The sequence below is a fragment of the Aerococcus sp. UMB1112A genome (assembly GCF_030230715.1).
In the GTDB taxonomy this organism is placed as follows: domain Bacteria; phylum Bacillota; class Bacilli; order Lactobacillales; family Aerococcaceae; genus Aerococcus.
This window is the reverse complement of the sequence record NZ_JASPDS010000002.1, coordinates 1-115,343: the sequence shown is the minus strand read 5'-3', so window position 1 is coordinate 115,343 and position 115,343 is coordinate 1. Positions and strand designations below refer to the sequence as shown.

98 protein-coding genes, 3 tRNA genes and 1 pseudogene (1 of these 102 running past the window's edge) are annotated in these 115,343 nt (G+C 46.9%); 78 read left to right on the top strand and 24 right to left on the bottom strand.

The window, feature by feature from the left end:
- Positions 1 to 204 carry the final stretch of a glycine/sarcosine/betaine reductase complex component C subunit beta gene (gene grdC / locus QP860_RS01700; protein ID WP_284910836.1) on the top strand. It extends 1,332 nt beyond the left edge of the window, so only the last 204 of its 1,536 coding nucleotides appear in the window; its start codon lies off the left edge, out of view; the stop codon is at positions 202 to 204.
- Between the two features lie 11 nt (positions 205 to 215).
- The gene (gene grdD, locus QP860_RS01695) at positions 216 to 1,373 is read left to right on the top strand and encodes a glycine/sarcosine/betaine reductase complex component C subunit alpha (protein WP_284912072.1); all 1,158 of its coding nucleotides are present in this window, start codon (positions 216 to 218) and stop codon (positions 1,371 to 1,373) included.
- A 133-nt stretch (positions 1,374 to 1,506) separates the two neighbouring features.
- On the opposite strand, the gene QP860_RS01690 is transcribed toward grdD, so the two are convergent.
- Together QP860_RS01690 and QP860_RS01685 are read right to left on the bottom strand one after the other, a co-directional pair.
- Complete coding sequence (locus QP860_RS01690) at positions 1,507 to 2,058, bottom strand: biotin transporter BioY (RefSeq protein WP_070617007.1); 552 nt, start codon at positions 2,056 to 2,058, stop codon at positions 1,507 to 1,509.
- Between the two features lie 461 nt (positions 2,059 to 2,519).
- Positions 2,520 to 2,592 (bottom strand) — tRNA-Thr (locus tag QP860_RS01685).
- A 226-nt stretch (positions 2,593 to 2,818) separates the two neighbouring features.
- On the opposite strand from QP860_RS01685, the gene QP860_RS01680 reads away from it, so the two are divergent.
- From QP860_RS01680 to rbfA, 29 genes are all read left to right on the top strand, one after another.
- Positions 2,819 to 3,541: a tRNA (adenine(22)-N(1))-methyltransferase gene (locus QP860_RS01680; protein WP_070617008.1), complete on the top strand. Its 723-nt coding sequence runs from the start codon at positions 2,819 to 2,821 to the stop codon at positions 3,539 to 3,541.
- The gene (locus QP860_RS01675; RefSeq protein WP_070617009.1) at positions 3,534 to 4,658 is read left to right on the top strand and encodes a Nif3-like dinuclear metal center hexameric protein; all 1,125 of its coding nucleotides are present in this window, start codon (positions 3,534 to 3,536) and stop codon (positions 4,656 to 4,658) included. The genes QP860_RS01680 and QP860_RS01675 overlap by 8 nt, the downstream gene beginning before the upstream one ends.
- A 24-nt stretch (positions 4,659 to 4,682) precedes the next feature.
- A complete protein-coding gene (gene pepT / locus QP860_RS01670; protein WP_070617129.1) occupies positions 4,683 to 5,939 on the top strand; it encodes a peptidase T in 1,257 nt (418 codons plus the stop codon).
- A 1-nt stretch (position 5,940) separates the two neighbouring features.
- A complete protein-coding gene (locus QP860_RS01665) occupies positions 5,941 to 9,561 on the top strand; it encodes a PD-(D/E)XK nuclease family protein (protein ID WP_070617010.1) in 3,621 nt (1,206 codons plus the stop codon).
- Complete coding sequence (gene addA / locus QP860_RS01660) at positions 9,548 to 13,285, top strand: helicase-exonuclease AddAB subunit AddA (RefSeq protein ID WP_168166225.1); 3,738 nt, start codon at positions 9,548 to 9,550, stop codon at positions 13,283 to 13,285. The genes QP860_RS01665 and addA overlap by 14 nt, the downstream gene beginning before the upstream one ends.
- A 57-nt stretch (positions 13,286 to 13,342) precedes the next feature.
- Positions 13,343 to 13,413, top strand: a tRNA-Gly gene (locus QP860_RS01655).
- Between the two features lie 61 nt (positions 13,414 to 13,474).
- Positions 13,475 to 14,068 carry a ribonuclease H1 domain-containing protein gene (locus QP860_RS01650; RefSeq protein ID WP_070617011.1) on the top strand — a complete coding sequence of 198 codons (594 nt, stop codon included), beginning with the start codon at positions 13,475 to 13,477 and terminating at the stop codon, positions 14,066 to 14,068.
- A gap of 13 nt (positions 14,069 to 14,081) precedes the next feature.
- Positions 14,082 to 14,546 carry a signal peptidase II gene (lspA, locus tag QP860_RS01645; protein ID WP_070617012.1) on the top strand — a complete coding sequence of 155 codons (465 nt, stop codon included), beginning with the start codon at positions 14,082 to 14,084 and terminating at the stop codon, positions 14,544 to 14,546.
- The gene (locus QP860_RS01640) at positions 14,530 to 15,441 is read left to right on the top strand and encodes an RluA family pseudouridine synthase (protein ID WP_336619998.1); all 912 of its coding nucleotides are present in this window, start codon (positions 14,530 to 14,532) and stop codon (positions 15,439 to 15,441) included. The genes lspA and QP860_RS01640 overlap by 17 nt, the downstream gene beginning before the upstream one ends.
- 79 nt (positions 15,442 to 15,520) lie before the next feature.
- On the top strand, positions 15,521 to 15,742 hold the full coding sequence (locus tag QP860_RS01635; protein WP_067976039.1) for a YneF family protein: 222 nt from the start codon (positions 15,521 to 15,523) through the stop codon (positions 15,740 to 15,742).
- Between the two features lie 93 nt (positions 15,743 to 15,835).
- Positions 15,836 to 16,489 carry a lysophospholipid acyltransferase family protein gene (locus tag QP860_RS01630; protein WP_284912071.1) on the top strand — a complete coding sequence of 218 codons (654 nt, stop codon included), beginning with the start codon at positions 15,836 to 15,838 and terminating at the stop codon, positions 16,487 to 16,489.
- A 123-nt stretch (positions 16,490 to 16,612) separates the two neighbouring features.
- Positions 16,613 to 19,789, top strand: coding sequence for an SNF2-related protein (locus QP860_RS01625; RefSeq protein WP_284912070.1), 3,177 nt, complete (start codon positions 16,613 to 16,615; stop codon positions 19,787 to 19,789).
- Positions 19,790 to 19,946: 157 nt separating this feature from the next.
- Positions 19,947 to 20,729, top strand: coding sequence for a 30S ribosomal protein S2 (gene rpsB / locus QP860_RS01620; protein WP_070617016.1), 783 nt, complete (start codon positions 19,947 to 19,949; stop codon positions 20,727 to 20,729).
- A 165-nt stretch (positions 20,730 to 20,894) separates the two neighbouring features.
- Positions 20,895 to 21,773, top strand: a complete 879-nt coding sequence (tsf, locus tag QP860_RS01615; protein ID WP_070617017.1) for a translation elongation factor Ts — start codon at positions 20,895 to 20,897, stop codon at positions 21,771 to 21,773.
- Positions 21,774 to 21,857: 84 nt separating this feature from the next.
- Positions 21,858 to 22,577, top strand: a complete 720-nt coding sequence (gene pyrH, locus QP860_RS01610; protein WP_070617018.1) for a UMP kinase — start codon at positions 21,858 to 21,860, stop codon at positions 22,575 to 22,577.
- Positions 22,578 to 22,582: 5 nt separating this feature from the next.
- Positions 22,583 to 23,143 (top strand): ribosome recycling factor, encoded by a 561-nt coding sequence (gene frr / locus QP860_RS01605; RefSeq protein ID WP_067976061.1) that lies wholly within the window; start codon positions 22,583 to 22,585, stop codon positions 23,141 to 23,143.
- A 169-nt stretch (positions 23,144 to 23,312) separates the two neighbouring features.
- The gene (gene uppS / locus QP860_RS01600) at positions 23,313 to 24,050 is read left to right on the top strand and encodes an undecaprenyl pyrophosphate synthase (RefSeq protein ID WP_141744564.1); all 738 of its coding nucleotides are present in this window, start codon (positions 23,313 to 23,315) and stop codon (positions 24,048 to 24,050) included.
- A gap of 17 nt (positions 24,051 to 24,067) precedes the next feature.
- Complete coding sequence (locus QP860_RS01595; protein WP_070617019.1) at positions 24,068 to 24,859, top strand: phosphatidate cytidylyltransferase; 792 nt, start codon at positions 24,068 to 24,070, stop codon at positions 24,857 to 24,859.
- 26 nt (positions 24,860 to 24,885) lie between these two features.
- Positions 24,886 to 26,145 (top strand): RIP metalloprotease RseP, encoded by a 1,260-nt coding sequence (rseP, locus tag QP860_RS01590; protein ID WP_070617020.1) that lies wholly within the window; start codon positions 24,886 to 24,888, stop codon positions 26,143 to 26,145.
- 149 nt (positions 26,146 to 26,294) lie between these two features.
- Positions 26,295 to 30,593, top strand: a complete 4,299-nt coding sequence (locus QP860_RS01585) for a PolC-type DNA polymerase III (protein ID WP_284912069.1) — start codon at positions 26,295 to 26,297, stop codon at positions 30,591 to 30,593.
- Positions 30,594 to 30,722: 129 nt separating this feature from the next.
- Positions 30,723 to 31,037, top strand: coding sequence for a P-II family nitrogen regulator (locus QP860_RS01580; protein WP_083294297.1), 315 nt, complete (start codon positions 30,723 to 30,725; stop codon positions 31,035 to 31,037).
- Positions 31,038 to 31,075: 38 nt separating this feature from the next.
- The gene (locus QP860_RS01575; RefSeq protein ID WP_070617022.1) at positions 31,076 to 32,545 is read left to right on the top strand and encodes a DUF1538 domain-containing protein; all 1,470 of its coding nucleotides are present in this window, start codon (positions 31,076 to 31,078) and stop codon (positions 32,543 to 32,545) included.
- A 22-nt stretch (positions 32,546 to 32,567) separates the two neighbouring features.
- On the top strand, positions 32,568 to 33,236 hold the full coding sequence (locus tag QP860_RS01570) for a P-II family nitrogen regulator (RefSeq protein ID WP_070617023.1): 669 nt from the start codon (positions 32,568 to 32,570) through the stop codon (positions 33,234 to 33,236).
- Positions 33,237 to 33,359: 123 nt separating this feature from the next.
- The gene (gene rimP / locus QP860_RS01565) at positions 33,360 to 33,833 is read left to right on the top strand and encodes a ribosome maturation factor RimP (protein ID WP_067976083.1); all 474 of its coding nucleotides are present in this window, start codon (positions 33,360 to 33,362) and stop codon (positions 33,831 to 33,833) included.
- 20 nt (positions 33,834 to 33,853) lie between these two features.
- Entirely contained in the window at positions 33,854 to 35,191 is a 1,338-nt protein-coding gene (nusA, locus tag QP860_RS01560) for a transcription termination factor NusA (RefSeq protein ID WP_070617024.1), read from the top strand.
- Positions 35,192 to 35,222: 31 nt separating this feature from the next.
- Entirely contained in the window at positions 35,223 to 35,525 is a 303-nt protein-coding gene (rnpM, locus tag QP860_RS01555) for an RNase P modulator RnpM (protein WP_070617025.1), read from the top strand.
- Complete coding sequence (locus tag QP860_RS01550; RefSeq protein WP_070617026.1) at positions 35,512 to 35,799, top strand: L7Ae/L30e/S12e/Gadd45 family ribosomal protein; 288 nt, start codon at positions 35,512 to 35,514, stop codon at positions 35,797 to 35,799. The genes rnpM and QP860_RS01550 overlap by 14 nt, the downstream gene beginning before the upstream one ends.
- A gap of 63 nt (positions 35,800 to 35,862) precedes the next feature.
- Positions 35,863 to 38,043 carry a translation initiation factor IF-2 gene (gene infB / locus QP860_RS01545; RefSeq protein WP_284912068.1) on the top strand — a complete coding sequence of 727 codons (2,181 nt, stop codon included), beginning with the start codon at positions 35,863 to 35,865 and terminating at the stop codon, positions 38,041 to 38,043.
- 13 nt (positions 38,044 to 38,056) lie between these two features.
- Positions 38,057 to 38,410: a 30S ribosome-binding factor RbfA gene (gene rbfA, locus QP860_RS01540; RefSeq protein ID WP_284912067.1), complete on the top strand. Its 354-nt coding sequence runs from the start codon at positions 38,057 to 38,059 to the stop codon at positions 38,408 to 38,410.
- 85 nt (positions 38,411 to 38,495) lie between these two features.
- Here the strand turns inward: rbfA and QP860_RS01535 are convergent, their stop codons facing one another.
- Positions 38,496 to 39,503: an MsnO8 family LLM class oxidoreductase gene (locus QP860_RS01535; protein ID WP_284912066.1), complete on the bottom strand. Its 1,008-nt coding sequence runs from the start codon at positions 39,501 to 39,503 to the stop codon at positions 38,496 to 38,498.
- Between the two features lie 139 nt (positions 39,504 to 39,642).
- Here QP860_RS01535 and truB point away from each other — a divergent pair, with 139 nt between their 5' ends.
- The 3 genes from truB to hemW are packed head-to-tail and all read left to right on the top strand — an operon-like array spanning position 39,643 to position 42,679.
- The gene (truB, locus tag QP860_RS01530) at positions 39,643 to 40,551 is read left to right on the top strand and encodes a tRNA pseudouridine(55) synthase TruB (protein ID WP_284912065.1); all 909 of its coding nucleotides are present in this window, start codon (positions 39,643 to 39,645) and stop codon (positions 40,549 to 40,551) included.
- A gap of 11 nt (positions 40,552 to 40,562) precedes the next feature.
- Positions 40,563 to 41,528, top strand: a complete 966-nt coding sequence (ribF, locus tag QP860_RS01525) for a riboflavin biosynthesis protein RibF (protein ID WP_070617030.1) — start codon at positions 40,563 to 40,565, stop codon at positions 41,526 to 41,528.
- Positions 41,525 to 42,679, top strand: a complete 1,155-nt coding sequence (gene hemW / locus QP860_RS01520) for a radical SAM family heme chaperone HemW (RefSeq protein WP_070617031.1) — start codon at positions 41,525 to 41,527, stop codon at positions 42,677 to 42,679. The genes ribF and hemW overlap by 4 nt, the downstream gene beginning before the upstream one ends.
- 65 nt (positions 42,680 to 42,744) lie before the next feature.
- On the opposite strand, the gene QP860_RS01515 is transcribed toward hemW, so the two are convergent.
- The 3 genes from QP860_RS01515 to QP860_RS01505 form a co-directional block, all read right to left on the bottom strand.
- On the bottom strand, positions 42,745 to 44,232 hold the full coding sequence (locus QP860_RS01515; protein ID WP_070617032.1) for a carbon starvation CstA family protein: 1,488 nt from the start codon (positions 44,230 to 44,232) through the stop codon (positions 42,745 to 42,747).
- A gap of 157 nt (positions 44,233 to 44,389) precedes the next feature.
- On the bottom strand, positions 44,390 to 45,100 hold the full coding sequence (locus tag QP860_RS01510) for a LytR/AlgR family response regulator transcription factor (RefSeq protein ID WP_070617033.1): 711 nt from the start codon (positions 45,098 to 45,100) through the stop codon (positions 44,390 to 44,392).
- A complete protein-coding gene (locus tag QP860_RS01505; protein WP_070617034.1) occupies positions 45,100 to 46,809 on the bottom strand; it encodes a LytS/YhcK type 5TM receptor domain-containing protein in 1,710 nt (569 codons plus the stop codon). The genes QP860_RS01510 and QP860_RS01505 overlap by 1 nt, the downstream gene beginning before the upstream one ends.
- Positions 46,810 to 47,000: 191 nt before the next feature.
- Between QP860_RS01505 and QP860_RS01500 the strand changes: the two genes are divergently transcribed.
- The 10 genes from QP860_RS01500 (at position 47,001) to QP860_RS01455 (ending at position 57,819) form a co-directional block, all read left to right on the top strand.
- A complete protein-coding gene (locus tag QP860_RS01500) occupies positions 47,001 to 47,852 on the top strand; it encodes a MetQ/NlpA family ABC transporter substrate-binding protein (protein WP_070617035.1) in 852 nt (283 codons plus the stop codon).
- A 248-nt stretch (positions 47,853 to 48,100) separates the two neighbouring features.
- Complete coding sequence (gene hrcA / locus QP860_RS01495) at positions 48,101 to 49,162, top strand: heat-inducible transcriptional repressor HrcA (RefSeq protein ID WP_284910863.1); 1,062 nt, start codon at positions 48,101 to 48,103, stop codon at positions 49,160 to 49,162.
- Positions 49,163 to 49,180: 18 nt separating this feature from the next.
- Positions 49,181 to 49,750: a nucleotide exchange factor GrpE gene (grpE, locus tag QP860_RS01490; RefSeq protein ID WP_284912064.1), complete on the top strand. Its 570-nt coding sequence runs from the start codon at positions 49,181 to 49,183 to the stop codon at positions 49,748 to 49,750.
- 58 nt (positions 49,751 to 49,808) lie between these two features.
- On the top strand, positions 49,809 to 51,632 hold the full coding sequence (gene dnaK / locus QP860_RS01485; protein WP_284910864.1) for a molecular chaperone DnaK: 1,824 nt from the start codon (positions 49,809 to 49,811) through the stop codon (positions 51,630 to 51,632).
- Positions 51,633 to 51,724: 92 nt separating this feature from the next.
- Complete coding sequence (gene dnaJ, locus QP860_RS01480; protein WP_284912063.1) at positions 51,725 to 52,894, top strand: molecular chaperone DnaJ; 1,170 nt, start codon at positions 51,725 to 51,727, stop codon at positions 52,892 to 52,894.
- Positions 52,895 to 53,043: 149 nt separating this feature from the next.
- Positions 53,044 to 54,882, top strand: a complete 1,839-nt coding sequence (lepA, locus tag QP860_RS01475; RefSeq protein ID WP_284912062.1) for a translation elongation factor 4 — start codon at positions 53,044 to 53,046, stop codon at positions 54,880 to 54,882.
- Positions 54,883 to 54,987: 105 nt separating this feature from the next.
- Entirely contained in the window at positions 54,988 to 55,626 is a 639-nt protein-coding gene (locus QP860_RS01470; protein WP_284912061.1) for an MBL fold metallo-hydrolase, read from the top strand.
- 89 nt (positions 55,627 to 55,715) lie between these two features.
- The gene (gene phoU, locus QP860_RS01465) at positions 55,716 to 56,384 is read left to right on the top strand and encodes a phosphate signaling complex protein PhoU (protein WP_168162691.1); all 669 of its coding nucleotides are present in this window, start codon (positions 55,716 to 55,718) and stop codon (positions 56,382 to 56,384) included.
- Between the two features lie 320 nt (positions 56,385 to 56,704).
- Complete coding sequence (locus tag QP860_RS01460; protein WP_070617042.1) at positions 56,705 to 57,073, top strand: DUF4430 domain-containing protein; 369 nt, start codon at positions 56,705 to 56,707, stop codon at positions 57,071 to 57,073.
- 50 nt (positions 57,074 to 57,123) lie between these two features.
- Entirely contained in the window at positions 57,124 to 57,819 is a 696-nt protein-coding gene (locus QP860_RS01455) for a class A sortase (RefSeq protein ID WP_070617043.1), read from the top strand.
- A 74-nt stretch (positions 57,820 to 57,893) separates the two neighbouring features.
- Here the strand turns inward: QP860_RS01455 and QP860_RS01450 are convergent, their stop codons facing one another.
- Positions 57,894 to 59,117 carry an NADH-dependent flavin oxidoreductase gene (locus QP860_RS01450; protein ID WP_284912060.1) on the bottom strand — a complete coding sequence of 408 codons (1,224 nt, stop codon included), beginning with the start codon at positions 59,115 to 59,117 and terminating at the stop codon, positions 57,894 to 57,896.
- Positions 59,118 to 59,446: 329 nt separating this feature from the next.
- Between QP860_RS01450 and trkA (QP860_RS01445) the strand changes: the two genes are divergently transcribed.
- The 3 genes from trkA (QP860_RS01445) to QP860_RS01435 all read left to right on the top strand — a co-directional run bounded on the left by trkA (QP860_RS01445) (position 59,447) and on the right by QP860_RS01435 (position 63,383).
- Positions 59,447 to 60,811, top strand: coding sequence for a Trk system potassium transporter TrkA (gene trkA / locus QP860_RS01445; RefSeq protein ID WP_070486015.1), 1,365 nt, complete (start codon positions 59,447 to 59,449; stop codon positions 60,809 to 60,811).
- Between the two features lie 3 nt (positions 60,812 to 60,814).
- Positions 60,815 to 62,263 (top strand): TrkH family potassium uptake protein, encoded by a 1,449-nt coding sequence (locus QP860_RS01440; RefSeq protein ID WP_284912059.1) that lies wholly within the window; start codon positions 60,815 to 60,817, stop codon positions 62,261 to 62,263.
- Between the two features lie 187 nt (positions 62,264 to 62,450).
- Positions 62,451 to 63,383 (top strand): dihydroorotate oxidase, encoded by a 933-nt coding sequence (locus QP860_RS01435; protein ID WP_070617046.1) that lies wholly within the window; start codon positions 62,451 to 62,453, stop codon positions 63,381 to 63,383.
- A 49-nt stretch (positions 63,384 to 63,432) separates the two neighbouring features.
- Here QP860_RS01435 and QP860_RS01430 read toward each other — a convergent pair whose 3' ends face one another.
- On the bottom strand, positions 63,433 to 64,299 hold the full coding sequence (locus QP860_RS01430; RefSeq protein WP_070617047.1) for a fructosamine kinase family protein: 867 nt from the start codon (positions 64,297 to 64,299) through the stop codon (positions 63,433 to 63,435).
- Between the two features lie 144 nt (positions 64,300 to 64,443).
- Between QP860_RS01430 and QP860_RS01425 the strand changes: the two genes are divergently transcribed.
- From QP860_RS01425 to QP860_RS01410, 4 genes are read left to right on the top strand one after another with little or no spacing between them, the layout of a single operon-like run.
- Positions 64,444 to 65,643 (top strand): AAA family ATPase, encoded by a 1,200-nt coding sequence (locus tag QP860_RS01425; RefSeq protein ID WP_070617048.1) that lies wholly within the window; start codon positions 64,444 to 64,446, stop codon positions 65,641 to 65,643.
- 19 nt (positions 65,644 to 65,662) lie between these two features.
- A complete protein-coding gene (locus tag QP860_RS01420) occupies positions 65,663 to 67,234 on the top strand; it encodes a vWA domain-containing protein (protein ID WP_070617049.1) in 1,572 nt (523 codons plus the stop codon).
- A 13-nt stretch (positions 67,235 to 67,247) separates the two neighbouring features.
- Positions 67,248 to 67,715, top strand: a complete 468-nt coding sequence (locus QP860_RS01415; protein WP_070617050.1) for a hypothetical protein — start codon at positions 67,248 to 67,250, stop codon at positions 67,713 to 67,715.
- A 17-nt stretch (positions 67,716 to 67,732) separates the two neighbouring features.
- Complete coding sequence (locus QP860_RS01410; protein WP_070617051.1) at positions 67,733 to 68,059, top strand: MTH1187 family thiamine-binding protein; 327 nt, start codon at positions 67,733 to 67,735, stop codon at positions 68,057 to 68,059.
- A gap of 52 nt (positions 68,060 to 68,111) precedes the next feature.
- Here the strand turns inward: QP860_RS01410 and QP860_RS01405 are convergent, their stop codons facing one another.
- Entirely contained in the window at positions 68,112 to 69,236 is a 1,125-nt protein-coding gene (locus QP860_RS01405; protein ID WP_284912058.1) for a pyridoxal-phosphate-dependent aminotransferase family protein, read from the bottom strand.
- A 45-nt stretch (positions 69,237 to 69,281) separates the two neighbouring features.
- Positions 69,282 to 70,043: an SDR family NAD(P)-dependent oxidoreductase gene (locus tag QP860_RS01400; RefSeq protein WP_070617053.1), complete on the bottom strand. Its 762-nt coding sequence runs from the start codon at positions 70,041 to 70,043 to the stop codon at positions 69,282 to 69,284.
- Between the two features lie 217 nt (positions 70,044 to 70,260).
- Between QP860_RS01400 and QP860_RS01395 the strand changes: the two genes are divergently transcribed.
- The 3 genes from QP860_RS01395 to QP860_RS01385 all read left to right on the top strand — a co-directional run bounded on the left by QP860_RS01395 (position 70,261) and on the right by QP860_RS01385 (position 71,705).
- Positions 70,261 to 70,333, top strand: a tRNA-Ala gene (locus QP860_RS01395).
- A 762-nt stretch (positions 70,334 to 71,095) separates the two neighbouring features.
- The gene (locus QP860_RS01390) at positions 71,096 to 71,422 is read left to right on the top strand and encodes an AbrB/MazE/SpoVT family DNA-binding domain-containing protein (RefSeq protein WP_141744565.1); all 327 of its coding nucleotides are present in this window, start codon (positions 71,096 to 71,098) and stop codon (positions 71,420 to 71,422) included.
- Positions 71,406 to 71,705 (top strand): type II toxin-antitoxin system RelE/ParE family toxin, encoded by a 300-nt coding sequence (locus QP860_RS01385; protein WP_168162692.1) that lies wholly within the window; start codon positions 71,406 to 71,408, stop codon positions 71,703 to 71,705. The genes QP860_RS01390 and QP860_RS01385 overlap by 17 nt, the downstream gene beginning before the upstream one ends.
- 318 nt (positions 71,706 to 72,023) lie before the next feature.
- On the opposite strand, the gene QP860_RS01380 is transcribed toward QP860_RS01385, so the two are convergent.
- Positions 72,024 to 72,278, bottom strand: a complete 255-nt coding sequence (locus QP860_RS01380) for a hypothetical protein (RefSeq protein ID WP_284910879.1) — start codon at positions 72,276 to 72,278, stop codon at positions 72,024 to 72,026.
- A gap of 197 nt (positions 72,279 to 72,475) precedes the next feature.
- Between QP860_RS01380 and QP860_RS01375 the strand changes: the two genes are divergently transcribed.
- The gene (locus tag QP860_RS01375) at positions 72,476 to 73,876 is read left to right on the top strand and encodes a CAP domain-containing protein (protein ID WP_284912057.1); all 1,401 of its coding nucleotides are present in this window, start codon (positions 72,476 to 72,478) and stop codon (positions 73,874 to 73,876) included.
- A 152-nt stretch (positions 73,877 to 74,028) separates the two neighbouring features.
- The gene (locus QP860_RS01370; protein WP_070617057.1) at positions 74,029 to 74,586 is read left to right on the top strand and encodes a DUF2628 domain-containing protein; all 558 of its coding nucleotides are present in this window, start codon (positions 74,029 to 74,031) and stop codon (positions 74,584 to 74,586) included.
- 55 nt (positions 74,587 to 74,641) lie between these two features.
- On the opposite strand, the gene QP860_RS01365 is transcribed toward QP860_RS01370, so the two are convergent.
- Positions 74,642 to 76,039, bottom strand: coding sequence for an L-cystine transporter (locus QP860_RS01365; RefSeq protein WP_070617058.1), 1,398 nt, complete (start codon positions 76,037 to 76,039; stop codon positions 74,642 to 74,644).
- 214 nt (positions 76,040 to 76,253) lie between these two features.
- Between QP860_RS01365 and QP860_RS01360 the strand changes: the two genes are divergently transcribed.
- The 4 genes from QP860_RS01360 (at position 76,254) to QP860_RS01345 (ending at position 80,552) form a co-directional block, all read left to right on the top strand.
- The gene (locus QP860_RS01360) at positions 76,254 to 77,159 is read left to right on the top strand and encodes a hypothetical protein (RefSeq protein ID WP_070617059.1); all 906 of its coding nucleotides are present in this window, start codon (positions 76,254 to 76,256) and stop codon (positions 77,157 to 77,159) included.
- A gap of 724 nt (positions 77,160 to 77,883) precedes the next feature.
- Positions 77,884 to 78,837, top strand: coding sequence for an ABC transporter substrate-binding protein (locus QP860_RS01355; protein ID WP_284912056.1), 954 nt, complete (start codon positions 77,884 to 77,886; stop codon positions 78,835 to 78,837).
- A gap of 5 nt (positions 78,838 to 78,842) precedes the next feature.
- Complete coding sequence (locus QP860_RS01350) at positions 78,843 to 79,733, top strand: ABC transporter permease (RefSeq protein ID WP_070617061.1); 891 nt, start codon at positions 78,843 to 78,845, stop codon at positions 79,731 to 79,733.
- 12 nt (positions 79,734 to 79,745) lie between these two features.
- Positions 79,746 to 80,552: an ABC transporter ATP-binding protein gene (locus QP860_RS01345; RefSeq protein WP_070617062.1), complete on the top strand. Its 807-nt coding sequence runs from the start codon at positions 79,746 to 79,748 to the stop codon at positions 80,550 to 80,552.
- A 79-nt stretch (positions 80,553 to 80,631) separates the two neighbouring features.
- On the opposite strand, the gene QP860_RS01340 is transcribed toward QP860_RS01345, so the two are convergent.
- The 4 genes from QP860_RS01340 to aroE are packed head-to-tail and all read right to left on the bottom strand — an operon-like array spanning position 80,632 to position 83,209.
- Complete coding sequence (locus QP860_RS01340; RefSeq protein WP_284912055.1) at positions 80,632 to 81,474, bottom strand: prephenate dehydrogenase; 843 nt, start codon at positions 81,472 to 81,474, stop codon at positions 80,632 to 80,634.
- A 2-nt stretch (positions 81,475 to 81,476) separates the two neighbouring features.
- On the bottom strand, positions 81,477 to 81,905 hold the full coding sequence (gene aroQ / locus QP860_RS01335; RefSeq protein ID WP_070617064.1) for a type II 3-dehydroquinate dehydratase: 429 nt from the start codon (positions 81,903 to 81,905) through the stop codon (positions 81,477 to 81,479).
- On the bottom strand, positions 81,886 to 82,410 hold the full coding sequence (locus tag QP860_RS01330; protein WP_070617065.1) for a shikimate kinase: 525 nt from the start codon (positions 82,408 to 82,410) through the stop codon (positions 81,886 to 81,888). Before QP860_RS01330 ends, aroQ begins: the two co-directional genes overlap by 20 nt.
- Positions 82,397 to 83,209: a shikimate dehydrogenase gene (gene aroE, locus QP860_RS01325; protein WP_070617067.1), complete on the bottom strand. Its 813-nt coding sequence runs from the start codon at positions 83,207 to 83,209 to the stop codon at positions 82,397 to 82,399. The genes QP860_RS01330 and aroE overlap by 14 nt, the downstream gene beginning before the upstream one ends.
- A 520-nt stretch (positions 83,210 to 83,729) precedes the next feature.
- Here aroE and aroF point away from each other — a divergent pair.
- The 16 genes and pseudogenes from aroF (at position 83,730) to QP860_RS01245 (ending at position 102,480) form a co-directional block, all read left to right on the top strand.
- On the top strand, positions 83,730 to 84,764 hold the full coding sequence (aroF, locus tag QP860_RS01320; RefSeq protein ID WP_070617069.1) for a 3-deoxy-7-phosphoheptulonate synthase: 1,035 nt from the start codon (positions 83,730 to 83,732) through the stop codon (positions 84,762 to 84,764).
- Positions 84,765 to 84,794: 30 nt separating this feature from the next.
- The gene (aroB, locus tag QP860_RS01315) at positions 84,795 to 85,880 is read left to right on the top strand and encodes a 3-dehydroquinate synthase (protein ID WP_070617070.1); all 1,086 of its coding nucleotides are present in this window, start codon (positions 84,795 to 84,797) and stop codon (positions 85,878 to 85,880) included.
- A complete protein-coding gene (gene aroA / locus QP860_RS01310) occupies positions 85,880 to 87,184 on the top strand; it encodes a 3-phosphoshikimate 1-carboxyvinyltransferase (protein WP_070617072.1) in 1,305 nt (434 codons plus the stop codon). The genes aroB and aroA overlap by 1 nt, the downstream gene beginning before the upstream one ends.
- A complete protein-coding gene (gene aroC / locus QP860_RS01305) occupies positions 87,165 to 88,253 on the top strand; it encodes a chorismate synthase (RefSeq protein ID WP_070617074.1) in 1,089 nt (362 codons plus the stop codon). The genes aroA and aroC overlap by 20 nt, the downstream gene beginning before the upstream one ends.
- 20 nt (positions 88,254 to 88,273) lie before the next feature.
- The gene (locus QP860_RS01300; protein WP_070617076.1) at positions 88,274 to 89,176 is read left to right on the top strand and encodes a prephenate dehydratase; all 903 of its coding nucleotides are present in this window, start codon (positions 88,274 to 88,276) and stop codon (positions 89,174 to 89,176) included.
- A gap of 68 nt (positions 89,177 to 89,244) precedes the next feature.
- The gene (locus QP860_RS01295; protein WP_284912054.1) at positions 89,245 to 90,069 is read left to right on the top strand and encodes a MetQ/NlpA family ABC transporter substrate-binding protein; all 825 of its coding nucleotides are present in this window, start codon (positions 89,245 to 89,247) and stop codon (positions 90,067 to 90,069) included.
- Positions 90,070 to 90,291: 222 nt separating this feature from the next.
- Positions 90,292 to 91,614, top strand: coding sequence for a uracil-xanthine permease family protein (locus QP860_RS01290; RefSeq protein ID WP_284878521.1), 1,323 nt, complete (start codon positions 90,292 to 90,294; stop codon positions 91,612 to 91,614).
- A 218-nt stretch (positions 91,615 to 91,832) separates the two neighbouring features.
- On the top strand, positions 91,833 to 92,357 hold the full coding sequence (locus QP860_RS01285) for an HdeD family acid-resistance protein (protein ID WP_168162694.1): 525 nt from the start codon (positions 91,833 to 91,835) through the stop codon (positions 92,355 to 92,357).
- Between the two features lie 274 nt (positions 92,358 to 92,631).
- A complete protein-coding gene (gene pyrR / locus QP860_RS01280; protein ID WP_070617138.1) occupies positions 92,632 to 93,168 on the top strand; it encodes a bifunctional pyr operon transcriptional regulator/uracil phosphoribosyltransferase PyrR in 537 nt (178 codons plus the stop codon).
- 42 nt (positions 93,169 to 93,210) lie between these two features.
- Positions 93,211 to 94,131 (top strand): annotated as a pseudogene (locus QP860_RS01275) (aspartate carbamoyltransferase catalytic subunit); the annotation flags it as partial.
- Between the two features lie 31 nt (positions 94,132 to 94,162).
- The gene (gene pyrC / locus QP860_RS01270; RefSeq protein ID WP_070617081.1) at positions 94,163 to 95,443 is read left to right on the top strand and encodes a dihydroorotase; all 1,281 of its coding nucleotides are present in this window, start codon (positions 94,163 to 94,165) and stop codon (positions 95,441 to 95,443) included.
- A 2-nt stretch (positions 95,444 to 95,445) separates the two neighbouring features.
- Positions 95,446 to 96,522 (top strand): carbamoyl phosphate synthase small subunit, encoded by a 1,077-nt coding sequence (locus QP860_RS01265; RefSeq protein WP_284912053.1) that lies wholly within the window; start codon positions 95,446 to 95,448, stop codon positions 96,520 to 96,522.
- A gap of 1 nt (position 96,523) precedes the next feature.
- Positions 96,524 to 99,712: a carbamoyl-phosphate synthase large subunit gene (gene carB, locus QP860_RS01260; RefSeq protein ID WP_070617085.1), complete on the top strand. Its 3,189-nt coding sequence runs from the start codon at positions 96,524 to 96,526 to the stop codon at positions 99,710 to 99,712.
- Between the two features lie 25 nt (positions 99,713 to 99,737).
- A complete protein-coding gene (locus tag QP860_RS01255) occupies positions 99,738 to 100,520 on the top strand; it encodes a dihydroorotate dehydrogenase electron transfer subunit (protein WP_070617087.1) in 783 nt (260 codons plus the stop codon).
- Positions 100,520 to 101,449 (top strand): dihydroorotate dehydrogenase, encoded by a 930-nt coding sequence (locus tag QP860_RS01250; RefSeq protein WP_070617088.1) that lies wholly within the window; start codon positions 100,520 to 100,522, stop codon positions 101,447 to 101,449. The genes QP860_RS01255 and QP860_RS01250 overlap by 1 nt, the downstream gene beginning before the upstream one ends.
- A 338-nt stretch (positions 101,450 to 101,787) precedes the next feature.
- Positions 101,788 to 102,480, top strand: a complete 693-nt coding sequence (locus QP860_RS01245; protein WP_070617090.1) for a VIT1/CCC1 transporter family protein — start codon at positions 101,788 to 101,790, stop codon at positions 102,478 to 102,480.
- Between the two features lie 76 nt (positions 102,481 to 102,556).
- Here the strand turns inward: QP860_RS01245 and QP860_RS01240 are convergent, their stop codons facing one another.
- Positions 102,557 to 102,976: an OsmC family protein gene (locus tag QP860_RS01240; protein WP_083294302.1), complete on the bottom strand. Its 420-nt coding sequence runs from the start codon at positions 102,974 to 102,976 to the stop codon at positions 102,557 to 102,559.
- A 15-nt stretch (positions 102,977 to 102,991) separates the two neighbouring features.
- Positions 102,992 to 103,345 carry a HesB/YadR/YfhF family protein gene (locus QP860_RS01235; RefSeq protein ID WP_141744568.1) on the bottom strand — a complete coding sequence of 118 codons (354 nt, stop codon included), beginning with the start codon at positions 103,343 to 103,345 and terminating at the stop codon, positions 102,992 to 102,994.
- A 644-nt stretch (positions 103,346 to 103,989) separates the two neighbouring features.
- Between QP860_RS01235 and QP860_RS01230 the strand changes: the two genes are divergently transcribed.
- Entirely contained in the window at positions 103,990 to 104,883 is an 894-nt protein-coding gene (locus QP860_RS01230) for a fructose bisphosphate aldolase (RefSeq protein ID WP_070617096.1), read from the top strand.
- A gap of 64 nt (positions 104,884 to 104,947) precedes the next feature.
- Here QP860_RS01230 and QP860_RS01225 read toward each other — a convergent pair whose 3' ends face one another.
- From QP860_RS01225 to parE, 6 genes are all read right to left on the bottom strand, one after another.
- The gene (locus QP860_RS01225) at positions 104,948 to 106,399 is read right to left on the bottom strand and encodes a TrkH family potassium uptake protein (RefSeq protein WP_284912052.1); all 1,452 of its coding nucleotides are present in this window, start codon (positions 106,397 to 106,399) and stop codon (positions 104,948 to 104,950) included.
- A 2-nt stretch (positions 106,400 to 106,401) separates the two neighbouring features.
- The gene (gene trkA, locus QP860_RS01220; protein ID WP_284912051.1) at positions 106,402 to 107,784 is read right to left on the bottom strand and encodes a Trk system potassium transporter TrkA; all 1,383 of its coding nucleotides are present in this window, start codon (positions 107,782 to 107,784) and stop codon (positions 106,402 to 106,404) included.
- A gap of 72 nt (positions 107,785 to 107,856) precedes the next feature.
- Entirely contained in the window at positions 107,857 to 108,795 is a 939-nt protein-coding gene (locus QP860_RS01215) for a manganese-dependent inorganic pyrophosphatase (RefSeq protein WP_284912050.1), read from the bottom strand.
- Positions 108,796 to 108,856: 61 nt separating this feature from the next.
- Positions 108,857 to 109,708 carry an aldo/keto reductase gene (locus tag QP860_RS01210; RefSeq protein WP_070617102.1) on the bottom strand — a complete coding sequence of 284 codons (852 nt, stop codon included), beginning with the start codon at positions 109,706 to 109,708 and terminating at the stop codon, positions 108,857 to 108,859.
- Positions 109,709 to 109,795: 87 nt separating this feature from the next.
- On the bottom strand, positions 109,796 to 112,261 hold the full coding sequence (gene parC / locus QP860_RS01205) for a DNA topoisomerase IV subunit A (RefSeq protein ID WP_070617104.1): 2,466 nt from the start codon (positions 112,259 to 112,261) through the stop codon (positions 109,796 to 109,798).
- Positions 112,262 to 112,264: 3 nt separating this feature from the next.
- The gene (parE, locus tag QP860_RS01200; RefSeq protein WP_070617141.1) at positions 112,265 to 114,319 is read right to left on the bottom strand and encodes a DNA topoisomerase IV subunit B; all 2,055 of its coding nucleotides are present in this window, start codon (positions 114,317 to 114,319) and stop codon (positions 112,265 to 112,267) included.
- 202 nt (positions 114,320 to 114,521) lie between these two features.
- On the opposite strand from parE, the gene plsY reads away from it, so the two are divergent.
- Entirely contained in the window at positions 114,522 to 115,127 is a 606-nt protein-coding gene (gene plsY / locus QP860_RS01195) for a glycerol-3-phosphate 1-O-acyltransferase PlsY (RefSeq protein WP_070617106.1), read from the top strand.
- Positions 115,128 to 115,343 lie beyond the last annotated feature (216 nt).

Sequence of the window (115,343 nt, the reverse complement as noted above, 5' to 3'; positions counted from 1 at the left end):
GGTGACAAGAACCGTGCTATGATCATCGGTAAAGGCTCCCTTTTCTTAGGCCGTATGACCAACCTCTTCGACGGTCTATCTGTTATTGTTGAGCGGAATAGTGGAGAAGTCGAAGAAGCTAAGAATACGGACTTCAAAGAAGCTGTGAAATCCGAACTTGCTAATGCTTTACGTGACTTTGCAGCAAACCTTTCGGAAGAGTAGGAGGTGTGACAATGTCAGAACAAGTAAAATCAACGATTAAAGAAGTCTTTGAAGAATTAGCTGATGCTCTAGAAAGCGGTCAAATGGGGCCAAAAATTAAAATTGGTTTGACCATTAATGGTTCAGAACATGGCGACCAAGTCATGAAAGAAGCGGCTGAGGCTGCTAAAAAAGACAACTTATTCGACCTCGTTTTGATTGGTTCAGCTTACGACTGGACCGACCAATATGAACTCTATCAAGCGGATGACGAGCAGAGTGTTTCAGATAAGGTAGAAGAACTCTTAGCTGATGGGACCATCCAAGGCTGTGTGACCTTGCACCATGCTTTTCCTATTGGGGTATCCACAGTAGGACGTGTTCAAGCGCCTGCTAATGGCAAGGATGTTTTCATTGCGACGACAACGGGTACAACAGCTACAAACCGTGAAGAGGCCATGGTTCTGAATGCTATTAATGGGATTACAGCAGCTAAAGCTTGTGGCTATGACAAGCCAACACTTGGTATTCTGAACGTTGATGGAGCTAATAAGGTTGAACGTTCCTTGAAAGAGCTCCAATCTAAGGGCTATGAATTCACATTTGGTGAATCTAAACGTGCTGATGGGGGCGCTATCCTGCGAGGAAACGACCTCCTACAAGCAGCGGTTGATGTTGTTGTCACCGATACCTTAACGGGTAACTTGTTGATGAAAATGTTCTCGGCCTTTAACACTGGTGGGAGTTATGAAGCAACTGGTTATGGCTATGGTCCTAGTATCGGAGAGGGCTATGAATTCAATATTTGTATCGTATCTCGCGCATCCGGAGCTAATGTCATTAAGAACGCTCTGACCTATGCTTATGAAGTGGCTAAAGGTGACCTGATTGCGATTAGCGAACAGGAATATGCAGCAGCTAAAAAAGCAGGTCTTGATCAAATCCGTGATGACCTACAAGTTAAGTCTAGTCCAGCAGCTGAAGAAGAAGTTTCAGCTCCAGAAAAAGAAATTGTTTCAGTATCCATTGCTGGGATCGATGTCTTAGATCTTGAAGAAGCCGTACAAGCTTGCTGGAAAGCTGGAATCTATGCTGAAAGTGGTATGGGCTGTACAGGTCCAGTAGTTATGGTTAACGAAGCCAAAGAAGATCAAGCAAAAGAAGCAATTAAAGAAGCTGGCTTTATTTAACCGGGAAGTACACCTTGAATAAATATAAGTAATTGATAAGGGCCTCAGTAGTGGGGCTCTTTTCAGTTTTAAAATTAATTAAAAAAGCGATTCCATAATAGAATCGCTAGTTGATTTTTCGCAAAGGTCGGGCCTATTTAAAAATAGCAAGCTTATCGAGCCTTTTGACTAAGATGAGAACTAGGAAAGCTTTAATCGAGTCGCCAAGATAGAAAACGAGTGTACTGGCAGCGGCAGTTAGATAGGGCATATTGCCGAAGTGACTCATTCCAATCGCACCGACGAGATTAGTGAGCAAGACGCCAGGGATCCAAATAGCCAAGTATTGGACAAAGAGGGGACGATCCTGACTAAGAAGTTGACGGTCCCGGGCAAGGCCGATAAGGAAGGCTGTCATGAGATAAGCGAAGAGATAGGTAGAAGATGGTCCATAGAAAGCTTGAAGACCACCATTGCCACCAGTTAAAACTGGAAAACCAATGGCTGCTAGGATCAGAAAACCTGCCACCACTGCACTGCCTTTTTTCGCCCCGAGTAGGGATCCGGAGAGCATGATTCCTAAGTTCTGCAGGACAATCGGTACTGGTAAAAAACCAAGAGGGATAGGGGGGAAGAGCCCTAAAACAATGATAATAGCAATCATAATGGCAATGCTTGTCAGGTCTTTACTTCTTTTGTTATTCATTCATTGACACCTCATGTTTATTGATGTTTAAAGTATAATTAAAAGAACAACAAATGTCAACTTAAAATATATATATAGGTTGACATTTGTTTTAGTATATTTTGTTTAAATGAGAATGTATCGATTTGTGCCATCATGGTTGCAAGTTATCAACTAAATATGTTATACTTAGTTTGCACGTAACCATAGCATGTGAAGAAATTAAAGCGCAAACTTTCTTAAGGCCTCAGTCTATGGTTGCGTGTATTTTATTATGTATACAAAAAAGAGGAGACTGTATTAGCCTCCTCTTTTTACATTTAATATAAATATGATATACAAAGCCTATTGTTTACAAAGTTATAGCAAATTAATCTTGAAAGCCTTGCGCTACGTGAGTTGGTGATAAAAAAGTTATAGCAAATGTATAGTTTTCGGGGTGTTTTACTAGGGTTTAATAGGGTCTATTAGATTGCACAAAATGCTGGATGCAGGATTCGAACCTGTGACCCCCGCATTACGAATGCGATGCTCTACCAACTGAGCTAATCCAGCGAAACGATATTCCTATTATAGACCTTTTACGGGACTTTGTAAAATGTTTTTTTAAATTTAGAGTAAGATAGTTGAATGAGGCCTGGTTGACTCAAAAATACAAAGAGCTGCAAATAAATTTTTATTAGATTCTTGTATTTGAGCAAATGACAGATTCCTAAAGATTTATGGCAAGTCAATTAATGGTATAATGAAAGTAAATCTTTTTGCGATAGGGAGAGACTATATGACAAGTGAACATTTATCGAAACGTCTAGCTAAGGTTGCGGACTATGTTCCTCAGGGAGCACGATTGGCTGATATTGGTTCAGACCATGCCTACCTTGCTAGCTATTTAGTGGCAGCTGGCCGTGTAGAGGCTGCAGTTTGTGGGGAGGTTGCCGAGGGGCCTTACCAGTCGAGTTTGGCTACCGTTCAGGCGCGTGGCTTAGCCGATTGTATCCAAGTTCGCCTAGCCGATGGTTTAGCTGCTATTCAAGCAAGCGATCGGATAAGCTGCATTGTCATTGCAGGGATGGGCGGTTCATTGATTGTGGACATACTGGCAGCTGGCCAGGCCCAAGGGAAATTAGACCAAGGTCCGCGTTTGGTTCTCCAGCCCAATGTGGGAGAGGCGGAATTGCGGCGCTGGTTGGAAACCAACCACTATCAGATTACGACAGAGTATATTTTAGAAGAAAATCAAAAAATTTATGAAATTATTGTGGCTGATTATAGCGAAAGTGTTCCTTCTTTAAGTGAAGAGGCCCTCGTTTTTGGTCCCTTTACCAAGGCTTCTAATCCAGAAGTTTTCCATAAAAAACTCTACCGCCGACTGAAGCATGCGAAAGGTATTAACCAATCCTTAAGGCAATCGACAAACCAGGAGAAGCAGGCGAGTTTTAAACACTACCAAGAATTAATTGAAGAGCAGATCCGCATAATGGAGGAGGAGATTAAAGATGACTAAAGTAACTGTTAGAGATATCGTTCAAAAGTTTCAAAGTTTTGCCCCTGAGTCCCTAGCTTTGGGGAAAGATCCAGTGGGCTTGCATTTTGGTTTTTTGGACCAGGCAATTCACAAAGTACTTTTGACACTGGATGTGCGTCCAGAAGTGGTTGAGGAGGCAATTGCAAAGGATTGCGATATGATTCTCGCCCACCATCCGCCCATCTTTAAGGCGCCTAAACGGCTAACTGAAGATGATCCCCAGCAAGCCATGTATGCTGAGTTGGTTCGGCACGGTATTGCGGTTTATGCAGCCCATACCAACCTCGATGCGGCCTGGGGAGGTATGAACGACTGGCTGGCAGAGGCTTACGATATTGTAGATACCGAGGTCTTATACGGCTACCAGGAAGATAAAAATTACCGTATCAAGGTTTACCTGCCCCAAGAAAACTTAGCGGACTACCAGGCAGCTATCTTTGCGGCTGGCTACGGCCAGGTTGGCAACTATGACCAGGTTTCCTTTACTTCTAAGGGGCAGGGGCATTTCCGGCCCTTGGACCAGGCTCAACCTTATATTGGTTCAGCTCAGGAAGAAACCTCTGTTGATGAAGTTGTCTTCTCTTTCCTGGTTAGCCAATCTGAGCTGTCAGCTGCTTTAGACCTAGCTCGCCAACTCCATCCTTATGAAGAAGCAGTGATTGATCTGCTTCCTTTAGCTAATAAGGGACAGGCTCTAGGCATCGGCCGGGTTGGTCGATTGAAGACTCCTATGCCCTTTAGAGATTATGTAGACTTAGTGAAGGAGCGGACAGGAGTCGATGCCTTGCGGGCTGTGGTCTGGAATTGGGACCAAGAAGTGGAACGGGTGGCGGTGCTTGGTGGCTCTGGGGCTGATGAGTATCCCTATGCCATAGCCAAGGGTGCGGATGTTTATATTACCGCAGATGTTTCCTACCATACGGGGCATGATATGATAGCCAACCGCTTGAATGTGATTGATCCTGGCCACCATATGGAGTCTATCTGCAAGGATAAGTTGGCTCAAGTCCTAGCGGCTTGGATCGAAGAAGAAGATTGGTCCCTAGCTTATGCTAGCAGCCAATTAAATACGGATCCTTTTACTTTTGTTTACTAAGGAGGAAGTCAAATGACTGAAGAAATCTCTTACCAAAATATTATCGATCGTTTTGTTCGTTATGCCAAGATTAATACTCGTTCAGATGAAAGTTGTGAGGATCAAATCCCTTCTACGGAAAGACAGGTCGTTTTTCTCAAAGACTTAGCGGAAGAGTTGAAGGAGCTCGGCCTATCAGATGTGGCATATCATAGCGATGATAGCTATGTGACGGCCTTGCTGCCAAGCAATGATCCTGACCATGCTTACCCTGTGATTGCCTTCTTTGCCCATGTGGATACAGCTGACTTCAACGCTGAGAACATCCAACCACAAGTGGTGAAAGATTATGATGGGGGCGTCATTCCCCTAGGCAACAGCTCTTATAGCCTGGACCCAGCAGTTTTTCCTAGCTTAAAGAACTACCTTGGTGAGACCTTGATCACTACCGATGGGACCACTCTTTTGGGGGCTGATGACAAGGCAGGACTTGTGGAAATTATTGAAGCAGCCCTCTATTTGATGGCGCATCCAGAAATTAAGCACGGCGATATTAAATTAGCCTTTGGACCCGACGAAGAGATCGGCATGGGAGCTACACGCTTCAATGTGGAACGTTTGGCTGCCGACTTCGCCTATACCATGGATGGGGGACCGCTTGGCGAATTACAATATGAAACCTTTAATGGGGCTAGCGCTCAATTGCACTTCTTTGGTAAAAATGTCCATCCTGGAACAGCCAAGGACCAGATGATTAATGCCCTACAAGTTGCTATGGACTTCCACGCGGCTCTACCTGAAGGGGCTCGCCCAGAAAAAACAGAAGGTCGGGAAGGCTTTTACCATCTCTTATCCTTGTCGGGAACGGTCGAAGAAGCTGAGGCCGCCTATATCATCCGCGACCATGATCGTGAGGCTTTTGAAGCTAAGAAAGATAAAATCTTGGCCCTAGAAAAAGATTTCAACAATCGTTTTGACCAAGAAGTCGTTAAGGTCGACCTGGCCGACCAATATTATAATATGGGCAGCATCCTGGCTGAAGATATGCGGCCTGTCCATCTCGCAGAGAAGGCCTTTGAGGCTGTGGGAATCGAAGCGGATATTGAAGCGGTTCGTGGGGGAACAGATGGCTCTATCCTGACTTATCGCGGCCTGCCTACGCCAAATATTTTTGCTGGCGGAGAGAATATGCATGGGCGCTATGAATATGTGTCGGTGCAAACCATGGAGAAAGCCATTCAAGTGATCTTAGCCATTGTTTCTTTAGCTAAAGACTATGACCAATTAAGTAAGGAGGTTTAGCATGACCTTGCATTTCCTGCGTATGACCGATACTTATTCTGATAAGTCGGCGGTCTATGCGGATATTGTGGCTGACTTAAGGAACCATCCCGACCGTCAAATCTTCTACCTGGTGCCTGACCATATGAAGTTCGATATGGAAGTCCAGGTCCTGGAAGCTATCCAAGGTCTGGCTAAGGGGGAAGAAGTAAGCGATGGGGCGAGTGGGATGATGCGGCTCCAGGTGATGAGCTTCGAACGTCTAGCCTGGCTTTTGCTCAAGGCAGACTGGCCCCATGACAAGCAAGCCCTGTCCTCTGTGGGGACCATGATGCTCTTGCGGAAGGTTCTCCATGATTTATTCGATGAGCTTAAACTTTACCGGGGCGAATTCAATAAAATTGGTTTTCTATCCGAACTGGCTGATCTTTTCCATGAATTGGAAATGGGGAATATCGATCCCGATTCTTTAGATGAAATCTTAGCCCAGGAAGATCCCCAGGTCTCCTCATTAAAAGCTCGCCAAGTGGATAAGCTAAAGGAATTAGCTATGATTTACCGCGCCTATGAGGCTGAGCAGGGGCGCTTTACTTTGGCTAGCCATGCCGTTTACCAAGCTCTCGATGAATATATCCGGTCAGAAGACATGAGCCAGGTGAGGGTGGTTATTGATGGCTTTTACCGCTTTACAGCGCGGCAGTTGCAGGTTATTGAGGCCTTCCTCCTTAAGGTCCCCAAGCTCGAAGTCATTCTGACAGCGGACCGGGCCTACCGCCAGTCGGGGCCAGCTTGGGATGATCTTTTTACCATTACAGGAGAGGCTTACCATCAAGTTTACGCTTTAGCCAAGAGCCATGATATTCCCGTGGCAGATGACCAGTTTGCGGGCCCCAATACAGCTTATGCGCCAGCTTTTGCTGGGCTGGATGAATACCTGCGTCAACGTAACCGTCAGGGGCAGCCCAATGAGCCTAAGGGAACAGCTGACTTAGCGAATCATCTAGAGATCTGGAAGTGTGAGTCGCCTTATGTAGAGAGCGAGCAAGTAGCCAATAAGATTTACCAATTGGTGGCTAGTGGCCGATACCGCTACAAAGATATCCAAATTCTGACGCGCGATGTGGACAAGTATCGTTATCAAATCCTGCCCTATTTAGAACAGAATGAAATCCCTTATTTTATTGACAATGCCGAAAGTATGCAGCGGCATCCCTTGTCACGTTTCTTGGATAGCTTGTATCGAATTTGGCGCTATAATTGGCGCTATCAGGATGTCTTTAACCTCTTGCGCAGTGAGCTCTTAATGCCGCTTGCTTACTTGGAGGCTGAGGACCGACAAAACGGCCAAAAGGCTTTTCGCCGGGTGGTAGATCAGACTGAGAATGTGGTTCTCAAGAATGGCTATGAGGGGCGGCGCTTCTGGCAGTCCGACTATGAGTGGTCCTACTTAGAGCTGGATGACCAGGGGCAAAAGATTGCCCGAGAGGCTGATCAAGTGATTGAAGAAGAGGCTAATCGCTTGAAAAATTTCCTCTTTAACAGTCTGGATCCGCTTTTTAAGACTTGGGAATCTTCCTTACCAACAAAGGAGGCTCTAACGACTTTCTACCGCACTTTGGAAAAATTGGGAATCCCTCAACAAGTTCTAAATTGGCGTGATGATCTGATTGATGCGGGGGATTTGGAACTGGCCCGCCATCATGAGCAAGCCTGGCAAGAGTTTGTCCAGATTTTGGATGAATATGTCTTACTTTTTGCTGAGGAAGACTTTTCGGTGGAGCTCTTCTTCGACCTCATCCAGGTAGCTTTCCGCGAAGCGAAGTACAGTATTGTGCCGCCTAGCCTAGATAGTGTGAGCATCTCAGGCTTGGATAGCCAGCGTTCAAGTGCTAAGCCGGTAACTTTTGTCCTGGGACTAACTCGGCAAAGTCTGCCCCGCCAATATGAGAACCACAGCCTCTTCAGTGATGAAGACCGCGATATGATTAGCCAGGGCTTGACGGACCTGCAATCACTAGCTGCCTCGACCCGACAAAAGACGCTGAATGAAGCTTTCATTGCTTACAAGACTTTTTTATCGGCCTATAACAAGCTCTACATCAGCTATCCCTATAATGAATTAGGGGAGAAGACTTCGAATATTTCGCCTTTCTTAGACCAAGTGCGCCAAGCTTATGGCTTAGAAGAGAAGCTCCATAGTTCGCAAAACTTAGTGCTCCAGGCCCATGAAGAGGTTCACCTGGGCAATTGGCGCAGCCAAGTTCACCACCTGGCCAGCAAGCTCTCCCTGGCTAAGATGCGCCGTGAGCAACTGCCGGCTAGCTACGCCTCCCTCTACCAACAAGTTAAGGCCCTCCGCCAGACCCATCCAGAGATTAAGAAGGTCTTAGCGGGTCTTGATTATAGTAACCAGGTCAAAAACTTGCCTGCCGACTTAGCCCAAGCCCTCTATGGTCAACCCTTGTTTACTTCTGTTTCGCAGTTGGAACTTTTTAATAAGGATCCCTTCTCTTATTACCTGGTCTACGGTTTACGACTAAGGGAAAGGGAGCGGATGCAGCTCGATCCCATTCAGACCGGGAACTACTACCATGGCCTCCTCCAGGCTTTCTTTGACCGTGTGCTAAAGGACCGGATCGCGATAGAAGATTTAAGTGCCGACCGAGTTTATAGCTTGTTGAAAGATTTGGTGGCCCAAGCTCTCGAAGATGAGGCCAATACCATTTTTACAACCAGTGCGCGTTTTAGCTGGATGAACCACTCTCTCAACCGGACGCTCTACCAAGTGATCCAACAAATCATTCGCCAACAGCGGGTAACTAAGCCGCGGATTCGGGCGAATGAATTATCTTTTGGTTTAGCGGGTAATTCCCAGAACAACCTGCCGGCTTATGAGCTTAGCCTAACTGAGGGACAGTCAGTCTTCTTGCGGGGCCGAATCGACCGCTTAGATACTTGGCAGTATGAAGGGATCGACTACCTGCAAGTGGTGGACTATAAATCGTCTAAGCAGTCTTACCAATTCCGGCATATCTATGAAGGCCTCTCCCTTCAACTCTTTGCCTATGCCCAAGTAGCTTTAAGGGCTGACCAAGGAGGAGAGGGGGCAGAAGTTTTTGGCACCTTCCACCAGCTTGTGTCTGACCAAGTCCGTCCCATCAAAAAAGAAGCCGATTTTCAAGGAACGGCCTTAGAAACCATGCCTAAAAATTATCAATTAACGGGCTATTATTTGGCTGATCTGGACCTGCTTCAAGCGATCGATCCGACAACCGATGAAAAAGAGAGCTCACTCAGCTATCCTTATAAATGGAATAAAAATTTTGTCCTAAAGAAAGATGCTTACGGCTTAAACCGCCAGGAATGGACCTGGCTCTTAGACTTTGTTGATGACAAGATCCGTCAGACCGCTCAAGCTATCCTAGAAGGCGAGATTGCACTGGCTCCCTTGCGCCAGGATAAGGAAAGTCTCTATATTCCGTCCCTCCAGTACCCACTGAATGCGATTGCCTGTTTTGATCCAGTTGATGGGGGCAACCGCTACCGGGATTGGGGCTTGACGGCTAATGACCGCCAGACCTTCTTCCAAGAAATCCAGCAAGCACTTGAAGAGAAAGGAGCTTTAGATGATGAAAGATCCTAAGCGTCTGACTGAGCTGCCCTTGCAGAGCGAAGGGGATCGGCAGACGCCTGAACAATGGCAGGCTACCTACCAGGAGGGGGATAATCTACTGGTCGCAGCCTCTGCCGGGTCAGGGAAGACCCGGGTTTTAGTGGAACGCATCCTCCAAAAATTAAAACGTGGCTATCAGCTGCTCGACTTCCTCGTGGTAACCTTTACAGAATTAGCAGCCAGTGAGATGAAGGACCGGATTGAAGCAGAACTCAAGATGGCTATTAACCAAGCCACGGATGAAGACCTGCGCCGCCACTTAACCGTACAAATAGGCCAGGTCAGTCAGGCTCATATTTCTACTATCGATGCTTTCTGCCGGCAAGTTATCCAGCGCTTCTATTATTTAATCGAGATGGATCCTAACTACCGCCTGGTGACGGATGTGACGGAGAATTTTTTGATTAAAGATGAAGTTTGGCAGCGGCTGAAGGAGGAGCGCTTAGCGAGCAATGATGAGGCTTATCTCTTAGTTGCCGAGAATTTCAGTGATGGCCGGCGCGATGAGGGCATTGACCAGTTGATCTTTGACCTCTATGACAAGGCCCGGTCCCATGCTGATCCTAAGGCTTGGCTAGAGTCATTGCTGGCTTATTACCATACGGCTGACTCCTATGACCAATCGCCTCTCTTCCAGGAAGCTGTGAAACCCGAGATCCACCGGCAATTAGCTGACATCAAGGCGCGTTTGATCCGTATTGATAATGACTTGCCCCGCTACTTAGCGCCTGGTTTTGAGAAAATGTCGGAAGCTGGTCTGCAATTACAAATTAAACAGGTGTCTGGCCTAGTCGAGGGCTTAGACCAGATGACCTACCAAGACTTATTTGAAAGCTTCCAATCTCGTCCTTGGCCTAGTTTGCCGCGTCGAAGCAAGAAAGACTTCGAAGATGATGATGAGATCTATGCTTTGAGCGCAAACTACAAGGAACGAATTGACCAGGTTAAAGCGGATTATGAGAAATTGCAGGCCGACTGGTTGGCTTTTTCCGACCAGAGTCAAAAATGGATGCTCGACCAGTCCGGAAACTTGGCCCAAGCTTTAGTTGAAACTGTCATTGCCTTCATCGATGCCATGGCAGCCTACCGTGACCAGGAAAATGTCTTAGACTTTGCGGAAATCGAACTGCGCGCTTATGCGATTTTGACTTCTGATGGCGGTGAGAATGAGGCACGCGCATACTACCAAGAACGCTTTTCTGAAATTATGGTCGATGAGTACCAGGATGTGAACGAACTCCAGGATGCGATCTTGACCACTATGTCCCGCCAAGGCTATGACAATAATATGTTCATGGTGGGCGATGTCAAGCAGAGCATCTACCGCTTCCGTTTCGCTGAACCCGGGCTCTTTGTCGGGAAGTATAAGGCTTATGCGGAGGGGAAAGGGGGGCAGCGGATCGATCTGTTGAAGAATTTCCGTAGCCGCCATGATGTTCTGCACTTAACAAATTATGTCTTTAGGCAGTTGATGGCGGATGATATTGGCCAGGTCCTTTATGATGACCAGGCTCAACTGATTACGGGCTATACAGCTTATCCAGACCAGGCCCAGATGATTCCTGAATTATTAATTTTTGATAGTCAAGACCTGGACCAGGTCGAAGATGACTTAGAGGATAGTGATGCTGGCCAGGCAGAATTGATCGCCCAACGCATCCAAACTATGATCGAATCGGGCTTTCCCATCTATGACAAGGCCTCAGGGGAAGAGCGTCCCATCCGCTATGATGATATCGTCATCCTCAGCCCAACGCGCAAGCACCACTTACAGGTAGAGGAAGTCTTTAAGCGCTATCAAATCCCTCTGGCCCTGGATAAGTTGACCAATTACTTTAAGCGGACAGAGATTATGATTATGGTCAACCTGCTTAAGATTATTGACAATCCCTACCAAGATATTCCCTTAGTTTCTGTTCTCCGTTCGGCTATTGTAGGCTTGGATGAAGTCGACCTGGCTAAGATTCGCCTCGTTGATAAGTCCGTCCATTACTATGAGGCTCTTTTAGCTTATATGGAGACCGCCGACCGCCGGACAAGCTTGTTTAAGAAGGTCCAGCATTTTATGGCATCCTTGGAGACTTGGCGGCAATACTCCCGCCAGCAAGCGATCGCTGCTTTGATTTGGCGGATCTACCAGGATACGGCCTTCTTGTCTTATGTGGCTGCCATGCCCAATGGTATCCAGCGACAGAGTAACCTGCACGGCTTTTACAAGCAAGCCGAACAATTTGAAGCCAAGCAATTTAGGGGGCTCTTCCAATTTATCCGCTTTATTGAGATGATCTATGAGCGGGATAATGACTTGGAAAGTCCTCAATTGGTCGATCCAGACCAGAATGTTGTCCAATTGATGACCGTCCATGCCAGTAAGGGTCTGGAATTTCCAGTCGTCTTCTACTTGAACTTGTCCAAGGGCTTTAACCGCCAGGATTTTCAAGCTAATGTCATTGTCAATGATAAAGTGGGCCTTGGCCTCAAGGTTAATGACCGCCAAGAGCAAATCTCTTACACCAGTGCCTTGCATAAAATGGCTGGCCTAGAAGCTAAAGAAGAGAGCCTGGCAGAAGAAATGCGGAAATTGTATGTGGCCTTTACCCGGGCTGAACAAAAATTAATCTTAGTGGCCAGTGTGGATGATGGGGAGAAGGCCTTGGCGAGCTGGACCCATCCGGCAGTGGGTGAAGAACGCCTGGCCAAGAGCTATCGCTTAGGAGCCAGGAGCCTTTTGGATTGGATCGGTCCGGCTATTGTCCGTCATCCGGATGTACAGAAGGATTTTAGGGGAAGTATAGAGGGTGCCGAGTCATTAGAGCCAAAAGATCCTTTCCATATCAAGTTAGCTTTTGTGAATGGTGAAGATTTAGTGAGAGACCGCGACCACTTTCTCCATGGGGGGCGTGAAAGAGAGAGGAATTCAGATGAACAGGCTAGGGCTGACCAGGTCTTATTAGTTCCTGAGGCAGACTACCGCTACCCCTATCATCTGGCCACGCAAACTGCTAGCTACCAATCGGTGAGTGAGCTCAAACGTCTCTTGCAGGAACCACTCGACCATGAATTAGCAGTATGGGAAGATGGCCAAGTCCGTCCTCGAAAGCCTGCCCGCCGTTATGTGAATCCGGACTGGGAGCGGCCTCATTTTATCCAAACGGAAGAGCAGGCTGACCCCCGTGCGATTGGATCAGCGGCCCACTTGCTTATGCAGTGGCTACCCCTCGACCAGTCGCCCAGTGCCCAGGCTTTTGAAGCCCTCTTTGACCGCTTGGTAGACCAAGGGGCCCTAGAAGCTTCCCTTGAGGCAGAGCTTGACTTTGACCGCTTGGCCGCTTTCTATGAAACGGATACCGGTCGCTGGCTGCTCAGCAAAAAAGACCAGCTATACCGTGAAAAGAGCTTCTCACTCCTGATGCCAGCTAAGGAAATCTTCTACGACCTGGAAGCTTCGGACAAGCTGCTCATCCACGGGACCATCGATGGCTTCGTCGTTTTAGAAGATTCACTGGTACTCTATGATTTCAAGACGGACCGTTTGGCCTATCTTTCTATGGACCAGCAAGCAGAACGCTTTGCGGAACGCTATCAGGTGCAAATGGATATCTATGCAAGAGCCCTAGAGAATATCTACCAGAAGCCTGTCCAAGACAAGTGGATCATTGCTTTAGAAAATTTAAAGACATTTTCTTTAAAATAGACTTGTCTTCATGAAAGATTATGTGCTATAATATTCTTGTTGTTATTTATAGCACATGCGGGTGTAGTTTAGTGGTAAAACAGTAGCTTCCCAAGCTATCGTCGCGAGTTCGATTCTCGTCACCCGCTTAATAAGACCCATTCAAGTGAGGAAGTTTTCCTCACTTTTTTTCATAAGAGGAGGCTTTTGATGAAATATTATGCGGTGCGTAAGGGCCGGAAACCTGGTATTTATCGGTCTTGGGCAGAGTGCCAGGACCAAGTTTCTGGCTATCCGAATGCTGAATTCAAATCCTTTAAAGACAAGGCTGAGGCCGAGGCTTTCTTGGGGAAGGCTTCAAGTTCTCAGCCCCGTAGAGCTGAGATGGAAGCCTATGTCGATGGCTCTTACCAGCCAAAGACCAAGACTTATGGTTACGGTGGTGTGATCCTCTACCAGGGCCAGGAATTGACCTATAAGGGCGGAGGCAAAAAAGCAGAGCTCCTTAAGATGCGGAATGTCTCAGGGGAAATGATTGCTGCTATGAAGGCAGTCGTCTATGCCCTCGACCAAGGAGTGAATCACTTAGCTCTCTACTATGACTACGCTGGAATTGAGAAGTGGGCGACTGGGGACTGGCAAGCTAAGAATGCTTATACCCAAGCCTATCGTGACTTTATGCAAGAGAAGGGCAAGCAGGTCCAGATTCACTTCCATAAAGTTGCTGCCCACACTGGTAACCGCTATAATGAATGGGCAGACCAGCTGGCTAAAGCGGGTAGCCAGAAGGTCCAAGAAGATTGAAAGGAGCCTTAAGATGTGGATTGCTTGCTTAATTATTGTCTTGAGCCTAGTCCTTGACCAAGTCGTTAAGGGGTGGACCGTGAGTCACTTGGCCCTACTCGAGAGCCAGCCTCTCATTCCTCAAGTGTTATCGCTCCAGTACATCCAAAATCGCGGAGCAGCTTGGGGCATGTTGGAAGGGCAGATGGGCTTCTTCTTTGTCATCACCCTTGTGGTCGTGGCTGTCCTAGCCTATACCCTTTATAAAGAGAGAAATCAGGCCCTTTTGTTGCGTCTAGCTCTCAGTCTAATGATCGGTGGGGCGCTAGGTAACTTTATTGACCGCATGAGACTCGGTTATGTGGTGGATATGTTCCGTTTAGACATTATTGATTTTCCTATTTTCAATGTGGCGGATATTTGTTTGACCCTAGGCGTCTTTTTGTGCTTAATTTACTTATTATTTTTTGAGGGGGATGACCATGCTAAGCATTCATGATAAGTGGACGGTGGACCAAGACCAGGGGCGCTTAGACCGCTACCTGGCTGAAATTTACCCCCAACATAGCCGCAGTGAAATTAAGACTTGGATTCAAGAGGCTGCAGTCAAGGTGAACCAAGGAGTCGTTAAGGCTTCCTATAAGGTTGAAGCTGGGGATGTCATTAGTGTGGACCTAGACCAGGAAGACCAGGTACTCCATATAGAAGCAGAAGCCATCGATTTGGACATTATTTATGAAGATGATGCCTTCTTGGTGGTCAATAAGACCCAGGGGCAGGTTGTCCATCCTTCGCCTGGCCATGAAGGGGGCACCCTGGTCAATGCCTTGGTCTACCATTGCGACCACTTATCGGACTGCGGGGAAAGTTTCCGCCCCGGAATTGTCCACCGTATTGATAAGGACACGAGTGGGCTCTTAGTGGTCGCTAAGACCAACCAGGCCCACCAAGCACTGACCCAGCAAATTCAAGATAAGACACTGAAACGGGAGTACCTGGCCCTCGTTTACGGGCAAATCTTTGAACAATCTGGAACAATTGACGCTGGGATCCGCCGCCATCCCGTTCATCGCACCCGCTTTGAAGTTTCAGAAGAGGGGCGGCCGGCCCGGACCCATTTCCAGCTCTTACACCAGTATGGTGGATATAGTCTCCTGTCCTTAGTTTTGGAAACAGGACGCACGCATCAAATCCGCGTTCATTTAGACTTTATTGGTCATCCGGTCGTAGACGACCCCTTATATGCCAAGGGCCACCAGCAAGATTTTTTCGATGATAAAGGCCAGCTCCTCCACGCCCACCGTTTGACTCTCAAGCATCCTGTGACGGGGGAAGAAATGTGCTTTGAAGCGGATTTGCCCGACCACTTCCAAAATATTTTAGGAGCTATTTAAGCACTAAATTCATTTTACAAGCGCCGGGATCTTTAGTAGAATGATTGAGTATAAGCTTTGCAGAGAGGAGAGAAGCCAGATGACAACAGGAATTTGGATTTTAATTGTAATTTTAGCCTTAGTTGCTGGGATTGCTATCGGCATTTATATTGCACGTCGTACGATGGACAGCTATTTTGAGAAGAATTCACCTATCTCAGAAGATATGATCCGTCAAATGATGGCATCCATGGGACAAAAGCCTTCTGAAAAACGAGTGCGCCAAATTATGAATTCAATGAAAACAAGCCATAAAAAATAAACATAGTCCGCTTGCCAGCTTTTGTCTCTGCCCTCTATAAGGGCTTCCTAGCTGACAAGTGGGTGTTTTTTAATTAAAGGGGGCCGGTCGCTGATGTACCGTTTTTTTGTGATTTTGATTCGTTGGCTGTTGCGTGTGGTGAACGGTAAGCCGCACTATGAATTCCATCCCGACTATTCGGCCGATGAAACCTATGTTGTGGTGAGCCCACACCGTTCCTTACTGGATCCACCGGTGATTGCGGCCGCCTTGTATCCAGATACGGTTTTCTTTTTAGCAAAAAAGGAACTCTTTGATATTCCGGTCTTTGGTTGGTTGATCCGCAAGGCGGGCATGATTCCGATCGACCGGTCCAAACCAGGTCGGGCTGCGATGAAAGAATGCTTAAAAGAATTGAAGGCAGGCCACAATATTGGGATCTTTCCCACCGGCTCCCGTTATTCTGCAAAAATCAAGCCCGGGGCCTCCATGCTGGCTGGCATGAGTAAGAAACGACTCTTGCCGGTCGTTTACCAGGGCCCTTTAGAAGTCAAGGGGCTCTTTAGCCGGAAAGCAGAAAATCGGGTGAAGGTTCGGGTCGGCGCCCCTATCGACTTGCCAGATAAGAAACGTTTAAAGGATGAAGATCTAGAGGCCTTAGATAAGGCCATTGCGACAGCTTTTGAAGTTACAGACGCCGCCCTTGATCCGACCTATCACTATGACATCGAGGGGGCCCAGGCCAAGCATAAGCAGAAGAATAAATAAAAGTAAGAGGCTGGGACTTAGTTTTCGGTCTCTTTTACTTTATCCTGCTATTCTCAGGATAGCGCCATGAAATTCTATTTGTGTTATAATGTATTAATAGGAATAGAGTTTGGGGGAATGAGCATGAAGTGGAGTATTCCGACAAAAACCATAGCAGAAGGACGTAAACTCTCTGATGAGGGACGGGTGACTAAGGTCTATCCGGTAGAAGCAGAGAATGTTTGGCGCGCAGAAGTGATTGATGACCAGAAATATTATGTCATCCTCGATGGTTCGGGTAAAGAAGAAGATATTTGCCAGTGTGATGAATGGTTCAAGAAGCATTTTTGTGTCCACACTGTAGCCGTTGAGCTCTTCTTACAAGACCATTCAGTAGTCCGGGCGATGAAATTTAGCCAGCGTCCCTTGTTCTACTATCCAGCAGACCTTTACGACGAGAGCGAGACCTGTGAGCAAGTCTATCAGGAATTTTACCAACATTTTATTGAAGAAGAGACGGCTGATTATTTTGGGCCTCTATTGGTTGAAATCGAACTTTATGATGAACAAAACATACCCTTTAGCCAGGATAATGATAGCCTCTTCTACTTGCGACTGCGGCTAGGGATTGATACGAGCTATTATGTGAACGACCTGGAGGCTTTCTTTCAAGCCTTGGTCAGTGGGGGAAGCTTCAACTTGCAGAACCATAATAATGACCAGGTCTGCTTGCGCCAGGAATGCTTTGATCCAGATATGTACGCCTTCTTGAATAGTCTAGCTGAGGATTTTTTACGGCATAAGCACTGGGAGAATACAATCGCCCATGTTCCTTCGACCAAGAAGAACCAGCAGCGCCTCTATCTCAATGAGGAGGAATTAATCGCCTTACTCAAGAGTGATCTGATTAAACATGTCTTTATTGCTAATCAGGAGCTTGAGGATTTTAGCCTGATTGAAAATGACCGGCCCATCCTCTATAATATTGCCTATGATGGTGAAATTTATCGTTTGACCCAGCTTCAAGAGGCTAAGTGGTATCGTTATTACGGTTTGATTTTTAATGGGGAAGATTTTTACCATATTGGGGGCGATGATAAGTATTTCGATGCTATGTCGATTATCCAGGATAACTTTGTCTTAAATCGTTTTAAATTAGACTTTAAGCCGGAAGAAATGAAAAATTTCTTTTCCCTCTTTGGTCGCCTATTGCTGGAACACAGTCTGGTAAAGAATGTCACTGTGCTGGACTTCGCCCCTCTTCTAGATCTAGACTGCCAGCTTGAAATTGGGGCCAGCCAGGGACGGCTAGAACTGGCCCTGGCCTTCCACTATGGCGACTACATGCTCTCCGATGATCCGATTGAAACGGACCTACCTGAAGATAAAATCCTTTTACGCCAGCTAGCAGATGAATTGGACGCTGAAGCCTTCTTACGTGCTTATGGTTTTACTAAGGAAAATTATTATTACTGTAAAGACTACGGGTCGATCGACCAGATGATGAGGGACTTGCAGCGTTTTGAACAATATCTGCCTGAAGATTGGAAGATTAGCTATACCAAGAACTTGGAGAGCTGGCAGTCTAATGATATTGAGGTTGAAGTGGTAACTGAGCAGAATAAGCAACACCGCTTCCTGACCATTGATTTTGAAACGGATGATATCAATGAGCATGAGATTGACCGGATTATTGAACGGCTCCAAGCTAATGAACGCTTCATGCAATTAGAGGATGGCCGGATTATTAATGTGAACCAGGTCTTTACGGAAGACCAGAACCGCATGCTCAAACAATTGAAACAGCAGAATAAGCAGTGGAAGAATGGGGACCCGATCCCGATCTATCAGAGCTTGCTCTTTGCGGACCTCTTGAACAGTCAGGCGGATTTTGAAGCCTTCTATGAGGATATCATGCATCCAGACCAGGAAGACTACCGACCCAATCCACGACTGAAGACCGAGCTTTCCGACTACCAGCAATATGCGGTTCAGTGGTTCAAGGTTTTAGCCAAGTACCAATTAGGTGGTCTGCTTGCTGATGAAATGGGGTTAGGGAAGACCGTTCAAACCATCGCCTTCTTACTGGATTACTTGGAAGAACATCCTTCGGGCCAGGTCCTCATTGTTGCGCCAGCTTCGGTACTCTATAACTGGTACCATGAACTTGACCGCTTTGCCCCAAGCTTGGAAGCTGTAGTGATCGATGGTTCTGCTGAGGAAAGGGAACAAATGCGTGAGGAAGGCCAAGGGAAGATTTGGATCTCATCTTATTCTTCCTACCGCAATGACCAAGTAGCCTACCAGGACTACTTTTTCGATGTTTTAATCTTGGATGAAGCCCAAGCCCTGAAGAACAATCGAACCGTTCTCTACCAATCCTTTATGCAGCAAAAGTCTGGCTTGCGGATTGCCTTGTCGGGGACACCGCTTGAAAATAACCTGCAAGAATTCTGGTCCCTCATGCAAATTATCCTGCCCGGACTCCTGCCTGCTCGACGCGATTACCAGCAATTATCGGTTGACCAGATCCGTAAGCGTGTCCAACCCTTCGCTCTCAGACGGACTAAGGCGGATGTTTCCCTGGAATTACCAGAAAAACGGAGTTCCGACCGCTATGCTGGGATGACAGCCGAACAGAAAAATATTTACCTGGCTTATCTTAAGGACATCCAAGAACAATTGGCAGAAGGCAACTTCGACAGTGGGCGGACACGGATGGAAATGCTGGCGGCGATTACACGCTTGCGGCAAATTTGTTGCCATCCCCGTTTAATTGACCCTGATTCTGAAGCAGGTTCTGGGAAGTTTGACTACTACCGCAACTTATTGGACCGGGTCCTCCAAGATGACAAGCGCGTCTTAGTCTTCTCCCAATTCACCTCCATGCTGGATATCTTGGAAGAAGATTTAAAGGCTGAAGGGGTGACCTATTTCCGCATTGACGGTCAAACCAAGAAGGGGGACCGACAAAGTCAAGTTGACGCCTTCAACCATGGTGAAGGCTCAGTCTTCCTCATTTCCTTACGGGCAGGCGGTGTTGGGATAAACCTGACGGGTGCGGATACAGTCTTCCTCTATGACCTCTGGTGGAATCCCTCGATTGAGGAACAAGCCATTGGTCGGGCCCACCGGATTGGTCAGAAGAAGAATGTTCAAGTCTACCGGATGATCACTGAGGGAACGATTGAGCAACGGATTGCTGAGCTGCAAGAAGAAAAACGTAATCTCTTTGAACAGCTCTTCGATGAAGAAGCCAAAGATTCCGACCACCTTTCTATGGAAGACTTGAAGTATATTTTAGACTATGAAGAGAAATAGAAAAGGGACTTGCCTTCAAGTTCGTCATGTGCTATAATCTTCTAGTGCCTTTAGAGCATGAAATGTCACACCCTATGGATTGGAACGCATGGTGCTCATTGAGAGTTGCGTTCAATTGAAGTAGGGGCGGAATAAAACCAAATAGGAGGAATTTTTAATGGCAGTTGTAAGTATGAAACAATTATTAGAAGCAGGGGTTCACTTCGGACACCAAACACGTCGCTGGAACCCAAAAATGGACCGTTACATCTTTACAGAACGTAATGGCATCTACATCATCGATTTACAACAAACAGTTAAATTAATCGATGAAGCCTACAACTATGTACGCGATCTTGCAGCAAATGATGGGGTCGTTCTCTTCGTAGGGACTAAGAAACAAGCCCAACAATCAATTGAAGATGAAGCAACTCGCTGCGGTCAATACTATGTTAACCATCGTTGGTTAGGTGGGACTTTGACTAACTGGGAAACCATCCAAAAACGTGTACGCCGCATGAAAGATATTGACCGTATGGAAGAAGACGGCACTTTCGATGTGCTACCTAAGAAAGAAGTTCTTGAACTCGAAAAAGAACGTGAAAAATTACAAAATAACTTGGGCGGTATCGCTGACATGCCACGTATTCCAGACGTGATGTTTGTGGTAGACCCTCGTAAAGAACACATTGCAATCAAGGAAGCACATAAGTTAAATATTCCTGTGATCGCTATGGTTGATACCAACTGCGACCCAGATGAAGTAGACTATGTGATTCCTTCAAACGATGACGCTATCCGTGCGGTTAAATTAATTAGCCAAACGATTGCGGAAGCTGTCATTGAAGGACGTCAAGGCCTTGACGAAGAAGAAGCCGCTGAAGAAGCAGCTGTATCAAACGAAGACCTTGAAGCTGTTGCAGCTAAGATGCAAGGTGAAGAAGAAGCTGACCAAGACTAATTCAGTCTCGACTTTGGACTGTAAATCTTGCAGTCTTTAGCAAAATAGAGTAAAATTAGTTTGGAGTATAGAGCTATCTTGTAAGGACGATAAAGCTGTGAGTAGGCTGTACTTATGAGATAGCTCTTTTTAAAAAGATGACAATCAATCGAGGAGGATTTATAGATGGCAATTACTGCAAAACAAGTTAAAGAATTACGTGATCGAACAGGCGTTGGGATGATGGACGCTAAGAAGGCCCTCCAAGAAGTAGATGGCGATATGGACAAGGCTATCGACTACTTGCGTGAAACAGGCCAAGCTAAAGCTGCGAAAAAGGCAGGCCGTATTGCTGCTGAAGGTTTAGCTAAAGTTCTGGTTAAGGGCAATGACGCAGTGATCGTTGAATTAAACGCTGAAACTGACTTCGTTGCTAAGAACGAAAAATTCCAAAACATGTTGAATGCAATTGCTGAAGCCCTATTAGAAGCAAAACCTAGCTCATTAGAAGATGCAATGACTAGCGTACAAGTTGACGGAACCCAACTTGATGAATACATGAGCCAAATGATTTCCGTTATTGGTGAGAACTTAAACCTACGTCGTTTCACTATCTTTTCTAAAACAGATGGCCAACACTTCGGTCAATACTCTCACTTAGGGGGTAAGATTGCTGTTTTAGTTACAGTTGACGGTGGCGATGAAGAAGTTGCAAGCAATGTTGCGATGCACATCGGCGGGATCAACCCACAATACATCGATGAAAATTCTGTCCCTGAAGAAGTGGTTGAACATGAACGTGAAGTTCTTACCGAACAATCACTTAACGAAGGCAAACCAGAAAAAATTGTTCACAAGATGGTTGAAGGACGTCTCCGTAAATTCTTCTCAGAAATCTGCTTAGTGGACCAAGACTACCTATTAGATGGTGACCAAACAGTGGGTCAATACCTCAGCTCTAAGGCTGCTTCAGTTGTTGACTTCCGTCGCTATGAAGTTGGCGAAGGCATTGAAAAACAAGAAGAAGACTTTGCTGCTGAAGTTCAAAGTCAAATGGGTAAATAATTAGATGTAATTCGCCGTTTTAACGGTAGCAGATGGGTTGGGATTTCTTTTCCCAACCTTTTTCATAAGGAGATTGAAAATAAAATGGCAGAACCAATGTACAAGCGCGTGGTATTAAAGTTAAGTGGTGAAGCTTTGGCGGGAGATGATGGCTTTGGTATCAATCCTGCCGTGATGAAAAAAATTGCTAGTGAAATTAAAAGCGTCCATGAGCTAGGGGTTGAAATCGCTATTGTTGTCGGCGGTGGCAATATCTGGCGTGGAGTAACTGGTGAACAAATGGGCATGGACCGGGCCCAAGCCGACCATATGGGGATGCTGGCAACGATTATGAATGCCCTAGGACTCCAAGACTGTTTGCAGAATGTAGGCGTTCCTTCGCGGGTTCAAACTTCCATTGAAATGCGGGAAGTTGCTGAACCTTATATTCGGCTTCGTGCGATTCGTCACTTAGAGAAGGGGCGTGTGGTCATCTTTGCAGGGGGGACAGGGAATCCTTTCTTCTCGACAGATACTGCTTCGGCTCTGAGAGCAGCTGAGATTGAAGCCGATGTGATCTTGATGGCTAAAAACGGTGTGGATGGGGTCTATTCTGCTGACCCTCAAGTCGATACCGATGCTATCAAGTACACCGACTTAACCCACTTAGACGTGATTAATAAGAATCTACGTGTAATGGATTCCACGGCCTCAACCTTGAGTATGGATAATGACATTCCGCTTGTCGTCTTTAACTTAAATGAACCAGGAAATATTCGCCGCGTTGTCATGGGCGAACCGATTGGTACAACTGTAAAGGGGTAGAAATTATGGCAATCAATACATTAATCAAAGATACTGAAAACCGTATGAAGAAGTCTGAAGAATCCTTGCGAGGCGAACTGGCTCGGATTCGAGCTGGAGTGGCCAACGCTAGCTTACTCTCAGGCATTGAAGTGGACTACTATGGGGCGCCAACACCGCTCCAATCCATTGCTTCAATTACCATCCCAGAGGCTCGGATGTTAGTGGTAACACCTTACGATAAATCCGCTTTGGAAAACATTGAACACGCTATCAATGCTTCAGATATTGGTATTGCGCCAACAAATGATGGGGATAAGATCCGCCTTGTTATCCCTGCCTTGACCACAGAGCGCCGCCAAGAGCTTTCTAAATTAGTGGGCAAGGACCTGGAAGACGCCAAGGTGGCTGTCCGTCATATCCGCCGTGATGCTATCGACACCATCAAAAAAGCGGAAAAAGATAGCGAAATTACGGAAGATGACCAACGTCGGATGGAAGAGGACGTGCAAAAGGTCACTGACCAAAGTATTGCTCGTTTAGAAGATATCGCTAAAGAAAAAGAAGAAGAAATTCTCAATGGCTAGTTAGCCTCTGGGAAGAGCCTGGACCCGTCCAGGCTTTTTCTTTTTTACTCTTTTAAGTAAATTTCACTTAAAAATCCAAGAATAATTTTTTTTGCTGTGAATCTATGGTAAGATAGACAAGATATAAGCGAGCAGCTTTTAATATTTTTTAGCAAAGGATGGATGATGAATGACACTGGCGAAAGCATTAAACCCGGAACTCCCGCTTCCCCAACACGTTGCCATTATTATGGACGGTAATGGACGCTGGGCAGAAGAGCGGGGGCTGAAACGGACAGAGGGTCATAAAGAAGGACTCAATGCGCTCAAGCGGACCATTGTTGCGGCTGCTAAGTTAAAAATTAAAGTACTGACAGTTTATGCCTTTTCAACAGAAAACTGGGCCAGGCCTAAAAGAGAAGTTCAGTATCTGATGTCGCTTCCTCATTTGCTCAATCAGAAGGTGATGCCGGAATTAATGAAGAATAATGTCCGGGTCTGCCTAACGGGAAATCGTGAACATATCCCCAACAAAACTTGGTCTTATATTGAATCAGCTGTTAAGAAAACAGCGGATAATGATGGCTTGATCTTAAATATCGCCTTTAATTATGGCTCGCGCTTGGAGATTGTTAAAGCTTGTCAGAGCTTGGCGAAAAAGGCGGCAGAAGGCCAGCTTGATCCAGTAGACATTGATGAAGAAAGCTTCAGCCAGCACCTACAAACGGCTTTCTTGGGCGACTTGCAAGATCCCGACCTATTAATCCGCTCGAGCGGGGAAATCCGCTTAAGCAATTACTTACTCTGGCAACTGGCCTATAGTGAATTTGTCTTTACAGATACCAAATGGCCAGACTTTGATGAAGATGTTTTCTATGCTTGCCTAGCTGAATTCCAACACCGTCAGCGTCGTTTCGGCAAAATTTAAGAGAATAGGAGAGGCTTATGCGATTAAGAACTCTGACAGCTCTGGTGGCGCTGGCTATTTTTATTCCCTTACTGGTTATGGGAGGCAGTGCTTTTGAATTCTTGGTGATAGTCATAGCGGGTATCACCCTCTTTGAATTACTCAGCTTATTGGCTGTCAATTTTTTTACTTTAGAAAGTTTATTTGCTTATGTGTTGATGTATCTGGCCTTGCTTCCCCAGCACTACCTGGATTTCTTACCTGAGCAATTGGACCAGATGACCCTTTTTTATACGGGGGTCGTTATCTTTCTTTCCCTAATGGTCCATCGACCAGAGCGCTTGGATTTTAGTTTGATTGCTAAGATAACTTTGGCTGCTCTCTACGTGGGCCGGGGCTATCATTTTTTAATTTTGGGTCGAGAAATGGGCCTCCTAGCGATTCTTTTTGTCTTGGTGATCATCTGGTCCAATGATACTTTTGCCTATTTAACGGGTCGTGCCATTGGCCGTCGTCCCTTGGCACCCGCCATTTCACCCAATAAAACGATTGAAGGATCAATCGGGGGTATTGTTGGGGCCTTCTTGGTTTCTTTAATCTTTGACTATTTCTTTAATATTTACCAGCTCAGTTTCTTGGGTAATTTAATCTTGGTCATCCTCCTCTGTTTGGCTGGGCAGATGGGAGACTTGGTCGAGTCATCGATCAAAAGACAGTACCATGTCAAAGATTCAGGCAAGCTATTACCGGGGCACGGGGGCTTTTTGGACCGTTTTGATAACATCTTATTTGTCCTACCCATTTTTTACTTTTTGATGGCCTTCTTTTAAGTAGACTAAGCGAAGGGAGTTTTTTTATGAAAACGATCATTACTTTCTTACTCATATTTTCAGTTATTGTCATCTTCCATGAATTTGGCCACTTCTTTTTTGCTAAACGGGCGGGGATTCTCGTGCGTGAATTTGCGATAGGGATGGGGCCTAAGCTCTACCAATACCAGGGCGAGGAAACAACCTATACCCTCCGCCTCTTACCTATTGGGGGCTATGTCCGTATGGCGGGACTGGAGGAGATGGCGGACAGTGTGGAAGCGGGCATGCAGCTCTCTCTGACCTTTAATGAGGGGGGAAAAGTAACGGAACTCTCGCTAGCTGAGGATGACCTTGCTGCTGAAGCCTTGCCGGTTGAAGTGGTCTCTGCTGATTTAGACCGCGACCTGATCCTTCAAGCTATTCCTTATGGGGAAAGAGAAGCTCAGACTTATTCTATTGACCGCCAAGCGGACTTTGTGGAAGCGGATGGGACCCGGCTAAAGATTGCCCCTTATGACCGGCAATTTCAATCTGCCTCTATTCCCCAACGCTTAATGACAAATTTTGCAGGGCCTATGAATAATTTCATTTTGGGAATCCTTGCTTTTACGGTTTTAGCCTTTGTCCAAGGGGGCGTGCCCTCATCTGAGGCTATTGTAGGTGAAGTTGTCGACGGTTCACCGGCCCAAACGGCTCATTTACAAAGCGGCGATCAGATTCAGACCATTAATGGCCAGGAAGTCGCTTCCTTTGCGGACATGCAGGCCAAGGTTTCGAGTTCGGAAGGTAAGCCCTTGGAAGTGACCTATGAACGCCAGGGACAAGAAATGACGACTCAGCTCCAACCTAAAGAAGTGGACTATAACGGACAAAAAATCTACCAAATCGGCGTTGGTCGTTTTAAAGATAGTCGTTTCTTGGCTAAGCTAACTTATGGCTTTAAGGCGAGCTGGGCCATGATTACAGGGATTCTAACTATCCTAGTAGGAATGTTTAAGAATGGCTTTAACATCAACCAATTTGGTGGCCCGGTTTTTATGTACCAAGCGACTGGTGAAGTGGTCAACCAGGGATGGATTGCTATTATGTCTTGGACCGCTATGTTAAGCCTCAATTTAGGGGTGGTGAACCTCTTGCCGGTCCCAGCCTTGGATGGGGGGAAGATCCTCTTCAATATCATTGAAGCAATCCTAGGTCGCCCTGTCGACCAAAAAGTCGAAGGCATTATAAACTTGGCAGGAGCTGCTTTATTATTTATATTAATGATTGCCGTGACTTGGAATGATATTCAACGTCTATTTTAAACGTTTATATAAGATGGAGTGAGCAGCCGATAGAATTGGCTGACTTGCCTTGACTCGATTCGAGGGTAGGAGATGGAAGTAGTTGATGAGTGTAGCTTATCCTAGGACCAGGCACCTACCCTTCTTTATTTCAAGAAAGGAGCGTTCTTTTGGAAGAGAAGAAAGAAGCTTTTAACCGTTTGCTTAAGCAAATTAATTTTTCAGATTCCGATCCAAATTTTCAGGCGGGTTGGATTGACCATGTGACCGTCCATACCAAGTCTCGCCTTTATCAATTTACCCTAGCTTTTCCCAAGCATATAAAGGCTAGTCAATTTAAGGCCCTGGAAGAAGCTTTGCAAGTTGGCTTCCAGTCGATTGCTAAGGTTGACCTAGGCTTGACCTGCTCTAAGGCAGAGGACTGGGAGGCAGAGGAGGTTCTGGCTTATTGGCCCGTGGTAGTTGAACGCAGTCATATCTCTAATGGTCTCGCCCAACAGATTCTAACCCAACAATTGCCGACTTGGGAGGGGGGAAAGTTTATCTTAAGGGTGGACAACCCGCAAATTCAAGCCTTTTTAGAGACTAATTATTTAGAGGTAATCAAACAGAATTACTTTGTCCTTGGTTTTTCTAACCTTCGCTTTCAAGTGATTGTGGATGAAGCCACGGCCAATGACCGCCAAGCCCAGTTTGAAGCTCGCCAGGAACAATTGGAACGCGAACAGCAGGAACTGGCAAAGCAGGCCAGTGTTCGCCAGGCCAAGGAAGCTAAGGACAAACCCCGCCCTAGTAAATTAGCGATCGGGCGATCTGTTCCCGTAGATAAGCTCCAACCCATGCGCTCTTATGTAGAGGAACAATATGGGGCTACCATGGAAGGGGTTATTTTCGAAAAAGAAGTCCGAGAATTGAAAACGGGGCGGCGGATTTTGAATTTGAAGTTCTCTGACTATACCTCGGCTTACTTGGTCACTATGTTCTCACGCAATGATGAGGATATTGCTGTCTTTGAAGGTCTAGAAGAAGGGATGTGGATTCGTGTCCAAGGGGAAATCCGGATGGACGACCGTTTTGCCCGCGATTATGTGCTGATGGGGCGTGACCTGGAAGTTATCAATAAGGAGGGGCGCAAGGACCAGGCGGAGGAAGGCAAGAAGCGGATTGAACTTCACCTTCATTCCAATATGTCAGCCTTAGACGCAACCAATACCATTTCAGACTTTGCCGCCCAAGCCAAGGCCTGGGGACAGCCCGCCATTGCTGTTACGGACCACGGCAATGTCCAAGCCTTCCCTGAGGCCAGTCAGGCTGCCAAGGCCAACGATATTGCCATGATCTACGGCTTAGAAGCTAATGTTGTGGATGACGGGGTACCGATTGCCTACAACCCTCAAGATGTGGATCTGAGCGAGGCCCATTATGTCGTTTTTGACGTGGAAACAACGGGCTTGTCTGCTGCCTATAATCATATTATTGAATTAGCGGCAGTCAAGATGTACAAGGGCAATGTCGAAGAGACCTTTGAGGAATTTATTAATCCAGGCTACCCCTTGCCTGCCCATATTATTGAACTAACTAAGATTACTGACGCCATGCTACAGGGGGCTAGGTCGGAAGAAGATGTGATGGCAGACTTTCAAAAATTCTGTGAAGGCTGTATCCTAGTTGCCCATAATGCTTCTTTCGATATGGGCTTTATCAACAAGGCCTACAGCCGCCATGGCATGCCTGAAGCGGATAATCCTGTCATTGATACGCTGGAACTCTCGCGCTTCCTCCATCCTAATATGAAGTCCCACCGACTCAATACCTTAGCCAAGCATTATAATGTTTCCTTGGAGCAACACCACCGGGCGATCTATGACTCGGAAACAACCGGGGCCTTGGCTTGGATCTTTGTCAAAGAAGCGGCCAAAAACCATGATATCCACTCCCACAAGGATCTTAATCAGGATGTCGGCAAGGGGGATGCCTATAAGCACGGCCGTCCTTTCCATGTGACCATCTTGACTAAGAACCAAGCAGGGCTCAAAGACCTCTTCAAACTCGTCTCTGCTTCTAATGTGGATTATTTCTACCGGGTGCCCCGCCTGCCCCGCTCACTCTTAGCTGACCACCGGGAGAATCTCTTGCTCGGTTCGGCTTGTTCTTCGGGTGAATTCTTCGAAGCCGTGATGCAGAAGGGCAAGGAAGAAGCCAAGCGGGTGGCAGAATTCTATGATTACCTGGAAATTATGCCTAAGGGGGTCTACAAGCCTCTGATTGAAGATAATTTAATCCACGATGAGGCAGAGCTTGAAGAAATTATGAAAACCATTATTGAAATCGGCGAAGAGCTTGATAAACCAGTAGTAGCAACGGGGGATGTCCACTACCTAAATCCTCAAGACAAGCTCTACCGGGAAATTTTAATTAATTCGATTAAATCTAACCGTACCAAGTTTTTCCCCGAAGCTCACTTCCGGACGACAGACGAAATGCTCCACGACTTTGCCTTCTTAGGGGAAGATAAGGCCTATGAAATTGTGGTAGAAAATACCCACAAAATTTTTGACCAGATTGAATTTGTGGAGCCCCTTAAGGATAAACTCTATACCCCAAATATTGATGGGGCAGAAGATGAAATCCGGGAAACTTCCTACCGCGAGGCTCATGCCCTTTACGGAGAGGACTTGCCTGAAATTATCGAGAAGCGTCTAGAAAAAGAACTGACCTCGATTATTGGTAATGGTTTCTCAGTGGTTTACCTGATTTCTGAAAAATTAGTAAAAAAATCCAATTCAGACGGCTACATTGTTGGGAGTCGGGGGTCAGTGGGCTCTTCCTTTGTCGCTACCATGCTGGGAATTACCGAGGTTAACCCCTTGTCCCCCCACTATGTTTGCCCGAATTGTTTTTACAGCCACTTCTTTACGGATGGTAGTGTCGGCTCTGGATTTGACTTGCCAGACAAGGACTGTCCAGAGTGTGGACACGCCCTGAATAAAGATGGCCACGATATTCCATTTGAAACTTTCCTAGGCTTTGCGGGGGACAAGGTACCAGATATCGACTTGAACTTCTCGGGTGAATACCAGCCCCAGGCCCATAACTTCACCAAGGTCATGTTCGGGGAAGACCATGTCTACCGAGCAGGAACCATTTCTACAGTGGCTGATAAAACGGCTTATGGTTATGTCTTAGGCTATGACCAAGACCATAATTTGAACCTTAGAAAAACGGAAAAAGATTTTCTCGCTAAGCACACAACCGGGGTCAAACGGACCACTGGCCAGCACCCAGGGGGGATTATTGTTATTCCGGAATACATGGATGTCTATGACTTTACGCCAGTCCAATACCCTGCCGATGACTTGGATTCAGAATGGAAGACCACCCACTTTGACTTCCACTCCATCCATGATAATGTTTTGAAGCTCGATATTCTGGGCCATGATGATCCGACGGTTATTCGGAAGCTGCAAGACTTATCCAACATTGATCCAAAAGATATTCCCATGGATGATGATGATGTCTACAAGCTCTTCAATGGGACGGAGATTCTAGGTGTTAGTCCAGAAGATATTTTTTCCAAGACGGGGACACTGGGGATTCCTGAATTTGGGACCTCCTTTACCCGGTCGATGCTAGAAGCTACCCATCCCTCGACCTTTGCGGAACTTCTCCAAATCTCTGGACTCTCCCACGGGACGGATGTTTGGTTAGGTAATGCGGAAGTCTTAGTTAGAGAGAAGGGCATGCCACTGTCAGAAGTGATTGGTTGTCGGGACGACATCATGGTCTATCTCATCCACCAGGGGGTTCCTGAACGTGATTCTTTCCAAATTATGGAAAAGGTACGTAAGGGCAAGGGGCTGTCTGATGAACACAAGGCCATTATGAATGAGCACCAAGTTCCCCAGTGGTATATGGCGTCCTGTGAAAAAATTAAGTACATGTTCCCTAAAGCCCACGCAGCAGCTTATGTAATCAATGCTATCCGGGTGGCCTGGTTCAAGGTCCACCATCCCATTTGGTATTACTGTGCTTATCTCAGTGTCCGGGCTAATGACTTTGACCTCGTCGCGATGGCGAATGGCCTTCAGTCAACGAAGACAGCTCTCAAGGCGATCTATAGTAAAGGTAATGATGCGACGGTCAAAGACCATGCCGTCCAGGTCGTCTTAGAAATTGTCAATGAAATGTGGGAACGAGGCTTTAATTTTAAGATGGTTGACCTCTACAAGTCTGATGCCCAAGACTTTGTAATTGAAGGGGAAGATACCTTGATTGCCCCCTTTAGAGCCATTCCGGGCTTAGGGCTCAATGTGGCCAAACAAATTGTCAAGGCCCGCCAAGAGTCCGAATTCTTGTCCAAGGAAGACCTTAAGAAGCGGGGCAAGGTCTCCCAGTCAACGATCGACTTTATGTCTGAGCAGGGTATCTTAAATGGCTTGCCAGAAGAGAACCAACTTTCTCTCTTCTAGGGTTCAAGCAAGCGGATTGTTCGCTTTCTTTCAAATGGTTATGCTATGATAGTAACGTAGGTCTATTAATAAATGAAAAAGCCAATAATTGGCCTAGAATAAGAAACGTTAAGGAAAGGAGTTGTGACAGTGAATACAGGGAAAGAAATGCTTATGGTCATTGTAGACCGTGATACCAGTGATGAAGTGATCGAGGTAGCCCGGCAAGCCGGCGCTCAGGGAGCAACTGTTCTTCATGGCCGCGGCACGGGTCATGAGGATAAGCTATCGGCCTTCCATATCCATGTCGAACCACAAAAAGAATTGGTTATGATGGCAGTCGAAGCTGACCAAGTAGATGGTATCAGCCAAGCGATAGCTGAAGCCTTGGACTTTAACCAACCAGGGACTGGGATCCTCTTTAGTCTACCGATCAATGAAACGACTGGACTATATGAAGGATAAATTTGAAAGAAAAAACATGAGAGAAAAAGGAGGACTTTATGGATGTTTTAATCGATAAGTTCAAAGAGGTAGCTTTTTCTGTCATTCCGCTAGTTGTTATTGTTTTATTAATATCAATGTTTGCTGTTAACGTACCTTCTACCATGATGATGAGTTTCGTCATTGGGGCAGTATTGATTTTAGTGGGATTGACCATCTTCCTCTTTGGCATTGAAATCGGGATGACGCCGATCGGCAACCACTTAGGAGCCCATGTGGCAGGAAGCCCCTCACGAATTGCCATTGCTGTTTTGAGTTTTATTATTGGTTTTGCGGTAACGATAGCAGAACCAGACTTACTAATTCTCGGCCAGCAAATTGAAAATGCAACTTCGGGTGTCTTGCCCGGTACAGTGACCGTAGTGGCTGTCTCTGTCGGAGTCGGTGTTATGATTGCCTTTGGGGTCTTCAGATTGTTGAAGAACTTTCCCTTGAAATATTTCTTCGCCATTGTTTATGCTTTGATTCTTATCTTGGCTATTTTTTCCGATAATTCGGCTATTGCTATGGGCTTTGATGCCTCAGGTGCAACGACAGGAGCTTTAACGACGCCCTTTATTTTGGCCTTATCGGGAGCTCTAGCAGCTAAAGCTGGGGGCAAACAAGCAGAAGAAAACTCCTTCGGTCTAGTTGGGGCGATGTCAACTGGTCCTATTCTGGCGGTGCTTTTCTTAATCCTCTTTTCCCAAACGGACTTGCAGGCAGCTGAATCAACGGTGGAATATTCGAACAGTGTAATCGCCCCCATCCTTGCTGCAATCTGGCCGACTTTGAAAGAGTCCTTGATTGCCTTGGTTCCGATTGTTTTATTCTTTATCTTCATGAATTGGCGCTACTTTAAGTTGAAGGGCCAAGAACTCGGCGATATCTTTAAAGGGATTATCTATACAGTTGTTGGTTTGACCATTTTCTTAGTTGGCGTTAACCAAGGTTTTATGGATATGGGCCACTTCTTAGGCCAAGCCATTGCCGAAATGGGTGATTGGTGGCTGATCATTGCTGGCTTTACCCTAGGTATGGTGGTTGTTCTAGCTGAACCAGCTGTCCACGTTCTGGGTGAGCAGGTGGAAGACATCACTGGGGGCCATATCCACAACAAAGTCCTGATGGGGGCCTTGTCTATCGGGGTTGCCCTAGCTGTAGGACTTTCTATGGTGAGAATTTTAAATAGTAATTTAGCCATCTGGCACTTCTTATTGCCAGGCTTTGGACTAGCTATCCTCTTATCCTTTATGGTACCAAATCTCTTTACCGGGATTGCCTTTGATGCGGGTGGGGTAGCTTCGGGCCCGATGACTGCTACCTTTATCTTGGCTTTTGCCCAGGGTGCAGCGGACTTCCTACCCAATGCCGATGCCCTGGATGCTTTCGGCGTCATAGCTTTTGTTGCTATGGTACCCGTGGTTATGGTAGAATTACTCGGCTTAGTCTTTAAGATTCAAACTAAGAAGACAGGAATTGAAGAATAGAAAGGGGTTGTCAACTAGCCTAATGGAAACCGTATTATTCTTAGCAGTCGTCAAGGCTGGGACCGCGAGCCAATTGATTAAAGCGGCTAAAGCAGTTGGGGCGCCAGGAGGCACAGTGATTCGTGCGGAAGGTACAATCAGCAGTCGCCTGGCCCATGCCCTCGGCTTTCACGATTCCAAACGCGAAGTCGTTTTGATTGCGGTGGATAAGTCCCTAGAAGGTCGCCTCCACCAAGAATTGAATGACAAATTGAAGCTCGATCGCAAAGGTAAGGGGGTCCTCTTCTCCTTTGATATTTCTAGCTTCCAGGGCAGTAAGCAGATTAACAGCCCATTTGATGAAAGCCAGGTAGAAGCTTCCGATAGCCAGCTGATGACGGTTATTGTTGACCGGCAGATGGGCGACCAAGTGGTAGAAGTTTCCCGTGAAGCCGGTGCCCGAGGTGCAACGATCCTGCACGGGCGTGGAACAGGTGTGCATGAGACGGGCAAGGTCTTTAACTTCCCGATTGAACTCGAAAAAGAGATCGTGGTTATGGTGATCCCAAGCGCTCTCGTTCAAGAAATTTCAGATAAAATTATTACTGAAACAGACTTATGCAAACCAGGGCGCGGGATTTTGTTCACTGTGCCAGTGAATTCCAAACGTGGACTCGTTCCGCCTAAGCCAGCAGACGAGGCGTCAAGTTAGCTTTAGTCTAAAAACATTGCTATTTGGCGCGTATCATGTTAAACTATAAATGTAATTAAGGGACCAGTGAGGAGTGAGCGGGAACGCTCACTCTTTTTCATGAAATAGAAAGTGGGGGATTGTGTGGCAAGAGTCATTGATGAAGTCAGAACTTTAATCGAGCCGAAGTTAGAGGAACTCGCTTATGACTTGTTCGACATGGAATATACAAAAGAAGGAAAGAATTGGTATCTGCGTATCTATATCGATAAGCTTGGAGGGGTCACCATTGAAGACTGTGTGACCGTTTCAGAAGTTTTATCAGAAATTTTAGACCAAGCAGATCCTGATCCAATCCCTGGCGCTTATTATCTTGAAGTTTCATCACCCGGTGCCGAGCGTCCACTGAAGAATGAGGCGGATATCCAAGCTTCCATTGGCAAATGGGTCCACCTCAAGCTCTATCAAGCCTTTGAAGGTGCTAAGGAATGGGAAGGACGACTCCTCCAAGCGGATGAAGAAGCTTTTACCATAGAAGTTAAAGATAAGACGCGGCGGATTGAAAAGACGATTCCGCGTCAGCTTGTGGCCTTAATTCGTTTGGCCATTGAATTTTAATTGAGTTAAAGGGGATTAGAATGGGAAAAGAATTAATTCAAGCCTTTGAAACATTGGAAAACGAAAAAGGAATTTCAAAGGAAGTCATTATTGAAGCCTTGGAAGCAGCCCTTGTTTCTGCTTACAAGCGCAATTACAAACAAGCACAAAACGTGGAAGTCCACTTCGATGAGAAGAAGGGTGAAATCAAGGTCTATGCGGTTAAAGAAGTCGTCGACCTGGTGATGGACTCAACCCTGGAAGTTTCCTTGGAAGAGGCCCACGAACGGAATACCGCTTATGAGGTGGGGGATAAGATTCGCTTCGAGGTCACTCCTAAAGACTTCGGCCGGATCGCTGCCCAAACTGCCAAACAAGTGGTTACCCAACGGATCCGTGAGGCGGAACGCAATATCATCTATAATGAATTTATCGATTACGAAGATGATCTATTGACAGGGACTGTTGAGCGTCAAGACCGTCGCTATGTTTATATTAATCTAGGGAAGATCGAAGCTGCCTTAACACCAGAAGGTCAAATTCCAGGTGAACACTTTGAATCCCACGACCGCGTCCAAGTTTATGTGGAAAGGGTCGAAAATACGACTAAAGGACCTCAAATTTATGTTAGTCGCAGCCATCCTAATATGTTGAAGCGACTCTTTGAACAAGAAGTACCGGAAATTTATGATGGGACGGTTGAAATCAAGGCTATTGCCCGGGAAGCCGGAGACCGGTCCAAGATGGCTGTTTACTCCCATGACCCTAATGTGGATGCAGTGGGAACCTGCGTTGGCCCACGGGGTTCGCGGGTACAAACTATTGTGGATGAACTTCACGGTGAGAATATGGACATTGTGGAATGGACAGAAGATCCAGCCCAATTGATCAAGAATGCCCTGAATCCAGCAGAGGTTCTAGAAGTTCACTTCGTTCCTAATGAACGCTCTTGCGTGGTTGTTGTTCCTAATCACCACCTTTCTCTAGCGATTGGGAAACGGGGGCAAAATGCCCGCTTGGCGGCTAAACTGACCAACTATAAGATTGATATTAAGTCAGAAGAAGAATTCGATGCCTTCCAAGCTTCAGAAGACTATGAAGCGCTCTTCCATCCCGAGATGGTTGAAGAAGAAGTGCTGGCTGAGGAAGGCGCTGCGCCTGCTGAACCAGCAGAAGATGATGAGCTTTTAGCGGTTGCGGATGAAGTAGAAGCTATTGAAGAAGAAGTAGCTGCTGAGGACCTAGATGACCAAGGCCTCCGTGCAGATGACATCGAAGAAGGCAATCTTGGTCCTGACCAAATGGAAGATGCGGTAGCTGATATCGAAAATGATAGCGAGACCTCTTATGACGACTTACAAGAGGACTTTGAAATTTAGGTCGAGCAAGTGACTTGAAGGAGGGACAGCCTTGAAAAAGAAAAAAATCCCCATGCGGAAATGTGTGGTCTCCAATGAACAGGTCCCTAAGAAGGACTTAGTGCGTGTGGTCCGAACACCTGAAAAGGAGGTTGCCATTGACCCCAGCGGTAAGATGAATGGCCGCGGTGCTTATGTGAGCTTAGATCCAGACCTCGTCCAAAAAGCCTGGGACAAACATCTTCTAGACCGCCATCTCAATGTCGATATTTCAGATGAATTCTACGAAGAATTGAAAGCCTACGTTGCTCACCAAAAGGCGCGTAAGGAATTATTCGAAAATGAAGAATTCTAAGTTAAACCGTCTGGGCCTAGCCCAAGTGGCCGGTAAATTGGAGAGTGGCGAAGACCAAGTGCTTAAGGCGATTCGTTCAGGCCAAGCTAAGTTGGTTTTTGTAGCCAGTGATGCTAGTTTACGCACGCAGAAAAAATTTAAAGATAAATGTTCATATTATAAGATACCTATTAACTTAGACCATGATACGCTAGCTATCAGCCAGGCACTGGGCAAGAAACGTTCGACTTGTGCCCTAACTGATTCTGGTTTTGCCAAGGCGTTTTTGGACTAAGCCTAATTAAAGTAAGTATAGGAGAGAAAAATATGAGTGCATAGATAAAGGGAAGGTGATGACATGTCAAAAAAACGTGTCTATGAGTACGCAAAAGAAAAGAACTTATCCAGTAAGGAAGTATTGAAGAAAGCCAAAGAAGCTGGGCTAGAATTCAAGAGCCATATGTCTTCAATGTCTGATGATCAAATTAAACAGCTTGACCAAGCCCTAGCGAAGAAGAAGGACCAGGACAAGCCTGCCCAGAATACGCAAAAGGCCAAGAAAAATAACACTAATAAAGCGAAAGCAAATGACCAAGACAAGAAGGGCAAAACAAAGAAAGATCAGGCAAAAGGAAATATGAGCAAAAACAAAAATAAGAAGAAAAATCAAAATAAACGGCAGCGTAACCAGAATAAAAACAACCATAAGCATCCAAACTACAACAAACGGAAGAAAATCCACCATGACCAACCTAAGAACAACAAGCCTAAGGAACTTCCAGAAAAAGTTGTCTTTACCGATGGGATGACAGTGGCTGAGCTGGCTAAGAAGATTAAACGCTCACCAGCTGACATCATTAAGAAACTCTTCATGATGGGGATCATGGCCACCCAAAACGAATCCCTAGAGCGTGATGCGATTGAACTCATCCTCGATGATTATGGCATTGAAGCAGAAGAAAAAGTAATTGTTGACCGCTCTGACTTTGACCATTACTTCGAAGAAGCTGCCAATGAAGAGGAAGACAAGCTGAAGAGCCGTCCCGCTGTTGTGACGATTATGGGTCACGTTGACCACGGGAAAACCACCTTATTGGATTACTTGCGTCAAGCTAATGTGGTTGAAGGTGAAGCTGGGGGCATTACCCAACATATTGGGGCCTACCAGGTCAAGGCCAATGATGAATTGATTACCTTCCTCGATACCCCAGGACACGCGGCCTTCACTACCATGCGGGCTCGTGGGGCAGACGTTACCGATATTGTTATCATCGTTGTAGCAGCTGATGATGGCGTGATGCCACAGACTGTGGAAGCCATCAACCATGCCAAGGCAGCCGATGTGCCAATCATTGTCGCTGTCAACAAGATCGATAAGCCAACTGCCAATCCTGACCGGGTGAAAAATGAATTAATGGAATATGGACTAGTCCCTGAAGAATGGGGCGGGGATACCATCTTTGTCAATATTTCTGCTAAATTTGGGGAAAATATTGATGAATTATTAGAAATGGTTCTGCTGATCTCTGAAGTAGAGGAATACAAGGCTAATCCAGATACCTATGCCATCGGATCAGTTATTGAAGCCCGTTTAGATGCACACCGTGGAGCCATTGCAACGGTTCTGGTTCAAAACGGAACCCTCCATACTGGAGATGCCATTGTGGTTGGGGATACCTATGGCCGGGTTCGGACCATGGTCAATGACCAGGGCCGCCGCATCCATGACGCCAGCCCATCTACCCCAGTCGAAATCACTGGTCTGCAAAATGCGCCTTCAGCTGGTGACCGTTTCGTCGTCTTTGAAGATGAGAAGACTGCACGGACAGTTGGGGAAGAGCGTGCGTCTCGGGCCCAAGAAGAGCGCCGCCAAGCCCACACCAAGGTCACCTTGGATAATCTCTTTGATACCATTAAGGAAGGTCAAATGAAGACCGTTAATGTGATTATTAAGGCCGACGTCCAAGGTTCAGCTGAAGCTCTAGCAGGAAGCTTGAAGAAGATCGATGTGGAGGATGTGCGCGTTGACATTGTTCACAGTGCCGTGGGTGCAGTAAACGAGAGTGATGTGACACTCGCTTCTGCTTCTAACGCTATCATTATTGGCTTCAATGTGCGTCCAACCCCTCAAGCCAAGACCCAAGCCCAAGCTGAAGATGTTGAAATTCGTCTTCATAATGTGATCTACAATGCCATCCAAGAGATTGAAGATGCCATGACCGGTCTCCTCGATCCTGAATACGAAGAACAAGTAACAGGTGAAGTGGTTATCCGCGAAACCTACAAGGTATCTAAGGTAGGGACTATCGGCGGGGCCTATGTGACCAATGGTGTCATTCGCCGGTCCAGCAAGGTCCGCGTCATCCGCGATAATATTGTGGTTTACGATGGGGAATTAGCTTCCCTGCGCCGCTTTAAAGATGACGTCAAAGAAGTGAGCAAGGGCTTTGAATGCGGATTAATGATCGAAAACTATAACGATATCAAAGTTGATGATATTATTGAACCTTACGAAATGGTTGAAATTAAACGTAAATAAGAGGTGAAAGATTATGGCTAAGTACCGTGTGGAACGGGTGGCCCAGGAAATCCTCCGGGAAGTCAATGACATCTTGCAAAAACGTGTCAAAGACCCCCGGGTTGAAAATGTCACCATCACTGATGTTGATGTAACTGGCGACCTCCAACAAGCCACGGTTTACTATTCGACGCTAGATAAGTCCGAAAGTAAGCGAGAAGAAGTGCAAAAAGGCTTAGACAAGGCATCTGGCCTTATCCGAAGTGAAGTTGGCAAGCGCCTGCAAATTTATAAAACACCTGAATTAAGCTTTAAGCGCGATAGTTCGCTCGAATACGGTGAGCATATCGATGCCCTGTTGAATAAGATTAAAGCTGAAGAAAAGTAGAGAAAGACTCTATGGCCTAAATAGCAGAATAAAAAAGCAAGCAGGGGACTGGATTCCATCCAGTTCCTTGCTTGCTTTTTAACGTTTAAGCTTGGGCGAGCTGGTCGTAGAGTAATTGATAGGACCGGCGTCGGGCTTCTTGGTCTGCTAGAGGCGTGTAGATCATGATTTCATCAAATTGATAGCGATCTTTTTCTTCAAGCAGAATGTCTCGTACTTCTTCGGCCGTCCCCTTGACGAAGATACGTTGTTTTTCTTGTTCTTGGATAAAGTGCTCGGCTTGAGGGGATAAGTTGATAGCCGCAGCTTCTTCGGCAGATAAGATGGGATTAAAGCGGTTCTGCGCCTGTTCGAAGCGGGCAATTTCCAAGGACTTGGCTTGGTAGTCCGCTTCTTCACGGCTGTCTGCTGCAACCACCATATAGGTCGACATGGTTTGTGGTTCTTGGTGGAAGGCACTAGGACGGAAGCTTTGCCGGTAGTGGGTGAAGATATCTTCCGGTGCCTTAACACCGAAGAACTTGGCAAAGCTATAGCCCATTCCTAAACGTCCACTATGGCCGGCTGAGTTACCGCTTGAGCCTAGCATCCAGGCTTGGGGCAGGCTTTCAAGTCCCTGGGGCGAGGCTTCAATCCCTTGATAGAGAGGATCGGTTCGGTCTTCTTCACTGATGAATTGGAGGATGGTCGCTGTTTTTTGGTAGAGGTCATCTGGCCAGTGGGGGTCACCTTGGCCTAGGGCATAGATGGCCTGACGTCCTCCGCCTGGTGCTCGGCCAATACCGAGGTCCACCCGGTCAGGAGCTAAGGTGGCTAATGATTTGAAGACTTCAGCAATCTTCAGAGGGGAATAGTGCATGATCATGGTCCCTCCCGTCCCCACACGGATTTGTTGGCTAGCAGCAGCCACATAGGCAGCAAGGATTTCTGGAGCGGAAGAACCGTGCGTACTAGAGCCATGGTGTTCAGCGTACCAGATCCGCTGGTAGCCGATTTGGTCGAGGTACTGGGCGAGTTGGATACTGTCGGCATAGGCCTGGCTTAAGTTTTTATCCTTGGGCCGGCTAATGAGATCGAGAGCAGATAATTTCATGTAAAGGCCTCCTTACTTTTTATTAGATTCTATCAGCTTATTTGGGGGAAAGCAAAAATTCCAGATTCCTTAGCAGATATCTTCAGCTTTCCAGGGGAATTTGTTATAATGACTGAGATACGGAGAAGGAGGATTGTTTATGGATGGGATTATTGCTTTATGGAAAGAAAAAGGCATGACCAGTCATGACTGCGTCTTTAAACTTAGAAAAATACTAAAGACTAAAAAAGTGGGACACACAGGAACTCTCGATCCCAATGTCGATGGGGTCTTGCCTATCTGCATCGGTAAGGCGACTAAGCTGGTTGATTTCATGATGGATAAAGATAAGGTCTATCGCGGTGAAATTTGTCTCGGTTTCGCTACGGATACCCAGGACTTGGATGGCCAAGTGGTAGCTGAAAGTTTTCTGGATAAGCCACTTACTGACGAGGAATTAGCTGAAGGTTTGAGCTCGCTAGAAGGTTGGATTGACCAGGTGCCACCGATGTACTCAGCGGTCAAGGTAAAGGGACGCCGCCTCTATGACTACGCCCGTGCAGGGGAGACAGTTGAACGGCCTAAGCGCAAGGCACGGATCGATTATTTTGCGCAAACAGGCCCTATGACTTACAATAAAGATAAAGGACGTTTGACTTTTCCATTTGAAGTCAAGTGCGGCAAGGGGACCTATATTCGGACCCTTGCGACGGATCTTGGCACTTATTTCGGTCAAGAAGCGACGATGACTCAACTGACTCGGATAGCTTCGACCCCCTTTAAAGCCAGTGATTGTTACCGTCTTGAAGAGGTTAAAGCGATGGTGGAAGCTGGCGACCAGTCCTTTCTCCATCCCCTTGATGAGCTCTTGGGCCAATATCCGATTTGGCAAGTTCCTGACCATTTAAAGAAATTAGTGGCCAATGGGGCAGTTCTGAACCAAGAAAATCTACCTACTGAATTGGCTGACAAGCTACCCGTGCGAGCCTATATCGACGGTCAGCTCAAAGCACTCTATGGCCAGCATCCAGACTTATCGGAACAAATGAAACCATTAAAAATGTTTTAGTGAGGGATTCTATGCAGACAATTAAATTACACCATCCATTCTCTAATGACCAAGTTCTAAAAGGGCCTATTGTGCTAGCACTAGGTTTCTTTGATGGGGTCCACCGGGGCCACCAGCGGGTCTTAGCGGCCGCTCGGCGTGAAGCCAGTAAACGCCGCCTCCCCTTAGTTGCTATGACTTTTGACATGGCGCCGAGCATCATGTATCAAGAACTCAAGCCGACTGAGGTGAAATATTTAACCACGGTTGAGGCTAAAGAGCGGCTAATGGCCCACCATGGCGTGGACTATCTCTACCTTGTCCAGTACACCAGTCAATTTGCCTATCAAACGCCCCAAGAATTCGTTGACCACTACATGGCTGGCTTGAATGCCGCCGTTGTGGTGGCTGGTTTTGACTATACTTATGGCAAGAAGGATATTGCCAATATGCAGACCCTGCCGGATTATGCCAAGGGACGCTTTGAGATCCTTGAAGTGCCTGAACTCGCCTTCCAAAACAAAAAGATAGGTAGTAGGCGGATCAAAGCCCTTCTTGAAGAAGGCCAACTTGGAGCGGCCAACCAGGCTCTGGGCCACCCTTACTTCTTCAAGGGCACAGTTATCCATGGCGAGAAGCGGGGCCGGACCCTGGGCTATCCCACGGCGAATTTAAGCTTTAGCGAGGAAGTCTTAGTGCCTGCTGTTGGGGTCTACGCTGTGGAATGTGAGCTCAACCACCATCTCTACCGGGGAATGGCTTCGATTGGTTACAATGTGACTTTCGGTGACAATCGCGAACAGACGGTGGAAATTAACTTGCTAGATTTTGAAGAAGAGATCTATGGGGAAACCATGACCGTCTTTTGGCATGCTTATTTAAGGCCTGAATTAAAGTTTGACTCGGCAGAAGCCTTAGTGGACCAGCTCCACCAGGATGCCCTGGATACACAGGCTTATTTCGACCAAGAGGGCTTAGAAGAAATGAATGAGGGATAAGCTTGGCACAATCGATTTATATCCACATTCCTTTCTGTAATCATATCTGCTATTATTGCGACTTTAACAAGGTCTTTATCGAAAACCAGCCAGTGGATGACTATATCTCTGCCTTGGGACGCGAATACCGGGCCTTTGCTCAAGAATTAGGTCAGGAAAAGATTGAAACCATTTATGTGGGAGGCGGGACGCCTTCCAGCCTCAATGAGGCCCAGATTGCAGATGTCTTTCAGTCTCTCTATCCTTTGATTGACTTGAGTCCAGAAGCCGAGATTTCTTTTGAAATCAATCCCAATGATATTACGGCTGACAAGTTAGCTATGCTTAAAGCACAAGGGGTTAATCGCCTGAGTATCGGGGTTCAGACCTTTAACAATGAACTCTTACGAAAGATTGGCCGCAAACACACGGCTGAAGAAGCTGTTGCCGGTATCCGCTTGGCCCAAGAGATGGGCTTTGATAACCTTTCTATGGATTTGATTTTTGCCTTACCTAAGCAAACTTTGGCTGATTTTGAAGATTCTTTACACCAGGCTCTAAAGCTGGACCTACCCCATTATTCCATTTATTCTCTGATCTTAGAGAAGAAGACGGTCTTCTATAATTTGATGCGCCAGGGCAAACTTCCCTTGCCTAGCCAGGATTTGGAAGCTGAGATGTTCCAAGTGGCTATTGATGCTATGGAGGGTGCAGGCCGCCGCCATTATGAAATTTCTAATTATGGACTTCCCGGCTATGAATCCCGGCACAACTTGGCCTATTGGGACAATGCCGAGTATTTTGGTTTTGGGGCAGGGGCCCATGGCTACTTGAAGGGTTGGCGCTACCAAAATCATGGCCCTATCCAGCACTATCTCGAAGCTGTGGCTGACCGAGGCCATGCTATCCTTAGAAAGCAAGAATTATCCTTAGAACAGCGGATAGAAGAAGAGATGTTCCTGGGCTTAAGAGAAGCAGGAGGGGTTTCTCGGGCCCGCTTTAAGGCGGATTTTGGTATCGACCTCTACGACTTATACCAGGATGCCATCGACCAGCTCTTAGACCAGGGCTTGATAATCTTCGATGAGGACCATATCGCCTTAAGCCACCATGGCCTCTTCCTCGGCAACGAGGTCTTCCAGACCTTCCTCCTCTCCGATGAGACCGACTAGGGCAATTAAAATGAAAAGCATCCCAGATTCTCTTTGACAGAGGTCTGGGATGCTTTTGCTATTAACTAAATTTCTTGTTTACTGGCTTGGACATTAATCGGCCGCTGGTCGTTTAAGAGGGGATCGTCGGGACTGAGTGCGGCTTTTTGGCGCTTGCCAGAGATCCAGTAGAGGACGAAAATAGCGGCTGTAATAATGAAACCTACAATATAGGTTGTTGTTGATAGGGACATTCTAAAGCCGATTGGTTCGGTCAAGATATAAACCACTACTGCCAGTAACATGAAGAGGCTTGGAATCAGGGTGATTAAGTAATTGCGACTCTTGAGATAGAGGTAGCGGGTAGATACAAGAAGTGAAATTACAGCGGTCACTTGGTTGGCCCAGTTAAAGTAACGCCAGAGCACTTGGAAGTCCACGAAGGTGAGGACAAAGGAAATGGCGTAGAGGGGTAGGGTGATCGCTAGGATCTTTTTCATCGTATCTTGCTTAATGTTCAGGTAGTCAGCTAGGATAGCGCGCAGACTGCGGAAGGCAGAAAGTCCTGAAGAAAGCGGGAGGACGATAACTCCCATGATGGCTAGGGTACCGAAGATACTACCGAGCAGGAGATAAGAAACCTCATTAACGACAACAGATGGTGTACCTGATGCAATCATTTCACTTAGGGTCTTACCGTCGAATAAGGTGAGGGAAGCCGCTAGCCAAATCATGGCAATGACTCCTTCAGCGATCATCATCCCATAGAAGGTATACCGGCCCTCGCGTTCATTGGTCATCGTCCGAGAAACCATGGGGGCCTGGGTGGCGTGGAAGCCGGATAGGGCCCCACAGGAGATGGTGAAGAACATACCCGGGAAGATGGCTAATTTATCTGGGTGGAAGTTCTGCAAAGTAGCCAGGCTTAATTCAGGCATAGAGGCATGGTCGACCATAAGTAAGCGCAGGCCAATTGCAGCTGTCGAAATGATTAGGATAGCGCCAAACCAGGGATAGACCTTACCCAAGGCCTTATCAATCGGCAGGATGGTCGAAATCAGGTAGTAGATAAAGATAGCAATCACAATACCGATCAATGGGACGCCAGCGGGTAGGATTAATTTAATTAGGCTGGCGGGGGACATGACAAAGACCGTCCCGACCAGGAGAAGTAAGAGCATGGCGAAAATATTAACTACATGCTTGACAATATTTCCGAGATAACGTCCTGTCAATTCGGGTAGGTGAGCCCCATTATTACGCAGGGAAATCATCCCGATCATATAGTCATGGACAGCTCCCGCAAAGATGCAGCCAATGATAATCCAAAGATAGGCTACAGGACCGTAGAGGGCACCCATAATTGGGCCAAAAATTGGACCCGTTCCGGCAATATTGAGCAATTCAATAATGGCATTCTTCTGTTTAGACATGGGAACAAAGTCTAAGTTATCGCGGAGGGCCTCAGCCGGTGTTGTCCGGTTGGGTTCAATCTGGAAGTTCCGCTCGACAAAGCGCCCGTAAACAAAATAGCCAAGGATCAAGAGGGCAATGCCGCCTAAAAATGTAAACATATAAAGTGCTCCTTTCTTATGTAATCGCTTTATATGTTGTTAGGATAGCATATTTTAAAGTTTTTTTAATCTTTTTGCCGCGAAATGACTAGGGAGACGCTTGAATTAACTAAATGCGCCAGTGAAATGCGGGCACTTGTGATCGCTTGTTTAGGACTTAAAAACCCAACTTATCGCGGAAAATTTTTGTATAGGACCGACTGACTGGAACCTTGAGCTGGTCTAGGCTGAGCATATAAGTTTGGTTGAAATAGGGTTCGATCCGTTTGATGGCAGATAAGCGGACGATATAAGAGCGGTGGACTTGGAGGAAATCTTGATCAGCTAGCTTTTCTGCAAAGCTCTTGAGGGTCTCTGAACTATTGTAAGCCTGAGCACTTGTGTAAAGAAGGGTATTGCCTGCTTCTGCTACAATGGCTTGGATGTCCGCTTGGTCGAGCAGGACAATGGCCTCTCCTTCCTGGACCGGAAAACGTTTGGGACTGGCTTCTGAACCAGCTTGCGGCCGCTTGACGAGGTGTTCAATCTTTTGGATACACTGCTCGATACGGTCTTCTTCGAAGGGTTTCATGATATAATCCACGGCATCCAAGTTGAAGGCATCCAGGGCATATTCCTGGTAGGCCGTCGCAAAGACCACTAGAGGGGGTTTGGGCATCTGCCGGATGACATCGGCAATTTTAAGGCCTGTCTCGCCTACTAACTGTACATCTAAAAAGACCAGGTCGATCTTCTGGCTTAAGAGCACTGTTAGGGCCTCTTCGACACTAGCCGCTTCTTCAATTTGCCAGTCTTTGCGTTGGTTATGGATGAGGTATTGGAGCTCGTCACGGGCTAGGGGTTCATCATCAACAAGTAAAAGATGCATTAGTCATTCTTCCTTTCAATTGGGATGAGGCAGCTCACTCGGGTGCCTGCCTGGGAGGTCTCGATGTCGAACTGAGCCTGGTCATTGTAGAGAGTTTTTAGTCGCTGGCGAATATTGTTGAGGGCCGTCCCGTTCCCCTTACTTGGAATGCTTTCATTATTAAAGATCGCCGCTAATTTATCCTCCCCTATGCCAGAACCATTGTCGCTGACACTTAAGGCCAGCTCTTGGTCTTGGACCTGTACCCTGATGGTCAGAGCCTGGTCGTTCTTGTTTGCCTTATTTTCAAAGGCGTGCTGGATAGCGTTCTCAACCAACATTTGGAGGACAAAAGGAGGAATTAAAAGATCCAGGCTCGCCGGATCGATTACTTTTGAGATTTGATAGCGGTCAGGGAAACGCGCCTGGATAATCGAGAGATAGGCTTGGATGTGTTCTAATTCTTGGCTGATGCTAATTTTTTCATTGCGGGCCCCATTCAGATTGGCCCGGAAATAGTGGCTCAATTCAATCAGAAGTTGTCGGGCACGGTTGGGATCTAAGCGCACTAAGGAACTGATGGTGTTCATGGCATTGAAGAAGAAGTGGGGGTTGACCTGGGCTTGGAGCGACTTAATTTCGGCATCCTTCAAAAGCCGGGTGTTTTGGTCAGCAATTTTTAATTCGTATTGCATGGAGAGGATCTGGGAAAGCCCAAGGAGGATTTCTTCGATCAAGGGATTGGGTTCCGCATGGCTATTGAATTCTAGGATAAAAAGGCTGTGCAAGTCTTCCTTGACGAAGATGGGCAGGGAGAGGTAATCGCCGACTTGGATGAGCTGTCCAGCCTCGGCTTGGCCCTGGTAGGCTTGCCAAAAATCGCTGATTTGGTCACGGCTGAGGGCGAGTGACTTGGGATAGGCGTAGAGCTGGCTTTTGGGGCTATAGACGGCGATGGCTTGGAGGTCGAAGCTCTCATAGAGTTTAAGTGAAATGATCTCCGCGCTCTCTTGGGTCATTTGACTGGAGAAGTAGGGCAGGATCTTTTGAGTCACCAGGAAAATATCCTTGGTCTGGGAAATCTTTGCCCACTCTAAATCGCGCAAGCTCTGCTGGATAACGCTCAAAAAAAGCCAGACCCCTAGCCCATCCGTTACTAGCATAGGTAGAGCGATAAGTTGGAGGAGAGATTGGGCTTCCTGGCTAGAAGGAGAGAGGAGGGCAATGAGGGACAATTGGATTAGCTCCAAGCCCATGAGCGAAAGAGCAGCCTGGCGGACTTGGATAGCCTTGAGCGAACTGGGAAAAAACTGACCTAGATAGGCTGCTGCTAAGCCGATACAGAGGGAGGATGTCACATAGATATATGCCGTATCCCCACCTTGGAGCCAGCGGATTAAAGCCGATAGACCTGCAATGGGCAAGCTCAGGGCAAAGCCACCAACCAGACCTGCGATACCGATAATAACGACCCGGAAGTTAGCAATAGCAGAGCCCGCCTGGATGGACCAGGTGTGGACGGGGACAATCTCCCTTGAGGCAAGGATTTCAATCCCAGAAATATTGGCAAAGACGGTGAAGGCAGCAAAGACGACCAATAAGACCAGGTAGTCTTTTTTTGATTGACGGTTGACCAGGGCCTCCTTGAAGCGGGGAATATAGAGTAGGGCGTAGGCGAGAAGAACCATCAAGCCGGCCCGCTCCATCAACAGCATAAAAAGTTCAAGCATTTAACGAGCCTCTCTTCATGAAAAATAGTTGGGGTTTAGCAATTATATACACTATTGATCGATTTTCTTTAGCTATTGCTAAGTTTAACAGATTCTCCTAAAAGCGACTAGAGGCTGAAGATTGCCTCTTACAATTTTTAATTTTATCATTATAATAAGGATAAAGCGTTTTATTAGAAAGGAATGATTAGATGGTAAGAAAAGGATGGCGATTGCTTCTCCTGGTCTCCTTGGTCTTCTTATTAGGAGCCTGCCAGGGACAGAAGGGCCAACAGAAGGTATTAATTGGTTCTAAGGCTTCGGATGCTGAAATCTGGCGCTATATTGCTAAGTCGGATGCAGCTCAGGAGGCTGGTTTTGAAATTGAGGTTAAAGATTTTGTCGAAGGTCCAGTTCTCAATACAGCGACGGCTGAAGGGGAGGTTGATGTCAATGCCTTCCAGAATTTTGCCTACATGAATAGCTTCAACCAAGAACAAGGCGACTCCCTTGTAGCTCTGGGATCGACTTATTTTGAACCCATGGGCCTGTATTCCGCTAACTTGGACAAGTTGGAAGATCTGGACCAAGGGGCTCATATCGGCTTAGCAGACTATCCTTCTGACCAGTCCCGGGCCTTGCTCTTGCTTCAGGCAGCGGGCTTAATTGAGTTAAGTGATGAAGAGAAGAGCCTCTACAGTGTGGATGATATCCAGGCCAACCCCAAACAATTAAATTTTGACGTGATGAATGAGAATACCCTACCACGCAGCTTGACTGACCTAGATGCGGCCTGCATCGGCAACACGATTGCCATGGAAGCAGGCTTGGATCTAGAAGAGGATACGATCTATAAAGAAAGTGTCAATGACGATACTCTGGGCAGCGTCAATATCCTTGCGGTTGCCAAGGACCATCCCAATAAAGAAGCCCTTAAAAAACTTCTCGACCTCTACCATTCGGAGGATGTTCAAAATTTTGTTAAGGAAAAATTTAAAGGGACCAAACAGCCGGTTAAATTAGACCAGGAAGAAATTAAAGCAGCCAGTCAATACGAGAAGTAAGAGGCATTAACCAAAAGTCATGTTCAATTTGTTCATGACTTTTTTATTTAAAATGGACATCCCTAAGCTTATGAAACTAGGGCTTTTTTTAGCCTAAGTAGATAGTTTAGATCTTTGGTCTAGTGCACATATATTTTCTCTTGTTAAAAGATCAAAAAAATGTTTGACTATTGTTGACATTAATTTCTGAACATGATATATTATATGTGTTAGCAGTTGAAGTCGCCAAGTGCTAAAGAGGTGAGAACATGTTAACAGAAAGACAAATGCTGATCTTGCAGGCAGTGATCGATGCTCATGCGTCCCTTGCTGAGCCTGTGGGGTCCAAGGCCTTAGCTGATGACCCCCATATTAATGCAAGTTCGGCGACTATCCGTAATGAGATGAGTTATTTGGAGAAGCTTGGCTTGTTAACGAAGATGCATTCCTCTTCAGGACGAGTGCCGACTGAGTCAGGCTACCGCTATTATATCAATTATATTTTGCCCCGTTACGGGGGACTAATTGATCGCGGTTTAAGTCGAGACCAGGCTGAGCGGGTTGAAGAGATTTTTGCTTCGCCCTATACCCAGTTGGCAGATATAATTGCTCGGTCAACTGAGGCGATGGCTGAACTGACAAGTTACGTTGCTATCGCCTTGGGTCCTCAAGTAACCCACCATCGCTTAGCTGCCTTTCGGATTGTTGGCATGACACCACACAAGGCAATGGCGATTCTCATTACTGACCAAGAAGCTGTTGAAAATCAAGTCTTCACGATTCCTGAAGGATTGGACGAAGGCGCGCTTGACCAGCTTGTTCATTTGGTGAATGAAGAGCTGGTGGGACTCCCACTCTATGAAGTTGTCCTGCGTTTGCGCCAAGACTATATCCACTATTTGGATCGTTCGGTCCAACATTTACTTGAGAAAGAGTTACTCATTCAAAGCTTGCTGATGAAATTAAATGAAGAGAGGCTCAATATTCAAGGCACGGATAAGTTTTATCAAACATTATCGAAGAAAGACGAGATTGACCAAATCTTAAATCTTAATGCCTTATTGAGCGACCAAGATGTGGTCACCCAGCTAATCGAGGAACCCCAAACCGGTATTCAGATTCGCATCGGCAAGGAATTAGAAGATAAACGGCTCAAGCATATGAGTTTAATGACTTCAACAATTGGTGAAGAAGATCCTGCTAATCAAATTACATTTGCGATTCTCGGTCCAGAAACCATGTCTTACTTGCAGGTTGCCCAGCTTTTTAATGGGATGCGATCTGCCATTCGCAGGTATTTGGATGAGAGCAATGAATTAAGGCAAAATTAAAAAGGAGGCTTTACTCAAGTGTCAGATCAGGAAAAAGATTTCGAAAGAGAAGAAGAAAAAGAGAAAGTTTCTAATGAAGAAGTCGACGAACAAACTGAAACAAATGAAACAAATATAGAAAAAGAAGAAAGTCAAGCAGATCCGGTGGCTGAATTGGAAGATAAGATCGCGCAAAAAGATGATCAAATCTTACGTTTATCTGCTGAAATCAAAAATATCCAGCGCCGCAATGCTAACGAAAGACAAGATGCGGCCAAGTATCGGTCACAAAATTTGGCCCAAGCCATTCTTCCTTCCCTAGATAATTTGGAACGCGCCTTGGCTATTGAAGCTGATGACGAAGCGTCCAATAATCTGAAGAAGGGGGTTGAGATGGTCCACCAAAGCTTGCTTCAAGCCTTGAAGGCAGAAGGGGTTGAGGTGATCGATCCAGTCGGTGAAGCCTTTGACCCGAACTTCCACCAATCCGTTTCTTCTGTGCCTGCTGAAGAAGGTCAAGAAGCAGAAGAAATTGTTGAAGTTTACCAAAAAGGTTATGTCTTAAAGGACCGCGTCTTAAGACCTGCAATGGTTATCATTGCACAATAAAAAAAGACTAATGTTCACGCTATAGAGCGAATAATCGAAGAAAAGGAGATTTTACATTATGGCAAAAATTATTGGTATTGACTTAGGAACTACAAACTCAGCTGTCGCAGTACTTGAAGGTGGCGAACCTAAGATTATTCCAAACCCAGAAGGTAACCGGACGACACCATCTGTTGTATCCTTTAAAGATGGGGAATCATCTGTCGGTGAAGTAGCTAAACGTCAAATGGTTACCAACCCTAATTCAGTTGCATCCATCAAACGTCACATGGGTGAATCGGGTTACAAGGTTCACTTAAATGATAAGGATTATACCCCTGAAGAAATCTCTGCCATGATTCTTCAATACCTGAAGAAATATGCGGAAGACTACCTCGGCGAAACGGTAAGCAATGCCGTGATTACCGTTCCTGCTTACTTTAACGATGCCCAACGTCAAGCAACTAAAGATGCTGGTCAGATCGCTGGCTTGAAGGTTGACCGGATTGTTAACGAACCAACCGCAGCTGCCCTAGCTTATGGCTTAGACAAGACTGATTCTGAAGAACAAGTTCTCGTCTTTGACTTGGGTGGTGGGACTTTCGACGTTTCCATCCTTGAATTAGGCGATGGTGTCTTCGAAGTACTATCCACTGCAGGTGACAATGAACTTGGTGGGGATGACTTCGATAACAAGATTGTTGACTTCTTAGTTGAAGACTTTAAGAAGGAAAATGGGATTGACCTCTCATCTGACAAGATGGCTATGCAACGTCTAAAAGACGCCGCTGAAAAAGCTAAGAAAGACTTGTCAGGGGTTACTTCAACCCAAATCAGCTTACCTTTCATTTCAGCTGGTGAATCCGGTCCTCTACACTTAGAAACTACTTTAAGTCGGGCTAAGTTCAATGAATTAACGGCTGACCTGGTTGAACGGACGAAGAAACCTGTCCAACAAGCCTTAGCTGATGCTGGCCTTAAAGCTTCAGATATTGATGAAGTGATCTTAGTTGGGGGGTCTACCCGTATTCCAGCGGTTGTTGACGCCGTTAAACAACAAACAGGCAAAGATCCTAACCGTTCTGTTAACCCTGACGAAGTGGTTGCCATGGGTGCCGCTATCCAAGGTGGGGTAATTACAGGTGATGTGAAGGACGTTGTACTCTTAGACGTTACCCCATTATCACTGGGTATCGAAACCATGGGTGGTGTCTTCACCAAGTTAATCGACCGGAATACAACTATTCCAACTTCTAAATCTCAAGTCTTCTCAACTGCAGCTGATAACCAACCAGCCGTAGACATTCACGTTCTCCAAGGTGAACGTCCAATGGCAGAAGACAACAAGACTTTAGGACGCTTCCAATTAACTGATATCAACCCAGCCCCACGTGGTGTTCCACAAATCGAAGTTACTTTCGACATCGACAAGAACGGGATTGTTAACGTTAGCGCTAAGGATAAAGGCACAGGTAAGGAACAAGCCATCACTATCCAATCTAATTCCGGCTTAACCGAAGAAGAAATTGACCGGATGATGAAGGATGCTGAAGCTAACGCAGCTGAAGACGAAAAACGTAAAGAAGAAGCTGACTTGAAGAATGAAGTGGAACAATTGATCTTCCAAACTGAAAAAACCACTAAAGACGTGGAAGGCAAGGTTGACCAAGCTGAAATCGATAAGGCCAATAGCCTGAAAGATGAATTGAAGGCTGCCCAAGAAGCCAATAACTTGGATGACATGCGTGCTAAGAAAGATGAATTGAACGAAGTCCTTCAAAATCTAACGGTCCAACTTTACCAACAAGCTCAAGCAGAAGCTGACGCTCAAAATGGTGAAGAAGATGGCAAAAATGATGACGGCTCCGTTGACGCTGACTTTGAAGAAGTCGATAATGACTAATTAAGTTCGAGTTTATCCCCTGTTCTGCGCCAAGGGCAGGGGGTTTTCTTTTGAAAGTTAACAGATAAGAAGATGAGATAGGAGGGAAGCGCGTGGCAACACAACGTGATTATTACGATATTCTAGGCGTTTCTAAGGACGCTAGCCAAGCAGAAATAAAAAAAGCTTACCGCAAGCTATCTAAAAAATACCACCCTGATATCAGCGATGCTCCCGATGCTGAGGAAAAATTTAAAGAAATAACGGAAGCTTATGAAGTCTTGAGTGATGAACAGAAGCGGTCTCAGTATGATCAGTTTGGCCATGCCGGGGCTCAAGGCGGCTTTGGTGGCTTCGGAGGTGGCCAAAGTAGCTACCAATCTTATACGGGGTCCGACTTTGAAGATATCTTTTCCCAATTCTTTGGTGGAGGATCGAGCTTCGGCGGCTTCGGTGGTTTCTCATCTGGCCAAGCTCGCAATCCGAATGCTCCTCGCCAGGGGGATGACTTGCAGTACACCATTGACTTAAGCTTTAAGGAAGCCGTCTTTGGGGTTGAAAAGACCATTAAGTATAAGCGCGAGGAAGAGTGCCATGTTTGTAATGGTAAGGGGGCTAAGCCTGGTACGGCAGCCAAACGCTGTCAGCAATGTAATGGGAGCGGGGTTGTCAACCAAACCCGTGACTCGCCATTCGGGCGGATGCAAACCCAAACGACTTGCCCTAACTGTGATGGAGAAGGGGAAGTTATTGAACACAAATGTGACCACTGCCATGGATCTGGCCGTGAAACCGTTACCCACACCGTCAAGGTTAATATTCCTGCCGGAGTGGATGATGGCCAAAGCATGCGCCTAGCTGACCAAGGGAACGCTGGTTATAACCGAGGGCCTAAGGGCGACCTTTATGTTGTCTTTAGAGTCCAAGAGAGTGATATCTTTGACCGCCGGGGCGCTGATATTTACTTCGAATACCCCATTAATTTCGCTCAAGCCGCTCTAGGCGATGAGGTAGAAATTCCAACTGTCCACGGCAAGGTGAAGATGAAGATTCCAGCTGGAACCCAGTCCGGGGATAACTTCCGCTTGCGGGGCAAGGGTGTCGCTAAGATTAATTCCAATTCAACCGGTGACCAACATGTCACAGTCAAGGTTGTGACACCGAAAAATCTTAACGACAAACAAAAAGAAGCACTCCGCCAATTTGCTGAGGCATCAGGTGATAATGTGACGGAAGAAGAACAAAATTTCTTTGAAAAATTGAAAAATCGCTTTAAAGATTAAGCCTGACCGAGAAGGGGCCAACACTTAAAAAAGTGCTCGGCCTCTTTTTTATCCAAACGAAAGACAAAGCTTGCCTAATCCTATCTCTTTACATTAAAATAGAGAATAGATCATTAACGAACAATGCTTATAAGGATGTGAATATTTAGGTGTCAAATCAATTAGATATCCAAAAGTTAAAAGAAAGGCAAGAGAGGATTCGAAACTTCTCAATCGTGGCCCATATTGACCACGGAAAGTCGACCTTGGCTGACCGTATTCTCCAACAGACGGGGACTGTTTCCGACCGTGAAATGCACGACCAGCTCCTCGACTCCATGGACCTAGAACAGGAGCGGGGCATTACCATTAAATTAAATGCGGTGGAGTTAGAATACCAGGCTGATGATGGGGAGACTTATATTTTCCACTTAATTGATACGCCAGGACACGTCGATTTCTCCTATGAGGTTTCACGGAGTCTAGCGGCTTGTGAGGGGGCTATCTTAGTGGTGGATGCAGCCCAAGGGATTGAGGCGCAGACCTTGGCTAATGTCTATCTGGCCCTAGAGAATGACTTGGAATTATTGCCTGTAATCAATAAAATTGACCTGCCAGCTGCCGATCCAGAGCGGGTCCGCACGGAAATCGAAGATGTGATCGGACTGGATGCTAGTGAAGCAGTCTTGGCCAGTGCCAAGGCAGGAATTGGGATTCCAGAAATTCTTGAACAGATCGTCCATGATATCCCAGCCCCTCAAGGAGACCTGGAGGGACCTGTCCAAGCTTTAATCTTTGACTCAGTTTATGATGCCTATAAAGGCGTTATTTTAAGTATCCGCGTCCAAAATGGGATTATCCAAAAGGGCGATACCATCCAACTGATGAGCAATGGTAAAGAATTCGATGTGACGGAACTAGGGATTATGTCCCCTCAACCGATTCCAAGAGATTATTTAATGGCCGGCGATGTGGGCTACCTGGCCGCAAGCATCAAGACCATCCAAGATACCCAAGTGGGGGACACAGTTACTTTGGCTGCTAATCCAGCTGCTGAACCCTTACCAGGCTACCGGGAGATGCAACCCATGGTGTATTGTGGACTCTATCCTGTTGATTCTTCGGAATATGTTGACTTGCGGGAAGCGCTAGAGAAACTTCACTTAAACGACGCCTCTCTGGAATTCGAGGCAGAGAGTTCGACCGCGCTCGGTTTTGGTTACCGTTGCGGCTTCCTCGGCCTCCTGCATATGGATGTCACCCAGGAGCGTTTAGAACGCGACTTTGGCCTGGACTTGATTATGACGGCCCCCTCCGTTATTTACCAGGCCTATAAAATGGATGGCGAGGTTGTTCAAGTTTCCAACCCATCGGAAATGCCAGATAATACGGAAGTGGACCATGTAGAAGAGCCCTATGTTCGGGCTGAAATTATGGTTCCCCAATCCTTCGTTGGCGCAGTCATGGAACTCTGCCAGCGCAAGCGGGGTGAATTTGTGACCATGAATTACTTAGATGATATTCGGGTTACGGTGATCTATGATATGCCCCTAGCCGAAGTCATCTATGACTTCTTCGATAAATTAAAATCGAATACCAAGGGCTATGCCTCTCTTGACTATGAAATTACAGGCTACCGGCCAAGTCAATTGGTCAAATTAGACGTCCTCTTGAATGGCGAAGTTGTCGATGCTCTTTCGATTATTGTCCACAAAGACTTTGCCTATGAACGAGGTCGTCAGCTCGTCAGCAAGTTGAAGGAAGTTATTCCGCGTCAACAATTTGAAATTCCCATCCAAGCCGCTATTGGCAATAAGATCATTTCGCGGACCAATATCAAGGCTCTGCGTAAAAATGTTCTCTCCAAGTGCTATGGCGGGGACGTCTCTCGGAAGCGTAAATTACTAGAAAAACAAAAGGAAGGGAAGAAGCGGATGAAGGCCATCGGTTCGGTGGAAGTGCCACAAGAAGCCTTCCTTGCCATTCTCAATATGGATGACGATGCCTAAGTCTTGTCGACTGAGCCAGCTGTTTTTTACAGCTGGTTTTTGCTAATTTTATATCAAATTTCTCCTGTGTTAGAATAAGGAAAACGATAGAAATGAGGTTGTCAGATGCAAATCAAAACGTTAACAGTTGGGGCACTCCAGGCAAATTGTTATATCATCAACCAGGAAGAGTTGACCAAGGCCCTTTTGTTAGATCCGGGAGCAGAGCCTGATCGGATTATCGCTTATTTAGAAGATCAAGGACTGGAAGTAGAAGCAATCTTACTGACCCATGGCCACTGCGACCATATTGGGGCTTTAGAGGCCATTAGAGACTATAGCCAGGCGCCTGTCTATATCCATCCTGCTGACCAGGACTACTTGCTTTCTCCTGAGAAGAACTTATCAGGTCTCGGTTTTGCTTCCCAAGCCCTGACCTGCCGGCCGGCTGAAGAGGCCTATCAAGAAGGCAAGACCTACCATTTAGCGGGTTTTAGCTTTGAAGTTTTCCATACCCCAGGACATACGCCGGGTGGGGTCTCCCTTTATTTTGAGGAAGAGGGCGTTCTTTTTTCTGGAGATACGCTCTTTCGTCATTCTATTGGTCGGACAGACTTAATCGGTGGGGATACGGCAACTATTCTTAAAAGCATCATCCAAAAACTCTTCGCCCTCCCCGAAAATACCCGGGTATTTCCTGGCCATATGGGGGAAACGACGATTGCTGAAGAAAGAAATCATAATCCCTTCTTCAAGCTTTCATGATAAGAGATTTTACTTACAATTTAGGCTTAGCTAGGTTATAATTAAATTAGAAAACAATGTTTAACATTACAACCTGGAGGGATTATATAATGTCCATTAGAAAAACATTTGATAACCAATTACATGAACTGAGCGAACTCTTTAAAAGTATGGGAGACCTAACCCTTCAAGCGATTGAACATTCAAGTGATGCTTTACTCGATCACAAGGTTGTCATTTCCCAGCAAGTTATTGAAAATGATGATGAGATCAACGAGTACGAGTTTAAGATTGAGCGGGACTGCTATCGCTTAATTGCCCTGCAACAACCCGTTGCCAATGATTTACGGATGATTGCTTCGATCTTAAAAGCAACCTCAGACTTAGAACGGATGGGCGACCATGCTGTATCAATCGCTAAATCTTCTTTAGTTATTGCTGATTCTCAACGTCTGCCAGCTATTGAAGAAAAAATTCGTGAAATGTCAGTTAAAGTGGAGGCTATGGTTAGAGATGCCATCGCTGCTTTCTTTGCTAAAGATGCTAAAGCTGCTAAGGAAATTGCGGAAAGAGATCATGAAGTCGATGCCCTCTACAAGCAAGTCCACAATGATATCGTTGATGAAATTACAGCAGGGGACAATGCAGACCTTAGTGAAAGTGCAGCTGCCTATCTTTCTGTTGCTTCAAACTATGAACGATTAGGAGACTACACCACCAATATTTGTGAACGCGTCCTTTATATGGAAGATGGCGACATGGTGGACTTGAACGTCTAGTCACTTCTAATAGTGAAGTCAGTCTGGAAACAGGCTGACTTTTTTAGATATTTACTATTCAGATGAAGTCAAAGATTTCATTAATGGGAAATTTGGAGGAAGGATGCAATCCATTCGCTTATCAAGAGAAGAGCTTAATTAAGTCTTAGGGCTCTAAGGATTGCTTAGTCTATCTTGCCACTAGCTATCTAGCTGGTGGTTTTCTTTAACTTTAGTATGACTTTCATTTAGGGATTTTAGACCTTCAAGCTTAACAAGTCATAAAAATTAGTTTAGAATAAACTTAGCTAAGGAAATTTTCACAGAAAAGGTGGAAAGCATTGAAAAAAGGATTATGGAAGTTCTTCTTGGGCTTGCTTATGATCGCTGGCTTAGGGGCTTGCCAACAAAACGTTAAGCCCCAAGAAGACTTGACTATCCAAGTCTATGTGGATGGTAAGCTGCTGGAAGATAAAAGCTTGCCCAAAGAAGAAGTCATTGGGGAAACTTTGCTCGATGTCATGGCTGATCATTATGAGCTTGAAACGGACGGCCACTATATCCAAGCGATCAATGGCTACCGGGAAGATCCCCTAGCCAAGCGTTGGTGGCGCTATGAATTAAACCAAGAATCGAGCGATATCCCCTTAGACCAGGTGCAGATCGAAAGAGGCGACCAAGTCGTCTGGAAACTTGATAAGATAAGCTAGCTGGTCCTCAGTCCAAGGATGATGGGATAGTTTAGAAAGGAAGAAAAAACATGAAGAGAATGACACATTATCTGGCAGTCCTAAGTTTGGCAGCCCTTGTTCTTAGCGCTTGTTCAGCGGAGAAAGCCCCGGTTAAGGAAGCCCACGAGGCAGCAAGCAGTCAAAGCAGTCAGGAACTTGCTTCCTCTAAAGCAGAGGCTAAGGCTAGCACGGAAGATGTCGCCGCTGCTAAAGAGCGGATTAAAGGCTTAAATTCGGTGATTCCAGTGATTGGAGCAGTGGCTTATCCTGATGCCGACATTTATGTGCCTATTTTCGACGGTCTAACTGAAGAAAATATGTTGCATGGGGCTTCGACTTTCTTCCCCGGCGAACAAAAATTAGGCCAGGGGAATTATCCGATTACCAGTCATAATATGAATTACTTTGGAGAAAACCTTCTCCTTACGCCCATCCTGGACAAGACCAAGATGGGGGATTCGATCTATGTGACTGACTTAGATAAAATTTACCGTTTCGAGGTCGATTTTAATGAGGTGGTTCCAGAAACTCGGGTGGACTTGGTTGATCCTAAGACTGATCAGGCCATGTTGACCCTGATGACCTGCACCAAGGCTCTAGGGGACGATCCCAACCGTAAGATTGTCCAGGCCAAGCTGGTCGATACCATTGATTTTGACCAAGCTGATCCAAAGACTTTGGACCTCTTCAAGGGAGAATACCGTGATGTGGAACATATCTACTAAACTAAAAAATTAGCGAAGCAAAATAAGCGGCCCTTCCTCTGCTAGTGAGGAAGGGCCGCTTATTTTTTAGCTTTTTATTTGTATTCTTTGAAGTAAGAAGTTGGTGTTTGGTCAGCAAGTTCGCGCAAACGGTCGCGAGATTCTTGGGGGAGCGAGCCGCCAAAGTCCATAAATTCAACCAGGTCCTTGAATGCCCGGTGAGGGATCTTCAGGTCATCGAGTTCTTCAACTGAGAAGCCCAGGTTAATCTCATCTTCTTGGCCAGCTTCTAGCTTAGTCACGAAATCAGGTTCGGTGACAAAGACGGAAGACAGGCCCACCATATCCGCATATTGGAAGGCTTCAAGGGCCTTGTCAGGGCTATTGATCCCACCGGTTGCAATGACGGGCACACGGCCATTGACATGGTTGTAAACCGTTTCATTAACGAATTGGCCTTCGTATTTGCCGGCGCGGACCTTTTCTTTATAGATATCATGGCCCCAGCTGGCGATGGCATAGTATTGAAGGTCAGCGACATCGAGCAAGCGGTCGAAATACTCGTTAAATTCTTCAACTGTATAGCCAATTTGGCTGCCTCGGGTTTCTTCTGGCGTGCCCCGGAAGCCAAGAATGAAGTCTGTAGCTCCTTCTTCTTCGATCACCTTTTGGCAAGCGGCTGTGACTTCAACCCCGAAGCGGGCCCGGTTTTCGATGGATTGGGGGCCATACTGATCGTCTCTTTGGTTGGAGAAGGGAGAGAAGAATTGTTGGGGGAGGAGACGTTGGGCATTAGAAATTTCCACCCCGGCAAAGCCTGCTTGGATAGCGCGGCGAGTTGCAGCGGCATACTGGGCAATGACATGGTCAATCTTGCGCTGGCTCATGGGGTAGACGGTATGTTCGACTGGGGTCTTCAGCTCCATCCGGCTAGGGCCATAGACTGCATGGTAGTCTTGAAGAGCAATCTTGGCGAAGCGGCCAGCATGGGTGAGCTGTAAGATTGCCTTAGCCCCGTCTTTTTGCATACTTTCAGCTAATTTGGACAAGCCATAGATGAAGCGGTCATCACGGACGCTGGGCCCATATTCGAAGAGTTGGGCATAGTCTTCAATATAGGCAGCGGTCGTCACTTGTAGGGGAGCGGACTGGGACCGTCTCTCAGCGTAGAAGAGGTCTTCATCGGTCACGAAGCCTTCTCTGGACGATGAATTAGTGGTGAGGGGGTTGAGGGTAAAGCGGTTTGCTAGTTCAATTCCATTAGGGAGTTTAACCGGCTCAAAAAGTGCCTGGTATTTGGCAGTTGTTTGTTTGGACATCTGATTTCCTCCTATCATATTTATTACCGATTATAGCATATTTTTTTACTTTAAAAAACTTTTAAAAAAGGCGTGCATTTTTTAGGGCATTCGACTATTATAGTTAGTGCTGAGTAGGAGGGGCAAGCCTTTAAGTTAAGAGATTTCAATGATGCAGGTTAGGGGCTCGGCCTTAGATCATGCCGGCCAGAGCTCTGCAATGATTAAGCTTGCGCCTTAATGAAGCAATGCGATTTAATGATAGGAACGAGCGCTTAGTTGAGCTGGTTCATGCCCAAATGATAACTTAGCAGATGAATGATAAAGAGAAAGAAGCGAAGTTAAGTCAAATGAAAATATCAATTGTGGGGGCTGGAGCAGTCGGCTCCGCCTTATGCGAGGACCTTTCAAGTAAACAGTATGATGTGACACTGATTGAAAAAGATGCTCATAAATTAGAAGACTTGCTTGCCAACTATGACATTATGGGAGTCTTGGGAAATGCAGCGACCATCAGCGTCTTAGAAGAAGCCAATATTAAAGACTGCGATGTCTTTATTGCAGTGACCAATTATGATGAAATCAACTTGATGGCCTCCATTGTGGCCAAGGAACTCGGGGCCAAGTATACTATTGCCCGGGTGTCTAATCCGGAATATACGGATTATCTGAACTTCTCCAATGGCAAACTCGGGATTGATCTCATCGTGAATCCTGAGCTGGAGGCTGCGACTGAAATGCTCAATAACCTAGACTATCCCTCTGCCTTTAGCGTAGAATCCTTCTTCAGGGGCCGGGCACATCTGATTAGTTTGGATGTGAGTGAGGGTAGCCAGATTGATGGTTTGGCTCTCAGCCAGTTAGGAGCGGTCTTTGACCATATTGATAAGATCTTGATCTGCGTGGTGGAACGCCAGGGCGAAATCTTTATTCCTTATGGGGACTTCGTGATCCGGGCCAATGACCGGGTCTATGTGACAGGGGATTCCCAGCAATTGCGTGAGTTCTATAAGGTCCTAGGCGGCTCGACCAAAAAGATCCGCTCGACCATGATCGTAGGTGCCTCCAATATCGCCTTCCACCTGGTGCCCAAACTTATCCAAAGAAAGATTGCCGTTAAGGTGATTGAGCGCAAGGAAGAAAAGGCTCTCCGCCTAGCTGCTGAGAATGAAGAAGCAGTGGTTATTGTCGGCGACGGGACCCATCCAGACCTCTTATTTGAAGAATATTTGGAGAATTTTGATGCCCTCATAACCCTGACTGGGATTGATGAAGAAAATATTGTCTTATCTATCCTGGCCAAGCGCCTCGGTATCGGCAAGACCCTGACTAAGATGGACCGGGTGGCCTTGATCGAATATACTGGTCTGATGGACCTGGAAACCGTAGTGATCCCCCACCAGCTCTTCGCGGACCGTATTATCCACCTGGTTCGCTCCTTTGTACGCTCCTATGGGTCTAATATTGAGAAGTTCTACCGCATTGCCAATAACCAGGTGGAAGCCATTGAGTTCACAGTGGCTTCGGATTCGCGCTTGGTCGGTAAGTCCTTAATTGAAATTAACCTGGTCGACAATGTGATGATCGGGTCGATTTTTCGCCAGGGACAAATCATTATCCCGAGTGGCCATGACCAGTTACAGGCTGGCGACCGCTTGATCATCGTCGCCTACCAACGTGATATCTCCGACCTGGATGACATTCTAAGGGGGTAGGGCATGAATACACGTGTAATTGTCCATACCCTAGGCCGGATACTCGCCGTATGCGGTTTCCTTATGTTGCTGCCTGTCTTAGTGGCTCTCTTCTACCAGGAAGGCTGGGATAATGTCCTCGCCTTTCTGGGGCCAGCTCTTTTCCTGATGTTGGCTGGAGGGCTGATGGGCCGCCGTAAGTTAGCCAACCTAGCGATTTATACCAAGGAATCTATGTTGGTGGTCGCCTTGTCTTGGATTATAATGAGCTTCTTTGGAGGCCTGCCCTTTATCTTTACCGGCAGCATGGATTCGCTCTTCGATGCTTTTTTTGAAACGGTGAGTGGTTTTACTACGACGGGGGCTAGCGTCCTGACCGATGTCGAATCGCTAGACCATTCAGTCCTCTTCTGGCGGACCTTTACCCACTTTATTGGTGGGATGGGGATCCTGGTCTTTGTTCTAGCTGCCTTGCCCCGTGTTGATCGCCGGGCAGGTAAGATCATGAGTGCCGAGGTGCCGGGGCCCAGCTTCGGTAAAATCGTTCCCCGCTTATCCTTTACCGCCCGGATCCTCTACGCCTTGTACTTCGTCTTCTTCCTTGTCTTAATTCTGGCCTTGGTCTTAGCTGGGATGCCGGTCTTTGACGCTATCCTCCATGCCTTTGGGACGGCCGGAACAGGGGGCTTTGGGATTAAGGCGACCAGTGTTGCTTATTACGACTCCAGTCTGATCAATTATATTTTAATCACAGGCATGTTAATTTTTGGGGTCAACTTTAACCTCTACTTCCTTTTTTTCATCCAAAGAGACCGCCGGGCTTTTAAAAATGAGGAGTTAAGAAATTACCTCTTGATTGTAGCAGGAGCGACAGCCTTGATTATTTGGAACATTAAAGATCAAACAGCTGGCCTCGGTCAGGCCCTCGAAGAAGCCTTGTTTACTGTTGCTTCGGTGATTTCCACAACCGGCTTTTCCATTAATGACTTTAACCAATGGCCAGAATTCTCTAAAGTGATCTTACTTTTATTAATGTTTGTCGGGGGCTGTGCCGGCTCAACGGCGGGTGGTCTCAAGGTTTCACGTCTGACCATCTTATGGAAGAGCTTCTTAGCTAATACCAAGCGAATCATCCATCCTAACCAGGCCGTCGCCTCACGGATGGAAGGCAAGCAAGTGGACACGGCTTGGTTGACGACCGTCAAGAATTATTTTGTGACCTATGTCTTGCTCTTTGTCCTCTTTGTGCTGTTAGTATCTCCTTCTATGGGGGACTTGGAGACTATTCTATCGGCTGTCGCTACGGCCTATAACAATGTCGGGCCCGGTCTAGGAGAAGTCGGGCCAGCTGCGAGCTTTGCCCAATTAAGCGATTGGAACAAGCTGGTCCTATCCTTCGCCATGCTCTTTGGTCGCTTAGAGATCTATCCGATGCTCCTGCTCTTCTCCAAGCACACCTGGCAAAAAATCTAATTGACAGGATCGGGCAAAATCGCTAAACTATAAAAAGAAATAAAAAGAGGAGGGACCCATCAAATGACAGAAGAAATGCTTACTTTTGATGGGATCCCTCTTTTTATGGGCAAAGTATTTGCTTTAGAACCTTCCTATTTCATTTAGGGGGTTCTTTTTTATAATTTATGATTAGGAGGACTTATCAATGGCTGTACCAAGTCAAATTCATCACTTTCATTTTTCTAATTGTCTTATGAACGCTTCGGGTGTTTCCTGTGAAAGGAAGGAAGAACTTGCTGCATTGGATGACTCAGCAGCGGGGACCTTCATCACTAAAACGGCTACCCTGGAAGCGCGGGAGGGAAATCCCCAGCCGCGAGTGGAGACTTTTGCCTTAGGGAGCATTAATTCCTCCGGACTGCCCAACCAAGGCTTGCCTTACTACCTCCAAGCTCTAGCAGACTTCCAAGCGGCTAAACCGGATAAAATTTATTTCCTCTCTGTTACTGAACTGGAAGAAGAAAAAATTTATAAAATCTTAGAAGAGGTCGAAGCGAGTGACTTCAAGGGACTCGTGGAATTAAACCTATCCTGTCCCAATGTTATCGGGAAGCCGCAGATTGCCTATGATTTTGAAACAACTGACCGAATTTTAAAACGCGTCTTTTCTTTCTTTACCAAGTCCCTAGGGGTTAAGCTGCCCCCATTCTTTGACCCCAGTCACTTTGACCAGATGGCGGATATCCTCAATGCTTATCCCTTAGCCTACGTTAACTGCATTAATTCGGTGGGCAACGGTCTCGTGATCCATGATGAGCAGGTCGTGATTAAACCCAAGCAAGGTTTTGGTGGGATCGGTGGCGAAACCATTAAGGCAACAGCCCTAGCCAATGTCCATGCCTTCTACCAACGTTTGCGGCCAGAGATTGCTATTATAGGGACTGGCGGCGTTTGCGACGGCCGAGATGTCTTTGAGCATATCCTTTGCGGAGCCAGCATGGTTGGGGTAGGGACGACCCTCTATGAAGAAGGAGAAGGCTGTTTTGCGAGCCTGACAGAAGAACTCGAAGCCATTATGAAGGAAAAAGGTTATAAGACTATTGAAGACTTCCGAGGTAAATTAAAATATATGGATTAATCAAAAAAAGCTGTGCAAGTCAAAGCGCAGCTTTTTTAGATGGAAAAATTTAGGCCTGGTCTTTAATCCGCGCCATAGTTTGGCGGACGGATTGGAGGTAGGTGGCGCCAAATTTATAGAGGTGAAGGGCCTGGAAGTAGAGTTTGTAGAATTCTAAGCGTTGCTTGGCACCGGGAGCTAGGGGATAGGCTTCATTATAGGCTTGGTAGAAGTCAGGGCTAAATCCGCCAAAAACCAGGCTGACTCCCAAGTCGAATTCTCGGTCACCATAAAAGCAGGCCGGGTCAAAAAGAACCGGTTGGCCGTTTTGGTCAAACATATAATTGCCTGCCCAGAGGTCACCGTGTAGGAGGGAAGGGCTTGAGCTATGCTGGTCTAAAGTTTCGCTTATTATTTCAAGAACCCTCTGATAGTTGGCTTGGTCTTCTGGCTGCCAGAGACCTTTTTGGCTAATGGCTTGGTCGAGGGGGATTAAGCGCTGGTCGATAAAGAAGTCTTTCCAAGCATCCCTCCAAGTGTTTTCAAAGCGGATATCGCCTCCCTGGTAGGGGAGGTCAAAGCCGAATTGTTGGCGGTCGGAATGGCTCTGGTGGAGCTTGGCCAGCATCTGGCCGAGATCAGCTTGTTGGCCTTGACCTTCCTGGATAAATTCTAGGACAAGGTAGGCGTCGGGGCCTAATTCGCCATGGGCAATGACTTCCGGCACGCGGATTCCCGCCTCAGCCATGGCTTCTAAACCAGCAATTTCAGCCCTATAGAAATCTTCTCGGCGGTTAGGTTGCACTAAGAGAAAATAGTCGCCTTGGCTGGTTTGGACTCGGTAGGCCTGGTTGACGTCGCCACCCGTTACGGGGCTGAGTTTTTGGATAGCGTCTAATGGCAATTGGGCAATTTGTTGGTCAGATAATGTATACATGCTTGTCCTCCTATATCTTTAGTCGCTTACAATGTCTATTCTAGTGGTTTTTGGCGGAAAGCTCAAAAGCTAGGATTAGTTTCAAGGCTGGATCTTTGTTATAATAGAAGAAGATTGAATGAAACACAAGAAAGGTGGATGTTGATGGCAGACCGAGTGCCAGGGCTGACATATCGTGCAGTCTTTAAAGGAATTAATTTATTGCTCCAAGAAGATTCAAATATTGTAACAGACATTGTGGGACACGGGGGGATTGGTAAGTCCCAGCTCGTGCGTGAACTCGCCGCTGCAAATGACTTTCCCTTCTTTGAAATTACCTGCTCGCTCTTACAGCCTGGGGACCTGACCATGCCGGTGCCTAAGGAAGACCGGATCGATTACTATCTCAACCCGCAAGTCCAAGGGGCAGTTGATGCGGCTGAGGCTAATCCGGATAAAAAAGTGATCCTCTTCCTCGACGAATTTAATCGGCCGATCGCTATGGTTCAAGGGGAACTGATGAACCTAGTCCTCCAACGCAATCTTATGGGGATCGACCTGCCAGACAATGTGGTTATTATTACGGCGGAAAACCCGTCTTCTGATGTTGAAGGCTTTGAAGGCTCTTCCTATGCGACCAATGCCCGGGATATGGCCATTAATGACCGGACCATGCGGATTCGGATGGGAACGACTTTAGACCAGTGGCTGGAATCTTTTGCCCAAGCTGACCATCCTAAGCGGCCAGGGCGTTCCATGATCCATCCGCTCATCCGGGACTTCCTCCAAGCAGAGGGCCGGCAATACTTCATTGTGATTGATGAAACCCGGGATAAGAATCCGACCCCTCGTGCTTATGAGCGCTTATCGGAGCTCTTCTATAACTATGAAGGGGCAGGCTATGATTTGCTTGATTTAGCAGATGATGACCTCTTGGCCTTCCTCGTTGAAGGGATTGACGGTTGTATCGGTGAAGAAGCCGGTCAAGTCTTCCTCTCCTATCTCCAAACCCACCAAGGCGACTTTATCAAGGCGTCGGAAGTGGTTGAAGCGGAAGGTCCTCACTTGGATGCTTCTATACTCGACCGCTACCAAGCTATGCAGGCCATTCGCAAGAAGCGAGTGATTGAAGACCTGACTGCCTATCTCCTGGACCATGAGGATTTATTGACCGACCAGGACCTGCTTAGCCGTTACTTGGACCTCTTCTTGGCAACGGAAGCAGATGAGGTCTATAGCTTGGTCAAACGTCTGAACGAAGCCGAAGCAGACTCAGCTTTGGGACGTTTGAACCAAGCTCTCTCGAATTTTGATGCTTATGTGGACCGGGCCTTTGAGATCACCATGGCCGTTTCGAAGAAATAATTAGGGAAAGGAGACCTGTATGGACGGAATCAAGACAGATAAAAGTCGGGATGAATTGTTGGCTTTAATGGGTTCTAGCCAGCAGGAGCTCGCTATCGACAATATTGATAACCGCTATTTTCGCTTGCGGATTGCCTTCATCATTTACATGAATTTTGGGGCGGATGAGGACTACCAGACCTTTTCTGACCTCATGCACGAATTCATTGGGCTTTTAACGGCCTCTCTGATGACGGACCGCAGCTACAGTGGGGCTAACGACAGCCTCTTCGCGGGCATTATTTACCGCTTGGACCGGCAGATGAGCAAGACCCTAGCTAAGCCCTTGAACTTATCCTTTGAGGGCTTACGCTTTACGCTCACTATCAATCCTATCCTTTTCTTCATGTATTATGAGAGTCCAAAGCAAATGTTGGCGGGGATTCGTCAGATTTGTTACCACATAATTTTTAATCATATGACCGATTATGACTGGGCCTTTCAAGAGACGGAGGATGCTAAGGTCATGAGCGTGGCGATGGAAACAGAGATTAACCAGTACATCCAAGACCTTCCCAGTCACGCCGTTTCCCTGCCTGGCTTAAGGAAGAAACTCGATGTCCGCCTACAGGAGAAGAAGGGGACCCTCTACTATTACCAAGAGATGAAGAAAATTGCTAATGATCCCTCCCATCCTAGCCACAACCGGACCCTGTCGACCTTTGAGAAGATGAAGGGGTCGGGGCAGATGGATGATCTATATAGTCAGCTAGCGGGTAATTTTGATGAAGATAAGCTCTCGGACTTGCGCATTGATTCTGCCGAACAGCTCAACGATGAAATGAAGAAGAATTTCTCCATGCAGCAGGTCATCCCCCAGGGTAAGAATAACGACCTCCACCGTAAGATCATCAATGGCCTGGTTCGTAAGGCCTATGATGACTTGACCGATGAGATGCGGGAACACTTGTCGGGCCAATTATCGGAAAAGGTTAAACCGATGAACAAGTCACGGGCCATCAACTGGAAGGATATTATCCAGAGGGGCGAGGGCGCAACTCCCGTTCCCTACCGCCTGTCTAAGAACCGGATGAACCGCCGGCAACCCTTCCGTATCGACTTGCCCGGCCGGGTCTTGGATACCGCAACGACCCTGATTGTTTTTGTCGACACCTCCGCCTCGCAAAATGAGGAAGCCCTAGCTTATAGCCTAGGTGAATTGGCCAATATCCAAAAGACTCTGGGCAACCAAGTCTGGCTGGTCCAAGTCGATACCAAGGTGGTGAAGGCTGAACGTTTGACCCACCAGACCCTATCCCAGTTTTCTTTTGAAGGGCGGGGTGGGACGAGCTTTGCGCCGGCTTTTGAGTGGCTCCATGACCATGGCTTTAACGACCATAATTCGGTAGCTGTCTACTTTACAGACGGTTACGGGGATGATGGTTTCGACCGCTATGGCTACCATAACATGTACTGGATCTTGACTCAGGCGGATCCTCAAGAAGAGAATCCCTTGTCGACCGAAAGTTATGGCAAGATTCTTTACTTGCGTCAAAGTGAAGCCTACAATAATCAATTGATGCAAAACCGCCTGCGCCAAACCCATGATTAGAAGGAGGAGGCTTATGTCGCAAACACATGACCTGAAAAAAGCGCTAATCCGGGTGCAATTTGGGGATTATTTACCCTTGGTTCAATCCTTCAGCTATCCGGAATTAGAGCCCCTAGAGATTGAACCCCACTTTAACTTTTCGGAGATTTCGGATGAAGCTGCTTTCTATATGGTCGCTCAAGGCTATCTCGACCACTGGAATTCCAGCTATCAGAAGGAGAGTCTCGTGCGTAAGGGAAACCTCTATCGTCAGGAACACCGGGTAGTCGATGAAGTGGAAGATGACTTCCTAGAAGCCGTATGGCAAGCCTATGTTCAAGTCAAAGAGGCGGCCCAAAGCCAAGATTCAAGTGCCTCCCAGTCGAGTATTACCCGGCATGGGAGCCAGGAATCGATTTGGGAACAACTCATGCGTGATGGGGTTCCCGAACTCAAGCAGAAGGTGAGCCAGTATAAGGCCCGCTATGGTTTAGATGATTAGGAAAGGAGTCTTTGAATATGTCACAATTAAATACCCTATGTGCGCTCGCTATTGCCCCTTACGGACAAGGTGACCACCTGTCTCAATATGTCATCCAAGCGGTGAAGGTGATCCAAGATTCAGGACTGCCTTACCAGACCCACGCTATGACGACCGAAATCGAAGGGGATTTGGATGAAGTGATGGCGGTGGTGACCAAGGCTGCTAAGGTCTTGGCTGAAAATGGCATCCGCACCGAAATTAGCTTCCGAGCTGACATTCGTCCAGGCCGGGAAGATGCCTTTGAACAAAAGAAGGCTAGCCTCGCCCGGGAAGAGAAAAAACTGGCTGATAAAGAAGATTAAAAAAAGAGATTGGCTCCAGATAAAAACTGGAGTCAATCTTTTTTAGTGAAGCTTATAAATCAGAGGCACGGAAGGCTTCTGCTAGGGAGATTTGGCTAGGGATGCCGAGTTTTTGGAAGGCTTTGTCGAGGGCCTTGTACATGGCTTCAAAATAAGCCACTTCCATATTGGATCCCATGTGGGCAATCCGCAAGATGCGCTCACCGAGAGGGCCGTCGCCATTAGCGATTAAGAGGCCTTCTTCTTTAACTTCTGCCATTACATCAAAACTGTTAAAGCCTTCGGGAAGGAGTACAGCTGTTAGGGTATTGGCAGGATGGTCTTTGGCATAGAGTTCAAAACCTGCTTCTTGGAAAATCTGCCGCGTCTTACCAGCCCATTTGGCGTGCTTAGCAGCGAAGTCATGGGAGAGGGTTTGGTCTAAGGCAGCATCCATGGCATAGACTAAGTTCTCGCTCATGGTATAAGGAAAATCGAAGTGGTCATTATCAAAATTAAGATAGGACTTAAAGTTGGAATAGAAAGAAGGGATGGGACTTTGCCGCTGGTCGAGCCGGTCCAAGGCCTTTTGAGATAGTGTCACGGTACCAATACCAACCGGGGCAGAGAAGCATTTTTGACTGCCCCCGAGCAAGACATCCACTTGGGCGCGGTCAAAGTCGATAGCTTCGCCTCCGATTCCAGAGACGGAGTCCACAATGGATAAGATGTCATAGCGGTGGAGCAAGTTTCCGATGCCATGGATGTCATTTGAGATTCCCGTAGGTGTTTCACAATGGACGAAAGTAGCCACTTGGAAATCAGAGTCCTTTTCTAAGAAGGCTTCCAATTCATCAAGTTTAATGCCGTGCCGCCAGTCTTGTTCGAAGAGAACAGGTTCACCGCCAACAAAACGTACAAAATCTGCAAAACCGGCCCCATAGACCCCATTGGAGAGGACTAAGACCCGGTCACCCGCTTCAACCATGGAGAAGATGGCCGCTTCTAAGGTGATGAGCGCTTCGCCTATCATGAAGAAGGAAGGGGCATCCGTCTGAAGGACTTGTGAAACTTTCTTTTCCACTTGACGCTGGTAGTTGGTGTAGTCATGGTCAAGGTCGGTATTCGTTTTCGACTGGGCAAAGGCTTTGAGGACCTTGTCAGTCACATGGGAAGGACCTGGACTAAGATTTAACATAGCAAAACTTCCTTTCAAAAACATTTTATTCATTATAATACAATTCTAATCTTTTGCCCACCGGTTGGGTAATTGCGGATCGAGGAGTTCAAATTCGCGGCTGTCTAGGTTTACCTTAGCTAAGACTTTATCGCTCTTAATCAGCTGGTCCAGGAAGGCGGCAATCTCATCCGCTTCATTGTAGCGTTTCCAAACATCGTCAGCTGTCAGACTCTCATCCTGAGAGGCCACATTGATGAAAGCGGTGTTAACAGCAGCCGGCGCTAAAATTTTGACTTGGACCGCTGCCTCTTGGTTATGGAGATAGCGGCCAATATTTTCGGAAAAGGCGCTGATATAGAACTTCATCGGACTGTAGAAGGGTGAAGATTCCATCAGCTCATAGCCTGCCACTGAAGAAACATTGACCAGGCAAGCTCCCTCGATGGCTTGGTAATCACGCAAGTAATACTGGCTGAGCAGAGTAGGGGCTAGCATATCCACCTTCATCAGTTCTAAGATTTCGTCACTCGTCTGGCTAAGGAAGTCCTTACTATTAGAGAAACCCGCATTGTTGATCCAACACTTAATGTGATAAGCTTTGGTCTTTTGGTAAAAAGTTTCCAGCTCGTCAATCTGGCTAAGATCTTGGACCAGGTAGTCAACCTTGATGCTAGGATATTTGTCTTCCAATTCTTCTTTTAAGGCAGCCAGTTTTTCTTCGCGGCGGGCAACCAAGATGAGGTTTTCCCCTTGGCTAGCGGCTAAGCGGGCATAAGCTTCACCAATCCCTGAACTGGCACCTGTAATTAATGTATATGTTGTCATGAGTCATCCTCCTTTAGCTCCAGTATAACATGGAAAGGCTTTCAATTCAGAGCATGACCCCTGAACCAAAGCAAATGAATACATCAGCTTTTTATCTAAAGTCTTGTAAAAACAGATTAAAGCATATGCCTATTATCCATGTTTTGCCGGATAGCAAAATTATTTATAAAAAGGCCTTGCCTTTCTATTGGAAATTAGGTAGAATGGTCTTATTGACGGGGGCGTAGCTCAGTTGGGAGAGCGCTACACTGGCAGTGTAGAGGTCGTCGGTTCGAGCCCGATCGTCTCCATTGAAGGGGTTTTGTTCGCTCAAAAACAAGCCTAAAACGTTGATATGAAGGCTTTCTTGAAAAAGTACGAAATGTTTGAAAGCATACCCCTCCAGTATAAAGCTTGAGGGATAAAGACCCCGCAAGAGTTGAGGAGGGACTGCATTAGCTCTCCTGCTTACAGATATGAAGCCATGGTTTTGCCGTGGCTTTTTCTTTTGTCTCTTTTTAGCAATGTTTAAGGGGAGTCCCACATGCAAAGGGAGATAGCAATTTAAGTTATGATTCGTAAGTAGTAGACGCCACATAAACAAGGAGAATACTATCTTTTCAAACAGTTTGTGGGCGTTGAGTTGGCTCTAAATGTACAGGTGAGAAATAAAACTGCTCCGAAACTGCTTCACTAGCTCCACATGTGCAAGAGGATAATTGTTCTGCTTGATTTAAAGAGGGTCCACGGTACGGAAGCCCTCACACTCATAGAATTAAAGTGCCTTTTAATTACTAAGAAATCATAAGGAAAAAGCTCTCTCTGCACTCATGGGGAAACTGCCCAATCTTGACATCAATTCTAGACCATATATTCGGTTAGATAATAGCTTTTAACAGGTAGCTAGTACCGCTCAGCTCCTATCTATTCATTTCAGGTTCTATGAACTTGCCAGGGTGGGGTAGGCACTACAGACCTTTGACAATTGAATAATAAGGGGCTAAGTGTAGACTATCATGTTAAATTAGCTTATAATGTAATTACTAAAATAATTACTTATGAGGAGTGATAAAATGGTAGTAAAAGCAAGGAGGCAAGGAAATTCTTTAATGATTACCATTCCAAAAGCCTTTAATGTTACTGAGGGAGCCAGCTTTAAACCCCACTTACAAGAAGATGGAATTTTCTTTGAACGAGTGGAGAGCGTTCCCCGTTTTGTAGATGACTTTGACGCTTTGTTATTAACTGATATTGTCAAAGCTGGTTTTACAGACGGTGAAGCAATTATTAAAGAGATGGAACGGCGAAAGAAATTCATGGAAGAGCGTTTATCTGAGATGATGGAAGAGCCAGCGAGTGAAATGACTGAAGAGGATTTTAATCGTGAATTTGGATTATAGAATCTATTTCAGAAATAATGCCAAGCGGGAACTGAAGAAGCTGAAAGATAAAGGCCTGATGAAGTTGATTAGAGATGAAATATATCAAGTAATCGCCAAAGATCCTCATTGCGGAGATAGGAAAAAGGGCAAGTTGAAGGATATTTATACTAGACCAATCCACTATCAAAAATCACAATATCGAATTGCCTACACCATCCACGAAGACATTGTTACAGTGGAGATTATCCAAGTTGCTAGCCGTGAAAACTTTTATAAAGAGCTAAGCAGAAAAATTCCTTAGTGGCTAATCATACTAACTAAAACACTTAGCCACCGATCAATTGATGTTGTTTTGCTTGACTATAAAGACAATGTTTTGTCTGTATAATGACTCTCCAAATGATGATATAGTGTTCCTTTATCAAAAATTAAACGAATAAATATGTAATAATAAAGAGACTAGAGACTCCTTGTTTCTTTTGGATATGGGCTTTCTGTAAGATCTGTGATATTCTCAGCTCATAAAATAGAGTAGCTAATTCAGTTGGTAACTGCTAATCAATAACATATCAAGATAAAATAAGCGCTCCAGGTCAAAATTTATCCCGGAGCGCTTATTTTATCTTGATGTTCTGGAAGCAAAGTATTTCCACATATTTAAGAAGAAAACTAGGAGGAGAAGGTAGCGGACGATATCAAATATCTTCAAGAAGAAGTTTTCGTAGCTGACGGGTGATAGGAGGTAGATAAGTAGAAAGAGAACTAGGCAGAAGCATACGCTCAAGGTAATCCCCACGAACATGGAAGAGGTCCGAATGGGTTGTTTAAGCTTCAAGCACTCTAAGAAATATTCTTTTACATCGTCAATATGCATTGGTCATCCACCTTATATGTCTAAAATTTAATCTTATTATACAGTAAAGTCTGGCTAACTGAAAGTATTTTCATCTGCTATTGGCCGACTTTTTGACTCTGTATCCGGTTCAGGAGTGATTAATGACAGTTTAGGAAATAATTAGTTTTTACTGATAAAATGTAGTATACTTATGCTATGAATAAGGAGGAGATTATATGAAGAATAAAGAAAACACAGTCTCATTTCGTAAATTAAATATGGGTCTAGCTTCTGTAGCCCTTGCAGGCTTCCTCGCAGCCAACCCTCAAGTGGTTGAAGCGACTGGAACAGCTGATTCAGGCGCTGGGACTGCCACCACAACGGCGGGAACTGTAGAAGCTACAACTGCTCCAAGTGCTGATGCTAGCAATGCAGCCTACCAAATCCAAAATTCTCAAGAAGCTGAGAAAACTTTAGAACTCATCCGCAACACTCGTAATACTTATTATGACGATGAAACAGTTCCTTTTGCAGGCACTTCACTGAAAAACTATGTGACTCAGCAAGGCCTAACTAAGGAACAATATGTTAATGATATTCGTTATGATCGGATGAATGAAAAGGATGCTTATATCCGCGCGGAAGAAACAGCCATTCATGGTAAAGTTGCTCACAAGGGACCAGATGGAGAAAGTAAGCCCCAATACCAAAATAGCAGTGCCTGGGGTGAAAACCTAAGTTGGGGGCGTAATTCTGTCGAAGCTGATTTTGAAGCTTGGACCACCTCTGAATTACCTGCCTTGAAGTCGGCTAATGGGAAATTCACTGCGAAAAATGGCCACCTCTATCAAATTTTAAATCCATTTAATATTTCCTTCGGTTATGGTAGATTCTCAAAAAATGCTCCAGGTGTTGATGCTTCTAAGTACAAGAACGCATATGATCCAATCAGCGCTCTGACTTTATCTATGAAACCTGGTGATACGGATTATGATGCTGGTAAAATTGGTGGGGTAGTAACACCAGATCCACAATCAACACCAGATCCACAGCCAACACCAGACCCACAACTAACACCAGACCCACAACCAACACCAGATCCACAACCAAAACCAGATCCACAGCCAAAACCAGATCCACAACCAACACCAAATCCAATCCCAACACCAGACCCAACCCCAACACCAAATCCAATCTCAACACCAAATCCAAGTACTAACACCAACGCGACTCCTGGTCAAACGTCTAAACCTTCAACTACGACGCCGGGCACAGTAGCTCCTACAAATACTACGCCAACACTTGTTGCCCCTACAACTGCAACGCCTAGCGCAGTAGCACCAAGCCAAAACCAAGACAAGCTAGCTCCAGGAAAAGGTCAAGAAGCTCAGGCTCCTGCGAGTGAAGCGAAGCCAAGTGCAAAACCTGCTAAAGCCCAAGATCCAGCAGCTAAGCCAGGAAAAGTAGCTGCTTCTGCGCCTAAGGAAGCTAAACAAGGGCAAGCTAAGACTAGCCAAGTTAAATCCCAATCAGCGCATTCTGTTTTACCTAAGACAGGGGCAGTTGCTGTGTCCTTTACAGGCTTTGGACTTGCTCTAGTTGCAGCAGGCGCTGCTTTGTTGAAACGCCGCAAATAATTTTCTATCGATTTTTAGAGTCCAGGCTCTCCTAGTAGAGCTTGGGCTTTTTTTCTATTCAAGAGCTTTCAAGGCTTATTCAGGAGTGATTCGCTTTTAACGGCTCAAAAAAGGTTATAGTAGAATAAGAGACTTAATGAGGAGGCGGCATAATGACAAATGAAGATTTAATCGATACAGCGACTTACCGCAAGGAGGACTTGGTAAAGGCAAGCGCTCCCAAGGCCTACTGTACCCACTGCGGTTACCGGCTCCATGACCAGGCCTCTTACTGCTATAATTGTGACCAGGATCCTTTGACAGGGACGGCTTACTGTCGGCGCTGTGGGGGCAGCCTCTTAGTGGGGCAGAAATTCTGTTCCCGTTGTGGGCTGGCCCAGGCGAAGTCATCCCAGATTCATTTGGAACGTTTTCCATTTGCCGGGGAGACACCAGCCATGCAAGCAGAGATGGAGAAGATTGAAGCCAGTGGGGAAAGAGATAAGGGACGCTTTAATATTTGGGCCTTTATCTTTAGCGGGCTTTGGTTTTGCTATCAGGGTTTGTGGGAATTCGGTCTCATTTTGATCGCTCTCACCTGCCTGCCTTTTGCCTTCTGGTTAAAGTTGGTCCTGATTGCCTTCTTCTCCGGCTGCTATGCCAACTACATCAAGTACCGTTATTTGAAATATGGTGAGGGTTTTCCCAACTTAGGAAAATTATTCCATTAGAAAAGACCAGTCAGCACGTTTTGACTGGTCTTTTGTTATGAGCTATTTTCTTAAATTAACGGTCAACATCATCTTCTGGCTCGACCAGAGCTTCATTATCATTGAAGATGGCTTGGTTCATGCTGCCCATGGCCTTAGAGGTAACGGTCCCAGCGATAATGGAATCGTTCACGTTAAGAGCTGTCCGTCCCATATCAACGATGGGTTCGATGGAAACCATGAGGCCGATAACTTCGATAGGAAGTCCCAACATACCGAAGAGGATGAGGGAGCCGAATGTGGCCCCGCCGCCTGCACCAGATACCCCGATAGAGGTGATGGTGGCTGCTGCGATAATCGTAATCCAGCTACTTGGGTCAGAGAAGGACATGCCGGCAGCTGGTGCTGCGATAACGGCTAACATAACAGGGTAAATCCCCACGCAACCGTTCTGACCGATGGATAGGCCAAAGGTGGCCGAGAAGTTGGCAGTTGGTGTATCTACCCCCAGGGCTTCAGTCTGGGTCTGGATATTTAAGGGCAGGGAACCTGCACTGGACCGTGATGTGAAGGCAAAGAGCAAGACATTGGCTGCCTTCTTGAGGTATTGGATCGGGTTAATGCCAAAGAGGGCCAGGATGATCATGTGGATGATAAACATCACGATTAGGGCCACATAGCAGGCCACAATGAAGGTTGCCATGGTTTGGATGGTCGAGATACTTGAAGTGGCTAGGGCCTTGGTCATCAGGGCGAAGATGCCGTATGGGGCAATCCGCAGCACTAGGGTCACTAGGCGGGAGACGATGGCATGGAGGCTGTTGATAATTTTTTCAAAGATTTCAGCTTCTTCAGGATGGTGGCGGCGGACACCCAAGTAGGCAGCCCCCACAAAGACAGAGAAGATGACAACAGCGATGGTTGAGGTGGACCGGCTACCCGCCATATCTGCAAAGACATTGACAGGAATGAAGGAGCGGATAGTCTCAGGAATGGTTAGGTCAGCAATTTCCGAATTACGCTCCACTAATTGGTCGATCCGCGCATTCTCAGCAGCGCCTCGGGCAAATTCAGCCCCATCGAGGTTGAAGAGAACTCCGGTGGCGATGGCAATGAAGGCGGCAATGGCGACTGTAATGAGCAGGGTGCCGATGACGCCTGTCCCAATCTTACCGAGATTGGATTGGTTGTGGTCGAGCTTGGTAAAGGCTCGGATCATGGACACCATAACCAGTGGGATAACCAACATTTGTAGGAAGTTGATGTAGCCCTTACCGACAATATCAATCCAGTCCATAATTTCCGCTGTGACATCACTTTCAGCTCCTAGAATAAATTGGATCAAGAGTCCAAAAACAATCCCTAAGCCGAGACCGGTGAAGACCCGGTTGGAATATTTAATGTGCTTGCGGCTCATCTGGTTGAGGACCAGGCAGAGCGCGACAAATATGAGTAAAGTAATAATAACTTGCAAAATGCATACCTCCTTCTTATTCACTTACTATTTATTAGCTTATGAATTGAGAATATTATAGCTTATTTTTTATTAGAATGCACCTAATAAGCCTCGAGACTGATTTTTTATTATTTTTTTCTTTTTATGAGGAAGAAATGGTATAATATAGCTTTAAAGAAGATGTTGAGAGCAGATTAGTGATTGATCGGCTTGCACTTAAAGGAGACGAGTCATGGTAAAATTTAATCAACACTTTGATAACCCAGACCAATTAAAGGCCTTCTTACGCCAAGAAGACCGGCCAGATCTGGAGCTAGAATATTTAGAAGTCCAAGATGAACTGGAAGAGTTAGCAGCTGAACCAGTATCCCGGGAAAACCACCGCCAACAGCTTAAACTGGAAACTTACCGGGATGCCCTGGTGGAAGTTCTCAATGAAAAACCGATTGAAGATGAGACAAGAAGTGAAGTAGAGGAAGAAGAATCTGATGACTATGTAGAAGAAGCTGAGCAAGGTCCTGCTGACTCGAGTATGGAGAGTAAAGGGGCGGCCTTTCTTTCCGGCTTAGGCCAGCAAGTGAAGCGGGGCGTCCAAGCTAGCGGCCAGGCCATTAACCGGGGCATCGAGCATGAGATGGCCAAGAAAGAACCCTGGAAAGAGAAGAAGGCTGCTCTGGCTGAGGAGCGCCAGCGAGCCAAGGAAGCCAAGCAAGAGGCCCAGGCCTTAGCCAATCAAGCCCAATATAAGCCCTATCCTCGAAAGCGGCGCCGGGGTTGCGGTTGTGGGGGCTGTCTCTTAGTAATCGTCCTCGCCTTAGTATTAGGCTACTTTGCTTTGGGTCAGGCCCAAGTCTACCTCCCAAATATTTCACTGAATGCACCAGATATTAGGATAGATGGGGGCAGCTTGATCCAAGAAGGCTGGGAATATGCCAAGTCTTGGCTCGGAAATCTTTTCTCTGGCGACGACCAAGCACCTGTAGATGAAGGTCAGGGTTGGCAAGCCCCTGCGGATAATGGCGGTGGAAACTGGCAAAATCAAGAAGCACCTGCCACTGACAATGGTTGGACCGAACCTGCCCCTACAAGTCCGGAACCGGCTCCACAAGCAGGGGATGAGACTGGAACAGGTTATTAATTGAATAGCTGTCAAAGAAGTAGGTAGAGGCCGGGGGTTAACCCTGGCCTTTTTCGATGGCCTCTAAAATTATGTGAGTCTAAGTGCTCTTCCTCACATTCTAGTCGGATTCGCAAGAGCAGACTCGGAGTGATTTCACCCAATCGGAACGACCGGCTAAAGCTGTTCTTATCCTCGTAGTCGGGTTCGGTCGCGCAGAAGTGGCTCCTCTTCATAAAATCCCTGCGAAGTCTTTTCAGACTTCTTCGGTCTTTTACTCCAGAGGTCCACTTCTGACCGCGCTCCCTCACACCCTTAAATTATGATATTTTTGTAAGAAAGATTAGTTTTTGTTAATTATTCTCTTGACTTTATTATAATGTCGGTTTATTATTAGGTCATCACGATAGGGAGGAGCATGAAGAATGAGACAATTGAATTTAGAGCATGTTAGTTTTTCATGTTCTGCTAAGAAAATGAGCAAGTATTACTTTAGCTATTTTAGATCGTGTTTGTAGCTGTGAATCCATCATAGGTACAAACATCAGCGTTTTGGATCTATGATGGCTGAGGTCTTTTGAAGTGTTTAGCCATCCAGAATGATAAATTCTAATGGCTAAAGGCATAGCTTATAAATCAGATAGCCTTAAGGTTTAATTAGTTTTTATCATATCTAATTAAACCTTTTTTGTTTGCCAGGAAGGCTAAACGGATCTGTGCCTTAGCACTAGAAATGGAGAGAAGAATGAATAAGAAAATACGCGCTATTTTAGGACTAGGCTTAGTCGGCCTATCTCTGGCTGGATGTAGCCAGGGCGGTCAAGACGGACAAAAAGAGATTGGGATTATCCAATACGGGGAGCACCAAGCTCTAAACGATGCCCGGGAAGGTTTCGTGGAAGGTCTAGAAGAAGCGGGCTTCAAGGATGGGGAGACTATCCATATTGATTACCAGAATGCCCAAGCTGACCAATCCAACCTCAATTCGATTGCCCAGAATATGAAGGGGCGCAAAGATCTTACCTTTGCGATTGCGACACCGGCAGCTCAAGCAGCACTTAATGCGGACAAGCAGACGCCCATCTTATTTACAGCGGTAACGGATGCAGTCTCTGCTAACTTAGTCAAGTCCCTTGACCAACCGGGAACCAATGCTTCAGGAACCAGCGACATTGCCCCAGTGGAGAAGGCGGTAGACCTGCTTTTGACCATCGATCCCTCGATTAAGACGGTGGGCATGCCTTACAATTCCAGCGAGGTGAATTCTGAAATCCAGTTTAAGGCTTTCAAAGACTATGCGGAAAGCAAGGGCTTGAAAGTGGAAGCACAAACGGTGACGGCAACCAATGAAGTCCAGTCGGCGATTACGGCCTTGGCCAAACGCGTGGATGGCATCTGCTTGCCGACCGATAACACGATTGCCCAAACGATTCCGACAATTGGCAGTGTGGTCAGGGAAGCCAAAGTGCCAACCATCGGAGCTGAGAGTGCCCATTTAGAAGGTTGCCTGGCGACTTACGGGGTTAACTACAAGGATCTGGGCCGGCAGACGGCTGAAATGGCGGTTAAAATTCTTAAAGATGGCGCCGATGTCAGTCAAATTCCTGTTGAAAAAGCTAAGGATTATGAATTAGTAATGAATGAAGCCATGGCCAAAGAACTGGGGATTGACCCAGCGCAGATTAAGAAGGGAGAATAAAGGATATGGATTTAATTGTTTCGAGTATTTCACAGGGGCTCATGTGGTCCATTCTAGCGATTGGGGTCTATTTGACCTTCCGCATTTTAGATATTGCCGACTTGTCAGCTGAGGGAAGTTTCCCCTTGGGTGCGGCGGTCTGTGCCAAGTTAATTGTTTCGGGAGTCCATCCGCTGGTCGCTAGCTTGGCTGCTTTCTTAGCTGGCTTAGTGGCAGGCTTAGTCAATGGCTTTATGATTAATAAGATGCATATTCCAGCCCTGCTTTCTGGGATCCTAACCATGACAGGTCTTTATTCCATCAACTTACGGATTATGGGTCAGGCCAATATTCCCTTACTAGGGGAGGCCAATATCATGGAGTCCTTCCAAGCGACAGGGATGAATCCTACCCTGGCTTCTTTAATCATTGCCTTAATTTTCCTAGCGGTTGTTATTATGGCCCTGGTGGTCTTTATGAATACCGAGTATGGTTTGACGCTCCGGGCGACTGGGGATAACCCGCTCATGGCAGAAGCCAATGGGGTCAAAACGGACCAGATGAAGTTAGTGGGCTTGATGCTCTCCAATGGTTTGATTGCCTTATCGGGAGCGATTATCTGCCAGAATAACGGCTATGCAGACATTGCCATGGGGACTGGGACCATTGTTATTGGTTTAGCCGCTATTATTATTGGAGAAGTGCTCCGCCGCAACCTCACTTTCGGCAAACGTTTAATCACCATTGCGATTGGAGCCGTGATCTACCGCTTGATTATCGACTTCATCATGCAGCAACAATTCCTGCCTGTTCTTCCCAGCGACATCAAGGTGCTTTCATCCATCGCGCTCGCTATTATTCTCTATGCCCCCCATGCCAAGGCCAGTTTCCAGAACCGGCAAGCCAGTGCTAAGTAAAGGAGTAGTGTTATGACGAACTTACTAGAACTTGACCAGATTAATAAGGTTTTCAATCCAGGAAGTATTAATGAAAACCATGTGACTAAAAATTTGTCCCTCACCATCCATGACAATGACTTTATCTCTGTGATTGGTTCCAATGGGGCAGGGAAGTCAACCTTACTCAACTTGATTGCAGGAACGATTCCAGTGTCTTCTGGGCGGATTCGCCTGCGCGGTGAGGATATTACGGACCGACCTGCCTACAAGCGGGCTGCTGGGATCAGTCGGGTCTTCCAAGATCCACAAATGGGGACTGCCCGTAACCTGACCATTGAAGAGAACCTTGCCATCGCATACAAACGGGGCAAGCGCCGGGGCTTCGGCCGGTCTGTGACAGAAGAAATGCGTCGGCTCTTCCGTGACCAGCTCAGCCGGGTCGACTTGGGACTTGAAGACCGTTTGAACACCGCTGCATCTAACTTGTCAGGGGGCCAGCGCCAAGTCCTAACCCTGATCATGGCCATTCTCGAAACGCCCGAGCTCTTACTCTTGGATGAGCACACGGCTGCCCTCGACCCGCGGACTAGTGAGATGGTGATGGACTTGACCCAGCGTCTGATTGAGGAGAACCACTTAACTTCTCTCATGATCACCCATGACATGAATGATGCCCTGGCTTACGGCAACCGTCTGATCATGCTCCACGATGGCCGCATCGTTGTCGATGTCAAAGGGGAAGACAAGGCAAAATTATCGGTTGAAGACTTGATGGAACTCTTCAAGGAGAATGTCGGCAACCAATTGCGTGATGACGACTTGCTCTTAAAAGCTTAATATTGATCATAAAAAAATTATCGACCTGCACTAGATTAGTGAAGACCGATAATTTTTTTGATGTTTTAAATTTTAGACCTTAGTCCACATACCATTCTCTTCTTTGCTGGGTGGATGCTTGGAAGGCGTCTTGGAGTTGGTCATAGTCTTTGTTCTTTAGGGCTGTTTTGACGCGAGCCAGTTCTTTTTCGAAAGCTTCGATGCTTTCCAGTAAGTAGTCCCAGTTGTGAAGGAAGAGGTCTGTCCATAGGGGCGCATTGACGTCCGCAATCCGGGTCAGTTCTTGGAAGCTGTTACCCGCGAACTTCATGGTATCCTCACAGTTAGGGGCAGAATTTACCGCAGCAACGGCGAGGACGTGCATGAGCTGACTCACATAGGCTATGGCCCGATCATGGCTTTCGGCATCCACCCGGCTGACCTCCTGGAAGCCCATGACCCGGTAGAGGGCTTCGATCAATTCGAGCTGGCTCTCCTGGTTTCTTTGGCTAACGACGAGCAGGGCGTTGGCCCCCCGGAATTGGGCACTATTGAGGCCGGCAATCCCTGTCTTTTCACTCCCGCGCATCGGATGGGTATAGATGAAGTCTAAGTCAGGGCGGAGGATGGCTTCAACTTGGGACATCACGTCTCGCTTAATGCCTGTGACGTCCGTTAAGAGGCAGGTCGACTTGAAGAGGTCCTGCTTGTTTTCCACATAGGGGGCGACCGCTTGGGGGTGGAGGGTGATAAAGATGAGGTCGGCTTGGCTGAGGGCTTGGTCATCCTCCGTTTGGGCAGTCTTTACAATCCCTAATTCTTCAGCTTTGAGACAGGTCTCTGGATTCTGGTCGATGCCGCGAATTTCTTGATAGCCCGCTTGGGTCAAGGCTTGGGCAAAGGAAGATCCGATCGCTCCCAGGCCGACAATGACAATTTTCATACTTATTCCTCCAAATGTTTAAGTAGGGCTTCTAGGCCCAGGGCGTAACTGTCCTTACCGAAGCCTGAAATCTGACCGATGCAGGCAGGGGCAATGACTGAGGTCTGACGGAAGCTCTCTCTTTGTTGGATGGCTGAGAGGTGGACTTCCACGCAAGGAATTTGGATACTGGTGAGCGCATCGTGGAGGGCATAGGAGTAGTGGGTGAAGGCACCCGGGTTGAAAATTATCCCGTCAATCTTTTCGTAATAGGCTTCTTGAAGGCGGTCAATCAGGGCGCCTTCATGGTTGCTTTGGAAGAAGCTGAATTCATGGTCAAAGCTTTGGTCTAAGTCAGTTTCAATTTGCTTCAAACTTGTTTGGCCATAGATATCTGGCTCCCGAATGCCTAAGAAATTGAGATTGGGGCCGTTAAGAATTAAAAATTTCATGGTTTCCGTCCTTTCGATAGGTCGTTATAATGGTTTTTAGGCACTGGTCCAGGCTGCCCTGGTTGGGGATATGGAAATCAGCAGCTGCCTGGTAGAGGGGGTAGCGCTCTTGGTAGAGGACCTGGAGCTGGTCCAGGCGTCCCTTGAGTAGGGGGCGTTGGTCGCTGTTAATGTCTGCAGAAATCTGGTCCAGGGGGCGGTCGATAAAGTAGACCTTGCCTCCTTTTTTGAGGGCCTTAATGTTATCAGGATCTTTGACGACCCCGCCACCCGTGGCAATAATGAGGCCCTTAGCTTGACCAAGCTCGCAGGCAAGTTGGGATTCGAGGGCACGGAAGGCAGCTTCTCCTTCTTCAAAAATTTCAGAGACGCTTCGGCCCGAGACTCTTTCAATTTCCTGGTCCATGTCTAGGAAATCTAAGGAGAGCTTTTGGGCGAGGGCTTGACCGAGGATGGTTTTACCCGATCCGGGCATGCCGATGAGGATGAGATTAGGCTGGGTCATGGTTAAATCCTTTCTTTACACGGGCTAAGATCCGCTCCACCTGGTCCTCAGAGAATTGCTGGTCTTCCCAGATTTCGACGGAGCGGATGGCTTGGCCGACTAACATGTCCAGGCCGTTACAGTAGGCCTTGCCGGCTGCCTTGGCATCACTTAAGAGTTTGGTTTCATAAGGGTTATAGATGGTATCGAAGACATGGTCAAAGCGGTCGAGGTCATGCGCTTTGAGCGGGGAGGCCTGGGTCTTTGGATACATACCAACAGGTGTACAATTGATTAGGAAGTCACCTCTAAGGCCCTCAAGGTCAGCATAGGAGAGGCAGGGCCAGGGCTTATCTTGGTGCTGGTCGGGATGTCTGGATACCAGGTGGACTTGGGCGCCGTGGTCGGTTAGATAATGTCCCATCGCCTGGGCAGCCCCTCCTGTTCCAAGGATATAGGCGGTTTTGTCTTGAGTCTGCCAATGGCGGCGCTCAAAAGATAAGTGAATGCCATCGTAATCTGTATTGTAGGCCTTGACTTTACCGTTGACTTGCTTGATGGTATTGACAGCGTCCAATTTTTTCGCGGTTTCAGACAGCTCATCCAGATAGGGGAAGAGGGCCTGCTTATAGGGGATGGTGACATTGGCACCACGGATATCTAAAGTCTTCAGCGCTTCCAAGGCTTGGCTTAGACTTTCTTCGGGAACTTCAAAGAGTTTGTAGGCCGCCTCAATCTGGGCTTCTTCATATATAATCTGGTGGATCTCTGGGGATAGACTATGGCCCAGGGGGTAGCCAAATAAGCCATAAAATTCCATCTCATCACTCCGTTCTAGCTTATTTTTACTACAATAATGATAAAGTTATCATTATTGTAATGCAAGCCTTGCTTGATAAAATGGCGAAAAGAGCTGTCAGATCAATATTTTTAGCTAAGAGCTGAAGTTAATATATTAGTATAATAAAAATAAGATTAGAATGTTATCATTTAATAGTTGACAGCTACTCTTAGTTTTGCTATATTTAAAGCACGCATTAAAGAGAACCAGTGAGGAGGAAAAAACATGTTAATGCAACAACAACTTTTAGCAAATAGCTGGTTCTACTTTAGCTTCTACTTTTTTAAAGGTAATGGAGGCTAAAGCAATCTTTGATGCATAGGGCTCCATTGATGGTAAGAAATCGAATGGAGCACCCACTATCTAAGACTTTATATCTCGAGAGGATTAGTCAGGCTGCATTCGGTTACAAACGGATGCAGCTTTTTTGTTTCCGATAACCATTGGGAAGCTTTGAATGATATGATAGTAGGGAATTGAAAAAAGGAGAGAATGCAAAATGATTATTGTGATGAAATCTAATGTGACGGCTGGCGATGTTAAAGATGTAATTGATAAAATCGAAGATACAGGTAACCAGGCTGTTATTATTGAAGGCCAAGAAGTTGACGTGATTGGTATCGTTGGCGATACGTCCCGCATTGACCAATCGAAATTACAGGCCAATGACACCATTGCAGAAGTTATCCGAGTGTCTGAACCCTATAAGTTAGCCAATAAGGCCTTCCACCCTCAAGCGAGTCAGATCAAGGTTCGCGACCAAATTATCGGGGGCAAGGAATTAGCTATTATTGCGGGACCATGCTCAGTTGAAGGGGAAGAACAAATTGTCGGGACAGCTAAGCGCGTGAAAGCGGCTGGGGCAAACATGCTCAGAGGGGGCGCTTACAAGCCAAGAACCTCACCTTACAGCTTCCAAGGTTTACAGTCAGAAGGGATCCGTCTCTTGGACCTAGCCCGTCGTGAAACCGGACTACCTATCGTGACCGAATTAATGGCCATTGAACAATTGGATGAATTTGTAGAACATGTGGATGTTATCCAAATTGGAGCCCGTAACATGCAAAACTTCTCACTCTTGAAGGAATTGGGTAAGACTGACAAGCCTATCCTCTTAAAACGTGGCCTGAGCGCCACCTACCAAGAATGGTTAATGTCTGCTGAGTATATTATGGCAGAAGGCAACCCGAATGTTATTCTCTGCGAACGCGGAATCCGGACCTTCGAAACCGAAACCCGGAACTGCTTAGATATCCAAGCCGTGCCATTGATGAAACATAAGACCCACCTGCCTATTATTGTGGACCCTTCACACGCGGCTGGGATAGCCTACATGGTACCTGCTGGAGCTAAGGCTGGGATTGCAGCGGGCGCTGACGGCTTGATTATGGAGATCCACCCTGATCCTAAGAATGCCTGGAGTGATGGCCAACAGAGCTTGACCCCAGACCAATTCGACCGTTTGATGGAACAGATCCGCGTCCTTGCAGAAGTTGAAGGCCGGACGGTACCAGAGGGCGACAAGACTAAATAATTAGAAGCACAAATGAGAGGAGCTGTTGAAATGGCGGAGCTTGAAATTAAACTGAATCGACCAGCAGTCAGCTATCCATTAAAGATTAAGAAGGGCTTGCTCGGTCAGCTAGCCGAAGAAATCCAAGCTGTCCATAAAGGCAAAAAAGTTGTCATCATAACGGATGAAAATGTGGCCCATTATTATGGTAGGCAAGTGGAAACAAGTTTAGAAGCTGCGGGTTTTGACTTTGAAACGATTGTTCTCACCCCTGGTGAAGCCAGTAAATCGATTGAAAACTTACCTGGTCTCTACGGACGCTTGGTACGCTTTGGTATTAGCCGGAGCGATTTGATTATTGCCTTAGGGGGTGGCGTCATTGGTGACTTGGCAGGCTTTGTTGCTGCTAGCTTCCTGCGCGGGATTCATTTGATCCAAGTTCCGACTACGCTCCTTGCCCAAGTGGACTCCAGCGTGGGCGGCAAGGTCGCCGTGGACCTTAAAGAAGGAAAAAACCTGGTGGGGGCCTTCTACCACCCCCATTCGGTCCTGATTGATCCCAATGTTTTAGAGACCCTGTCTGACAAGGCCTTTAGCGACGGGATGGCAGAGGTCATCAAGTACGGCTGCATCCGTGACCGGGCCTTCTTTGACAAACTCAAACAAGCAGGTAATCGGGCAGGCATCATGGCTGATATTGAAAGTATCCTAGAGCGCTGCTGTGCCATCAAGCAAGAAGTCGTCGAAGCCGATGAGAAAGATACCGGCTGTCGGATGCTTCTAAACTACGGCCATACCCTCGGCCATGCCATTGAAGCCTACTACCACTATGAGCGCTACACCCACGGGGAAGGTGTCGCGATCGGCATGCTGGCCATCAATCAATTAGCCGAAGACCAGGGGCTCAGTCCCCAAGGGTCGACCCAGGAAATTTACCAAGTGGTGAAGAACTTTGGCCTGCCAACAGTCCTCGACCAGCCGGAAGACTATACCGGTATCCTGCCCCTCATTAAAAATGACAAGAAAAATTTAAATGGCCAACTCCATATCATTACCCTCAAAAGGATTGGCCAGGCTGAAATCCGCGAGGTGCCTGATCATTTCTTTGATCCCTTGCTGGAAGGAGGAAAGCATTAATGACCGATTTACAAATTCAAGCCAAGCCTTTAGCGGGTGCGGTCCATATCCCACCTTCCAAGAGCTTGGCCCACCGCGCCATTATTGCGGCTGGCCTCGCCCAAGGGGAAAGCCAGGTCACAAATGTCCAACTATCCGATGATATTCAAGCGACAATTGAAGCTATGCAAAGTTTGGGGGCTGAAATCAAGCTGACGGAAGCCGGAGACCAGCGGGTAGACTTAAGCATCTGTGGTGGCAATCCATCCAAGTCTGCTTCACGGCTGATCGATGCCAATGAGTCAGGCTCGACCCTGCGCTTTATGATTCCTATTGCCAGTCTTTTTCCAGGTCAGACCCATTTTGTTGGCCGGGGGAAGCTAGGTAGCCGGCCATTGGATCCTTATGAAAAGATCTATAACGAACAAGGGCTCTTCTATGAGAACTTGTCGGATGGCGCTTTGGACTTGAGAGTTGAAGGAAAACTGCAAGCTGGGGCTTATCAATTAGCAGGCAATATCAGCTCGCAATTTATTACGGGGCTGCTCTATACCCTGCCACTTTTAGAAGGTGATTCCACCCTGCAAATTACGGGACCGCTGGAGTCGGTGGGCTATATCCACCTGACTCTCGATATCCTCGAGCGCTATGGGATTGAGATTGATTATCAAGCAGAGGACCAGTGCTTCCAGATTAAAGGCAACCAGGCCTACCAAGCGGCTGACTACCAGGTGGAGGGCGATTATTCCCAAGCGGCCTTCTTCCTCTGTGCGGGTGCCTTAGGAAATGATGTTTGGGTCAAGGGGCTAGCCCAGTCTAGCCAGCAAGGCGACCAAGAAATTATTCCTTTCCTTAAAAAATTGGGGGCTAGGGTTAAGAATCAAGATGGGGGTATCCAAATCCTGGCCCAGGGTCTGGAAGGGGATTGTGAATTGGATGGGTCCCAGTGTCCCGATGTGATTCCGGTCCTCGCGTTGACGGCTTGCCTGGCTAAGGGTGAGACACAGATTAAGAACTTGGCCCGCTTGCGGATTAAGGAATCTGATCGACTAGCTGCAACCCAAGAGGAACTCAGCAAGCTTGGAGCGAATATTCAAGTCCTTGGTGATAGTTTAGTCATCCAAGGTGTTGACCAGCTCCAAGGGGCTTGCCGAGTATCCAGCCATAAGGACCATCGGATTGCGATGATGCTAGCGATTGCGTCAACAGTCTGCCAGGAAGCCATTATCATAGAAGATGCAGACAGTGTCAGCAAATCTTATCCCTATTTCTGGGAAGACTTTGCAAGTTTAGGAGGCGAATACAGTGAGCGGAATTTGGGGTAAACAGTTACAAGTAGCTATCTTTGGGGAATCGCATGGCCCAGCTATTGGCATCACGATTTCTGGATTGCCAGCTGGCCTCGCCCTGGACGAAGATAAAATTCTAGTCGAAATGGCCCGGCGCCGCCCTGGCCAAAATGAATTGACCACACCCCGACGTGAGGAAGACCTACCGGATATTGTCTCTGGCTACTTTAACGGCCACACAACGGGGGCGCCCTTAACGGCTCTCATCTACAATACCAATACCCGGTCCAAGGACTATAGCCAGATGCGCAAGCTCATGCGGCCTGGTCAGACGGACTATCCGGCACTTAAGCGCTATGATGGCTACAATGACTACAGGGGAAGTGGGCACTTCTCGGGGCGGATTACAGCGCCTCTCGTTTTTGCGGGAGCAGTCTGCCAGCAATGGCTGGACCAGTATGGGGTCACCATTGGGTCCAGGATTTGTTCGATCGGTGAGGTCAAAGACCAAGCAGAGGTTGACTTCCAAAAACTCAGCCGGGAAGACTTATTGGCCTTCCGCCAAGAGACCCTGCCTGTTTTGACTGCTGGGCTAGATGAAGAAATGGCCCGCTGTATCCGCCAAGCCAAGGGCCAGCACGATGCCGTGGGAGGTATTGTGGAGACCTTTATTTTGGGCCTAGAAGCGGGTTATGGCAATCCCTTCTTTAACTCCATTGAATCAACTTTGGCCCAGCTGATCTTCTCAGTGCCAGCGACCAAGGGGATTGAATTCGGGGCAGGTTTTGACATTGCCTCCATGCTAGCCTCTGAAGCCAATGATAATTTTTACTATGATGACGAGGGCCAGGTTCAGACCACTAGCCTGAATAATGGTGGAATTGTCGGGGGAATCAGCTTAGGAACGCCGATCAACTTCCGCACGGCCATCAAGGCACCGGCTTCAATTGCCAAGGCCCAGGCCACCATTAATATAGAAAGCCATGAAAATGTTGAATTAGAAGTCACAGGCCGCCACGATCCATGCATTGTGCCCCGGGTATTACCTGTGATTGAAGCCGTGACGGCGATCGGGTTGATGGACTTAATCCTCACCCGGTCATAAAGGAGAAAGAGGGATGAGGAATGAAAGTTGCTTACCAGGGGATTGTTGGGTCCTATAGTGAAGCTGCCTTAGCTTACTGGCAGCAGAAGATGGCAGGTCCAAGAGACTTATATGAAGGCCTGCCTTCTGATGGCTTTAGTCGGATGGTAGATGACCTTATAGAGGGGAAGATTGACCGGGCCGTGATGCCGATTGAAAATTCCACTACCGGACTTATTACACGGACGCTGGACCTCTTTCGCTACCAACATGTTTACGCGGAAGCTGAGCACTACCAGCCCATCCGCCATGTCTTGTGGGGGATTAAGGGGGCTGAGCTAAGCCAAATCAAGCAAGTCTATTCCCATCCTGAAGCCCTATCCCAGTGTACCCAGTTCTTTACTGACCATCCTTGGATCCAACCAATTTCTTATAAAGATACGGCCCAGGCCGCCCAGTTCATTGCCCAAGAGGGAGACCCTAGCCTAGCTGCCTTATCCAGTGAGCGCTGTGGGAAGATCTACCACTTAGAAGCCATAGCCCGCCAGGTTCAGAATGAATCCACTAACATGACACGTTTCTTTATGATGCGTCGTTACCGCGATGAGCTTTTGGCCTTGGACAAGGACCAGCTGCTCTGCCACTTGTTGGAGGAACACCCCCAGGCCAGTCGCCTAATGCTCTATGTCGAAACGGCCCATAAGCCAGGAGCCCTCCACCAATTGTTGACCATCTTTAACCTCTTCAATTGTAATTTGGAAGGTTTGGATGCTCGTCCTATCAAAGACCAGCCCTTCAGCTATGGCTTCTTTATTGAGGTGGATATCCAGGGCTTGGCTGGCCAGGCCCAGCTCTTCTGGCAGATGCTTGAACTCGCTAGCCAATACATTCAAATTATTGCTTGCATGGAAGCCCAAGAGGCTGAAATTTCCTATCTAAGCTAGGCTTAATGCTTGCTTATAGGGCCTAAATAGGTTACTATAAGTAAGTAAAATAAGAAGGAGGACAATCAATGTTGAAAGTAAAAAAATGGCTGGGTTTAGCGCTCGGCTTAGTCTTAGTCAGTGGACTCTTGGCTTGTAGCCGGCAAGTGGAGCCCACAACAACTATTCGTGTGGCCACATCACCTGGTCCTTACAGTGAACTCTTCTTAGAAGAAGTTAAACCGGCCTTGGAAAAAGAAGGTTACCAGGTGGAGAACCGGGACTTCGATGACCTCCAGCGGGCCAATATCGCTATCCAGGAGGGGTCGATGGACCTTAATGTGGACCAGCACACCCTCTACATGGAACAGTTTAACCGGGAGGCCGGGGCTGACCTGGTGGCTGTGACCCCCGTTCCCACTGTTCCAACAGCCCTCTTCGCTGGGCAAAAGAAGAGCTTGGATGAGGTGGCGCCAGGCGACCAGGTGGCTATTTCTGACGACCCAGTTGATGTCACCCGGTCCTTGCTCTTACTTGAGAAAGCGGGTTGGATCCGCCTTGACCCAGAGACCGATAAGTCCGAAGTAGGGGAGGATGATATTATTGAGAACAAGGCAGGTATCGAGCTTTCCTTGGTCCAAGCGCCTGTTCTTCCCCAAGCCTTAAAGGATGTGGCCTATGCCATCATCCCAGGCTCAACCTTCTATGATTCCGGCATGTCGGCTGACCAAGCCTTGCTGAATGAGGACTTGCGCCCTGAGCTGAAGTTACAAGCAGTGGTGCGTTCAACTGACCAAGAGGCAGACTGGGTCAAGGATCTAGTTAAGATTTACCAATCCGACCAGCTAAAAGAACGTGTCGAAGAAATCAACCAGACCAATGACCGGGTCCAATGGGCTTGGACTTCGGATTAAAAACTTAATAATAGATGTCCTCCTGAGAGGAAAGGGGCTCCTGTTAAGATGCTAACTTAATAGGAGCTTTTTTGTTATTCCAAAATGCAATCGTTTTAACGAATTAAATTAAATAAAATATGTTTAATGTTCGTTTTCTATTAACAAAGATTAAATATTGTGTTAAAGTAATAACTAAAATGTTTGATAAACGAATGATGTCCCTGTGGGCAAGGAGGAATTATGCAAGAAAAAGAACATGCCATTAAATTGCGCTACCAGGTTGAAGACTCGCCAGCACTCGTCGAATCTGTGGTCCTAGGTTTTCAAAATGTGATTACGGCCTTTGGGGGGCTCGTAGCGGTCCCCTTGATTATCGCTGGAATGGCCTCTTCCAGTGTGGAACAGACGGCCTATCTCATCAGTGCTGCCTTATTTGTATCAGGCCTGGTTTCTATTATCCAGTCTCGGGGCTTTGGCCCAAGATTTTTCCGGGTAGGGGTGGGTTTGCCTACCATTATGGGAACAGACTTTGCCTTTATTGGACCGGCTCAGAGTGTGATTGCCCTGGGCGGTCTGCCCGCTTACTTTGGGGGCACCATGCTTGCTGCCTTACTCGAAATCGTCATGTCCTATTTTGTTAAACCCTTGATGCGCTTCTTCCCACCTGTCGTGACGGGCTCTGTTATTACCCTCATGGGAGCGACCCTGATGTCCACCGCGATGGACTGGGCAGCAGGTGGGGCTGGGGCCCCTGATTATGGGGATCCAGGCAACCTAGCCATTGCGGTTCTTGTCTTTCTAATTGTCGTTCTCTTTAACCATTACGGTCGGGGGAACTGGTCTTCTTATGCCATTCTCATCGGTATGGGGATTGGCTATCTCTTCTGCCTTTTTATGGGCCGGGTGGATACCGACCAAATTCTTGCGGCGGCCTGGTTTAGAATGCCTTCCTTCAACCAAATTGGGATTGATTTTGACTGGCGCTATGCCCTGCCATTTCTTTCTGGTTACTTGGTCACCGTCATTGAAACGGTGGGCGTGATGCAGACTTTAGGGGAAGTGACCCAGCGTGAGCTAAGCGATGAGCAGGTCGCTGCTGGGGTCCGTGCAGATGGCTTCGGATCCTTTATTGCGCCACTCTTCGGTTCAGGACCTGCTGCAACCTTCAGTCAAAATACCGGGCTGATTCCACTGACCCGCAATGCCTCGCGGAAGGTGGCTATTGTCGCTGGTCTTATTATGATTGTTCTTTCCATGAGCCCTAAATTAGCGACGGTGATTTCGGTCATGCCGCTCCCTGTCCTAGGTGGGGCAGGAGTGCTTATGTTTGGGACCGTGGCTGCTTCCGGTATCCAGTCCCTCAGCCGGATCAGCTTCGACACTCGCAACTTGATCATCACTGCTTCAGCGATCGGCATCGGTCTGGGCGTCTCCTTTAGACCAGAAATCACTCAAGGCCTTCCCAGCTTCTTAGCTGGCCTCTTCTCTTCTGGTATCTCGGCCGGTACCATCGTAGCTCTGGTTCTCAATGTCCTATTAAAAGAACGGAAGACCTTGCGTTAACAGCTGCTAAATTCGGCTAAAGCTGAAGCCTTATCATAACTTCACACATTATTTGAAAAGAGACTGCAGTCGCCTTCAGTCTCTTTTTCTTTTACTTTTTATTTTTCCTTAAGAAACCATTGACCCAAGGCATATAGTCTGTAGCTTTGTCTTATTTCTGTTAGAATGAGAATGTCTTAATGTTATAATTATTTCACAATAAAGAAAGGATGTTTTATTTGTCAGAAAATAATGATCAATCATTTGGCTGGGGGCACTTTATCTTAGGGATTCTCTTTATTATCTTGGCCTTGTTCGCCTTTAGAGATCCTCTGGCTAGTCTGATGACCTTAGCTTTCGTCTTTGCTATCGGGATTCTCTTTCGGGGAATCTACCAGCTCATGGTTCGCCACCGCTTAAAGGAATCTTTTGGGATCAAACCGACCCATCTTTTAATCTTTGGGATTATTAATATCTTACTGGGGCTCTACTTAGTCTTTAAGCCGGGCTTGTCAGCGTCCATCTTACCTTTTATTTTTGCTTTTTGGATTTTTATCTCAGCAATCTTTGGCTTTATGAGTCTATCAGCCATCAAGCAGGTAAGTAGGCCGCTCTTCTGGCTGACCCTAATCCTAAATATTATTGCCCTGATTGTGGCTGTTTTCTTAATTTTTAACCCCCTGAGTGCCTTAGTGAGCCTGACCTTCTTGGTTGCTTTCTACTTCTTATTATCAGGGATCCAACACATCATTTACGCTTTCTAAGCATATTCTAATGAAGGCAAGGACATTTTCCCCTTGCCTTTTAGGTCGACTTGGCGTATAGTAATGTCCAGTGAATGAATTAAATATTTTCCTTTAAATTTAGTCCCGTGAGGCTAAGAAGGAGCGAGATGTCTCAGGGTGGGGTGCGTCCTCAGCCTGAACTCTAAAAGACTTGCTTTTTTTGTGCGAGTTTCTTTAAGTAACCATCAACTCCTGTCCTCTGCGGGCAGGAGTTTTTTTGTATCTAATGAGCCAAACGGAGGAGGAAATCCAGATGTCAGTGAAAGAAATTGTCGATGCAGTTACCATTAAACGGGCCCTTACCCGGATTTCTTATGAAATTATTGAGCGCAACCACCAATTAGACCAACTTGTCCTGGTCGGGATTAAAACACGGGGCATTTACCTAGCCCAACGGATTGCCCAACGTCTCAAACAACTCGAAGGCATTGAAGTACCTGTTGGTGAGCTAGACATTACCCGCTACCGCGATGACCAAAAGACCAAGGTCCAAGAAGCAGAAGTCAATGATTCCAACATCCCAGTCAGCCTAGAAGGCAAGGAGGTCATCATTGTAGACGATGTTCTCTATACCGGACGAACCATCCGCGCAGCTTTAGATGCCGTAATGGACTTCGGACGTCCAGAATTGATTGCTTTAGCAGTCCTGGTTGACCGGGGCCACCGAGAGCTTCCTATCCATGCTGATTATGTCGGCAAGAACCTCCCTTCATCCCGCAAAGAGCGCGTCCTTGTGAAGATGGAAGAAGTCGATGGGGAAGACGGTATCTATATCGAACAAAGTCATTAAAGCATTGATCGAAGGCTCCAGGAAGAGCTAGAAAGGATTGTTATGATTTTAAATACGCAAAAGATCTGCCTCCAAAACCTACTGAGTGTGGAAAGTTTAAGCGATGAAGAAGTGCTCGGGCTTATTAAGATGGCTCAAGTCTACAAATACCATCCCGGACACCGGCCGATTCAAAAGCAATACTTCGTTAGCAATCTCTTCTTTGAGAACTCAACGCGGACCCACCGCAGCTTTGAGATTGCTGAACGCAAGCTGGGCTTGGAATGTTTAGACTTTGAAGCATCAACTTCTTCCGTACAGAAAGGGGAGACCCTCTACGACACAGTCTTGACTATGTCGGCCTTGGGAGTAGATATTGCGGTAATCCGGCACGGGCAAGACCACTACTATGATGACTTGGTTAAGAGCCCTCATATCCATTGTGCCCTTATCAATGGTGGGGACGGTAGCGGCCAGCACCCTAGCCAGTGTTTACTCGACCTCATGACTATCTATGAAGAATTCGGTCGTTTCCAAGGTTTGAAGGTAGCCATTGTCGGGGACCTGGTTCATTCCCGGGTGGCTAAGTCCAACATGCAAATGCTCCACCGCCTAGGCGCGGAGCTCTACTTTGCTGGAGCTCCTGAGTGGTATGACACAAGTTTTGACCAGTATGGCCACTATGAAGATCTCGACCAGATTGTTGAGAAGGTGGACGTTATGATGATGCTCCGGGTCCAAAACGAACGCCATCACGGAGAGAAATCCTACAGCAAGGAAGACTACCATCAAGCTTACGGTCTGACTTTAAAACGAGCTGAAAGACTGCAAGATCATGCCATTATTATGCATCCAGCTCCGGTTAACCGGGATGTGGAGATTGCCGACAGTCTGGTGGAATGTGACCAATCCCGCATCGTCCAACAGATGTCCAACGGGGTCTTTATGCGGATGGCTATCTTAGAAGCTGTCATCAATGGTAAAGAAGCAGAAAAAGAGAATAGGGAGGCTAAGCATGAAAACACTAATCAAGAATGGCTTAATGAATGGGCAGGCTAATGCGCTTGATCCGGTTGAACTTGTTATAGAGGATGGACGCATCCAAGCTTTAGGCCAGGGCTTCGCGGAAGAAGCTTTTGACCAAGTTTTTGACGCTCAAGGGGGCTTAATCAGTCCCGGCCTAGTGGATGTTCACGTCCACTTCCGGGAGCCTGGCCAAGAACATAAGGAAACCATTGCTTCCGGAAGCTTAGCCGCTGCCCGGGGTGGCTTTACCACAGTCTGCGCCATGCCTAATGTAGACCCTGTGCCTTCTTCTAAGGAACGCTTGGACCATATGTATGACCTGATCAAAAAAGAGGCCAAAATCAAGGTCCACCAATACGCCACGATTACCAAGGGCCTCCGGTCGGATGAATTGGTGGATTATGAGGCTTTAAGCCAAGCGGGCGCCTTTGCCTTCAGTAATGATGGGGTAGGGGTCCAGACTGCAGGCACTATGTATCAGGCCATGCAGGCGGCTGCCAAAGTTGATAAAGCCTTGGTGGCTCATGTAGAAGATGATTCCCTCTTATTTGGGGGTGTGATGAATGCAGGCGAACGGGCCAAAGAATTGGGTTTGCCAGGAATTCTACCGATTTCAGAATCTTCACAAATCGCCCGGGACCTTCTCCTGGCGGAAGCGACCGGCGTCCACTACCATATCTGCCATGTCTCAACCAAGGAGAGTGTGCGGGCCGTACGCCAGGCGAAGGCAGCGGGGATCCATGTGACCTGTGAAGTCTCTCCCCACCACTTGCTGTTAGCGGATGAAGATATTCCGTCCGATAACGCTATGTATAAGATGAATCCGCCGCTACGTTCAGCTGCTGATCGTCAAGCCCTAATTGATGGGCTCTTGGACGGCACCATTGACTGTATTGCAACTGACCATGCTCCACATGCTCTTGAAGAGAAGAATCAAGGCTTCCTTAAGTCAGCCTTTGGAATTGTCGGCATTGAGACGGCCTTCCAATTGATCTACAGCTATTTTGTTGAAAGCAGTATTTTTACCCTCGAACAGGTGGTCAATTGGATGGCCCGCAAACCAGCAGAAATCTTTAACTTAGAGGCAGGCCAGCTAAAAGTTGGCAGCCCAGCTGACCTGGCTATCTTTGCCCTCGACCAGGAAAGTGAGATTAATCCCGATGACTTCCTCTCCAAAGGGAAGAATACGCCTTTTGCAGGCTGGAAGATCAAGGGAGAGACCCTAGCAACTTTCGTGGATGGGCAATTGGTATGGCAAAAGGAGGCTTAAAGATGGAAAGAATTTTATTACTTGAAGATGGCACTTATTTTAGCGGGCAAGCTTTTGGTGCCTTAAAAGAAGTCAGCGGTGAGCTTATCTTTACCACTGGCATGACCGGCTACCAAGAGACCATCACGGATCCGTCTTATTTTGGCCAGTTGATTACTTTTACTTATCCGATGATCGGCAATTACGGGATCACGGCAGATAATAATGAATCCGTTGCTCCTTCTTGTAAGGCGGTCATTGTTAAGGAATGGGCCCGCCGTCCCTCCAATTGGCGGAGCCAGATGAACTTGGATGAGTTTTTGAAACAATATGAGATTCCAGGTTTAGCAGGGATTGATACCCGGGCCCTGACCCATAAAATTCGTGAACAGGGGGCCATGAAAGCAGCTATTATCGCGGTTGATGCCGACCGGGACCAAGCCCTGGCTGAGCTCAAAGCCGAACCAGCTGTTAAGGACCATGTTGCGAGTGTCTCAACTAAGACGCCTTATCCGAATCCCAATAGCGGACGCCGGGTGGTTGTCGTAGACTTTGGGCTCAAACATTCGATCCTGCGGGCGCTCTCTGAACGCCATTGTTCGGTGACCGTTGTCCCTTACCATACCGATGCTCAAACGATCCTAGCCCTCAAACCCGATGGCGTCATGCTCTCAAACGGACCAGGAGATCCAAAAGACCTGTCTACTGTCCTCGACATGATCCGTGAAATTCAAGAACAGGTCCCAATCTTCGGGATCTGCCTCGGCCACCAATTATTTGCCCTCGCCAATGGAGCTGATACTTACAAGATGAAATTCGGCCACCGCGGAGTCAACCATCCCGTCCGCGAGATTGCGACCGGTCGGATTGACTTCACTTCCCAGAACCATGGCTATGCGGTAGCCAAAGACTCTATCGATCCAGAAAAATTAATCATTACCCATGTAGAAATCAATGATGGGACAGTGGAAGGTCTCAAGCACCGCCACTATCCAGCCTTCACCGTCCAATACCATCCGGACGCTGCCCCAGGGCCACACGACGCCCTCCATCTCTTCGATGACTTCATGGCAATGATTGATGCAAGAAAGGAGCACTAAGATGCCTAAACGTACAGATATCCAAAAAATTATGGTCATTGGCTCAGGTCCGATCGTGATCGGTCAAGCAGCTGAGTTTGACTATGCCGGGACCCAGGCTTGCCTAGCTCTTAAAGAAGAAGGCTATGAAGTCGTCCTTGTGAATTCCAATCCAGCGACCATCATGACCGACAAGGAGATCGCGGATGAGGTTTATATTGAACCCATTACCTATGAATTTGTCTCCCGCATCCTGAGAAAAGAACGTCCCGATGCGATTCTCCCAACCCTAGGCGGGCAAACCGGCCTTAATATGGCCTTAGAATTATCTAAAGCCGGCATCTTAGACGAATTGGGGATTGAACTATTGGGCACCAAGCTCTCAGCCATTGAACAGGCCGAGGACCGGGACCAGTTCAAGCGATTAATGGAAGAATTACAGCAACCTATCCCTGAATCAACCATTGTCCACACGGTAGATGAAGCGGTCGCTTTTGGAGCGAAGATCGGCTATCCCTTGATCGTACGTCCAGCCTATACCTTAGGCGGAACGGGTGGGGGTCTGTGCGAGAACGAAGAGGAGCTTAGAGAAATCACCGAAAATGGGCTGTCCTTATCTCCCGTGACCCAGTGCCTGATCGAGCAGAGTATTGCGGGTTACAAGGAAATTGAATATGAAGTGATGCGGGACTCTGCTGATAATGCCATTGTGGTATGTAATATGGAGAACTTTGACCCTGTCGGTATCCACACGGGCGACTCCATTGTCTACGCACCCACCCAGACCCTGTCCGATGATGAACACCAGATGCTTCGTGATGCTTCCTTATCTATTATCCGTGCCCTTGAAATTGAAGGGGGCTGTAATGTGCAGTTAGCCCTAGACCCTAAGAGTTTCAAGTATTATGTGATTGAAGTGAACCCTCGGGTGTCTCGGTCTTCCGCTTTAGCTTCCAAGGCGACGGGTTATCCGATCGCTAAGCTAGCAGCCAAGATTGCCCTCGGTCTGACCCTGGATGAAATGATGAACCCTGTGACGGAATCAACCTATGCAGAATTCGAACCCACCTTAGACTATGTGGTCTGCAAGATTCCGCGCTGGCCTTTTGACAAGTTCCAAGATGCGGAGCGCCGCTTAGGGACACAAATGAAGGCGACTGGGGAAGTCATGGCGATCGGAAGAAACATCGAAGAAGCGACTCTAAAAGCTGTGCGTTCACTCGAGATCGGCTGCTACCACGCCGAAATGAAAGAACTTGAAGATGTCTCAGACGATGTCATCAGCGAAAAGTTAATCAAAGCCCAAGACGACCGACTCTTCTATATCATGGAAGCCATCCGCCGCGGTTACAGCATTGAAGATATTGCCCAGTTGACAAAGATCGACCTCTTCTTCCTAGATAAACTCTTACACATTGTAGAAATTGAGGACGACCTCAAGGCAAAGCCAGGAAACATGGAAAAGGTTGGCCAGGCTAAAACATATGGCTTTACTGACTATAAGCTGGCCCAGTTATGGGACATGGACGAATCCGACTTCCGTGAGAAACGCTTGGAAGCGGGCATCCATCCAGTCTATAAGATGGTAGATACCTGTGCCGCTGAATTCGAAGCTTCCACTCCATACTTCTACAGCTCTTATGAAAGCTACAGTGAAAGCCAGCCTTCTACGGACAAAGGCTCTATCCTTGTCCTAGGCTCAGGGCCTATCCGAATTGGCCAGGGGGTCGAATTTGACTATGCGACTGTCCATTCTGTGAAGGCTATCCAAGATGCGGGCTATGAAGCCATTATTATGAACAATAACCCGGAAACCGTGTCGACAGACTTCTCCATCTCTGACAAGCTCTACTTTGAGCCTTTAACTTTTGAAGATGTGATGGAAGTCATTGCGGTTGAAAAGCCCCTCGGCGTTATCGTCCAATTCGGAGGTCAGACCGCTATCAACCTGGCTGCACCACTAGCCGAGGCTGGCGTTAAGATCCTAGGAACCACAGTGGAAGATTTGGACCGGGCAGAAGACCGTGATTTATTCGAGCAGGTCCTGAGCCAAATAAACATTCCCCAACCGATTGGGGACACGGCTAGAAGTCCAGAAGAAGCGGTACGAATTGCGGACAAGATTGGCTACCCAGTTCTAGTACGGCCATCCTATGTTCTAGGCGGCCGGGCTATGCAGATTGTAGACCAGCAATCCGACCTTGAAAACTATATGGCCAATGCGGTGAAGGCTTCACCCGAACATCCGGTTCTGATCGATCGTTACCTCCCTGGCTATGAATGCGAAGTCGATGCCATCTGTGACGGGGAGAATGTCCTTGTGCCAGGTATCTTGGAACATATCGAACATGCCGGCGTCCACTCAGGCGACTCCATGGGAATTTATCCACCCCAGTCTTTCTCTGAAGAGGTCAAGGCCACTATCTTGGACTATACGGAAAAATTAGCCCTGGGCTTAAACTGTATTGGCATGATGAATATCCAATTCGTTATTTATGAAAATAAAGTCTATGTGATTGAAGTGAATCCACGAGCTAGCCGGACCGTACCTTTCTTAAGTAAGGTCACCGATATTCCAATGGCCCAACTGGCAACCAAGGCTATTCTTGGCCAGAAAATCACAGATCTTGGCTATCCAACTGGCCTAGCAGCTGAAACAGACCAAGTCTATGTCAAGGCTCCGGTCTTCTCCTTCACTAAATTGAACCAAGTCGACTCCTACCTGAGTCCTGAAATGAAGTCAACAGGGGAAGTCATGGGTGGTGACCACGATAGCAATAAGGCCCTCTACAAGGCCTTCGAAGCAGCCGGGCTCCATATGCCAGACCATGGCAATATTCTCTTTACCATTGCTGACGAAGACAAGGAAGAAGCCTATGACCTGGCCGACGCTTTTGCGGAACTGGGTTATGGGATTGTGGCCACAACGAACACAGCGGCTTACTTTGAAGAACAAGGGCTCTTGGTTCAAACCATTGAAGGCCACAGTGAAGATGTAGAGGCCCCATCTGTTCAAGAAGCTATCCATTCAGGTTCTATCCAGGCGGTCGTTAACCGGGTCTCCCAAGAGGAAGATGAGAGTCAGGACTATAGTTTTGCGATCCGCCAAGCAGCGGTGGAACAAGGTGTCCCACTCTTCACCTCCTTGGATACAGCCCGCGCCATTCTTCGTGTCATGCAAGCACGCGCATTCTCAATTCAAGCCATTTAAATTTATACTAGAAAGGGGAGACGACATGCGCCAGGAGATGATGACCATCATCAAGCAGGAAGAAATTGCACCTAGAATCTTTGAAATGACCTTGAAAGGGGACCTTGTCCAAGAAATGGGGGAATCCGGACAGTTTATCCATATCCGGGTGCCCCGGCAGGACCTCTTACTCAGGCGTCCCATCAGTCTCAACCGCATCCACCGCGAGCTTGGGACCTGCCGGATTATTTACCGGGTGGAAGGAGATGGGACCCGGATCTTCTCTGAGATGACAGCTGGCGACGTCCTCGATGTCATGGGGCCTTTAGGTAGGGGCTTTGACCTCTCCCAGCTTCAAGCAGGCGACCAGGCCTTCATTATTGGTGGGGGAATAGGAATTCCTCCCCTCTATGAATTATCGGCCCAGCTCCGCCAAAAAGGGGTCCACTGCCAGCATTTCCTCGGCTATGCGACTAAGGACGCGGTCTTCTATGAAGAGGCCTTTAGCCAATTAGGCCCCACTCATGTGTCTACGGATGACGGATCCTATGGCTTCCATGGCAATGTCTGCCAGATGGTCCGCCAGGCAGGCATTGAGCCTGACGCTGTCTTTTCCTGTGGTCCTAATGGCCTGCTCAAGGCGGTCTACCAGACCTGTCAGGGGACAGACAATATCCAGCTTTCTCTAGAAGAACGCATGGCCTGTGGGATGGGCGCTTGTGCAGCTTGTGTTTGCCGGTCATCTGAGGACGGCCCCCAAGGTCAGATCCGGACGAAGAAGGTCTGTGAAGATGGCCCTGTCTTCCAAGCTAAGGAGGTGGTGCTCTAATGACGAATCGTTTAGCAGTTAAGCTACCAGGACTCGACTTAAAGAACCCCATTATCCCTGCTTCAGGTTGCTTTGGTTTTGGAAAGGAATACGCCAAGTACTATGACCTCACCCAACTGGGCTCGATTATGGTCAAAGCTACTAGCCCTCTAGAAAAATTGGGCAATCCGACGCCGCGGGTGGCTGAAACCCCCTCCGGCATGCTCAATGCCATTGGCTTACAAAATCCAGGCCTAGAGGTGGTCATGAAGGACTATTTGCCGGCCCTAGAAGTCTATGAAGACCTGCCCATTATCGCCAATGTAGCCGGCTCTTCCCAGGAAGACTATGTGATCGTTTGTGAACGCATCGGTGACGCCCCTAATGTCAAAGCCATTGAATTAAATATTTCTTGCCCCAATGTTAAAGAAGGCGGAATTACTTTTGGGACAGATCCTGACGTGGCCTTTGACCTGATTCAGGCGGTTAAGAAGGTGGCTAAGGTCCCTGTCTATGCCAAATTATCGCCTAATGTCACAGATATCCTGCCAATTGCTGAGGCCATCGAGGCAGGAGGAGCGGATGGTTTTACTATGATCAATACGCTCTTGGGTATGCGGATTGACCTGAAGACCCGGCGTCCGATCCTAGCTAACCAAACTGGTGGCTTATCAGGCCCAGCCATTAAGCCGGTTGCTATTCGTTTGATCCACCAGGTAGCTAGTCACTCAGACCTGCCGATTATTGGCATGGGTGGTGTCTTCACAGTTGATGATGTGCTCGAAATGTTTATGGCGGGCGCTTCCGCTGTCGCTGTCGGGACTGCCAATTTTACCGATCCTTATATCTGCCCAAAACTCATCCAAGCCTTACCGCAAAGGATGGACGAACTAGGGATTGAAAGCTTAGAGGATTTAATTATAGATGTCCGTCAGCGCTTGCGTGGTTAAGTTTAGAAAGTTAAATAGGGAAGACCCCAAGTGAGCGATTCTCGTTATGGGGTTTTCTTTTCTTTACTTTAAATTTACATTGTAATTATTATAATTAGACTTGACACATTGGAAGTTGTTGTTTATAATGAATACAGAAAGTTAAATAATCGTTTAGAGCAAGTGGCGGATCTTTAGATCCAAAACCCGGTCGGGAGGTGAGACTTCCGACAGCAGAGCGCTTAATGAGGCACACTGTGAGGCAGTATCAACTGTCTTTCGGTGTGCCTTTTTTCATCGATTGACTACTTTCTAATAGATTTGGAAGCATGTATTAAATAAGAAAAGGAGTGGTTCATATGGCAAGTGAAGTACAGAACTTTAACCGGGGTGAGGGGTTGAAGTCCATGGTTTATGGCGGTTTGGATGGGATTATTACGACCTTTGCCGTAGTCGCTGGATCAATTGGTGGTGAGCTCAAGATGGAAGTGATTATTATCTTAGGCTTCGCTAATCTCCTAGCCGATGGTATTTCTATGGCTGTTGGTGACTATCTGTCCAGTAAATCAGAGCGCGCCTATGATGATTTTGAACGTATTGAAACGGCGAAAGCACTCAAGGATAACCCTCAATTTAACCAAAACCACATCCAAGAAGCCTATGAAAGTAAGGGCTTAGACAGTCAGCAAGCGCAATTTATTGCCGAAAAACTATCCCAGCACGATGTCGACACCCAAATGAAAGTTCTTTCTGTCGGAGAAGACGAGGCTTCTCAGCCTTTGACCAATGCTTGTATTACTTTCTTCTCTTTTGCCTTCTTTGGGCTATTTCCCTTAATCATTTTTATTCTGGCTTATTTCAATCCGGAACTCGTACCCTATACTTTTCCTTTTTCAATCTTTATGACCTTTAGTATGCTTTTTATCTTAGGGGTCGCCAAAGCCTCTGTAACCAAAGAAAATAGCTTCAAATCGGGGCTTGAGATGTTGGTCATTGGCGGTTTGGCTGCAGTAGCCGCTTACGGTATAGGAAGTATCTTGGCTAATATTTAGACTTAATTTTTCTAATTATAAAATAGGCCCAGAATCATTTTCAGACGATTCTGGGCTTATTTCTATTATAATCATTCTAATTAAACTTGTAGTGGGTTTGAATTTGATTGCTGTCGCTCAAGAGGATCTGTTCCACTGCACACTGGCTTTCAACATAGCGTTGGAGATTTTCTCGCTGCTTGTCAGTCAAGTCACCTTCAATGTTCAGTTTTACATCTGCCTGGAGTTTGCGCTGGCCTTGGTCATCTCGCTCAAAATCAGCTTCAAGTTCGAGGGAGACATCAACGCCTTCAATTTTTCGACCGCGCAGGTAAGTCTGGGCCACCATCAGTTTACAGCCAGCCAGGCCGACCAAGAGGGCACCGCCTGGCGTTGTAGCCTGGGGCTGGTAGGATGAATCTGGCAGGTCATGGTCTAATTCATAGTCGTGGCCATCAACTGTCAGCTTTAAATGTAAATTCTCAAAGACCTGGGCTTGAACATGCATTTTAGTCATTCTTAACACCTTTCTTTAATGAGCGGAAGCACCAGATTGGGCATCGACTTCTCGCTGTCTAGCAGCTTCTTCAGGATCAGAACTGATAAAGTAATAAGTTGGCACATCTTCTTCAGCATCGTAATCAATTTCTAAATTATAATCTTCAAAGAACCACTGGTCTTCGTCCTCAGCAAAGATCAGCAAGCCGTCTTTTTCTACTTGGGCGAAGACATTTTGAGGCGCTTCAACTAAGATCCCCACGGAATAATTATCGTGCACATTGGTCGAGCCGTAGACTTTACCATAAATGCGAATACCTTGACCGGGACCTGGCGCCACTTCATCTTTAAAGAACTTTACCGCTGCGTCACTCACTTGAATATCCATTATCCAACACTTCCTATCTATTATTCATTTCATTGCCTTAAGTTTAGCATAGAAGGCCTATAAGAGGTCAAGTAAGTTAGCTTCTAGTGAATGGAGTCAGCCAATTCAGGAAATAAACTTGACTCAGAATGTTATCAAGCTAAATGGACTAAATGACTAAGAAAAGGCTTACAAGGACTAACATTTAAGGGAGAGTCAGTGACAAAGAGTAAACAATTCAAATTTGAAGCATATTTATTTAATTTCGAAATGACTTTGTGAAATGCATTTTGGAGCTTTTTGATCAAATTGTCAGCAACTAGAACCTTTGTGCCTGGCTAGCGTCTTAACTTGAGCAGTAAACGAAGTCTAGAGGCTAAAGACGGGGTCAGTTTGTAGTTAACCAAGGAGATTGTGAGACAGATGGGAGTAAACTTACATACAATGAATAAATATTCATATATAAGCAAAGAAATCTTTGGATCTTGTCAGTGAGTTTTTTTATCTATTCTAGTTAACATAATATACGTTATGAGAAGCAATAGGTAAATTAATAATAGGCCTTCCCTTTGAAGCTAAGTTCATTTTTGTTATAATAAGTGCGAGACGATTGGGATTTAATTTTTGTCTCAAATAGAATTTAAGTAAAGGAGTCTTATAATATTATGAACCAAGAACAGTTTGACCGTGTAAAATCAGGAGACGGTTTTATCGCTGCTTTAGACCAAAGCGGTGGTTCAACTCCTAAGGCCTTAGCCGCTTATGGTGTTTCTGAGGACCAATACTCTAGCGAAGAAGAAATGTTTGATCTCGTCCATGAGATGCGGACCCGGATTATGACGGATGACGCCTTTAATTCAGACAAGATTCTCGGGGCTATCCTATTTGAGCAAACTATGGATCGCCAAGTTGAAGGTAAATATACCGCGACTTACCTGGCAGATAAAGGGATTGTCCCCTTCCTAAAAATTGACAAAGGACTAGCAGAAATCGAAAACGGTGTCCAAATCATGAAAGATATTCCAAATCTTGATGACCTATTAACCCGTGCTAATGAACGTGGCATCTTTGGGACCAAGGAACGTTCGAATATCTTAGAATTGAACCCTGATGGAATTAAGAAAGTAGTCAGCCAACAATTTGATTTGGCTAAAAAAGTTATTGCTGCTGGCCTCGTCCCTATTGTTGAGCCGGAAGTTAATATTCATGCTGAGGATAAGGCAGAGATTGAAGAAGTCCTCAAACAAGAAATTCTCAAGGAACTTGACCAATTAGCTGACGACCAAGTGGTAATGCTTAAATTAACCCTACCAAGCGTCGATAACGCTTACAAAGAATTAGTCGACCATCCACAAGTCCTAAGCGTGGTTGCCCTATCCGGCGGTTACTCGATCGATGAAGCCAATGACAAGCTACGCCGCAATGAAGGTGTGATTGCTAGCTTCTCCCGTGCCCTAACCAATGCTTTACGGGCCAGCCAATCTGATGAAGACTTCCACAACGAGCTCAAGACAGCTATCGATACGATCTATGATGCTTCGGTGAATAAAGAAGTATAATTTAATTTAGTTAAAATAAAAAGACAGCTCAAGGTAAATCCTTGAGCTGTCTTTTGGTCTAGTATTAGTATTTCTTCCATACCCGAGGTGTCAAGCTTAGGAGGATCGGATAGATTTCCAAGCGCCCCATCAGCATGGTTAGGCACATAATGAACTTGGCGAAAGGGGCTAATTCGGCATAGTCTTCACTAGGCCCCAGAAGGTCCAGGCCATAGCCAATATTATTCAGCGTAGCGATGACCGCATTGAAGGCTCCGCTGAAACTCTGGGTGTAGTGGCTCAGGATAAAGAGCACCAGGCAGAAAACAGCCAGGTAAGTCATCAGATAAAAAGCAATCGACCGCTGGATATCATGGCTCACCCTTTTTCCGTCAAATTTGATGGGGTGGACCCGGCTAGGTGCTAGGACACGCCGGATTTCTTGGCGGATGGACTTGAAGAAGATCGCAATCCGGACGATTTTCAATCCTGAAGTGGTCGACCCGGACATGGCTCCTGTAAACATGAGGAAGAGCAGGACAATATCCGTCGTCACCGGCCAATTAGCGATGGAAACATTGGTGTAGGCGGTGGTCGAGTTAACTGATACCACATTGAAGAAGGCATCTTTCAAGGCTTGGAAGGGACTCTGGTAGAGGCCGTTAATATTGAGGAAGATAATCAAGCTGGCCAAGGCAATGATAGCCACATACCAGCGCAGTTCTTCACTGCGGAGTACCTGCCGCCACTTGCCGATATAGAACAAGTAAAAGAAGTTAAAGCTCATCCCGAAGATGAACATGGCAATGGCCATAACGAGGTCCACATAGTCGCTATTGTAGTGGGCAATGGAATTGCTATAAATGTTAAAGCCCCCTGTCCCTGAGGCCCCCATGGCTAAGAGGGCCGCTTCAAACCAGGGAACCTTTCCCAAGCGTAGGAGAACCATAACGACTAGAGTCATGACCAAATAAATGCTGTAGAGAATATTGATGGAGCTGGAGACCCGGGACTCAACCTTACCAAAGACCGGGCCAGGCAGTTCGGCCCGCATGACATAGACCCCCCTGGCCCCGAAATTCGGTAGAATGTATAGGATAAAAACCAACATCCCCATCCCACCAATTAAGAGCGTAAAGCTCCGCCAGAACATGAGGGCTTCAGGCAAAATATGGAGGCTGGAGCTGAGAACAGAGGCTCCCGTCGTGGTGAAGCCACTGACCGATTCAAAGAAGGCGTCGATAAAGTCCCCCACTGACTGGCTCAAGTAAAAGGGCAAGGCTCCAAAAAAAGAATAGAGCAACCAGATAATACTAACCAGTGCAAAGCCTTCGCGCTGGTAGAAGATATCCGAATTGGGCTGGCGGTAGGACAAGGCCAAGCCAAGGAGTTCACAGAGAGCAATGGTGATGACAAAGGCCCAGATGACCCGGGCAGGGTTGCCGTAATAGAGCCCTACTAAGATGGATGGAATCATCAAGAGCCCTAGGATCATCAGCAAACGACCGATGATAAAACGAAGAAAGGACGTATTCATGGCTAGGCTCGCTCCCTCCTCTCTAAGATATCATCCAGGCTAAAGACATCCCGGCAGGAGGTAAAAATCAAAACATCATCCCCTGCTTGAAGCTGGTCGTCGCCGGATGGGATATGGAGTCGGTCCTGGCGCACAATCATTCCTAAGAGCACATGGTTTTTGATGGCCAGGTCTTTAATTGGCGCTTGGGTCACCCTGTCCTGGGCGCTGACTTGAAATTCCATAGCTTCCGCTATTTCCTTATCCACTGCCAATCGGGCATAGCCTAAGAGTGCACTGTTATTCTCTGGAATGGCCCGTACATGGCGGATAATGGCATCTGAGACTGATATCCGGGGCGAGACAATGACATCCAGATTTTCTGCATTCAGCAGCCGGACAAGCTTGGGTCGGTTAACCTTGGTAATGTTTTTCTTAACGCCTTCTTCATGGGCGAAAAGGGATAGCATTAAGTTTTCTTCGTCGGAATCGGTCATGGAAATGACAATATCATGGCGGTCAATCCGGTGTTCCCTTAAGAAGCGCTGGTCCGTTCCGTCGCCTAAAATAATCTCAGCCTGGTCAATTTCATCCGCTAGGAGTTCGGCTCGCTTGAGGTCTTTTTCGATTAATTTGACATGGATACCGCGCTTGTCCAGCAAGGGCACTAGGTAACGGTTGATCCGGCTTCCCCCTATAATCATTACCGACCGGTAGTTGGCCCGCTGCTTGTGGCCTGCGATATAGGCAGACTGGCTCAAAACTTCATTGGTTGCGATGATATGGATCTGGTCATCCTGGCGCAGGTAATCATCCCCGTGCGGAATAAAGACATGGTCCCCTCTCTCGATCAGACAGATCACAATATCACTTAATTTTTGCCGGACCTGGGCCACACTCCAGTTGAGGATAGGACTGTAGGCAGTCAGGCGAATCTGGAGGAGCTTGATCCGGTCATGGTAAAATTTTTCGACGTGAATAGCAGCTGGATAGTCAAGGACCGTAACAATTTCCTTAGCTGCTTCTTTGTCCTGGTTGATGACATAGTTAATCCCCAAATGCTCGCGGATGAAGTCTTCATTGGCCGTATATTCCCCCGAGCGCGAGCGGACAATTCGGTAGCGGGCGCCAATTTTTTCAGCTAAGATGGCTGAAATAATATTCACTTCATCCAAGTTTGTGACGCTGATAAAAACGTCACAGCGGTCCACATTGGCTTCCAACAAGGTATCTAAGTTGGTTGCTGTCCCGCAGATACCTTGTATATCTAGGACTTCAATTAACTTGTCGATGACTTGCTGGGACTGGTCGATTAAGGTGATCTCGTGCCCTTCCTTATTGAGAAGGTAGCATAATTCTTGGCCGAGTTCGCCTCCTCCAACCACCACAATTTCCATTTTTTTCATTACACAACCCCTATTTAAAACGAGGCTGGAGCTTTTTGTCCCAGCCTCGTTTTAATTCATGCAAACGCTCCTCTAAGCTCCTTCGAAAGCTTCAGTTAAAGGAGGTACAATTTGTTTTTTCCGAGATACTAAGCCTGGTAAGGCGATTTGAGAGTCAACAATTTTACCAGTAAAGGCTTTTTCAAAGTGTTCGACAAGGTCGACATTAGAAACTAACAAGCCTTCTGAATCATTGGTCAAGATATTAGTAACCACGAGGAAGAAGGCGTCATAGCCTTTTTCTGCGGTTTCTTTTTGCATAACTTGGAGCATGTCGTCTTTACGCTTGAGGACGTCATTGACATCCACCACGTTGACTTGGCCGATGCGGACAGAGTGACCGTTTAATTCGAAGGACTTGGCGTCGCCATCAGCGATTTCCAAGGCAGATTTTTCAGAAACGTCGGCCCCTGCCCGCAACATGTCGAGACCATAAGCTTCAAGGTCGATTTCAGCAATCTCAGCGAGCTTGCTGGCTAATTTACGGTCTTCTTCAGTACAAGTTGGTGATTTCAAGAGCAAGGTATCAGAAATCAGACCAGAAAGCATCAAGCCTGCGATTTCCTTAGTCACTTCAACGCCGTGGACTTGGTAGAGGCCATAAATGACCGTCTGGGTACAGCCTACGGGACGAGCGGTATAGGCCAAAGGTGAAGCCGTCTCGAAATTAGCAATCCGGTGGTGGTCCACTACAGAATGGATTTCAACCTCACGGATATCTTCAGCAGATTGTTGGAATTCGTTGTGGTCCACTAAGGCCACGCGATCTGTTTCTGCAGCTACTTTCTTAACCACACGTGGGGCTTGGACAGAGAAATGCTCTAAAGCGAACTGGGTTTCTGGGTTTAAGTCGCCAAGAGCGATGGCTTCAGCCTCTTCACCCAATTGATTTAATAAATGACTGTAAGTGATAGCAGATGTAATGGCATCTGTGTCTGGATTTTGGTGTCCAAAAACAAGAATTTTACTCACAAAATCTCCTCTTTTCTAAAAAACTTCTGCCTCTATTTTATCATAAAAGCCGGCTTTAGGCTTAGAATTCTTCATAAACCGCTGGATTTTGTGCCCCGGTTCGACCATTGGGATGGTCCAAGCGAGCAATCTGGGCCATGTCGTTATCGTCAAGTTCAAAGTCAAAGACGCTGAAGTTCTCTTCTAGACGGTCAGCATGGCTCGACTTAGGAATGGGCATGGTGCCAATCTGTAAATGCCAGCGGAGGACAACCTGACCTGGTGTCTTGCCGCGCTTCTTAGCAATCTCTTTGATTGGATCTTGTTCCAAGATAGATTCAGACATTTTCTCGCTCCCCCGACCGAGCGGGCTCCAAGCCTGGGTCAGGATGTCGTGGCCTCTATCGTAGGCAATCTGCTTAGTTTGTTGAAAATAAGGATGGGTCTCTACCTGGTTCATAACCGGTACTTCCTGGGTCTCTTCAATTAAGCGATCGATGTGTTCAGGTAAGAAATTGCTGACTCCAATCGCTTTGACATAGCCGCGATTTTTAGCTTCAATCAGGGCCTGCCAAGCTTCGACATAGTGGCCTTGCTTAGGATTAGGCCAATGGATTAAGTAGTAGTCATAGTAGTCCAACTGGGCCCGGTAAAGGGATTCTTCAATGGCCGTCAGGGCTAAATCATAAGTGTGGTAGCGGCCTGGTAACTTGCTAGCGACTTGGATCTGGTCACGAGCCAAGCCTGATTCGCGAATGGCCTGGCCAACTGTCCCCTCATTTTCATAATTATAAGCGGTGTCGAGGTAGCGGTAGCCAATGTCTAAGGCAGCCTTGATGCTGTCCACACCGGCCCGACCTTTAAGCTTATAGGTCCCTAAACCGACTTGGGGGACTTGGTCACCGTTACGCAAAGTATAGTATGGAATAGTCATTTGGATCCAATGCCTCCTTTGAAATCATCAGTATCAATCTTTAGCCCCAGTATAACAGGTCTGTTTAAGATTTGAAAAGTGAAAGCTCTAGTCTTCTGCCGCTAGCAAGTCCAAATCGATGAGGGGGGTCACGCGCATAAGCTCCCCTTCTTTATCTTCATCGACCAGGGCTTTGCCATTGGAATAGCGGTCCGCAATCGGTGCGTCAACGGCTCGGATTTGTTTGAGCTGACCATTGGCGCAGTATAGTTCAAAGAGGTCTTGGGTGGTCGCTACCGGATAGGCAGCGAGCAAGCGGTGAGGCTTGGTCTTCAATTCCTTGAGGACCACGAGTCCCCGTTTGGCCCGGCCAAGACTGGCAATCTCTTCCCAGCGCAAACGTTTGGCGTGGCCTCTTTGGGTGAATAAGATAATTTGCGCCTGGTCGTCCACTTGGTCCTGGTAGACAGCATTGACAACCTGGTCTTTGTCTTTGAGGTTAATGGACTTCACCCCTTTGGCACGGAGACCAACCTGGTTGATTTCGTCAATGCTATAGCGCAGACTGAAGCCAAATTCAGTAAAGATAATGATCTGGGCTTGGCTCTGGTCTGTCTCATCAGATACTTGATAGACATTGACGACTTGGTCCATGTCGTCGGAGAGGGTCATGGCGACGGCTGAGCGCTTCTTATAACCTCTAAATTCTTTAAAATCAGCTAATGGACTTTGCTTAACCATGCCTGCCTGGGTAATAAGCAAGATATTATCTTTGCTATTTTTGTCGTAAGGGAGCACTTTAATAATTTTTTCATCATTAGCAAAGTTAACCCTTTGCGATATGTGCTCTCCTAGGTCCTTCCACTTGAGCTCTTGAAGTTCATGGACAGGTTGGAAGATATAATTGCCTTTGTTGGTGATTAAGATCAATTGATCAAGTGTAGAATGTTCAGCTAAGTACAGGACATGGTCGCCCTCTCTTAGTCCCAGGTCTTCTAGCTCAGAAGACCGGTAAGAACGCAAACTAGTTTGCTTGACATAACCATAATTGCTGATGACTACCATGACCTGCTCTTCAGGAATAAGGAGTTCCTTTTTAATCTTAATTTCACTGATCTCATCCTGGATCTCACTACGCCGGGGATTGCTATAGGCTTTTTTGATGGCCTTGAGCTCGTTTTTGATGACCTTGAGTAAGACCTTGGGCTGACTCAAAATCGTTTGGTAAGAAGCAATGGCTTCATTTAAGCTGAGTTTTTCTTCCTGGAGGCTAGTGATATCGGTATTGGTTAGCCGGTAAAGTTGGAGGTTGACAATGGCTTCAGCTTGCTTGTCAGTAAAGTCAAACTGCTCCATAATATTTTGCTTGGCGTCCTTCTTGTCCTTACTCTGCCGGATAGTTTGGATCAGCTCATCGAGGATGCTGATGGCCTTGATTAAGCCATCGACAATGTGCAAGCGCTGGGAGGCCTTGTCGAGATCAAATTGGGTCCTCCGGGTGACTATTTCCTTACGGTGGCTGACATAGGCTGACAGGATATCCTTCAAGCCCACTTGCTGGGGCCGGAGCTGGTTAATGGCTACCATATTGAAGTTGTAATTAATCTGCAAGTTCGTATTCTTATAGAAATACTGGAGGATGGCATTGGCATTGGCATCCTTCTTCAACTCGATAACAATTCTTAGGCCGTTGCGGTCGCTTTCATCGCGGATCTCACTAATGCCCTCAATGCTCTTATTGAGCCGGAGTTCGTCCATCCGTTTGACCAAGTCCGATTTGTTGACTTCAAAGGGAATTTCATCGATGACAATCTGTTGGCGGCCCGAACGCAGGGTCTCCATGCGGTGCTTAGACCGGACAACTACCTTGCCCCGACCTGTTTCATAGGCCTTGCGGATTTCATCCTTGCCTTGGATAATCCCACCTGTCGGAAAATCTGGACCGGGTAGAAAGTCCATGAGCTTGTCTAAGCTAGCCTTGGGATGGTCGATAAAATAATTAGTAGCGTCAATGACCTCTCCCAGATTGTGGGTGGGAATTTCCGTCGCATAACCAGCAGAAATTCCCGCTGCTCCATTGACCAATAAATTAGGAAAGCCGGCAGGTAATACGGTAGGCTCTTCTTCCGTGTCGTCAAAGTTGAGCATAGTTTCAACCGTCTGTTTGTCCAAGTCGGCCAAGAGTTCATCGGCAATCTTAGATAAACGGGCCTCGGTGTAACGCATAGCAGCTGCTGGGTCGCCGTCCATCGAGCCGTTATTACCATGCATCTCGATTAAGACTTCCCGGTTCTTCCAGTCTTGGCTCATCCGCACCATGGCATCATAAACCGAGGTATCGCCGTGGGGATGGTAGTTACCGATCACATTCCCGACTGTTTTAGCAGACTTACGGAAATTATGACTGGAGGTATTGCCATCCACAAACATGGCATAAAGAATCCGCCGTTGGACAGGCTTGAGCCCATCGCGAATATCCGGTAAGGCCCGGTCTTGGATAATGTACTTGGAATAGCGGCCAAAACGGTCCCCCATTACATCTTCTAGAGATAATTCTTGAATATCAACTGTCATGCACTAAAACTCCTCATCATCAAATAGACTCGTTTGGTCAGCTTCTAGACCAGCAGACTGGTCAGCCAGTTTACTGGCCAATTCTTCTTCCATTTCTGGATCGCTCTCCTGGCTAGCGGCCTCTAAGAGCTTGTCCTCTTCATCCATAGTAAAGGCAACATTTTCTTCAATCCATTCCCGTCTAGGGGCTACCTTGTTCCCCATCAGGACGGAAACCCGCTTCTCAGCTAGCGATTGGTCATCCAAAGTCACCCGGATTAAGGTGCGGGAGTCAGGGTTCATCGTCGTTTCCCATAATTGGTCAGCATTCATTTCCCCCAGCCCCTTGTAGCGTTGGAGGGTATAGCCCTTACCAACTTCCTTAGTCACTTGGGCGAGCTCCTCATCGGTCCAAGCATAGCGGATTTTTGCCTTTTTCCCCTTGCCTTTAGATACTTTATAAAGAGGAGGCATAGCCAAATAAACCTTGCCGGCTTCGACTAAGGGCCGCATATAGCGGTAGAAGAAGGTCAAGAGGAGAACTTGAATATGGGCCCCATCTGTATCCGCATCTGTCATGATGATGACCTTATCATAGTTAGCATCAGCAAGTTCAAATTCTACCCCCACGCCGGCACCAATGGTATAGATAATAGTATTCAATTCTTCATTCTTTAAGATATCCTGCATGCTGGCCTTTTCCGTATTTAAGACCTTGCCCCGGAGCGGTAGGATGGCTTGGAATTTCCGGTCCCGCCCCTGCTTGGCTGAACCTCCCGCTGAATCCCCTTCGACTAAGAAGAGTTCATTACGATTGGCATTTTTACCTTGAGCAGGGGTCAGCTTGCCGGATAGGAGGGTTTCTCGTTTGCGGCTCTTCTTGCCCTTGCGGCTCTCTTCCCGGGCCTTGCGAGCAGCATCCCGGGCCTCCCGAGCCTTCAAGGCCTTGCGGACCAGGTGCTGGGCCGATTCTCCGTTCTCTAGAAGGTAGATGCCCAACTTCTCATTGACCATCGCTTCCACACTTGACCGGGCCTGGGGTGTTCCTAGCTTACTCTTGGTCTGCCCTTCAAATTGCAGGTATTCTTCCGGCACATGGATGGATAGGACAGCCGTGAAACCTTCGCGCACATCAGTCCCTTCCAGGTTCTTTTCCTTGGGTTTGAGCAGGTTGGTTTTCCGCGCATATTCATTGAAGGCCTTGGTAAGTCCGGTCTTGAGCCCTGAAACATGGGTCCCCCCGTCCGAAGTCCGTACATTGTTGACAAAGGATAGGATGGTTTCGGAATAGCCATCGTTGTATTGGAAGGCGAGTTCCATCTCGATTCCGCTCTCGGCTGCCTTGTCTTCGAAATAAACAGCTTGGTGGAGGGCGTCCTTGTCTTCATTAAGATATTTGACGAAGGCGACAATCCCCTCTTCATAGTGGTAGCTTTCTTCGAAGTCCTCTCTTTCATCTTTAAAATTAATTTTTAAGTTCTTCATTAAGAAGGCTGATTCGCGCAAGTGTTCTTGTAAGGTCTTGCGGTCGAATTGGGCCTGGCCAAAAATTTTTTCATCTGGTTTGAAATGAATCTTGGTTCCTGTGGCCTTAAATTTAATGGACTTCAAGTGGGCCTTACCTGGCTTACCGCCGTCCTTGAAAGCTTGCTTATACTCTTTTTGGTCACGGTGGACGGTAACTTCTAGTGATGAAGAAAGTGCGTTCACGACAGAAGAGCCAACCCCATGCAAGCCACCTGAAGTCGAATAGCCGCCACCTCCGAATTTCCCTCCGGCATGGAGGACGGTTAAAATAACTTCTACCGTGGGCCGGCCTGTCGCATGTTGGCCGATGGGCATGCCTCGGCCATTATCTTGGACAGTTACAGAATTGTCTGGGTGGATGCAGACGTCAATTTCATCGCAATAGCCAGCTAAGGCCTCATCGACAGAATTATCTACAATTTCATAGACCAAGTGGTGGAGGCCCCGGCTATCTGTTGATCCCACATACATCCCCGGCCGTTTTCTGACGGCTTCCAGGCCTTCTAGGACTTGGATTGAACTTTCATCATATTGTGCTTGCTTTTTGGTCATCTTAAGCATGTCCCCTTTAATCCAATTATTATCATTCATTTCATCGCGTCTCAAAAAGACATCTTTTACCATCTTACTCGATTTTTGCTGAATTCACAATGCTTGTTTCACTTGCCTAGTCCTTGGCCTCTTTTGAATTTTTTAATCAAGGGCGGTCGGAATAATGCTATAATATAGACATGTCAAAAAAGCAGGTGAATATATGTTATTAAATTTATTACTTCTAATTGTTGCTTATCTTCTTGGCTCAGTTCCTTTCGGCCTACTGATCGGTCGGGTCTTCTATCAGACTGATCTCCGTGACTACGGCTCAGGCAATATCGGGACCACCAATGCCTTTCGCGCCCTGGGTAGGACTGGTGGCTTATTCGTTTTTGTCTGCGATATGCTCAAAGCAGGTCTCATTGTCCTCATTTCCCAGAGCTTTACTGCCTTTACTTGGCATCCCCTGGTTTATGGCATTGCGGTTATTTTGGGCCATAGCTTCTCGATCTTTCTCAAGTTCAAGGGAGGTAAGGCCGTGGCTTCTAGCTTCGGCATGGGACTCTTCTACGCGCCCCTGATTTCCCTTTTGGGAATTGGCGCCTTCTTCTTAGTCCTCTACTTCTCACGCATGGTGAGCTTAGCTTCAATCAGTGGTGTGTTGACGGCTTTGGTCTTGTCGCTTCTCTTTACTAGCGATCATTTCCTCCAACTGATCTTAGTCATTGTATGCTTGATCGTTATCCTCAGGCACCGGACCAATATTGAACGCATCTTAAATGGTAGCGAATCCAAAGTTCCTTTTGGTTTTCGAGCCAAAAAATAAGAATATTTTTCCAAATTGTATAGATGAGCATTCCTTCCGCATTGAAAGTGATCATTAAAGAGCCGTCGAAGACTTTCAGTCTTCTCTGTCCCTTTGCTCCAGAGGTCTATTTCTCCCGCTAGCCTTCACACCCTGAAGCTTCCTACGATTAGTCAAGTATAAATTGGTATAAAGTTGCTAAAGTATACGAGGCAATATTTAGTAGACTGATTTTTG

Bases quoted from the DNA above. Each gene is read 5' to 3' on its own strand.
- grdD (WP_284912072.1), top strand. From the start codon at position 216: ATGTCAGAACAAGTAAAATCAACGATTAAAGAAGTCTTTGAAGAATTA.
- QP860_RS01690 (WP_070617007.1), bottom strand. From the start codon at position 2,058: ATGAATAACAAAAGAAGTAAAGACCTGACAAGCATTGCCATTATGATT.
- QP860_RS01680 (WP_070617008.1), top strand. From the start codon at position 2,819: ATGACAAGTGAACATTTATCGAAACGTCTAGCTAAGGTTGCGGACTAT.
- QP860_RS01675 (WP_070617009.1), top strand. From the start codon at position 3,534: ATGACTAAAGTAACTGTTAGAGATATCGTTCAAAAGTTTCAAAGTTTT.
- QP860_RS01665 (WP_070617010.1), top strand. From the start codon at position 5,941: ATGACCTTGCATTTCCTGCGTATGACCGATACTTATTCTGATAAGTCG.
- addA (WP_168166225.1), top strand. From the start codon at position 9,548: ATGAAAGATCCTAAGCGTCTGACTGAGCTGCCCTTGCAGAGCGAAGGG.
- QP860_RS01650 (WP_070617011.1), top strand. From the start codon at position 13,475: ATGAAATATTATGCGGTGCGTAAGGGCCGGAAACCTGGTATTTATCGG.
- lspA (WP_070617012.1), top strand. From the start codon at position 14,082: ATGTGGATTGCTTGCTTAATTATTGTCTTGAGCCTAGTCCTTGACCAA.
- QP860_RS01640 (WP_336619998.1), top strand. From the start codon at position 14,530: ATGCTAAGCATTCATGATAAGTGGACGGTGGACCAAGACCAGGGGCGC.
- QP860_RS01635 (WP_067976039.1), top strand. From the start codon at position 15,521: ATGACAACAGGAATTTGGATTTTAATTGTAATTTTAGCCTTAGTTGCT.
- QP860_RS01630 (WP_284912071.1), top strand. From the start codon at position 15,836: ATGTACCGTTTTTTTGTGATTTTGATTCGTTGGCTGTTGCGTGTGGTG.
- QP860_RS01625 (WP_284912070.1), top strand. From the start codon at position 16,613: ATGAAGTGGAGTATTCCGACAAAAACCATAGCAGAAGGACGTAAACTC.
- rpsB (WP_070617016.1), top strand. From the start codon at position 19,947: ATGGCAGTTGTAAGTATGAAACAATTATTAGAAGCAGGGGTTCACTTC.
- tsf (WP_070617017.1), top strand. From the start codon at position 20,895: ATGGCAATTACTGCAAAACAAGTTAAAGAATTACGTGATCGAACAGGC.
- pyrH (WP_070617018.1), top strand. From the start codon at position 21,858: ATGGCAGAACCAATGTACAAGCGCGTGGTATTAAAGTTAAGTGGTGAA.
- frr (WP_067976061.1), top strand. From the start codon at position 22,583: ATGGCAATCAATACATTAATCAAAGATACTGAAAACCGTATGAAGAAG.
- uppS (WP_141744564.1), top strand. From the start codon at position 23,313: ATGACACTGGCGAAAGCATTAAACCCGGAACTCCCGCTTCCCCAACAC.
- QP860_RS01595 (WP_070617019.1), top strand. From the start codon at position 24,068: ATGCGATTAAGAACTCTGACAGCTCTGGTGGCGCTGGCTATTTTTATT.
- rseP (WP_070617020.1), top strand. From the start codon at position 24,886: ATGAAAACGATCATTACTTTCTTACTCATATTTTCAGTTATTGTCATC.
- QP860_RS01575 (WP_070617022.1), top strand. From the start codon at position 31,076: ATGGATGTTTTAATCGATAAGTTCAAAGAGGTAGCTTTTTCTGTCATT.
- QP860_RS01570 (WP_070617023.1), top strand. From the start codon at position 32,568: ATGGAAACCGTATTATTCTTAGCAGTCGTCAAGGCTGGGACCGCGAGC.
- nusA (WP_070617024.1), top strand. From the start codon at position 33,854: ATGGGAAAAGAATTAATTCAAGCCTTTGAAACATTGGAAAACGAAAAA.
- QP860_RS01550 (WP_070617026.1), top strand. From the start codon at position 35,512: ATGAAGAATTCTAAGTTAAACCGTCTGGGCCTAGCCCAAGTGGCCGGT.
- infB (WP_284912068.1), top strand. From the start codon at position 35,863: ATGTCAAAAAAACGTGTCTATGAGTACGCAAAAGAAAAGAACTTATCC.
- rbfA (WP_284912067.1), top strand. From the start codon at position 38,057: ATGGCTAAGTACCGTGTGGAACGGGTGGCCCAGGAAATCCTCCGGGAA.
- QP860_RS01535 (WP_284912066.1), bottom strand. From the start codon at position 39,503: ATGAAATTATCTGCTCTCGATCTCATTAGCCGGCCCAAGGATAAAAAC.
- truB (WP_284912065.1), top strand. From the start codon at position 39,643: ATGGATGGGATTATTGCTTTATGGAAAGAAAAAGGCATGACCAGTCAT.
- ribF (WP_070617030.1), top strand. From the start codon at position 40,563: ATGCAGACAATTAAATTACACCATCCATTCTCTAATGACCAAGTTCTA.
- QP860_RS01515 (WP_070617032.1), bottom strand. From the start codon at position 44,232: ATGTTTACATTTTTAGGCGGCATTGCCCTCTTGATCCTTGGCTATTTT.
- QP860_RS01510 (WP_070617033.1), bottom strand. From the start codon at position 45,100: ATGCATCTTTTACTTGTTGATGATGAACCCCTAGCCCGTGACGAGCTC.
- QP860_RS01505 (WP_070617034.1), bottom strand. From the start codon at position 46,809: ATGCTTGAACTTTTTATGCTGTTGATGGAGCGGGCCGGCTTGATGGTT.
- QP860_RS01500 (WP_070617035.1), top strand. From the start codon at position 47,001: ATGGTAAGAAAAGGATGGCGATTGCTTCTCCTGGTCTCCTTGGTCTTC.
- hrcA (WP_284910863.1), top strand. From the start codon at position 48,101: ATGTTAACAGAAAGACAAATGCTGATCTTGCAGGCAGTGATCGATGCT.
- dnaK (WP_284910864.1), top strand. From the start codon at position 49,809: ATGGCAAAAATTATTGGTATTGACTTAGGAACTACAAACTCAGCTGTC.
- QP860_RS01470 (WP_284912061.1), top strand. From the start codon at position 54,988: ATGCAAATCAAAACGTTAACAGTTGGGGCACTCCAGGCAAATTGTTAT.
- phoU (WP_168162691.1), top strand. From the start codon at position 55,716: ATGTCCATTAGAAAAACATTTGATAACCAATTACATGAACTGAGCGAA.
- QP860_RS01455 (WP_070617043.1), top strand. From the start codon at position 57,124: ATGAAGAGAATGACACATTATCTGGCAGTCCTAAGTTTGGCAGCCCTT.
- QP860_RS01450 (WP_284912060.1), bottom strand. From the start codon at position 59,117: ATGTCCAAACAAACAACTGCCAAATACCAGGCACTTTTTGAGCCGGTT.
- trkA (WP_070486015.1), top strand. From the start codon at position 59,447: ATGAAAATATCAATTGTGGGGGCTGGAGCAGTCGGCTCCGCCTTATGC.
- QP860_RS01440 (WP_284912059.1), top strand. From the start codon at position 60,815: ATGAATACACGTGTAATTGTCCATACCCTAGGCCGGATACTCGCCGTA.
- QP860_RS01435 (WP_070617046.1), top strand. From the start codon at position 62,451: ATGGCTGTACCAAGTCAAATTCATCACTTTCATTTTTCTAATTGTCTT.
- QP860_RS01430 (WP_070617047.1), bottom strand. From the start codon at position 64,299: ATGTATACATTATCTGACCAACAAATTGCCCAATTGCCATTAGACGCT.
- QP860_RS01425 (WP_070617048.1), top strand. From the start codon at position 64,444: ATGGCAGACCGAGTGCCAGGGCTGACATATCGTGCAGTCTTTAAAGGA.
- QP860_RS01420 (WP_070617049.1), top strand. From the start codon at position 65,663: ATGGACGGAATCAAGACAGATAAAAGTCGGGATGAATTGTTGGCTTTA.
- QP860_RS01415 (WP_070617050.1), top strand. From the start codon at position 67,248: ATGTCGCAAACACATGACCTGAAAAAAGCGCTAATCCGGGTGCAATTT.
- QP860_RS01410 (WP_070617051.1), top strand. From the start codon at position 67,733: ATGTCACAATTAAATACCCTATGTGCGCTCGCTATTGCCCCTTACGGA.
- QP860_RS01405 (WP_284912058.1), bottom strand. From the start codon at position 69,236: ATGTTAAATCTTAGTCCAGGTCCTTCCCATGTGACTGACAAGGTCCTC.
- QP860_RS01400 (WP_070617053.1), bottom strand. From the start codon at position 70,043: ATGACAACATATACATTAATTACAGGTGCCAGTTCAGGGATTGGTGAA.
- QP860_RS01390 (WP_141744565.1), top strand. From the start codon at position 71,096: ATGGTAGTAAAAGCAAGGAGGCAAGGAAATTCTTTAATGATTACCATT.
- QP860_RS01380 (WP_284910879.1), bottom strand. From the start codon at position 72,278: ATGCATATTGACGATGTAAAAGAATATTTCTTAGAGTGCTTGAAGCTT.
- QP860_RS01375 (WP_284912057.1), top strand. From the start codon at position 72,476: ATGAAGAATAAAGAAAACACAGTCTCATTTCGTAAATTAAATATGGGT.
- QP860_RS01370 (WP_070617057.1), top strand. From the start codon at position 74,029: ATGACAAATGAAGATTTAATCGATACAGCGACTTACCGCAAGGAGGAC.
- QP860_RS01360 (WP_070617059.1), top strand. From the start codon at position 76,254: ATGGTAAAATTTAATCAACACTTTGATAACCCAGACCAATTAAAGGCC.
- QP860_RS01355 (WP_284912056.1), top strand. From the start codon at position 77,884: ATGAATAAGAAAATACGCGCTATTTTAGGACTAGGCTTAGTCGGCCTA.
- QP860_RS01350 (WP_070617061.1), top strand. From the start codon at position 78,843: ATGGATTTAATTGTTTCGAGTATTTCACAGGGGCTCATGTGGTCCATT.
- QP860_RS01345 (WP_070617062.1), top strand. From the start codon at position 79,746: ATGACGAACTTACTAGAACTTGACCAGATTAATAAGGTTTTCAATCCA.
- QP860_RS01340 (WP_284912055.1), bottom strand. From the start codon at position 81,474: ATGAAAATTGTCATTGTCGGCCTGGGAGCGATCGGATCTTCCTTTGCC.
- aroQ (WP_070617064.1), bottom strand. From the start codon at position 81,905: ATGAAATTTTTAATTCTTAACGGCCCCAATCTCAATTTCTTAGGCATT.
- QP860_RS01330 (WP_070617065.1), bottom strand. From the start codon at position 82,410: ATGACCCAGCCTAATCTCATCCTCATCGGCATGCCCGGATCGGGTAAA.
- aroE (WP_070617067.1), bottom strand. From the start codon at position 83,209: ATGGAATTTTATGGCTTATTTGGCTACCCCCTGGGCCATAGTCTATCC.
- aroF (WP_070617069.1), top strand. From the start codon at position 83,730: ATGATTATTGTGATGAAATCTAATGTGACGGCTGGCGATGTTAAAGAT.
- aroB (WP_070617070.1), top strand. From the start codon at position 84,795: ATGGCGGAGCTTGAAATTAAACTGAATCGACCAGCAGTCAGCTATCCA.
- aroA (WP_070617072.1), top strand. From the start codon at position 85,880: ATGACCGATTTACAAATTCAAGCCAAGCCTTTAGCGGGTGCGGTCCAT.
- QP860_RS01300 (WP_070617076.1), top strand. From the start codon at position 88,274: ATGAAAGTTGCTTACCAGGGGATTGTTGGGTCCTATAGTGAAGCTGCC.
- QP860_RS01295 (WP_284912054.1), top strand. From the start codon at position 89,245: ATGTTGAAAGTAAAAAAATGGCTGGGTTTAGCGCTCGGCTTAGTCTTA.
- QP860_RS01290 (WP_284878521.1), top strand. From the start codon at position 90,292: ATGCAAGAAAAAGAACATGCCATTAAATTGCGCTACCAGGTTGAAGAC.
- pyrR (WP_070617138.1), top strand. From the start codon at position 92,632: ATGTCAGTGAAAGAAATTGTCGATGCAGTTACCATTAAACGGGCCCTT.
- pyrC (WP_070617081.1), top strand. From the start codon at position 94,163: ATGAAAACACTAATCAAGAATGGCTTAATGAATGGGCAGGCTAATGCG.
- QP860_RS01265 (WP_284912053.1), top strand. From the start codon at position 95,446: ATGGAAAGAATTTTATTACTTGAAGATGGCACTTATTTTAGCGGGCAA.
- carB (WP_070617085.1), top strand. From the start codon at position 96,524: ATGCCTAAACGTACAGATATCCAAAAAATTATGGTCATTGGCTCAGGT.
- QP860_RS01255 (WP_070617087.1), top strand. From the start codon at position 99,738: ATGCGCCAGGAGATGATGACCATCATCAAGCAGGAAGAAATTGCACCT.
- QP860_RS01250 (WP_070617088.1), top strand. From the start codon at position 100,520: ATGACGAATCGTTTAGCAGTTAAGCTACCAGGACTCGACTTAAAGAAC.
- QP860_RS01245 (WP_070617090.1), top strand. From the start codon at position 101,788: ATGGCAAGTGAAGTACAGAACTTTAACCGGGGTGAGGGGTTGAAGTCC.
- QP860_RS01240 (WP_083294302.1), bottom strand. From the start codon at position 102,976: ATGACTAAAATGCATGTTCAAGCCCAGGTCTTTGAGAATTTACATTTA.
- QP860_RS01235 (WP_141744568.1), bottom strand. From the start codon at position 103,345: ATGGATATTCAAGTGAGTGACGCAGCGGTAAAGTTCTTTAAAGATGAA.
- QP860_RS01230 (WP_070617096.1), top strand. From the start codon at position 103,990: ATGAACCAAGAACAGTTTGACCGTGTAAAATCAGGAGACGGTTTTATC.
- QP860_RS01225 (WP_284912052.1), bottom strand. From the start codon at position 106,399: ATGAATACGTCCTTTCTTCGTTTTATCATCGGTCGTTTGCTGATGATC.
- trkA (WP_284912051.1), bottom strand. From the start codon at position 107,784: ATGAAAAAAATGGAAATTGTGGTGGTTGGAGGAGGCGAACTCGGCCAA.
- QP860_RS01210 (WP_070617102.1), bottom strand. From the start codon at position 109,708: ATGACTATTCCATACTATACTTTGCGTAACGGTGACCAAGTCCCCCAA.
- parC (WP_070617104.1), bottom strand. From the start codon at position 112,261: ATGACAGTTGATATTCAAGAATTATCTCTAGAAGATGTAATGGGGGAC.
- parE (WP_070617141.1), bottom strand. From the start codon at position 114,319: ATGACCAAAAAGCAAGCACAATATGATGAAAGTTCAATCCAAGTCCTA.
- plsY (WP_070617106.1), top strand. From the start codon at position 114,522: ATGTTATTAAATTTATTACTTCTAATTGTTGCTTATCTTCTTGGCTCA.